This is a genomic window from Xanthomonas melonis (assembly GCF_020783655.1).
Taxonomy (GTDB): domain Bacteria; phylum Pseudomonadota; class Gammaproteobacteria; order Xanthomonadales; family Xanthomonadaceae; genus Xanthomonas; species Xanthomonas melonis.
The window spans coordinates 55,715-169,442 of record NZ_JAJGQH010000002.1; the positions used below are offsets into that span (position 1 = coordinate 55,715).

The 113,728-nt window shown below is 67.0% G+C and carries 104 protein-coding genes, 1 other RNA gene and 1 riboswitch (1 of these 106 only partly in view); of the genes, 47 read left to right on the forward strand and 58 right to left on the reverse strand.

Features of this window, described 5'->3' with window-relative positions; translation table 11 throughout:
• Together LL964_RS02065 and LL964_RS02070 are read left to right on the forward strand one after the other, a co-directional pair.
• A protein-coding gene (locus tag LL964_RS02065; protein WP_104584757.1) for an ATP-binding protein crosses the window boundary here: on the forward strand, positions 1–1,047 show its 3' portion. It extends 864 nt beyond the left edge of the window; the window shows 1,047 of its 1,911 coding nt (coding positions 865–1,911); the start codon falls outside the window, past its left edge; the stop codon is at positions 1,045–1,047.
• Entirely contained in the window at positions 1,044–1,526 is a 483-nt protein-coding gene (locus LL964_RS02070) for a response regulator (RefSeq protein WP_104584759.1), read from the forward strand. The genes LL964_RS02065 and LL964_RS02070 overlap by 4 nt, the downstream gene beginning before the upstream one ends.
• A gap of 96 nt (positions 1,527–1,622) precedes the next feature.
• On the opposite strand, the gene LL964_RS02075 is transcribed toward LL964_RS02070, so the two are convergent.
• Positions 1,623–1,853: a putative signal transducing protein gene (locus tag LL964_RS02075; protein ID WP_104584761.1), complete on the reverse strand. Its 231-nt coding sequence runs from the start codon at positions 1,851–1,853 to the stop codon at positions 1,623–1,625.
• Between the two features lies 1 nt (position 1,854).
• On the reverse strand, positions 1,855–2,496 hold the full coding sequence (locus tag LL964_RS02080; RefSeq protein WP_104584762.1) for a glutathione S-transferase family protein: 642 nt from the start codon (positions 2,494–2,496) through the stop codon (positions 1,855–1,857).
• A gap of 232 nt (positions 2,497–2,728) precedes the next feature.
• Here LL964_RS02080 and LL964_RS02085 point away from each other — a divergent pair, with 232 nt between their 5' ends.
• From LL964_RS02085 to rlmM, 6 genes are all read left to right on the forward strand, one after another.
• Entirely contained in the window at positions 2,729–4,468 is a 1,740-nt protein-coding gene (locus LL964_RS02085; RefSeq protein WP_104584764.1) for a glutamine--tRNA ligase/YqeY domain fusion protein, read from the forward strand.
• Positions 4,469–4,682: 214 nt separating this feature from the next.
• Positions 4,683–5,612, forward strand: a complete 930-nt coding sequence (locus tag LL964_RS02090; protein WP_104584766.1) for a DMT family transporter — start codon at positions 4,683–4,685, stop codon at positions 5,610–5,612.
• Between the two features lie 60 nt (positions 5,613–5,672).
• The gene (locus LL964_RS02095; protein ID WP_228329365.1) at positions 5,673–5,915 is read left to right on the forward strand and encodes a hypothetical protein; all 243 of its coding nucleotides are present in this window, start codon (positions 5,673–5,675) and stop codon (positions 5,913–5,915) included.
• Between the two features lie 106 nt (positions 5,916–6,021).
• Entirely contained in the window at positions 6,022–6,360 is a 339-nt protein-coding gene (locus LL964_RS02100) for a hypothetical protein (RefSeq protein WP_104584768.1), read from the forward strand.
• A 173-nt stretch (positions 6,361–6,533) separates the two neighbouring features.
• Positions 6,534–7,094, forward strand: a complete 561-nt coding sequence (locus LL964_RS02105; RefSeq protein WP_104584769.1) for a nucleoside deaminase — start codon at positions 6,534–6,536, stop codon at positions 7,092–7,094.
• A gap of 21 nt (positions 7,095–7,115) precedes the next feature.
• Positions 7,116–8,159 (forward strand): 23S rRNA (cytidine(2498)-2'-O)-methyltransferase RlmM, encoded by a 1,044-nt coding sequence (gene rlmM / locus LL964_RS02110; RefSeq protein WP_104584770.1) that lies wholly within the window; start codon positions 7,116–7,118, stop codon positions 8,157–8,159.
• A gap of 117 nt (positions 8,160–8,276) precedes the next feature.
• Here rlmM and LL964_RS02115 read toward each other — a convergent pair whose 3' ends face one another.
• Positions 8,277–9,386, reverse strand: coding sequence for a Gfo/Idh/MocA family protein (locus LL964_RS02115; protein WP_104584772.1), 1,110 nt, complete (start codon positions 9,384–9,386; stop codon positions 8,277–8,279).
• Positions 9,387–9,619: 233 nt separating this feature from the next.
• On the opposite strand from LL964_RS02115, the gene LL964_RS02120 reads away from it, so the two are divergent.
• From LL964_RS02120 to LL964_RS02150, 7 genes are all read left to right on the forward strand, one after another.
• The gene (locus LL964_RS02120) at positions 9,620–10,522 is read left to right on the forward strand and encodes an SMP-30/gluconolactonase/LRE family protein (protein WP_104584773.1); all 903 of its coding nucleotides are present in this window, start codon (positions 9,620–9,622) and stop codon (positions 10,520–10,522) included.
• Between the two features lie 81 nt (positions 10,523–10,603).
• Positions 10,604–11,326 carry a hypothetical protein gene (locus LL964_RS02125; RefSeq protein WP_104584774.1) on the forward strand — a complete coding sequence of 241 codons (723 nt, stop codon included), beginning with the start codon at positions 10,604–10,606 and terminating at the stop codon, positions 11,324–11,326.
• A gap of 78 nt (positions 11,327–11,404) precedes the next feature.
• On the forward strand, positions 11,405–11,812 hold the full coding sequence (locus tag LL964_RS02130; protein WP_146092297.1) for an EF-hand domain-containing protein: 408 nt from the start codon (positions 11,405–11,407) through the stop codon (positions 11,810–11,812).
• Between the two features lie 119 nt (positions 11,813–11,931).
• Positions 11,932–12,405: a MarR family winged helix-turn-helix transcriptional regulator gene (locus LL964_RS02135; protein WP_104584777.1), complete on the forward strand. Its 474-nt coding sequence runs from the start codon at positions 11,932–11,934 to the stop codon at positions 12,403–12,405.
• A 32-nt stretch (positions 12,406–12,437) separates the two neighbouring features.
• Positions 12,438–13,265, forward strand: coding sequence for a p-hydroxycinnamoyl CoA hydratase/lyase (locus LL964_RS02140; protein WP_104584779.1), 828 nt, complete (start codon positions 12,438–12,440; stop codon positions 13,263–13,265).
• A gap of 80 nt (positions 13,266–13,345) precedes the next feature.
• The gene (locus LL964_RS02145; RefSeq protein WP_104584780.1) at positions 13,346–14,815 is read left to right on the forward strand and encodes an aldehyde dehydrogenase; all 1,470 of its coding nucleotides are present in this window, start codon (positions 13,346–13,348) and stop codon (positions 14,813–14,815) included.
• A gap of 205 nt (positions 14,816–15,020) precedes the next feature.
• Entirely contained in the window at positions 15,021–16,493 is a 1,473-nt protein-coding gene (locus LL964_RS02150; RefSeq protein WP_104584782.1) for an AMP-binding protein, read from the forward strand.
• 118 nt (positions 16,494–16,611) lie between these two features.
• Here LL964_RS02150 and LL964_RS02155 read toward each other — a convergent pair whose 3' ends face one another.
• The 9 genes from LL964_RS02155 to ubiH form a co-directional block, all read right to left on the reverse strand.
• Positions 16,612–17,613 carry a LysR substrate-binding domain-containing protein gene (locus LL964_RS02155; RefSeq protein WP_104584783.1) on the reverse strand — a complete coding sequence of 334 codons (1,002 nt, stop codon included), beginning with the start codon at positions 17,611–17,613 and terminating at the stop codon, positions 16,612–16,614.
• Between the two features lie 65 nt (positions 17,614–17,678).
• Positions 17,679–18,038 carry a protocatechuate 3,4-dioxygenase gene (locus LL964_RS02160; protein ID WP_104584785.1) on the reverse strand — a complete coding sequence of 120 codons (360 nt, stop codon included), beginning with the start codon at positions 18,036–18,038 and terminating at the stop codon, positions 17,679–17,681.
• Between the two features lie 10 nt (positions 18,039–18,048).
• Positions 18,049–18,945 (reverse strand): gallate dioxygenase, encoded by an 897-nt coding sequence (locus tag LL964_RS02165; RefSeq protein ID WP_104584786.1) that lies wholly within the window; start codon positions 18,943–18,945, stop codon positions 18,049–18,051.
• 729 nt (positions 18,946–19,674) lie between these two features.
• Positions 19,675–20,718: a SphA family protein gene (locus tag LL964_RS02170; RefSeq protein WP_425478133.1), complete on the reverse strand. Its 1,044-nt coding sequence runs from the start codon at positions 20,716–20,718 to the stop codon at positions 19,675–19,677.
• 122 nt (positions 20,719–20,840) lie between these two features.
• Positions 20,841–21,272: a nuclear transport factor 2 family protein gene (locus LL964_RS02175; protein ID WP_104584790.1), complete on the reverse strand. Its 432-nt coding sequence runs from the start codon at positions 21,270–21,272 to the stop codon at positions 20,841–20,843.
• A gap of 74 nt (positions 21,273–21,346) precedes the next feature.
• Complete coding sequence (locus LL964_RS02180; RefSeq protein WP_104584791.1) at positions 21,347–22,066, reverse strand: alpha/beta fold hydrolase; 720 nt, start codon at positions 22,064–22,066, stop codon at positions 21,347–21,349.
• An 82-nt stretch (positions 22,067–22,148) separates the two neighbouring features.
• Positions 22,149–22,225: non-coding RNA, sX9 sRNA (locus LL964_RS02185), on the reverse strand.
• A gap of 108 nt (positions 22,226–22,333) precedes the next feature.
• Positions 22,334–23,515, reverse strand: a complete 1,182-nt coding sequence (locus LL964_RS02190) for a UbiH/UbiF family hydroxylase (protein ID WP_104585557.1) — start codon at positions 23,513–23,515, stop codon at positions 22,334–22,336.
• On the reverse strand, positions 23,512–24,720 hold the full coding sequence (gene ubiH / locus LL964_RS02195; protein ID WP_104584792.1) for a 2-octaprenyl-6-methoxyphenyl hydroxylase: 1,209 nt from the start codon (positions 24,718–24,720) through the stop codon (positions 23,512–23,514). Before ubiH ends, LL964_RS02190 begins: the two co-directional genes overlap by 4 nt.
• Before the next feature lie 174 nt (positions 24,721–24,894).
• On the opposite strand from ubiH, the gene LL964_RS02200 reads away from it, so the two are divergent.
• From LL964_RS02200 to LL964_RS02240, 9 genes are all read left to right on the forward strand, one after another.
• The gene (locus LL964_RS02200; RefSeq protein ID WP_104585559.1) at positions 24,895–25,473 is read left to right on the forward strand and encodes a hypothetical protein; all 579 of its coding nucleotides are present in this window, start codon (positions 24,895–24,897) and stop codon (positions 25,471–25,473) included.
• A 3-nt stretch (positions 25,474–25,476) separates the two neighbouring features.
• On the forward strand, positions 25,477–26,034 hold the full coding sequence (locus LL964_RS02205) for a cob(I)yrinic acid a,c-diamide adenosyltransferase (protein ID WP_104584794.1): 558 nt from the start codon (positions 25,477–25,479) through the stop codon (positions 26,032–26,034).
• Positions 26,035–26,164: 130 nt separating this feature from the next.
• Positions 26,165–27,073 carry a histone deacetylase family protein gene (locus LL964_RS02210; RefSeq protein WP_104584796.1) on the forward strand — a complete coding sequence of 303 codons (909 nt, stop codon included), beginning with the start codon at positions 26,165–26,167 and terminating at the stop codon, positions 27,071–27,073.
• 126 nt (positions 27,074–27,199) lie between these two features.
• Complete coding sequence (gene lptD, locus LL964_RS02215) at positions 27,200–29,620, forward strand: LPS-assembly protein LptD (RefSeq protein ID WP_104584797.1); 2,421 nt, start codon at positions 27,200–27,202, stop codon at positions 29,618–29,620.
• The gene (locus LL964_RS02220; protein ID WP_104584798.1) at positions 29,617–31,008 is read left to right on the forward strand and encodes a peptidylprolyl isomerase; all 1,392 of its coding nucleotides are present in this window, start codon (positions 29,617–29,619) and stop codon (positions 31,006–31,008) included. Before lptD ends, LL964_RS02220 begins: the two co-directional genes overlap by 4 nt.
• 3 nt (positions 31,009–31,011) lie before the next feature.
• On the forward strand, positions 31,012–31,983 hold the full coding sequence (pdxA, locus tag LL964_RS02225; RefSeq protein WP_104584800.1) for a 4-hydroxythreonine-4-phosphate dehydrogenase PdxA: 972 nt from the start codon (positions 31,012–31,014) through the stop codon (positions 31,981–31,983).
• Positions 31,984–32,087: 104 nt separating this feature from the next.
• Entirely contained in the window at positions 32,088–32,876 is a 789-nt protein-coding gene (rsmA, locus tag LL964_RS02230; protein WP_104584802.1) for a 16S rRNA (adenine(1518)-N(6)/adenine(1519)-N(6))-dimethyltransferase RsmA, read from the forward strand.
• A gap of 36 nt (positions 32,877–32,912) precedes the next feature.
• Complete coding sequence (gene apaG, locus LL964_RS02235) at positions 32,913–33,296, forward strand: Co2+/Mg2+ efflux protein ApaG (RefSeq protein ID WP_104584803.1); 384 nt, start codon at positions 32,913–32,915, stop codon at positions 33,294–33,296.
• A gap of 28 nt (positions 33,297–33,324) precedes the next feature.
• The gene (locus LL964_RS02240) at positions 33,325–34,311 is read left to right on the forward strand and encodes a symmetrical bis(5'-nucleosyl)-tetraphosphatase (RefSeq protein ID WP_104584805.1); all 987 of its coding nucleotides are present in this window, start codon (positions 33,325–33,327) and stop codon (positions 34,309–34,311) included.
• A 47-nt stretch (positions 34,312–34,358) separates the two neighbouring features.
• Here LL964_RS02240 and LL964_RS02245 read toward each other — a convergent pair whose 3' ends face one another.
• From LL964_RS02245 to LL964_RS02275, 7 genes are all read right to left on the reverse strand, one after another.
• A complete protein-coding gene (locus LL964_RS02245) occupies positions 34,359–34,967 on the reverse strand; it encodes a dihydrofolate reductase (protein WP_228329366.1) in 609 nt (202 codons plus the stop codon).
• Positions 34,964–35,758 carry a thymidylate synthase gene (locus LL964_RS02250; protein WP_104584807.1) on the reverse strand — a complete coding sequence of 265 codons (795 nt, stop codon included), beginning with the start codon at positions 35,756–35,758 and terminating at the stop codon, positions 34,964–34,966. Before LL964_RS02250 ends, LL964_RS02245 begins: the two co-directional genes overlap by 4 nt.
• Positions 35,755–36,645 (reverse strand): prolipoprotein diacylglyceryl transferase, encoded by an 891-nt coding sequence (gene lgt, locus LL964_RS02255; protein ID WP_104584808.1) that lies wholly within the window; start codon positions 36,643–36,645, stop codon positions 35,755–35,757. Before lgt ends, LL964_RS02250 begins: the two co-directional genes overlap by 4 nt.
• 53 nt (positions 36,646–36,698) lie before the next feature.
• Positions 36,699–37,190 carry a TPM domain-containing protein gene (locus LL964_RS02260; protein ID WP_167395171.1) on the reverse strand — a complete coding sequence of 164 codons (492 nt, stop codon included), beginning with the start codon at positions 37,188–37,190 and terminating at the stop codon, positions 36,699–36,701.
• A complete protein-coding gene (locus LL964_RS02265; protein WP_104584812.1) occupies positions 37,190–38,083 on the reverse strand; it encodes a TPM domain-containing protein in 894 nt (297 codons plus the stop codon). The genes LL964_RS02260 and LL964_RS02265 overlap by 1 nt, the downstream gene beginning before the upstream one ends.
• Positions 38,084–38,309: 226 nt before the next feature.
• Positions 38,310–38,948 (reverse strand): LemA family protein, encoded by a 639-nt coding sequence (locus LL964_RS02270; protein ID WP_104585563.1) that lies wholly within the window; start codon positions 38,946–38,948, stop codon positions 38,310–38,312.
• A gap of 96 nt (positions 38,949–39,044) precedes the next feature.
• Positions 39,045–39,425 carry a diacylglycerol kinase gene (locus LL964_RS02275; RefSeq protein WP_104584814.1) on the reverse strand — a complete coding sequence of 127 codons (381 nt, stop codon included), beginning with the start codon at positions 39,423–39,425 and terminating at the stop codon, positions 39,045–39,047.
• A 181-nt stretch (positions 39,426–39,606) separates the two neighbouring features.
• Here LL964_RS02275 and LL964_RS02280 point away from each other — a divergent pair, with 181 nt between their 5' ends.
• Positions 39,607–40,305 (forward strand): SGNH/GDSL hydrolase family protein, encoded by a 699-nt coding sequence (locus LL964_RS02280; protein ID WP_104584816.1) that lies wholly within the window; start codon positions 39,607–39,609, stop codon positions 40,303–40,305.
• A gap of 41 nt (positions 40,306–40,346) precedes the next feature.
• On the opposite strand, the gene LL964_RS02285 is transcribed toward LL964_RS02280, so the two are convergent.
• From LL964_RS02285 to LL964_RS02295, 3 genes are all read right to left on the reverse strand, one after another.
• A complete protein-coding gene (locus tag LL964_RS02285) occupies positions 40,347–41,618 on the reverse strand; it encodes a sensor histidine kinase (protein WP_104584818.1) in 1,272 nt (423 codons plus the stop codon).
• A 141-nt stretch (positions 41,619–41,759) separates the two neighbouring features.
• Positions 41,760–42,473, reverse strand: coding sequence for a response regulator transcription factor (locus tag LL964_RS02290; RefSeq protein ID WP_005408123.1), 714 nt, complete (start codon positions 42,471–42,473; stop codon positions 41,760–41,762).
• A gap of 93 nt (positions 42,474–42,566) precedes the next feature.
• The gene (locus LL964_RS02295; RefSeq protein ID WP_208621378.1) at positions 42,567–43,235 is read right to left on the reverse strand and encodes an arylesterase; all 669 of its coding nucleotides are present in this window, start codon (positions 43,233–43,235) and stop codon (positions 42,567–42,569) included.
• Between the two features lie 103 nt (positions 43,236–43,338).
• On the opposite strand from LL964_RS02295, the gene LL964_RS02300 reads away from it, so the two are divergent.
• The 7 genes from LL964_RS02300 (at position 43,339) to LL964_RS02330 (ending at position 50,842) form a co-directional block, all read left to right on the forward strand.
• Positions 43,339–43,947, forward strand: coding sequence for an ABC transporter ATP-binding protein (locus tag LL964_RS02300; protein ID WP_279626973.1), 609 nt, complete (start codon positions 43,339–43,341; stop codon positions 43,945–43,947).
• Complete coding sequence (locus tag LL964_RS02305) at positions 43,944–46,427, forward strand: ABC transporter permease (protein ID WP_104584822.1); 2,484 nt, start codon at positions 43,944–43,946, stop codon at positions 46,425–46,427. Before LL964_RS02300 ends, LL964_RS02305 begins: the two co-directional genes overlap by 4 nt.
• Before the next feature lie 220 nt (positions 46,428–46,647).
• Entirely contained in the window at positions 46,648–47,565 is a 918-nt protein-coding gene (locus tag LL964_RS02310) for a TauD/TfdA dioxygenase family protein (RefSeq protein WP_167395172.1), read from the forward strand.
• An 82-nt stretch (positions 47,566–47,647) separates the two neighbouring features.
• Positions 47,648–48,694, forward strand: coding sequence for an ABC transporter substrate-binding protein (locus LL964_RS02315; RefSeq protein ID WP_104584824.1), 1,047 nt, complete (start codon positions 47,648–47,650; stop codon positions 48,692–48,694).
• Positions 48,695–48,697: 3 nt separating this feature from the next.
• Positions 48,698–49,531 (forward strand): ABC transporter ATP-binding protein, encoded by an 834-nt coding sequence (locus tag LL964_RS02320; protein ID WP_104584826.1) that lies wholly within the window; start codon positions 48,698–48,700, stop codon positions 49,529–49,531.
• The gene (locus LL964_RS02325) at positions 49,528–50,403 is read left to right on the forward strand and encodes an ABC transporter permease (RefSeq protein WP_104584828.1); all 876 of its coding nucleotides are present in this window, start codon (positions 49,528–49,530) and stop codon (positions 50,401–50,403) included. Before LL964_RS02320 ends, LL964_RS02325 begins: the two co-directional genes overlap by 4 nt.
• An 85-nt stretch (positions 50,404–50,488) precedes the next feature.
• Positions 50,489–50,842, forward strand: coding sequence for a DMT family protein (locus LL964_RS02330; protein WP_104541520.1), 354 nt, complete (start codon positions 50,489–50,491; stop codon positions 50,840–50,842).
• A gap of 93 nt (positions 50,843–50,935) precedes the next feature.
• Here the strand turns inward: LL964_RS02330 and LL964_RS02335 are convergent, their stop codons facing one another.
• The 5 genes from LL964_RS02335 to LL964_RS02355 form a co-directional block, all read right to left on the reverse strand.
• A complete protein-coding gene (locus LL964_RS02335; RefSeq protein WP_104584830.1) occupies positions 50,936–51,862 on the reverse strand; it encodes a DUF6607 family protein in 927 nt (308 codons plus the stop codon).
• A gap of 29 nt (positions 51,863–51,891) precedes the next feature.
• Positions 51,892–52,524: a ChuX/HutX family heme-like substrate-binding protein gene (locus LL964_RS02340; protein ID WP_104584832.1), complete on the reverse strand. Its 633-nt coding sequence runs from the start codon at positions 52,522–52,524 to the stop codon at positions 51,892–51,894.
• Positions 52,525–52,529: 5 nt separating this feature from the next.
• Positions 52,530–54,761, reverse strand: coding sequence for a TonB-dependent hemoglobin/transferrin/lactoferrin family receptor (locus LL964_RS02345; protein ID WP_104584834.1), 2,232 nt, complete (start codon positions 54,759–54,761; stop codon positions 52,530–52,532).
• A 274-nt stretch (positions 54,762–55,035) separates the two neighbouring features.
• Entirely contained in the window at positions 55,036–55,275 is a 240-nt protein-coding gene (gene hemP / locus LL964_RS02350) for a hemin uptake protein HemP (protein WP_029219101.1), read from the reverse strand.
• A gap of 251 nt (positions 55,276–55,526) precedes the next feature.
• Positions 55,527–56,495 carry a potassium channel beta subunit family protein gene (locus tag LL964_RS02355; RefSeq protein WP_104584836.1) on the reverse strand — a complete coding sequence of 323 codons (969 nt, stop codon included), beginning with the start codon at positions 56,493–56,495 and terminating at the stop codon, positions 55,527–55,529.
• A 173-nt stretch (positions 56,496–56,668) separates the two neighbouring features.
• On the opposite strand from LL964_RS02355, the gene LL964_RS02360 reads away from it, so the two are divergent.
• From LL964_RS02360 to LL964_RS02375, 4 genes are all read left to right on the forward strand, one after another.
• Positions 56,669–57,967 (forward strand): NupC/NupG family nucleoside CNT transporter, encoded by a 1,299-nt coding sequence (locus LL964_RS02360; RefSeq protein ID WP_104584838.1) that lies wholly within the window; start codon positions 56,669–56,671, stop codon positions 57,965–57,967.
• 80 nt (positions 57,968–58,047) lie between these two features.
• Positions 58,048–59,004, forward strand: coding sequence for a ribokinase (locus LL964_RS02365; RefSeq protein WP_104584840.1), 957 nt, complete (start codon positions 58,048–58,050; stop codon positions 59,002–59,004).
• A 440-nt stretch (positions 59,005–59,444) separates the two neighbouring features.
• The gene (gene dusB / locus LL964_RS02370) at positions 59,445–60,443 is read left to right on the forward strand and encodes a tRNA dihydrouridine synthase DusB (protein WP_104584842.1); all 999 of its coding nucleotides are present in this window, start codon (positions 59,445–59,447) and stop codon (positions 60,441–60,443) included.
• A 26-nt stretch (positions 60,444–60,469) separates the two neighbouring features.
• Positions 60,470–61,297, forward strand: coding sequence for a class I SAM-dependent methyltransferase (locus LL964_RS02375; protein ID WP_104584844.1), 828 nt, complete (start codon positions 60,470–60,472; stop codon positions 61,295–61,297).
• Here LL964_RS02375 and LL964_RS02380 read toward each other — a convergent pair.
• Positions 61,291–62,403: a metal-dependent hydrolase gene (locus LL964_RS02380; RefSeq protein WP_104584846.1), complete on the reverse strand. Its 1,113-nt coding sequence runs from the start codon at positions 62,401–62,403 to the stop codon at positions 61,291–61,293. The genes LL964_RS02375 and LL964_RS02380 overlap by 7 nt on opposite strands.
• A gap of 425 nt (positions 62,404–62,828) precedes the next feature.
• On the opposite strand from LL964_RS02380, the gene metK reads away from it, so the two are divergent.
• Positions 62,829–64,040, forward strand: a complete 1,212-nt coding sequence (gene metK / locus LL964_RS02385; protein WP_104584848.1) for a methionine adenosyltransferase — start codon at positions 62,829–62,831, stop codon at positions 64,038–64,040.
• Between the two features lie 498 nt (positions 64,041–64,538).
• Here metK and LL964_RS02390 read toward each other — a convergent pair whose 3' ends face one another.
• From LL964_RS02390 to LL964_RS02415, 6 genes are all read right to left on the reverse strand, one after another.
• Positions 64,539–65,735 (reverse strand): OmpA family protein, encoded by a 1,197-nt coding sequence (locus LL964_RS02390; protein WP_104584850.1) that lies wholly within the window; start codon positions 65,733–65,735, stop codon positions 64,539–64,541.
• Positions 65,736–65,843: 108 nt separating this feature from the next.
• Complete coding sequence (locus LL964_RS02395; RefSeq protein WP_104584852.1) at positions 65,844–67,883, reverse strand: lipase family protein; 2,040 nt, start codon at positions 67,881–67,883, stop codon at positions 65,844–65,846.
• Positions 67,880–68,923: an Lnb N-terminal periplasmic domain-containing protein gene (locus LL964_RS02400; RefSeq protein ID WP_104584854.1), complete on the reverse strand. Its 1,044-nt coding sequence runs from the start codon at positions 68,921–68,923 to the stop codon at positions 67,880–67,882. The genes LL964_RS02395 and LL964_RS02400 overlap by 4 nt, the downstream gene beginning before the upstream one ends.
• Positions 68,920–69,492: a TetR/AcrR family transcriptional regulator gene (locus tag LL964_RS02405; RefSeq protein WP_167395173.1), complete on the reverse strand. Its 573-nt coding sequence runs from the start codon at positions 69,490–69,492 to the stop codon at positions 68,920–68,922. The genes LL964_RS02400 and LL964_RS02405 overlap by 4 nt, the downstream gene beginning before the upstream one ends.
• 80 nt (positions 69,493–69,572) lie before the next feature.
• Positions 69,573–72,287, reverse strand: a complete 2,715-nt coding sequence (gene ppc, locus LL964_RS02410; protein ID WP_104584858.1) for a phosphoenolpyruvate carboxylase — start codon at positions 72,285–72,287, stop codon at positions 69,573–69,575.
• 260 nt (positions 72,288–72,547) lie between these two features.
• Positions 72,548–75,019 carry a S9 family peptidase gene (locus tag LL964_RS02415; RefSeq protein WP_146092299.1) on the reverse strand — a complete coding sequence of 824 codons (2,472 nt, stop codon included), beginning with the start codon at positions 75,017–75,019 and terminating at the stop codon, positions 72,548–72,550.
• 171 nt (positions 75,020–75,190) lie between these two features.
• Positions 75,191–75,303: riboswitch (S-adenosyl-L-homocysteine riboswitch) on the forward strand.
• Positions 75,304–75,333: 30 nt separating this feature from the next.
• On the opposite strand from LL964_RS02415, the gene ahcY reads away from it, so the two are divergent.
• Genes ahcY through LL964_RS02430 form a run of 3 tightly spaced genes read left to right on the forward strand, consistent with a single transcriptional unit; the run spans position 75,334 to position 77,809 of the window.
• On the forward strand, positions 75,334–76,776 hold the full coding sequence (gene ahcY, locus LL964_RS02420; protein ID WP_104584862.1) for an adenosylhomocysteinase: 1,443 nt from the start codon (positions 75,334–75,336) through the stop codon (positions 76,774–76,776).
• A gap of 56 nt (positions 76,777–76,832) precedes the next feature.
• Positions 76,833–77,567 (forward strand): hypothetical protein, encoded by a 735-nt coding sequence (locus LL964_RS02425; RefSeq protein ID WP_167395174.1) that lies wholly within the window; start codon positions 76,833–76,835, stop codon positions 77,565–77,567.
• Between the two features lie 2 nt (positions 77,568–77,569).
• The gene (locus LL964_RS02430) at positions 77,570–77,809 is read left to right on the forward strand and encodes a hypothetical protein (RefSeq protein WP_104584866.1); all 240 of its coding nucleotides are present in this window, start codon (positions 77,570–77,572) and stop codon (positions 77,807–77,809) included.
• Positions 77,810–77,991: 182 nt separating this feature from the next.
• Here the strand turns inward: LL964_RS02430 and LL964_RS02435 are convergent, their stop codons facing one another.
• Both LL964_RS02435 and LL964_RS02440 read right to left on the reverse strand, forming a co-directional pair.
• The gene (locus LL964_RS02435; protein ID WP_104584868.1) at positions 77,992–78,546 is read right to left on the reverse strand and encodes a DUF3228 family protein; all 555 of its coding nucleotides are present in this window, start codon (positions 78,544–78,546) and stop codon (positions 77,992–77,994) included.
• A gap of 161 nt (positions 78,547–78,707) precedes the next feature.
• Positions 78,708–79,253, reverse strand: coding sequence for a DUF2058 domain-containing protein (locus LL964_RS02440; protein WP_104584870.1), 546 nt, complete (start codon positions 79,251–79,253; stop codon positions 78,708–78,710).
• A gap of 158 nt (positions 79,254–79,411) precedes the next feature.
• Between LL964_RS02440 and LL964_RS02445 the strand changes: the two genes are divergently transcribed.
• The 3 genes from LL964_RS02445 (at position 79,412) to LL964_RS02455 (ending at position 84,060) form a co-directional block, all read left to right on the forward strand.
• Complete coding sequence (locus LL964_RS02445) at positions 79,412–80,050, forward strand: hypothetical protein (protein WP_104584872.1); 639 nt, start codon at positions 79,412–79,414, stop codon at positions 80,048–80,050.
• Positions 80,051–80,631: 581 nt separating this feature from the next.
• Positions 80,632–82,002: an alpha-amylase family protein gene (locus tag LL964_RS02450; RefSeq protein ID WP_208621386.1), complete on the forward strand. Its 1,371-nt coding sequence runs from the start codon at positions 80,632–80,634 to the stop codon at positions 82,000–82,002.
• A gap of 387 nt (positions 82,003–82,389) precedes the next feature.
• On the forward strand, positions 82,390–84,060 hold the full coding sequence (locus tag LL964_RS02455) for a histidine phosphatase family protein (RefSeq protein ID WP_228329367.1): 1,671 nt from the start codon (positions 82,390–82,392) through the stop codon (positions 84,058–84,060).
• 124 nt (positions 84,061–84,184) lie between these two features.
• Here the strand turns inward: LL964_RS02455 and LL964_RS02460 are convergent, their stop codons facing one another.
• Positions 84,185–85,120, reverse strand: a complete 936-nt coding sequence (locus tag LL964_RS02460; RefSeq protein WP_104584876.1) for a Gfo/Idh/MocA family protein — start codon at positions 85,118–85,120, stop codon at positions 84,185–84,187.
• A gap of 390 nt (positions 85,121–85,510) precedes the next feature.
• On the opposite strand from LL964_RS02460, the gene LL964_RS02465 reads away from it, so the two are divergent.
• On the forward strand, positions 85,511–85,909 hold the full coding sequence (locus LL964_RS02465) for a VOC family protein (RefSeq protein ID WP_104584878.1): 399 nt from the start codon (positions 85,511–85,513) through the stop codon (positions 85,907–85,909).
• 85 nt (positions 85,910–85,994) lie between these two features.
• Here the strand turns inward: LL964_RS02465 and LL964_RS02470 are convergent, their stop codons facing one another.
• Together LL964_RS02470 and LL964_RS02475 are read right to left on the reverse strand one after the other, a co-directional pair.
• Positions 85,995–86,972 carry an NAD(P)H-quinone oxidoreductase gene (locus LL964_RS02470; protein ID WP_104584880.1) on the reverse strand — a complete coding sequence of 326 codons (978 nt, stop codon included), beginning with the start codon at positions 86,970–86,972 and terminating at the stop codon, positions 85,995–85,997.
• A 127-nt stretch (positions 86,973–87,099) separates the two neighbouring features.
• Positions 87,100–87,336 (reverse strand): hypothetical protein, encoded by a 237-nt coding sequence (locus LL964_RS02475; RefSeq protein WP_104584882.1) that lies wholly within the window; start codon positions 87,334–87,336, stop codon positions 87,100–87,102.
• A 178-nt stretch (positions 87,337–87,514) separates the two neighbouring features.
• On the opposite strand from LL964_RS02475, the gene metF reads away from it, so the two are divergent.
• Together metF and LL964_RS02485 are read left to right on the forward strand one after the other, a co-directional pair.
• A complete protein-coding gene (gene metF / locus LL964_RS02480) occupies positions 87,515–88,342 on the forward strand; it encodes a methylenetetrahydrofolate reductase [NAD(P)H] (RefSeq protein ID WP_104584884.1) in 828 nt (275 codons plus the stop codon).
• Positions 88,343–88,447: 105 nt separating this feature from the next.
• A complete protein-coding gene (locus LL964_RS02485; RefSeq protein WP_104584886.1) occupies positions 88,448–89,038 on the forward strand; it encodes a hypothetical protein in 591 nt (196 codons plus the stop codon).
• A gap of 192 nt (positions 89,039–89,230) precedes the next feature.
• On the opposite strand, the gene LL964_RS02490 is transcribed toward LL964_RS02485, so the two are convergent.
• The 4 genes from LL964_RS02490 to LL964_RS02505 all read right to left on the reverse strand — a co-directional run bounded on the left by LL964_RS02490 (position 89,231) and on the right by LL964_RS02505 (position 95,071).
• Positions 89,231–90,178: a Nudix family hydrolase gene (locus LL964_RS02490; protein WP_104584888.1), complete on the reverse strand. Its 948-nt coding sequence runs from the start codon at positions 90,176–90,178 to the stop codon at positions 89,231–89,233.
• A 135-nt stretch (positions 90,179–90,313) separates the two neighbouring features.
• Complete coding sequence (locus tag LL964_RS02495; RefSeq protein WP_104584890.1) at positions 90,314–90,682, reverse strand: VOC family protein; 369 nt, start codon at positions 90,680–90,682, stop codon at positions 90,314–90,316.
• A 547-nt stretch (positions 90,683–91,229) separates the two neighbouring features.
• The gene (gene secA, locus LL964_RS02500; RefSeq protein ID WP_104584892.1) at positions 91,230–93,968 is read right to left on the reverse strand and encodes a preprotein translocase subunit SecA; all 2,739 of its coding nucleotides are present in this window, start codon (positions 93,966–93,968) and stop codon (positions 91,230–91,232) included.
• A gap of 155 nt (positions 93,969–94,123) precedes the next feature.
• Entirely contained in the window at positions 94,124–95,071 is a 948-nt protein-coding gene (locus LL964_RS02505) for a M23 family metallopeptidase (protein ID WP_104584894.1), read from the reverse strand.
• On the opposite strand from LL964_RS02505, the gene LL964_RS02510 reads away from it, so the two are divergent.
• Positions 95,072–95,518: a DciA family protein gene (locus tag LL964_RS02510; RefSeq protein WP_104584896.1), complete on the forward strand. Its 447-nt coding sequence runs from the start codon at positions 95,072–95,074 to the stop codon at positions 95,516–95,518.
• A 304-nt stretch (positions 95,519–95,822) separates the two neighbouring features.
• Here LL964_RS02510 and lpxC read toward each other — a convergent pair whose 3' ends face one another.
• From lpxC to mraZ, 15 genes are all read right to left on the reverse strand, one after another.
• Positions 95,823–96,734: a UDP-3-O-acyl-N-acetylglucosamine deacetylase gene (gene lpxC, locus LL964_RS02515; protein WP_104584898.1), complete on the reverse strand. Its 912-nt coding sequence runs from the start codon at positions 96,732–96,734 to the stop codon at positions 95,823–95,825.
• A gap of 231 nt (positions 96,735–96,965) precedes the next feature.
• Complete coding sequence (ftsZ, locus tag LL964_RS02520) at positions 96,966–98,198, reverse strand: cell division protein FtsZ (RefSeq protein WP_104584900.1); 1,233 nt, start codon at positions 98,196–98,198, stop codon at positions 96,966–96,968.
• Positions 98,199–98,500: 302 nt separating this feature from the next.
• Positions 98,501–99,736 carry a cell division protein FtsA gene (gene ftsA, locus LL964_RS02525; RefSeq protein WP_003485272.1) on the reverse strand — a complete coding sequence of 412 codons (1,236 nt, stop codon included), beginning with the start codon at positions 99,734–99,736 and terminating at the stop codon, positions 98,501–98,503.
• On the reverse strand, positions 99,733–100,560 hold the full coding sequence (locus tag LL964_RS02530; protein ID WP_104584902.1) for a cell division protein FtsQ/DivIB: 828 nt from the start codon (positions 100,558–100,560) through the stop codon (positions 99,733–99,735). Before LL964_RS02530 ends, ftsA begins: the two co-directional genes overlap by 4 nt.
• Before the next feature lie 100 nt (positions 100,561–100,660).
• Positions 100,661–101,623: a D-alanine--D-alanine ligase gene (locus LL964_RS02535; RefSeq protein WP_104584904.1), complete on the reverse strand. Its 963-nt coding sequence runs from the start codon at positions 101,621–101,623 to the stop codon at positions 100,661–100,663.
• Positions 101,620–103,053: a UDP-N-acetylmuramate--L-alanine ligase gene (gene murC / locus LL964_RS02540; protein ID WP_104584905.1), complete on the reverse strand. Its 1,434-nt coding sequence runs from the start codon at positions 103,051–103,053 to the stop codon at positions 101,620–101,622. Before murC ends, LL964_RS02535 begins: the two co-directional genes overlap by 4 nt.
• A complete protein-coding gene (murG, locus tag LL964_RS02545) occupies positions 103,050–104,327 on the reverse strand; it encodes an undecaprenyldiphospho-muramoylpentapeptide beta-N-acetylglucosaminyltransferase (protein WP_104584907.1) in 1,278 nt (425 codons plus the stop codon). The genes murC and murG overlap by 4 nt, the downstream gene beginning before the upstream one ends.
• Entirely contained in the window at positions 104,324–105,691 is a 1,368-nt protein-coding gene (gene ftsW / locus LL964_RS02550) for a putative lipid II flippase FtsW (RefSeq protein WP_104584908.1), read from the reverse strand. The genes murG and ftsW overlap by 4 nt, the downstream gene beginning before the upstream one ends.
• A complete protein-coding gene (mraY, locus tag LL964_RS02555; protein WP_003485285.1) occupies positions 105,691–106,776 on the reverse strand; it encodes a phospho-N-acetylmuramoyl-pentapeptide-transferase in 1,086 nt (361 codons plus the stop codon). Before mraY ends, ftsW begins: the two co-directional genes overlap by 1 nt.
• The gene (locus LL964_RS02560) at positions 106,766–108,406 is read right to left on the reverse strand and encodes a UDP-N-acetylmuramoyl-tripeptide--D-alanyl-D-alanine ligase (RefSeq protein WP_104584910.1); all 1,641 of its coding nucleotides are present in this window, start codon (positions 108,404–108,406) and stop codon (positions 106,766–106,768) included. Before LL964_RS02560 ends, mraY begins: the two co-directional genes overlap by 11 nt.
• Positions 108,403–109,878 (reverse strand): UDP-N-acetylmuramoyl-L-alanyl-D-glutamate--2,6-diaminopimelate ligase, encoded by a 1,476-nt coding sequence (locus LL964_RS02565; RefSeq protein ID WP_208621387.1) that lies wholly within the window; start codon positions 109,876–109,878, stop codon positions 108,403–108,405. Before LL964_RS02565 ends, LL964_RS02560 begins: the two co-directional genes overlap by 4 nt.
• Positions 109,879–109,886: 8 nt before the next feature.
• Positions 109,887–111,755: a peptidoglycan D,D-transpeptidase FtsI family protein gene (locus LL964_RS02570; protein ID WP_104584913.1), complete on the reverse strand. Its 1,869-nt coding sequence runs from the start codon at positions 111,753–111,755 to the stop codon at positions 109,887–109,889.
• Positions 111,756–111,894: 139 nt separating this feature from the next.
• A complete protein-coding gene (ftsL, locus tag LL964_RS02575) occupies positions 111,895–112,158 on the reverse strand; it encodes a cell division protein FtsL (protein ID WP_104584915.1) in 264 nt (87 codons plus the stop codon).
• Positions 112,155–113,198: a 16S rRNA (cytosine(1402)-N(4))-methyltransferase RsmH gene (gene rsmH, locus LL964_RS02580; RefSeq protein WP_146092300.1), complete on the reverse strand. Its 1,044-nt coding sequence runs from the start codon at positions 113,196–113,198 to the stop codon at positions 112,155–112,157. The genes ftsL and rsmH overlap by 4 nt, the downstream gene beginning before the upstream one ends.
• Before the next feature lie 14 nt (positions 113,199–113,212).
• Positions 113,213–113,668, reverse strand: coding sequence for a division/cell wall cluster transcriptional repressor MraZ (mraZ, locus tag LL964_RS02585; protein ID WP_005910933.1), 456 nt, complete (start codon positions 113,666–113,668; stop codon positions 113,213–113,215).
• Between the last annotated feature and the right edge of the window lie 60 nt (positions 113,669–113,728).

Sequence of the window (113,728 nt, forward strand, 5' to 3'; positions counted from 1 at the left end):
ACCCCACTCAACGCCATCCTGGGTTACGCACAGGTACTGGAAATGGATCTGCCCGAACCGGGACCGCGACGCCATCTGCAGCACATTCTCGGTGCCGGCCGGCATCTGCTGGGGCTGATCACCGAACTGCTGGACATCGCCCGCATCGAGGCCGACCAGCTGGACCTGAGCCCGGAGCCGGTGCCGGTGGACGCGGCGGTCCACGAAGCCCTGGGCCTGATCGCTCCGGATGCCGACAAGCACGGCATCCGCCTGCAGCCGGCGGCCATCGAGGGCGCCTGGACGGTGCGTGCCGATGCGCAGCGGCTGCGTCAGATCCTGCTCAACCTGCTGTCCAATGCGGTGAAATTCAATCGCCCCGGCGGCCAGGTGCAGGTGAGCGCACAGGCGGACGGCGGGCAGGTGCGCATCACCGTGGCCGATCAGGGCCAGGGTTTGACGCCGCCCCAGATCGAGCGCCTGTTTACGCCATTCGAACGGCTGGGCGCCGAGCGTTCGGCGGTGGAAGGCACCGGCCTGGGGCTGGCACTGAGCAAGAAGCTGATCGAAGCGATGGGCGGGCAGATCGGGGTGGACAGTAGCCGCGACGGTGCGCGCTTCTGGATCTCGCTGCCGCAGGGCGAACCGCACCACACGACGCCTGCGCGCGCCCTGATGCCGCCCAGCGCCAGCGCCAGCGGCGTGTGCCGGCTGCTCAGCATCGAGGACAACCCGTCCAACCAGGCGTTGATCCGCACCCTGACCGAGCGGCGCCCGCAATGGCAGCTGTTCGAGGCGACCAGCCTGGCGCAGGCGCGCACGCTGCTGCAACAAGCCATACCGGATCTGATCCTGCTGGACCTGCATCTGAGCGACGGCAGCGGCGAGGAGCTGCTGCGCGAGCTACAGGCGCAGCCGGCCACCGCACAGGTGCCGGTGGTGGTGATCAGCGCCGATGCCACCACGGCCACCCTGGCCCGGGTGGGCAATCAGGGCGTGCGCGCCTATCTGACCAAGCCGCTGGACGTGGCGGAATTCTTCACCGTGATCGATAGGCTCCTGGCATGACGCGCGACGACATCCTCGCTTCCCGCATCCTCATCGTCGACGATGAGCCGGCCAACGTGCGGCTGCTCGAAGACCTGCTGCAGCGCGAAGGTTTCCAGCAGGTGATCGCCACCACCGATCCGCTGCGGGTGATGGGGCTGGTGTCGGCGTTCGCGCCGGATCTGATCCTGCTGGATCTGAAGATGCCCGAGCTGGACGGCTACGCGCTGCTGGAACAACTGGCCCGGCGGTCCGATCCAGACCACTTCCTGCCGGTGATCGTGCTGACTGCCGACCCCAGCCGCAGCGCGCGCCACCGCGCCCTGGGCCTGGGCGCCAAGGACTTCCTCACCAAACCGCTGGACACCTTCGAAGTGGCGCTGCGGGTCTGGAACGTGGCCGAAACCACCGTGCTGTTCAAACGCCTGCGCGCGCTTGCGGCGCCGGAAGCGGCGCCACCGGGCTGGCGGCAATCCGATCCAGGCCTGCAGGCGCCGTAGCAACGCAGCCGGGCGCGACAGGCCCTACCGGGAAAGCTTCCTCGCGCCCGGATACGCTATCTACGCTGGGCGCTGGGCTGCTTCCGCGCTACAACGCTACAGCGCGCGGGTGACCTCGCCACACAAACCGATCTCCGCCAGCACTGCCTGTGCCTGGCGCAGGTGCATATCGGCCACGCAGACCTGCAATACGCCGAAGGCCGGCAGTTCGCCAGCGCCGCCCAACAGCGATTCGCCGAACACGAAGGCGGTGATGCCCGCATCTTCCAGCGCGTGCTTGGCCAGATGCGCGTCGATGAGGTGGCTGGCGCGATAGGCGATCTGCATGTCAGCCGCGCCCGGCACGTTCGCGTTCGGCGTCCAGGCGCCACTGGCGCAACGCCGGCAACGCATCGAGTGCGGCCAGGTAATCGCCTGCCGCTTCGAACAGCGGCACGCCATAGCTGGCAAAGCGCAGGGCGACCGGCGCGTACATAGCATCCACGATGCCGAATTCGCCGCACAGGAACTCACCGGCGTGGCCATGCTGGGAGCGCAGGCTGGCCCATAGCGTCTGGATGCGGGCGATATCGCGCTCGGCCGCCGCATCCCATTGCGCGGGGCCAGCCTGACGGGCGAGATTCATCGGCAGCTGGGTGCGCAGGGCGACGAAGCCCGAATGCATTTCGGCCGCCGCCGCCCGTGCCTGCGCGCGCACGGCCAGGTCGGCAGGCCAGCCACGCCCGCCGAGCCAGCGCTCGTTGCTGTACTCGCAGATCGCCAGCGAGTCCCAGACGTGCAGCGTGTCGTCCCAGAGTACCGGCACCTGGCGGGTGGGCGAATAGCCGGCGATGCGTGCGTGGAATTCGGGCGTATCCAGCGGCAGGCGCACTTCCTCGAACGGCACCTGGAAGTGCCGCAACAGCAGCCAGGGCCGCAGCGACCAGGAAGACAGGGTCTTGTCGCCGATGATCAGGCGGGGCAATGGCATGCGGGACGCGCTCCTGTGGCAGTCGGCGCAGCGTACGCATGGCTGGCGGCAGCCGCCAGCCACCTGCATGCTCGCAGACGATGCCCGCCGCCGCCCCCCACGGCGGGGCAACGGCAGTCTCCGGATGGCCCGCTGCGGCAGATGGCGATTCCGAACACCGGCCGGCGCGCCAGCGCCTACCCCTAACCGGTGCCACCGCCTAAACTGGCGGTTTACCCAAGCTGACGCGCGCATGTCCGAGATCCCAGCCACCGACGCCACCGCCCCGACGGAGAAGAAAGACTTCATCCGCCAGATCGTCCGCGAGGATCTGAGCAGCGGCAAACACACCGCCATCCGCACGCGCTTCCCGCCCGAGCCGAACGGCTACCTGCATATCGGCCACGCCAAGGCGATCTGCCTGGACTTCGGTCTGGCGGCCGAATTCGGCGGCCTGTGCAACCTGCGCCTGGACGACACCAACCCCGCCAAGGAAGACCCCGAATTCGCCGCCGCCATCCAGGACGACGTGCGCTGGCTGGGCTTCGAGTGGGCGCAACTGCGGCATGCCTCGGACTACTTCGAGGTGTACTACCTGGCGGCCGAAAAGCTGATCCGCGACGGTCACGCCTTCGTCTGCGACCTGTCCGCCGAACAGGTACGCGAGTACCGCGGCACGCTGACCGAGCCCGGCCGTAACTCGCCGTTCCGCGAGCGCGGGGTGGAGGAGAACCTGGACCTGTTCCGGCGCATGCGCGCGGGCGAATTTCCCGATGGCGCACGCACCCTGCGCGCCAGGATCGACATGGCCAGCGGCAACATCAACCTGCGCGATCCGGCGCTGTACCGCATCAAGCATGTGGAGCACCAGAACACCGGCAATGCGTGGCCGATCTACCCGATGTACGACTTCGCGCATTCGCTGGGCGATGCGATCGAAGGCATCACCCATTCGCTGTGCACGCTGGAATTCGAGGACCACCGCCCGTTGTACGACTGGTGCGTGGACAAGGTGGATCTGGCGGCGCATCCGGAATTGTTGCAGCCGCTATTGGACAAGGGCCTGCCGCGCGAAGCCGCAAAACCGCGCCAGATCGAGTTCTCGCGGCTGAACATCAACTACACCGTGATGAGCAAGCGCAAACTCACCGCGCTGGTGGAAGAACAGCTGGTGGACGGTTGGGATGATCCGCGCATGTATACCTTGCAGGGCCTGCGCCGGCGCGGCTATACGCCTGCGGCAATGCGTCTGTTCGTGGACCGCGTGGGCATCAGCAAGCAGAACTCGGTGATCGACTTCTCGGTACTGGAAGGATGCCTGCGCGAAGACCTGGACGCCGCTGCGCCGCGCCGCATGGCCGTGATCGACCCACTCAAACTGGTGCTGACCAACCTGCCCGAAGGCCACACCGAGACGCTGCAGTTTTCCAACCACCCCAAGGACGAAGGCTTCGGCACGCGCGAGGTGCCCTTCGCGCGCGAGTTGTGGATCGAGCGCGAGGATTTCGCCGAGGTGCCGCCCAAGGGCTGGAAGCGGCTGGTGCCCGGTGGCGAAATCCGTTTGCGTGGCGCAGGTATCGCGCGCGTGGATGAGGTGATCAAGAACGCCGCCGGCGAGATCGTGGAGCTGCGCGGCTGGCTGGATCCGGAGTCGCGCCCAGGCATGGAGGGCGCCAACCGCAAGGTCAAGGGCACCATTCACTGGGTCAGCGCAGCGCATGCGGTGGAAGCGGAAATCCGCCTGTACGACCGTCTGTTCTCGGTGGAAAGGCCCGACGATGAATCCGAAGGCAAGACTTATCGCGATCATCTCAATCCCGACTCCAAGCGCAGCGTGCGTGGGTATGTGGAACCGTCTGCCGCGCAGGCTGCGCCCGAGCAGGCATTCCAGTTCGAGCGCACCGGCTACTTCGTCGCCGACCGTCGCGACCACAGCGCCGCAACGCCGGTCTTCAACCGCAGCGTGACTCTGCGCGATACCTGGGCCAAGTGATCCGGTGCTCGCCCCCGGCGCTGTCGTCTACAGTGTCGGGGCAGGCGAGTCGACCGCAACGCGAACGGCGGCGCGCCTCCGTCGTTGTGTGGGCGGTGCGAATGCAAGCTGCGGTAGGGCTGCAATGACATGAACATGCCGCGCGGACCTTGGTCCGATTACGCGCCGCAGCGCGGATCGATCGACGCCTGACGCTGCGGGAAGGAGAGCTGCGATGCGTGAGCGTCTGGCGACGGGGGTGGCCTGCGGTGTCGGCGCAGGCGCCCTGTGGGGGCTGGTGTTTCTGGCGCCGCAACTGTTGTCCGCGTTTACGCCGCTGCAATTGGCGGTGGCGCGCTACCTGTCCTACGGCGCGGTTGCCGCGCTGTTGCTGGCACCACGCGCGCGACAGACCCTCGCCCGTATCGGCCGCACCGAGTGGTGGGCGCTGGTCCGCCTGAGCCTGCTCGGCAATCTGATCTACTACGTTTTGCTCGGTAGCGCCGTGCAGTGGGCCGGCGGCGCAGCGACCGCCCTGATCATCGGGCTATTGCCGGTGGTGGTGACCGTCATCGGTACGCGGGCCGCGGGTGCAATAAGTCTGCGGCGACTCGCCGCCCCGTGCGTGCTGTGCGTCATCGGGGTGACGCTGGTTGCACTGGATACCGTGCAGGACGATACCGGACAACAGGCGAGCGATCGTCTTGCCCGCATCGCGGGCCTGCTGTGCGCCGTGGGGGCATTGGCGTCATGGGCCGCCTATTCGATCGCCAATGCACGCTGGTTGCGCCGTCGCCCGGATCTCTCCGGTGCGGATTGGTCGCTGCTGACGGGCGTGGTGACCGGCGCGCTGGCCGCGGTGCTGGCACCGGCGGCACTGATCGGCAGCGCGGCGCACGCACCGCTTCACTGGGCGGGTTTCTGGGGGGTCTCGCTTCTGCTGGGCATCCTGGCCTCGGTGATCGGCAATGCGCTGTGGAATCGCGCCAGCCGCGTCCTGCCGCTGACACTGGTCGGGCAGATGATCGTGTTCGAGACGGTCTTCGCGTTGATCTACGGGTTCGCCTGGGAAATGCGGTTGCCATCGCCATTGGAACTGGCAGCGATCACATGCCTGCTCATCGGCGTGCTGTGGTGCGCAGCGCTGCATACCGAAGCGAACTGACGGCAACCATCGGCACGTGCCCGCACTTAGATTGCCGGTGGAGCCCAGTGGAACGCTCGCATGCGCCCGATACGACCAGACCGGCAGACGCTCTACGGCATCGTGTTTTCGCTATCGATTGGCCTGATGGCCTGTTCTCCGCCGCAACACGGCGCGCAAGCAATCACCCCAGCCGAAGCCTTGTGCCGGTTTGCCCCGACCCCGCAGGACGAACAGCCGCAGACCGATCGCCGCGACGAAAGCATGCAGCAACTGACGCTGGCCAACGGCTGCGGTGCTGCGCCGGCCTGGCAACAGCGATGACACGCCGCCAGGATGCGGTGTGAACCGGCGGCCGGGCGGCGGGTTGCCGCACGCCAGAGATTCAGGGATTACCATGACCACTCACTCTCGCGATCGGAGCAGCCGCATGTCCCGTACCTTGTCCTGGTCTCTGAGCAGTCTGCTTCTGGCGTGTTCATTGGCGCTGATCGGCTGTGTCGCGGCTGCTCCGACAGCGGCGACACCTTCGCCGGCGACACCGGCCAAACCGGTGACCGTGGTCACCACCTGCAAAGTCGATGCGGATTGCACCGTCAAGAACGTGGGCAACTGCTGCGGCGCGTTTCCCGCCTGCGTCAACGTCAACAGCCCCACCGATCCGGGCGGCGTGATGGCGCAATGCCAATCCAGCGGAATGATGAGCGTGTGCGGGTTCCAGGAGATCAGCGGCTGCCAGTGCGTTTCCGGCCAATGCACGGCCAAATAGCGCCCAGGTGCAGGCCGCGGCGCCCCGCATAGCCCCAGACGACGCGCCTGGTCGGCACGCCCCCGTGCCGCTGTGCGGACGCCGTGTTCTTCTCCGGCGGTGGCGCCGTTTTGCGCACCGCTCCCGGGCCGATACACTGCGCCGCTCGCCTGCTCTCTCTCGGTCGTCCAGCGATGCTCTACGCGCAAGTCCACCTCACCCTGCCCGCCTGGATCCACGACTTCGTGGATGCCAGCCGCGCCTACCCCAGCGACGACGACAAGGTGACGCTGGCGATCGCGCTGTCGCGGATGAATGTGGAAGCGCGCAGCGGCGGCCCATTCGGCGCGGTGGTATTCGGCCCTGACCACCACATCATTGCGGCGGCCGTGAATCGCGTGGTGCCGCAGACCACCTCGCTGGCGCATGCGGAAAACATGGCCTACATGCTGGCGCAGCAGCGCCTGCAGACCCCGCGCCTGAACGATGTGCTGGCACCGATCACCCTGGCAACCTCCGCGCAGCCCTGCTGCCAATGCTACGGCGCCACGGTGTGGGCCGGCATCGACCGGCTGCTGATCGGCGCGCGCGCCGAAGACGTGATGGCGTTGACCCAATTCGACGAAGGCCCGCTGCCGACGGACTGGGTAGGAGAACTGACCCGTCGTGGCATCGAGGTGGTACGCGACGTGCAGCGCGAACAGGCCTGTGCGGTGTTGCGCAGCTATGGCGAGGGCGGCGGTGATCATTATTGACCGCTTGCTGCGAGCCTCGCGATGAAGGGTCTGCTCTGCTATTGCCGCCAGGGCTTCGAGCCCGAGCTGGCGGCCGAACTCAGCGCGCGCGCGGCCTTCGTCGGCATTGCCGGCTATGCGCGCACCCAGCGTAACGACGGCTATGTGTTGTTCGTCTGCGACGACGCCGCGCAACTGGCCGCCAGACTGCAATGGCGCGAGTTGATCTTTGCGCGACAGAAGCTGGTCGTCGTGGCCGAACTCAGGGGTATCGATCCCAAGGACCGCATCACGCCGATCCTGGCCACGCTGGGCGAGCAACCGCGCTTTGGCGACCTGTGGGTGGAGCATCCGGACTCGGACGCAGGCAAACCACTGGCAGGGCTGGCACGCAGCTTCGGTAACGCGCTGCGCCCGGCGTTGCGCAAGGCCGGACTGCTTACCGCCACACCGCAATCGCGCCTGCCGCGCCTGCATGTGTGCTTTCTCGATGGCGACCACGCGTTGCTGGCAGTGGCCGACGCCAGCGACAGCGCGCCATGGCCACTGGGGATTCCGCGGCTGAAACTGCTGCCCGAGGCGCCTTCGCGTTCTGCACTCAAGCTCGACGAAGCGCTGCTGACCCTGCTCACGCCCGAAGAACGCGAACGCCTGGTCAAGCCCGGCATGCGTGCCGCGGACCTGGGCGCGGCACCCGGCGGCTGGACCTGGGTACTGACCCGCCAGCATGTGCATGTCACCAGCGTCGACAACGGACCGTTGCGCGAGCACGTCCTGGCCACCGGGCTGGTCGAACACCTGCGTGCCGACGGCTTCCACTGGAAGCCGGCCCAGCCGCTGGACTGGATGGTCTGCGACATGGTCGAACAACCGCGCCGCGTGGCCGAACGCATGGCCACCTGGATCCGCGAAGGGTGGTGCCGCCACGCCATCTTCAATCTGAAGCTGCCGATGAAGAAGCGGTGGGACGAAACCCGCCTGTGCCTGGACCTGTTCGAAGAACAGGCCGAAAAATCGCTCACCGTCCGTGCCAAGCAGCTGTATCACGATCGGGAAGAGATCACGGTGCTGGCGATGCGGGAATGAGGCGGGCGATCGGGAGTCGGGAATCGTAAAAGCGGTTGCTCGGCTCCTTGGTTTTATGCGCTGCTGCCGCTGTGTGATGCCATGCCCGGCGGCGCTCGGCCGCCGGAACCGGCTCGCTTACAGCACGATGCGTTTGCTGCCTTCCCGCGCAGAGCGATAGATCGCATCGACGATGCGGATGTCGCGCAGGCCTTCTTCGCCAGGGACCCGCAGCGGCGTGCCGTTCATGATAGCAAGTGCGTCCTCGTCCATCTGCAGCGCCTGCTGGTGGGGCACCTTGGCATCGAACACGCGGCCATCGCTGGCCTTGCCCTTCACGCCCTGGTAGCTCTGGAACGGCGACAGCTCGTACCAGCCCCGCTCGCATTCGGCACGCAGCACATTCATGTTGGCGCCGAAGCTGGTCTTGCATTGCGCACGCACGGCGTTCGGGAACTCCAGCGTGAAGTCCATATGCTCGTCGACTTCGTCGAACAGCTCGGGACGATCGGTCCACCGCTTGGCGGTCACTGCCAATGGCTCGGCACCGACGGTGTAACGTGCCGCGTTGAGCGAATACACGCCCATGTCGTACATCGCACCGCCACCGAACTGCGAACGCAGGCGCCACGGACGGTCCGCCTTGGTGGTATCGCGGTAACCGTTGTAGCCGGCCTCCGCACGCACGCGCTGCATCGCACCGAACGGCTGTTCGCTGGCCATCGCGATCAACCGCCGCGTATTGGGTTCGTGCTGCATGCGGTAACCGATCGCCAGCGCTACCTTGTTGCGCTTGCAGGCCGCGATCATCGCCTCGCACTCGCCCGCGTGCATGGCCATCGGCTTTTCGCACCACACGTGTTTGCCGGCCGCGGCCGCGCGCAGCGTCAACGGCGCATGCAGATGGGTGGGGGTGACGACGTACACCACATCGATGTCGTCGTTATCGGCGATACGGTCGAAGTTTTCGTAAGAGTAGACATTGCGATCGGCGATGCCGTACTTGGACTGCCACTGCGCGATCTTCGACGGTGTGCCAGTGACGATACCGGCCAGTTTGCAATGCTTGGTCAGCGCCAGGCCAGGCGCCAGCTGTTCGCTGGCGTAGCTGCCAAGACCTGCAAGGGCGACGTTGAGCGGCTTGCCGGGCTTCTTCTTGGGCAACGCCCATGCAGGCGCGCCGAGCAGGATGCCCGCGCCGCCGAAAGCGGCAAGCAAGCGGCGGCGCGTAAAGGATTCCACGGACATGCAAACCTCCTTCGAGAGATGAGAACAGCGAACACCCGGCAGCGTCCGATCGCATCGCGTCGATGGCTGCACGGCATCGGTATCGACGCTCGCCGCCCAACGCCTGCATGGACGTGACGACTGGTGCCGAAACAAGACTGCCCGCGCACCTTACTTGATCGTGTGTGATCGTCGCCATGCGTGCTGCGCACGTTCTGGCACACTGCCAGCGCTTCCTGCAAGGAAATCCCACGATGCCGTGTATTGCCCGCACGCTACTGCCCCTGAGCCTGCTGTTGTCCAGTTCGCTTTGCAGTGCCACCGATACGCCGTTCGTGGCACGCGATCTGATCGGCGACGGCGTGTTCACCGGCAATGCCGAAGGCCCGGCGACCGGACCGGATGGCGCACTGTATGCGGTGAACATCGGCAAGGACGGCACCATCGCGCGCATCGTTGCGCAACCGGACGGAACCGCGGAAGCAGATGTGTTCGTGACGCTGCCAGCGGGGAGTACCGGCAACGGCATCCGCTTCCGCGATGGCGCGATGTACGTCGCCGACTACACTGGCCACAAGATCCTGCGCGTGGACATGCAGACGCGCGCCGTCAGCACGTTTGCGTCGCTGCCGGACGCGGACGGCCCCAACGATCTGGCGCTCGCACCCGACGGCACTTTTTACGCCAGCGATCCCGATTGGAAGACCAACGGTGGGCGCCTGTGGCACATCGGCCGCAGCGGCGCAGTGCGCCTGCTGGAAACCGGCATGACCACGCCCAACGGGCTGGACGTCAGCCCGGATGGCAAGCGCCTGTACGTCAACGAGAGCATGTCGCGCAAGGTGTGGGTGTACGACCGCAGCGACGATGGCGGCGTGCACAACAAACGCCTGCTGATCGCGTTTCCCGATTTCGGCATGGATGGCATGCGCTGCGACGCCGACGGCAATCTGTACATCGCCCGCTACGATGCCGGACAGATCGCGGTGGTGTCGCCGACCGGCAAACTGCTGCGCACCGTCGCGCTCAAGGGACGCAAGGCCAGCAACGTGGCATTCGGTGGCGCCGATGGCAGGCAGGTGTTCGTGACCTTGCAGGATCGCGGCGCAGTTGAAACGTTCAGCTCAGACCGCCCCGGCCGAGAAACCGGACGCTGAAACTGCTGTGCGCGTCGCATCGTTTCTCAGGCCGCGCAACGGGGTGCTGGCATCCTGCAGGTCACCCGCGGAGGACTCCCCATGCAACCGATCGAACTCAAGGACGCGGCCGCCTTCGGCAGCGAATTCCTGCGCCTGACCTTGCTGCAAGGCTTCCAGTCGCTGACCAAACGCGACCTGGAGCTGCTGATCTTCGTGCTGCTCGAACGCGACGGCGCCATTTCGCGCAACAGTTCCAATGCGGCGGTGGCGCTGCAGCTGCGTGTGACCTCTGCCAAGGTCAAGGCGTTGCGCCGCGACGGCTATGCGCGCTGGCGCGCGTTGGTCCCCGAGGAAGGCGACGCGGCGATGCAGCGCATCGTGGCCAACGTGCTGACCGAAGACAATCTACGCTCCGGGGCGAAGCACGTCAGCGAACGCAGCCGCAAGGAAGGATTTCTGGCCGTGCGCATCGAACACCCCGATGACGCGCAGCAGTTCGAGCAGGCCATTCTCGATGTAGGCGCGTTGCCGGTGTACGAACGCAACCGCGAAGTGGTCGCGGTGCGCTTCGACACCCTGCTCAGGATCGCGGAACGGTGGGGGTATCTGCAGCCCGATCCGCACGCCATCGTGCACGAATTGCGCAAGCTCACACCGACTGCCGAAGAAGTGTCCGACCTGCTGAAGAAGGACATCGCGCAACTGCGGTGGGAGGACGTGCGGCGCGCGCTCAACAGTCTGGGCGCCAAGGCCGTGGCCAGCACGGCCGAGGGCGGCCTCAAAGGCTTGCTGAAGATCGTGTTTCCGTTCATCCCGGGGTAGCGCGCGCGGCAGCGCGACGCTGCCGCGCCTGGGCGCCGCACGTTTATGCTTGCCGGCTGTTCACCACCAGGGGATCTGATGACCACCATCCGCGTTGCCACCCTTGCCGCCATACTGCTCGTTGCGTGCGGGCCCACCGCCGCACAGCAGTCACCGGCACCTACGCCCGCCAGCAGCGTCCCGCTGGTCGACGTCCCCGTCGCCATCCGGACCCAGCCGCTGTCCAGCGGCGAAATCACCCACCAGACCCAGCTGGAACGCCCGCGCGGCGAATCCAGCGTGATCGTGCGATCGATCCAGCCCGACAGCGTGGTCGGCAGTCGCTACCGGATCGACTTCCAGGCCATGGACGTCGACGCGGACGGCCGAATCAGCCGTGCCGAAGCCCAGGCCAACCCTGCCCTGGCCGACGAGTTCGACGCGATCGACCTGCAGCGCACCGGGTTGCTGACCCGCGAACAGCTGGCCGGGTGGCTGATCCGCTAAGCGGCCGCCGAACACACCGCGAGCGCAACGCCGGCGCGCCGGCTTTCGATGGCACCGCCTCTTGCGGTGCGTCCGGCGGTCGGCTAGATTGTATTTAACGGATACAATCTGGACCGCCAATGACCGCTCGCTCGCCACTTGCCGCAGATCTGGGCTATCAACTGCAACTGGCCGCCCTGGCATCCAGTCATGCCGCCCGCCAGGAACTGGCCGAACTGCGGCTCACCCCCGCACGCGTCACCGCCTTGATCCACATCCGCGACCAGCCCGGCTGCGACCAGACCGAACTCGGCAACCGCCTGCTGGTCAACCGCGCCGCCGGCATGAAAATCGCCAACGCGCTGGCCGACCAGGGCCTGATCGAACGCCTGGCCGGCCGCGACCGGCGCAGCAAGGGGCTGTACCTCACCGCCACCGGCCAACGCACGCTGGTGGTGGCGCAAGGCTGCCTGGCGCGCGCGGTCGAGCGCACCTGCACAGGCCTGCAGCCCCACGAGCAGCAGGCACTGCTGCGTCTGCTCTGCAAATTGAACGCCAGCGCCACGCTGGAACGCACCGCCGCGCCAGACCCTGTGCTGGCCGACGACATCTGATTTCACTCACCCCGATTCGAAGGAGACACCGCTTGAACGAGCATGACGTGGTATCTGTACGTATCGAGAACCGCATTGCCTGGGTCAAGTTCGCGCGCCCGGACAAGCGCAATGCGATGAGCCCTGCGCTCAACCGCCGCATGATGGACGTGCTGGACGAGCTGGAATTCGACGATGCCGTCGGCGTGCTGGTCCTGGGCGGCGAAGGGACGGCGTGGTCGGCCGGCATGGATCTGAAGGAATACTTCCGCGAGACCGAAGCGCAGGGGTTGCGTGGGGTACGCCGATCGCAACGCGAATCCTATGGCTGGTTCCGCCGCCTGCGCTGGTACCAGAAGCCGACCATCGCGATGGTCAACGGCTGGTGCTTCGGCGGCGGCTTCGGCCCGTTGTTCGCTTGCGACCTGGCGATCGCCGCCGATGAAGCGCAGTTCGGCCTGTCGGAGATCAACTGGGGCATCCTGCCCGGCGGCGGCGTGACCAAGGTGGCCGTGGAACTGCTGTCCATGCGCGATGCCATGTGGATGACGCTGACCGGCGAGATGGTGGACGGCAAGAAGGCGGCCGAGTGGCGCCTGGTCAACGAAAGCGTCCCGCTGGAGCGCCTGGAAGCACGCACCCGCGAAGTGGCCGAGCTGCTGCTGCGCAAGAACCCGGTTGCGCTCAAGTACGCCAAGGATGCGGTGCGTCGCGTCGGCACCATGACCTATGACGAAGCCGAAGACTACCTGGTCCGCATGCAGGAAGCGGCCAATTCCTTCGACAACAACGCCCGCAAGGAAGGCATCCGGCAGTTCATCGACGAGAAGAGCTACAAGCCCGGCCTGGGCGAGTACGACCTGACCAAGCACCGCGCCTGAGCGAGTCTGTGGTGCCCGAGTGCTGCGTGCACCCACGCAGCACCGGCGCCGCCAGTGGTTTTCTGCACCGAGGAGGGAGTATGGAAGCCTTATCCGCAACGCTGCGCGGCATCGCTGCGCGTGGCCCCCTGCAGCTGTACATCGACGGGCAGTGGCGTGCCAGCAGCGGCGATCGGCAGATGGATGTGATCGCACCGCATACCGAAGAACGCCTGCTGCGCTACGTCGAACCATCGCACGCCGATGCCGAGGCCGCGGTGGCGGCCGCCCGCGCCGCCTTCGACAGCGGCCCATGGCCGCAGCTGTCGCCGCCCGAGCGTAGCGCCGTGCTCAAGCGCGTGGCGCAACAGCTGCAGGCGCGCATGCCCGAACTGGCCGAAGCGTGGACCGGCCAAGTCGGCGCCACCATCGGCTTCAGCCAACGCGCCTCGCTGCAGGCGCCCGGCCTGTTCGACTATTACGCCGACCTGATCGCCGGCTATGCGTTCGTGGAGCCGCGCGCGCGCTCCAACGGGGGCCACGTGCATGTGGTCCAGGAACCGGTGGGCGTGGTTGCGGCGATCACGCCATGGAACGCGCCGCTGGTGCTGCTCTGCTACAAGGTTGCCGCGGCGCTGGCCGCCGGCTGCACGGTGGTGGCCAAGCCATCGCCGGAGACGCCGATCGATGCCTACATCCTGGCCGAATGCATCAGCGCCGCTGGGGTACCCGACGGCGTCTTCAACCTGCTGCCGGCAGGCCGCGAGATCGGCGAACAGTTGATCCGTCACCCACAGGTGGACAAGGTCAGCTTCACCGGCTCGACCCAGGCCGGACGGCAGATCGGGATCGCCTGCGCCGAGCGCATGGCGCGGGTAGGGCTGGAACTAGGCGGAAAGTCCGCGGCGATCGTGCTCGATGACGCGGACATTGCCAAGGTTTTGCCCAGCCTGGTGCCCTACTCCATGCCGATTGCAGGCCAGGTCTGCTTCTCGCTCACCCGTGTACTGGTACCGGCAAGGCGACGCGACGACGTTTTGCAGGCTTATTGCGCCGCACTGGGCGCGGTCAAACTCGGCGACCCCTTCGCTGCCGACACCGGCATGGGTCCCTTGGCGCTGGAGCGACAGCTCGAGCGCGTGCAGTCCTATATCGCCCGCGGCAGCGCCGAGGGCGCGCGGCTGGTCATGGGGGGCGGCCGACCGGCCGCACTGCCGCGTGGTTTCTTCGTCGAACCCACCGTGTTCGCCGAGGTCACTGCGGACATGACCATCGCACGCGAAGAAATCTTCGGCCCGGTGGTGAGTTTCATCGACTACCACGACGAGGCCGATCTGATCGCCAAAGCCAACGCCACCGACTACGGCCTGCATGGCACCGTCTACGGCGAAGATGCCGAGCGTGCGTATCGCGTCGCGCGCAGGGTGCGCAGCGGCAGCCACGCGATCAATGGCATGTGCGTCGATTACCAGATGCCCTTCGGCGGATTCAAACAGTCCGGTATCGGTCGCGAAGGCGGCATCGAAGGGCTGCAGGCTTTTCTGGAGACCCGAACCCTCTATCTCAGTTGACGCGCAGCGCCCGTAAGAGCGTGCTGCCGCATTCCAGGGCCGCACGCGACGTGCGGCCAACGCAGACGCCTGTTTCGCATCCTGGCCGCTTGCAGCCCAGTCAGCGCGGATGCGCGTCCCTGCACTGCGTGCGCGTGCCGCCTCTCGCCATTGCGCCCATTGCAGCCTCCCCTCCCTCTCAGTCCCGCATTCGGAAGACAGCGCCATGTACCCGCCGATCGACTCGATTGCCCTGCACGCCCGCCTCGCCCCGCACCGGCTCGCCGCCCGCGACCTGGTATTGAATCAGCAATGGACCTACGCCGAGCTCGACGAGCTGGTCGGCCGGCTCGCCGCCCTGCTGCAGGTGCGCGGCTGTGTCGACGGCGAGCGCCTGGCGGTGCTGGCGCGCAACTCGGTCTGGCAGGTGGCGCTGCATTTCGCCTGCGGCCGGGTCGGCGCCATCTATGTGCCGCTCAACTGGCGGCTCAGCGCCACCGAACTGGACACCCTGCTGCAACGTGCCGAGCCGCGCCTGGTCCTTGGCGACGAGGTCGCGGCCGGGCGTGCGCACGTCGATGCGCTGGCGCACTTCGTCCAGGACGCCAGCGCGCTTGCCGCAGCCGACCTTCCCGCCATTCCACCCGAACGCATCAGCCTGATCCTGTTCACCTCCGGCACCTCCGGTCAGCCCAAGGGGGTGATGCTGAACGAAGGCAACCTGCAGCAGACAGCGCAGAACTTCGGCGTCCTCACCCAGGTGGACGCGCGCAGCAGCTTCCTGTGCGAAGCACCGATGTTTCACATCATCGGCCTGGTCACCAATGTGCGTCCGGTACTGGCCGTGGGCGGCTCGATCCAGGTGTCCAACGGGTTCGAACCGGCACGCACGCTGAACTGGCTATGCGATCGGGCGCAGGCGATCACCCATTACGTGGGCGTCCCGCAGATGATGCAGGCCTTCCGCCAGCAGCCCGGCTTCGATCCTGCGGGCTTGCGTCACCTCACCGCCCTGGTCAGCGGGGGTGCGCCGCATGCCGGCGAGGACCTGCTCGGCTGGCTGCAGGACGGCATTCCCATGGTCTGTGGCTACGGCATGAGCGAAGCGGGTACGGTGTTCGGCATGTCGGTGGACTGCGCCGTGATTCGCGCCAAGCTGGGCGCGGCAGGCGTCTCCACGCCAGCGGTGCAGACCCGCGTGGTGGACGCCCAGGGTCGGGACTGTCCGCCGGAGGTGCCTGGCGAATTGCTGCTGCGTGGCCCCAATCTCAGCCCAGGGTATTGGCGCGACCCGCAGGCCAGTGCCGAGGCCCTGGACCCACAAGGATGGTTCCGTACCGGCGACATCGTCAGGCGCGACGCCGACGGCTTCTTCTGGGTGGTCGACCGCAAGAAGGACATGTTCATTTCCGGCGGCGAGAACGTCTACCCCGCCGAGATCGAAGCGGTGCTGGCCGATCATCCGCAGATTCGGGAATGCGCGGTGGTCGGCATCGCCGACCCGCAATGGGGTGAGGTGGGATACCTGGCCATCGTGCCGGCCGAGCCGGCGCTGGATCTGGACCAGCTCCGCGATTACCTGATCGCGCGGCTCGCCAAGTACAAGGTGCCCAAGCATCTGCGCGTGGTCGAGGCATTGCCGCGCACCGCCACCGGCAAGTTGCAGAAAGCACGGCTGAAGCAGGCGTTGACCGAGTAGATCGCATCCTTGCGTGTCCGGCCACACTGCCAAACGCACGTGCAGCCGTGCGTGGGCCCATCGCATGCCCGGGCAACGGCACAGCGGCCGCGCACGCCGCCTGGGCAGTAAGGGTCGCCTACGCCGACGCGTCCAGCAGCAGGTCGTCTTCGCCCACCTGCCGATCCACCCATACCGCGCCCTGCTCGGCCATCAGTGCCAGCTGGTGTTCGAGTTCGCGCATCAATAGCCGCACGCCGGGCTTGTGGATGGCGCTGCCATCGCGGTAGATGACGCCACCGGCACGCGCCTGCGCCGGCTGCTGCAGCTGGAAGGCGCGCAGCTCGCCACGAGCGATGTCGCCAGACACCATCATGCTCGGCATCACCGCGATGCTGTCGGTACCGAGCAGGATCTCGCGGGTAAAACTGGCCGAACTGGAACGCAGATGATCGCGCGTGGCCAGCCCGTGTTCGCGCATCACCTGCGCCACATCGCGCTCCACGTGCTGGCTCAAGGTCGGCAACACCTGTCGGTAGGCCGCAGCGTCGGCGATGCTCACCGGGCCGTTCGAGAACAGCGGATGGTCGCTGCGTGCCACCAAGGCAATTGGATCCTGGTACAGCACCTTGCGAATCAGCGCATCGTAACGGGCCAATGGATACAACCTGCCAACCACCAGATCGATCTCGTTGCCGGCCAGCTTGGGCAGCAGTTCGTCGGTGCGACCGTGCAACAGGCGCACGCGCAGCGTCGGCTCGGCACGGTACAAGGCGGCCAATACCGCCGGCAGCAAGCCGCTGGCCGCGACCGGCAATGCGCCGACAGTGATGGTCAGCGCATCGTCCTGCTGCAGGCCTTCGAAGGTGTCCTGCGCACGCCGTAGCTGTCCCAACACCACGTGCGCGGTCTGCACCAGGACTTCGCCCATGGCATTGGGACGCACGCCGCGCGAATGGCGCTCGAACAACGGTGCGCCGACGATTTCTTCGATTTCCTGCAGCGCGCGCGTGAGCGCGGGCTGGGTCACGTTCAGCACGCGCGAGGCGCGCAGCAGGCTTTTCTGTCGGTCCAGCGCCTCGATGACTCGTAGATGCCGGACCTTGATGCGGTGTTCGAAGAACACGGAGGACATGGTCATGGAAGGTGGGCCTTGCGTTGGAAAGTCGGGGATGCAGTGATGCGGCCAAGGCCGCGGGGTGAGGCTCAGCGCGCCTCGGGAACCCGCCGCGTCTGCATGAAATCTTCGAAGGATTCACCGCGCATGATCGCGTAGACCTGCAGATTGGTCATCCTCACGACGCGGGCGAATTTTTCGATGACGAAGAAATTGGCGCCGTATTGCACCAGACCGAGCCAGTCGCGTGCACGGATCAGCGCCTTTTCGTGCTCGCTCAGCTCCGCTTCCTGCATCAGCACCTCCGCGTCCTGCAGGAAGCGATCGCGCCACGGCGCGCGGATCATATGCCAGAAGAAGCGGTTGAGGCGCAGTGCTCGGTTGCTGGTGCGCAGATCGAACAGGTAGGTTCCTGCGATCTTGTCCATGCCCTGTACTTGCGGATTCATCGGCAGGCCCTCATGCCGCGTGTGCGCTGCGCGCGAGCAATTCCGCCGAGCGCGGCGCGTCGGCGGCTTCCTCGCCGGGTTCGTACAGCACCACCGTCATCGCGGTGGTGGTCATCAGATAGTAGTTCTGATGCAGCTTGCGAATGGGGCCATCCAATGCGCCGCGCATGGCCAGCCACATGATCTGCTCCACGCTCTCGGCGCCGCCCAGTCGCACGTAATCGGTATGGGTGAGATCGGTCAGCGACTGCGGCGCGTGCTGGAAGCGATCGAGGAATTCCATGTCCCAGTCGGTATTGTTGAAGCCGGTGCGCTCGCCGTGGATCTGGTGCGATAGGCCGCCGGTGCCGACCACCACCACCTTGAGATCCTCCGGATACGACTCGATCGCGCGGCGCACCGCCTGGCCCAGGCGATAACACCGCCGTGCAGTGGGCAATGGATATTGCAGCACGTTGATCGCGATCGGCACCACCGTTCCCGGCCAGTCCGGGACATGCGGCCACAGCAGCGGCAAGGGCGCTGCGCAGCCGTGATCGATCGGCTTGTCCTGAAAAACGGTCAGGTCGAATTCGTCGTTGACCAGGCATTCGGCGATATGCGCCTGCAATTGCACATCACCGCGGATCGGCGGCAGGTTGCGCAACCCCGCCCCTTCGTCGGCGACCGGAAAGCGCTCGCCCACGCCGAGCGCGAAGGTCGGATAGAGATCGAAGAAGAAGGTCGTGCAGTGATCGTTGTAGAAGAACACCAGCACGTCGGCCTGCTGCTGGGCCAACCAGGCCGCGACCGGCGTATAGCCGTCGAACAAGGGCTTCCACACAGGGTCCTGTTGTTTGCCCTTGTCGTAAGCCACCCCGATGGTGGGAACGTGCGAGGTTCCGATGCCGCCGATGATGCTTGCCATGCTGCACTCCTGAGACGCGGCCTGACGCAATCGGAGCAGGCGCGTTGATGGGGTCGGGACCAGCGACACATGCGATCCCGACAGGGACGGTCGACGACCCCGGATCAATCGAAAAGGTATCCTCAGGATCCAAATTGCCACCAAGCGCGCTCATCCGCAAGATCTTTATACAAGTCATTGCCAGTCTTCCTCTTCCCGGGACCGCGCGCGCTGCCGGGGTGCGAGAGATTGGAGCCAATGACGAACAGCCGCCAACTGCGTGCCGCAGAAAGGGGACACGAGCGATTCCGAGTGGCGTATTCGTCCCCGAGTCTCGCCCTGATCCGGGCGGCGCAGGCCGAGGGCCTGGCGATGACGCGCCCCATCCGGCAAGGCTTGCCGCTGCAGCGTAGTGCCGTCCGTCAGCCGGATCGATGAGGCTCTTGGCCGACGCCAGGTGTCTGGCCTGCGACGGCTTTTTCTACCGATACCCGCGACACGGCGCGACACGGCGCGATCACGGCGCGATCACGGCGCGATCACGGCGGCGATCAGGCATCGCGCCGGCGCTGGCGTGGAACTGTTGTTGCGAAAACACGTCGGTATGCAGCCGCAGGGCATGCATCGGTGAGACCACGATGTGCAGCCGGTCGCCATCAGGCCCATGTCGGCGGTATCAGGCACGGCGAGCCGCCACCCTTGCCTGCAGGGCACGTCCGTGGCAGCGAGGCTGCAACGGACGCGGGAGCACTACAGAGAATGCACGAACATCAGGTTGACGTTGTTGCCGGCCACGGAATTTTCCACATCCACCGGCAGATAGACGTTGAAATTGAGGATGTTGTTCTTGTCCAGACGCCACGACAGCCCTGGCCCGAGATAGAACTGCATGCGCTTGCTGTCGGGCACACGCTGACCGTTGGTGCGATTGTCCTGTAGCTGCTGCAGGTAGTAGCCGCTGACGCCCAGACGCAATTGCTCGCTCACCTTGATCGAACTGGCGAAGTTGGCCCAGAACACGTCGCCGGCCTGCCCGTTGCGGAACTGGAAGCCGGGAATCGGCGGAACGCCGCCCGCGCGGCTGGTGCGAAAGTTATAGAGGTAATGCAGGCGCATGCTGATTTCCCAGTCGTCGCTGGGCTGGACGGTAAACGCCCAGTGCGGCGCCACCGCCCAGTAACCGTTGCTCTGGTTGATCGCGATATCGCGGTCGAACTTGCCGACCGGGGCGAAGGCATCGATGGCAAAGCGCTGGAAGAACAGGATGCGCCCATCGCGCATGACCGGCGGCATCTGCAGGGCCGGGCCGAAGGAAACATCGCCCACGCCAAAGCCGTTGCTGCGCAACCGCACCGGGCTGTTGGCCGCAAACGAGGTGTCGTAGTTGACCAGCGGCAGGATGGCGTTGAAGCTCAGGGAGCCACCCATCCAGGTGTAGGGCGTCACGTAGATCAGCTGCGACAGCAGGGCCGAGGCACCGACGTGGGGATCGCGGAAGGCCGGCGAGTCGTTGCCGCGGGCATCCTTGATCGCATTGAAGTTGAAATGCCGCGCGTAGCCGATGAAGGTCCACCCGGGCGTGGTGGAACCGAAGCCGTCGAGAAAGCTGGTGCCGCCCACGTTGATGCCTTGCGGAGGCGCGACGGTTTCCGGCACGGCTTGCGCCAGCGCCGCGATCGGCGCCGCAGTTGCGAGGACAGCAGCGACGAGCAGGGGCAATCGCCGAGGTGACGACAGATACGGCGACACAGGGCGAGGACAGGAAAAGAAGCGTACGCATTCCACTGGGCGGATCTCCGATGCGGATGGATGGACGAAGGCGAACGCGACGCAGGGGGGGAGGAGACGGGTGCAGGATCTGCAGCGCAATCAGTGCGCCGGCACAGCCCTGCGGGTGGCGATTGCGCGCAGACCGCTCAGCGCGCGCCGAGGCGCAGCTGCAGCGCACCGAGGCGTTGCTTGAACAGCCATTGCTGCTGCTCCAGCACCAGGACATCATCGAAACTGCCGAGCAGGGCCGGCGACTGCGCGGTCCAGGGCGGCGGCTCGGTGGTGACATCGGCGGTGTAGAGCAGGACGATGCTGTGGGCGTGGACCAGGGTGGCCGACTGGATGCTGACCACGGTGTTGAGCATCAGATGACAGGTGGTGCGCGGTGGTCGATCGCGGAAGGCCTGCAGGATGGCCGCTCGCCCGTGCACCGGCGCATCCGGCGCGCTGGGGCGCGCAAACACGCCGTCGGCGGTGAACAGTGCGGCCAGACGGTCATGGTCGTGGCGATCGTTGTACAGCGCGAAGCGTCGGATCACCTGCTCGCAGGCCACAACGATCGCTGCATCGTCCTGCATTCCAGTTCCTCGGTAGCCATGCCAAAAGTGATCGGCGACGGCAGGCGCCCGGCCGTCGCCTGGGATGCGCGCACTCATGCCGCGCGCAACCAGTCGCGCAAGGCGGCGGTGACCGCCTCCGGCGCTTCCAGCGGCGCCATGTGTCCGCTGTCTTCGAACACCACCAGGCGCGCCTGCGGGATCTGCCGTGCCATGTCCTGGTGTTGCGCCAGCGGGCTCCAGGCGTCCTGTCGGCCTACGCCCAGGACGGTCGGGCAGCGGATCTGCGCCAGCACCGGCGTGGCGTCGGGACGTTCCAGCAAGGCCGCGATCTGGCCGGCGAAACTCGCTGCGCTCTGCCGCTGCACCATCGCCGTCAGCTGCGCCATCAGCGTGGTGTCGTGCGCACGCGCCGGGTGCAGCATCGGCGGAAGCCAGCGCTGTGCGAGCGCCGCCATGCCCTGGGTCTGCGCCAGCTGCAGCAGCGCCTGACGCTCTGCCTGCTCGCCATCGCGGCGCGGTGCGATGCCGGTGTCGAACAAGCCGAGCCGCAGCACCCGCTCCGGCGCCTGGCGCACGATCTCCAGCGCCACCCGCCCACCCATCGAATGGCCGGCAACGGCGAACTGCGCCGGCGCGCTGGCCAGCACGTGCGCCGCCATGCGCGGAATGCTGTCGAAACCGGCGAAATCCATCACCCGCACGTCGCCCAGATCGCCCAGGGCGGCACGTTGCGGTTCCCAGACCGCGGCATCGCAGAGCAGGCCGCAGAGCAGCAGCACGGTGGGCATGGAGGACGGGGCAAGCGGACTCATGGGTCGACTGTAGCCACGCCGGTCACATCCGTCGTATGGAAGATGCGGCTCCAGGTATTACCTTTAAGTCATACATAGGAGCGGACAACAGAACGTAGCGAGCAGTCGTCAGATGGGGGTGGACGGCGCGCGCGGAACCGAAAGGTACGCATGGCACATGCCGCACCGAGCAACCGCTGCGGCCACCTGGCGGTGAGCGCAGTCGTTCTGTTGGCTGCTCCAGAGCCGGTCAGACTGACGGGGGGCTCGCAACGATCCGCGAGCCCGTCAAGCTGTGCCGGAGGCCCGCCTCCACAGCGCATCCACCAGCGGCGGCAGCCTGCCGGCCAGGCCGAGCGCGGCGCCACGCACCAGGGTCAGGTGCATTTCGTCGTTGGAAAACAGGCGATTGATCGTGTCGAAGCCATAGGCGGCAACCGTGTTCTCGCTGCGCCGGGCCCGTGCCCAACGCTGCAGCCGGTGCGGGGCGGCCCAGTCGGCGCGCCTGGCCAGCGCCTGGCGCACGCTGTCGCGCAGTGCGGCGACATCGCGCAGGCCCAGATTGACCCCCTGACCGGCCAGCGGATGCACCACGTGCGCCGCATCGCCCAACGTCAGCACCCGGCCACTGACATAGCGCTGCACCAGTTGTCGCTGCAACGGAAATGCAGCGCGCGCGGACACCACGCGCGCGTGGCCCAGCCGCGCCGCGAAGGCCTGGGTCAGCTCGCGCGAGAACACTGCATCGTCCAATGCCAGCACACGCTCGGCATCGGCCTCGGGCAGGGTCCACACGATCGAACTGCGGCCATCGGCAAACGGCAGCAGCGCCAGCGGTCCGGTGGTCAGAAAGCGCTGCCAGGCAGTGGCCTGGTGCGGCTGTTCGGTTTCCACGAAGGCCACCACGCCGCGTTGCGCATAGGCATGCCGCACTACCGGCATGCCGCTCAATTCGCGCAAGGTGGACGCCGCGCCATCGGCGGCGATGGCAATGGCCGCCTCCAGGCGGCTGCCGTCAGCCAGGCGCAGGCGCACGCTGGCGGTTTCCTGTTCCAGCTCGACCACGCGCGCCGGGCAATGCAGATCGATCCCGGCCGCGTGCACGGCCGCCCAGAGGCGATCGACCAACAGATCGTGCTCGATGATCCAGCCCAGCTGCTCGCGCCCCAGCGTGTCGGCATCGAAACGCAGCTCGCCACCACCCCCGGCATCCCACACCCGCATGCGCCGGTACGGCTGCACGCGCGCGGCACGCACCGCCGCCCATACGCCCAGGCTGTCCAGCAACGCGGCGTTGTCGGCGGCAAAGGCGTAGACGCGCAGGTCGGCCCGGTCGGCATGCCAGCGCGTGGGCTCGCGCCCTTCCACCAGCGCCACGTTCAAGCCGGCATCGGCCAGCGCCAGCGCGCACGCCGCGCCCACGACGCCGCCGCCGACGATCACTGCATCGCGCATGGGGCGACGATTCATGCGTGCCCCCGGCATAGCTGCGGCACCTCGCCACGGAAGCCCATCGCACCGCCGACCAGCATCGATTGCAGCGGCGCCGCCTGCGAGGTCGCCAGCAGCCCGAGGCTGCGCAGCGGCCGCAGCAATGGCGCCGGATTGCCGGTGAGGCGCGCCAGGCCGCTGGAGAACGCGATGGTGTGATCGCGATCCACACGGCGCCGCGCCAGGTAGTCGGCCAGCAGCGCGCCGGCACCGGCATCGCTGCGATCGTGTTCGATCAGTTCGGCCAAGGTCAGCGCATCGCGCAGGCCCAGGTTGAACCCTTGCGCGCCGATCGGGTGCAGCGTCTGCGCCGCATTGCCCAGCAGCACCACGCGTTCGGCGATCAGGGCGTTCGCCAGCACCTGCACCAGGGGATAGGCGCTACGTTCGCCGCTGGCGACGAAACGCCCGGCCCGCCAGCCGGCCGCGCGCTGCAGCCGTGCCAGCCAGCCGGCCTCGTCGAGCGCAGCCACCGACTCGGCATCGGCACGTGCCACGCAGTGGATGGCGCCGTAATGGCGGTCGCCGCGTGGCAGCAAGGCGGTGGGGCCGTGTTCGCCGAAGCGTTCCCAGGCAGTGCCGTCCGGCGGCCTTGCGGCGCGTACGCGCGCCACGAACAGCGTCTGCAGGAAATCGTGCTGCTCGGATCCGATATGCAGCAATTCGCGCACCGCGCTGTGACTGCCATCGGCGCCCACGACCAGCCGGGCGGAAACGATCCGTTCGCCCTCGTCGCCGGTAAGCCGCAGGCCGCGCAAACCATCGCGCACCGGCTCCACACCGATGCAGCGCGCCGGGCGGTAGCGGCGCAGGTGGTGCAATTCGTCCAGACGGGCCTGCAAGGCTTCGCCGAAGTCGCGCGCCACCACCACCTGGCCGAAACTCTCGCGTCCGTAATCGGCCGCATCCAGTTGCACGCGCCCGAAGTCGCCGGCACGGCTGACGTGGATGCGCCGGATCGGCCCGGGCGGGCTGCGTAGCTTGGCCATCACCCCCAGCACGCCGAGCGCGTTGACGGTGGCCGCGGCGAAGCTCAAGTTGCGTTGATCGAACACCGCCGGCGGGCTGCCGGCCGGGGTGGCTTCCACCAGCCCGACATCCAGGCCGAGGCGATCCAGGGCGATCGCCAGGCTGGAGCCGACCAGGCCGCCGCCAACGATCAGAACGTCATGTGGTTGTGTCATCGCCACATGATAAGCCCTCGCTCCAGGCGCGTTGCCGCCGCTGCGTGCGGCATGTTGCCGCGTCCGCTGCGCCGCTCCGGACCCGCGCCGCCCGTCGCCGACCACGCCGCGATGGCGCGGCTGCGCCAGGTTCCACGCTACACTTCACGGCCTGTGTTCCCGCCATCCCTGCGCATGACCTCTCGCTCGCACGACACCCTGATCCTGAGCCTGCTGGCCGTGCTGATGGCGGCCACGCGTATCAATCACTTCGCGCCGGTGCCGGATGCCTCCTGGGCGGTCTTTTTCATCGGCGGCTTCCATCTGGCCGCGCGCAGCAAGCTGGCGTTCCCGCTATTGATGGCGCTTGCGGTGGCCGTGGACTGGCTGGTGATCGCCCGGCAGGGCCTGAGCTTCTGGCAGCACTACTGCGTATCGCCTGCCTATTGGTGCCTGATTCCGGCGTACTTCGCGCTGTGGGCTGGCGGCGTCTGGCTGCGCCGGCGCTATCGCGGCGCGCAGTGGAGTGCGCTGGTCGCCCTGGTTCCGGCCCTGCTGATCGCAGTGGCGGTATGCCAACTGATCGCCCAGGGCAGCTTCTACTGGATCAGCGCCAGTGTGAGCGAACCCACCGCGGCCGGTTGGTTCAAGAACTACTCGGATTGGCTGTGGCCCTACCTGCGCAGCGCCGCGCTGTATGTCGCGGCGGCAGCGGCGATCCAGGTGGCCGCCGAACGCCTGGCCGCGCCGCGCAGCCAGGCCCGGGCCGGCTGAGCCATGGGCAACCGGCTCTCACGTATCTATACGCGTACCGGCGACGACGGCACGACCGGCCTGGGCGACGGCAGCCGTACCGGCAAGGATGCCCTGCGGGTGACTGCCTACGGCACGGTGGACGAAGCCAATTCCGCCATCGGCGTGCTGCTGGCGGCACCCGGCATCCCGGCCGCGGTTGCCGAGCTGCTGACCACCGTGCAGCACCAGCTGTTCGATCTGGGCGGCGAGCTGTGCATTCCCGGCCATGCGGCCATCGCCACGGCCGACATCCAGGCCCTGGAACGGCAGCTGGACCATTTCAACGACGGTTTGCCGCCACTGCAGGAATTCATCCTGCCGGCGGGAGGCGAAGCGGCCGCGCGCTGCCATCTGGCCCGCACCATCGTGCGCCGTGCAGAGCGCGAAACCGTCGCGCTGTCGCGCCAGGAGCAGGTGCGCAGCGAAGCGATCGGCTACCTGAACCGCCTGTCCGATCTGCTGTTCGTGCTGGCGCGCGTACTGGCGCGCGCCGACGGCCAGCAGGAAGTGCTGTGGCGACACGACCGCCGACGCGGGTGAACGCCCTCCGGCACGGGGCAGGCTTGGCGCGTCGTGCGCGTCACCCCGGCAGACAGGCCGGGCCGGCCTCGAGGCGCCGCGGGCCGCTTCGCACTCACCACAACGTATCTGACACGCTCTAGAGTCGACCATGCTGGTCTTTACCCATCCTGCCTGTCTCGGCCACGACGCAGGCCCCGAGCATCCCGAGAGCCCCGCCCGGCTGGAGGCGGTGGTCGATGCGTTGCGTACCGCCTTTCCGGATCTGGACTGGCGCGAGGCACCGCTGGCCAAGCTCGGCGACCTGTGCCGGGTGCACGACCGCGAACAGATCGATGCAGTGCTGGAAACCGCTTTCGACGGCTACCGCCAACTGGACGTGGATACGCGCATGGTGCCGGCCTCGCGAGCGGCCGCGCTGCGCGCCGCAGGCGCCGGTATCGCGGCAGTGGATGCGGTGATGCAGAACCTCACCCGCACTGCCTTCTGCGCAGTCCGCCCCCCCGGCCACCACGCCACCGCACAGGTGTCGATGGGGTTTTGTCTGTTCAACAACGTCGCGGTGGCGGCCGCCCACGCGCGCGACCGGCACGGACTGGAGCGCATCACCATCGTGGATTTCGATGTGCACCACGGTAACGGCACCCAGGCGATCTTCGAGCGCGACCCGGCCGTGCAGTATCTGAGTACCCACCAGTCCGGGCTCTATCCGCATTCGGGCGGCGTCCACGAGCGCGGCCTCGGCAACATCCATAACCTGCTGCTGCCACCAGGCAGCGACGGGTTGCGTTTCCGCAACGTGTGGGAAGACGAGATGCTGCCGCTGATCGATGCGTTTCGCCCGCAACTGATCCTGATTTCCGCCGGGTTCGACGCCCATTTGCGCGACCCGCTGGCCGATCTGATGCTGGACGACGCCGATTTCGGCTGGCTGACCGCCGCGCTGCGCACCCTGGCCGAGCGGCATGCAGGCGGCCGGGTGGTCTCCCTGCTGGAAGGCGGCTACGACCTGCAGGCACTACGCGAAAGCAGCGTTGCCCACGTTGCCGCCTTGCGGTGACCGCTGCGCGCGCATGCGCGGTGCAGGGAACGGCGATGAACCCCGTCCTGTCGCGACCGGGACTCTTCATTGCCCCTATGCGGGCTATACGGCAAGCTAGTCGCCATTTTATTGGTTGAACCACGCGTGCGCCGAGCTCTCCGCCTGCTCCCCCTGCCCTTGAGCATCGCCATCTGCCTCCCGGCCATGGCCGCCGACAAGCCGTTGAACTGGGGACTGTGCCCGGCCGTGGACCCGCTACCAGGCTTCGACGGCGCGCCTGCCGCCGATCCCAAGGCAGCGGAGATCCGCCAGCAGCTGCCCACCGACATCGAAGGCGACCAGCTGTCCGGCACCAGCACCACCCCGCAGTATCAGGGCAACGTGGCGCTCAAGCGCGGCGACCAGTTCCTGGGTGCGGACAGCCTGCGCATGGACACCGAAACCGGCAACTACATCGCCGAAGGCAACGTCCGTTACCAGGACACGTCCTTCCGCATGGTCGCCGACCGTGCCGAAGGCAATCAGGACACCGACAGCCACAAGGTCACCAACATCCAGTACCAGTTGGTGGACCGGCGCGGCAACGGCGGCGCCGAATCGGTGGACCTGCAGGGCCAGGTCGGCCAGATGCACCGTTCGACCTATACCACCTGCGATCCGTCGCAACCGATCTGGCGGGTGCGCGCGCCGGAGATCGACGTGGACAACGAAGAAGGCTTCGGCACCGCGCGCAACGCGGTGCTGCAGGTCGGCAAGGTGCCGGTGCTGTACTTCCCCTGGTTCAAGTTCCCGATCGACGACCGCCGCCAGACCGGCCTGCTGTTCCCGCAATTCGGCCTGTCCGGGCGTAACGGCTTCGATTACCTGCAGCCGATCTACCTCAATCTGGCACCGAACTACGACGCCACCTTGCTGCCGCGCTACATGAGCAGGCGAGGTTTCATGTTCGGCACCGAATTCCGCTACCTGTACGAGGGCGGCCGCGGCGAGATCACCGGCAACTACCTGCCCAACGACAACCTGCGCAAGAAGGACCGCGGCAGCGTCTTCTACAGCGGCTTCCACAACGTGGACACGCACTGGCAGGCCCGCAGCAGCATCGCCTGGGTCAGCGATACCCGCTACGTGGAAGATTTCACCAGCCGCGTCAACGGCATGGGGTCGGCCTCCAGCCTGCAGAGCACCGTGGGCATCTACGGCACCGGCGAGACCTGGACCGCCGGCCTGATGGCCGACCGCTGGCAGCTCACCGACTACACCCTGGACGAACAGGCCCTGCCCTACAACCGCCAGCCGCGTGCGTATTTCACCTGGGAGAAGCCCCTCGGCATCTTCGAGGCCGGCGTGTATGCCGAGGCGGTGCGGTTCACGCACGACGATTCGTACCGGGTGGACTTCATTCCGAACAATGGCAACGAAACGAACAGGGGCGACCAGTACGTACGCACCAACGTCCGCAACCGGGATTACGGAAGCGGTTCGCGCCTGGATCTCAAACCGTATGTCTCGATGCCGTTGTCCGGTGCGTCCTGGTTCCTGACGCCGACCTTGGCCTGGCGATACACGGCGTATCAGCTGGATTCCACGACCGCCAATACCGCCCCACTCACCGGCAACCGCACGCCCGCGCGCAGCCTGCCGATCGCCTCGCTGGATGCCGGGGTGTACTTTGATCGCGAAACCTCGGTGTTCGGAACCAACTACCTGAACACCCTGGAACCGCGCCTGTACTACCTGTACGTGCCGTACCGCGACCAGGACGACCTGCCGGTGTTCGACACCCGGCCGTTCACCTTCAGCTACGGGCAATTGTTCCGCGACAGCCGCTACACCGGCGCAGACCGCCAGAACGATGCCAACCAGCTGACCCTGGCGGTGACCTCGCGCTGGCTGCGTCAGGACGACGGGCGCGAAAAGCTGTCGCTGAGCGCAGGCCAGATCCTGTACTTCAACGACTCGCTGGTCACGATCAACAATTCCGCCGCCAACAGCGAGCAGCCCATCGAGCAGGGCAAGTCGGCGTGGGTGGCCGATGCCAACTACATGATCAACGACCGCTGGTCGATGGGTGCCACCTACCAGTGGAACCCGAACTCGCGCAAGGAAGATCTGGCCAGCCTGCGGACCCGCTACCTGCTGGGCAACGACGGCATCGTCAACCTGGCCTACCGCTACCGGCGCAATCTGATCGACGAGAGCGACCAGCTCAAGCAGGCCGACTTCTCGTTCCTGTACCCGATCAATCCGACCTGGAGCGCAGTGGGCCGCTACTACTATTCGTTGCTGGACCGTAAACCGCTGGAAATCATCGGCGGCGTGCAGTGGGACAGCTGCTGCCTGGCGGTACGCGCGCTGGTACGCCGGTTCGTGCGCAACCGCGACGGCGAAATGGACAATTCCATCCAGTTCGAATTCGTGCTGAAGGGTCTGAGCTCGTTCGGCCAGAACACGGACCGCACTTTGCGCCGTGCTATTCTCGGCTATTACCGCGACGACCTGTACCTGGTCCCGCCCAGCAATACCACGACCAATCCGGACGATTACGATCCGAACCTGATTCCATGACCAAGCCTTTCTCCGTTGTTCTTGCCTCGTTGCTGGCAGTTGCCAGCACGGTCTCGCCGCTGGCCTCGGCACAGCAGTCCCAGCCGCTGGATCGGATCGCCGCCATCGTTGACGAGGACGTGGTGCTGCAGAGCGAGCTCGATCGCGCCGTGCGCAATGTCAGGTCGCAGTATGCCGGCCGCGAAAACCAGTTGCCGCCCGACGATGTGCTGCAGCGTCAGGTGCTCGAGCGCCTGGTGCTGGTCAAGCTGCAGGTGGGCCGTGCCGAAGGCAACGGCATCCGGGTCAGCGATGAGGAACTCAACCGCGCCATCGCCAGCATCGCCCAGCAGAACGGCACCAGTGTCGACGGGCTGCGCCAGAAGCTGGCCGCCGATGGCATGGGCTACGGCGATTTCCGCGCGTCGGTGCGCGACGAGATCATCGTGCAGCGGCTGCGTCAGAGCTTCGCGCAGAGCCGCATCAGCGTCAGCGAGGGCGAGGTGGATAGCGCGCTGGCCCAGCAGGCCACCACCGGCAGCCAGTATCACCTGGCGCATATCCTGGTCGGGCTGCCGGAAGGCGCCACCGCCGAGCAGATCGCCACTGGCCAGAAGAAGGTCGATGGCGTCAAGGCCCTGATCGACAAGGGCGAGCTGGATTTCTCCGCTGCGGCCGTACGTTATTCGGACAGCCCCAACGCGCTGGAAGGCGGCGACCTGGGCTGGCGTAGCCTGGACGAGATTCCGAATGCCTTCGCGCAGCTGATCCGCGACATGCAGCCCGGCCAGGTGGCCGGCCCGCTGCGTGGCCCCAGCGGCTTCCAGTTGCTCAAGCTGGTGGAAATGCGCGACGCCAATGCCGGCGGCGAGAAGAAGATGGTGACCGAGTACAACGCCCGGCACATCCTGATCCGCATCGGCGACAACCAGACCGAGGACCAGGCCAAGGCCAAGATCGACACCCTGCGTGCGCGCATCGTCGGCGGCGCCGATTTCCAGGCCACCGCCAAGGAAGCGTCCGAAGACGCCAATAGCCGCGGCCAGGGCGGTGATCTGGGCTGGTTCCCGGCCGACGCGTTCGGCCCGGACTTCGGCAAGCAGGTCGAGAGCCTGGCCGATGGTGCGGTCTCCGAGCCGTTCCGCACCCAGGCCGGCTGGCATATCGTGCAGCGCGTGGGCAGCCGCCAGACCGACGTCAGCGCCGACAACCAGCGTGCGCAGGTCCGCGAAACGATCGGCCGCCGCAAGCTGGAAGAGGAATACAACCGGTATCTGCAGGAGCTGCGCGGCGAAGCCTACGTGAGCTATCGCACCGGCGATCGCGCCGATGGCAATGCCACCGCCGAGCCGGCCAAGTCGGCAGAACCGGCTGCCCCGACCCCGCCGCCGGCACAGCCGGCGCGCTAAGCGATGCAGGTCCCGTCGCTCGCGCTGGTGCCAGGCGAGCCGGCCGGGATCGGGCCGGAACTCTGCGTCCGGCTCGCACAGCAGCCGCGCCCGGATGCACGTCTGGTCGCCTACGCCGATCCAGATACCCTGCACAGCGCCGCCCAGGCGCTGTCTTTGCCTGTGCGGCTGCTCGATCCCGACCAGTCTGCGCGGGCGCCGGGCGACCTGCCGGTGGTCCCGATCCGCCAGGCCAGCCCGACCCGCTTCGGCTCGCCCGATCCGGCCAATGCCGCAGCGGTGATCACCGGCCTGCGCACCGCTGCCGGCGACTGCCTGTCCGGTCGTCTGCAGGGCATGGTGACCGGCCCGGTGCACAAGGCCGCGATCAACGCCGGCGGCATTGCATATACCGGCACCACCGAATTGCTTGCCGAGCAGGCCGGCTGCCCGGTGGTGATGATGCTGGCCAACAGCATCGTGCGCGTTGCGCTGGTCACCACCCACCTACCGTTGCGCGCGGTGGCCGACGCGATCACCGCCGATGCGCTGGCACAGTGCCTGCGCATCACACACTCCGCGCTGCGACGCGACTTCGGGCTGCCCGCGCCGCGTATCGCCGTGCTCGGGCTCAACCCACATGCCGGCGAGGACGGGCACCTGGGCCGCGAGGAACTGGACGTCGTCATTCCGCTGCTGGAGCGCCTGCGTGGCGAAGGCCTGCATCTGATCGGGCCGCTGCCGGCGGACACTGCCTTCCTGCCGCAGAAACTGAGCGGCTTCGACGCGGTGGTGGCCATGTACCACGACCAGGGCCTGCCGGTGCTCAAGTACAGCGGTTTCGAGCAGGCGGTCAACATCACCCTGGGCCTGCCCTACCCGCGCGTGGCGGTCGATCATGGCACCGCACTGGAACTGGCCGGGCGCGGCATTGCCGACCCCTCCAGCCTGATGGCGGCGACCACCCTGTGCGCGCGTCTGGCGGCGCGCCGCTGAGCGAACGCCAGGCAAGCGGCTGCGTGTACGCGACACACGCCCCACCCGGCGCGAGCGGCAGCGCCGATACCACGTGCAGCCGCCTGCTCCGTTAAACTGGGGGGATGAATTCTTCCTTCAGCGCACCGGCCAAGAAGTCGCTCGGCCAGCACTTTCTTGCCGATCGCGATTACATCGACCGGATCGTGCAGGCGGTGGACCCGCGCGCCGGCCAGCAGTTGGTCGAAATCGGTCCCGGACAGGGCGCCATCACCTTCCCGCTGCTGCGCAGGCACGGCGCGTTGACCGTGATCGAATTCGATCGCGACCTGATCGCCCCGTTGACCGAGGCCGCCGCGCCGATCGGCGCGCTGAGCATCATCCATCGCGACGTGCTCAGCGTGGATTTCACCGCGCTGGCCAACGACAACCCGATTCGCCTGGTCGGCAACCTGCCCTACAACATTTCCTCGCCGATCCTGTTCCATGCGCTGGACCACGCCGCGGCGATCGCCGACATGCACTTCATGCTGCAAAAGGAAGTGGTGGACCGCATGGCCGCCGCCCCGGGCAGCAAGGTCTACGGCCGGCTGAGCGTGATGCTGCAGGCGTATTGCGAGGTCACCGCGCTGTTCGTGGTGCCGCCAGGCGCGTTCCGGCCGCCGCCGAAGGTGGATTCGGCCGTGGTGCGGCTGGTGCCTCGCGATCCGGCCACGGTGGCCATTGCCGACCGCCGCCGCTTCGCCGACGTGGTGCGTGCCGGTTTCGGCCAGCGCCGCAAGACCCTGCGCAACGCCTTGTCCGGCGTCTGCGAGCCGGCGCATTTCGAGGCCGCCGGTGTGCGCCCGGATGCCCGTGCAGAACAACTCGAGGTCGCCGATTTCATCCGGCTGGCCAATGTCGAGCTGGCGTGAGCGCCGCTCCCACACCGTTTTATTTAGACTTTTCGCATGCACGATGATCCGCGCTATCGGGTCGAGGTCGAGGTGGCACCACGCTTCCTCGCCCATCAATCGACCCCGGAAGAAGGCCGCTATGCCTTCGCCTACAGCATCCGCATCCACAACGCGGGCGCCGTGCCTGCGCGCCTGATCGCCCGCCACTGGAAGATCACCGACGCCAACGGCCGCACCGAGCAGGTCGATGGCGAAGGCGTGGTCGGCGAGCAGCCCTGGCTACGCCCGGGCGAAGCGTTTCATTACACCTCCGGCGTGCTGCTGGAAACCGAGCAGGGCCAGATGCAAGGCCACTACGACATGGTGGCCGACGATGGCACCGAATTCACCGCCCCGATCGCCGCCTTCGTGCTGAGCGTACCCAGGACGCTGCACTGATGACCGCTGGACCGATGGAGTGCACGCGATGAGCGTCTGGGCGATTGGCGACCTGCAGGGATGCTACGACATCACCCAGCGCCTGCTGGAAAAGATCCGCTTCGACCCGGCGCAGGACACGCTGTGGTTCTGCGGCGACCTGGTCAACCGCGGCGGGCAATCGCTGGAAACCCTGCGCCTGGTGCATTCGCTGCGCGCGCACAGCGTGGTGGTGCTGGGCAATCACGACCTGTCGCTGCTGGCGATCGGTGCGCGCTCGGAGGAGGAACAGCGCAAGGTCAATCCGGATCTGCAGCGCATCGTGCTGGCCGAGGACCGCGACGTGCTGCTGGACTGGCTGCGCATGCAGAAGCTGGCGCACGTGGACCGCGAACTGGGCTGGATGATGATTCATGCCGGGCTGGCGCCGAAGTGGACCACGCAGATGGCCGAGAAGCATGCGCGCGAGGTCGAGCAGCAGTTGCAGGGCGGCGGTTATCGCAAACTGTTGCGCAACATGTACGGCGACCAGCCCGGCTGGTCCCCGGGTCTGAGCGGCTACGAGCGCAGCCGCGCGATCATCAACCTGTTCACGCGCATGCGCTATTGCACACCGCGCGGGCGCATCGCCACCGACGACAAGGGCACGCCCGGTACGCAGGCGCAGGGGTTGTATCCCTGGTTCGAGGTGCCGGGCCGGGTCGAGCGCGATCTGAAGATCGTGTGCGGCCACTGGTCCGCGCTGGGGCTCACCATCACCCAGGGCGTGCACGCCATCGATACCGGCGCGGTGTGGGGCGGCAAGCTCACCGCCCTGCAGCTCGATAGCGAGGAGCTGCGCGTGGTGCAGGTGCCGGGCCGCGAAGTCACAGCACCCGCCGCACCCACCACGAACGCGCCGCGGCGTCCACGCGAAGGCCAGGGCCGCCCACGCGGGCGTGGCCGGGGGCGCGGCAATGGCGGCAACACTGCGGGAAATGCGGGGAGCGGCGCCGCCGCGCTGGCCAAGCCGCAAGCTGGCGGCGCTCCCGAGTAAGTCGCCTTGACCCTGGTGCGCCGGTCACGCGCCGCGTCCTTGCCGGCTCAGCGCCGCAGGTAATCCACGAAAGAAAAGGCGAACGCATGGCGGTCATCGGCCGCATGCGCCTGGCGATGCGCTGGAACCCACACCGCCGGGTCGATCGGCGGGAAGTGCGTATCGGCGCCATCCACCGCCGTGTCGACCTCGGTCACCGCCAGCACATCGGCGCGGTCCATGGCCAGGCGATACACCTCGCCGCCGCCGATCACGCACAACTCCTGCGCGCCGTCCTGCGCGGCGCGCTCGATCGCCTGATCGACCGATGCAACCGCCTGCATGCCCTCGAACGGCACCTGCCCGGAGCGCGTCAGCACCAGATTCAGGCGTCCAGGCAAGGCACGCCCCAGCGATTGCGCGGTCTTGCGCCCCATCAGGATCGGCTTGCCCAGCGTCAGCGCCTTGAAGCGCTTGAGATCGTCCGGCAACTTCCACGGCAGATCGTTGTCACGGCCGATGGCGTGGTTGCGGTCGAAGGCGACGATCAGGGAGATGGAGAGCCGGGACCCGGGACCCGGGACCGGGCACCCGGGAACAGCAACTGCAACGTTGGAGCTTTGCGTGGATCTGCTTCCCGGGCCCCGGGTCCCGGGTCCCGGTTCCCGGCCCTTCATACCGCCACCGGCGCCTTGATCGCCGGATGCGGATCGTAACCCTCGATCGCGATGTCCTCGAAGCGGAACGCGAACAGATCGGTGACCTGCGGATTCAGGCGCAGGGTGGGCAGCGCGCGTGGCGCGCGCGTCAGCTGCTCGCGCGCCTGTTCGAAGTGGTTCGCATACAGGTGGGCGTCGCCGAGCGTGTGCACGAAATCCCCCACGCCCAGGCCGGTGGCCTGCGCCACCATATGCGTCAGCAAGGCATAACTGGCGATGTTGAACGGCACGCCCAGGAAGATATCGCCGCTGCGCTGATAGAGCTGGCAACTGAGCTTGCCGTCGACCACGTAGAACTGGAACAGGCTATGGCAGGGCATCAGGGCCATCTGCGGCAGCTCGCCCACGTTCCAGGCGCTGATCACCAGCCGCCGTGAATCCGGGTTGCGCTTGATCTCGTCCACCAGCCATTGCATCTGGTCGATCTCCACGCCGTCCGGGCCGGTCCAGCGCCGCCATTGCTTGCCGTACACCGGACCGAGATCGCCATTGTCGTCGGCCCATTCGTCCCAGATCCGGACCTGGTTGTCCTTCAGATATCCGATGTTGGTGTCGCCCTGCAGGAACCACAGCAGCTCGTGGATGATCGAGCGCAGGTGCAGCTTCTTGGTGGTGACCAGCGGAAAGCCGGCGTTGAGATCAAAGCGCATCTGCCAGCCGAACACGCTGCGCGTACCGGTACCGGTGCGGTCGGACTTTTCGGCGCCGTGCTCCAGCACGTGCTGCAGCAGTTCCAGGTACGGCTTCACTTGGCCGCCTCCACGCCGGCGGGCGCCGGCAGCACCGGCTGCAGCACCGGGGCGCGGCGCGACATCGCCAGCAGGACCAGGCCCACCGCGATCAATGGGAGGCTGAGAATCTGCCCCATCGTCAGCCAGTTGAAGGCCAGATAGCCGATCGGCGCATCGGGCACGCGCACGAATTCCACGATGAAGCGGAACACGCCGTACAGCAGCGCAAACAGCCCTGAGACCGCATAACGGGCACGCGGCTTCATCGAGAAGGCCCACAACACCACGAACATCACTACGCCTTCCAGCGCCGCTTCATAGAGCTGCGAGGGATGCCGTGCGAACCGATCCAGTGCTCCGGCGGCGTATTGCGCCTGGATCTGCGCCGGCGCCAGGTTGGCCAGCTCCGGCGCGTGCGGGAAGATCACGCCCCAGCCGGCCTGGGTGAACTTGCCCCACAGCTCGCCGCCGACGAAATTGCCGAGCCTGCCGAAACCCAGGCCCAGCGGCACCAGCGGCGCAACGAAATCCATCACGTCGAAGAAATGCAGGCGGTGGCGGCGCGCCCATAGCCAGCACGCGAGCAGCACGCCGAGCAGGCCGCCATGGAAGCTCATGCCGCCTTCCCACACCTTGAACAGGATCAACGGATTGGCCAGGAAGGTCTCGAACGCATAGAACAGCATGTAGCCGATGCGGCCACCCAGCACCACGCCGAGCATGCCGTAGAACAGCAGATCGGAGAATCCGTCCATGTCCACCCCCGGCAGGCGGCCGCGCAGGATGCGCGAGCGCCCGAGCGCCCAGGCGGACGCGAAAGCCGCCAGATACATCAGGCCATACCAGTGCACCTGCACCGGGCCAAGCGAGAAGGCGATGGGGTCGATGGCGTGCAGATAGATCATGCGGACCGCGGATCACGTAGAGCGAGGCCGCTATTCTGACACTTCGAACGCCTTCAGCCTAAAAGCTGCGGGCGATTGGGCAGCTCGTCTTCATACGGGGTATCCGCGCCGCGTGGGAAATGCGCGACCAGCAGTTCGGTCACCGCTTCGATCCCCGCCAGCACGGCGGCTTCGTACTGGCCCTCGCGCAGGAACTGTTGCATGCGCCGGCACACTTCCGCCCACTGCGCGTCAGGCACCCGGCTGCGCAGCCCACGGTCGGCGACCACTTCAATGGCATGGTCGGCCAGCAGCAGGTAGATCAGCACGCCGTTATTGGCCTCGGTGTCCCAGGTGCGCAGCTGCGCGAAGGCCTGTTCGGCACGTTGCCGTGCGCTTTGCCCACGCCACAGCGCGGTCATCGGCAGGTCTGCCTCGACCGCCACCATCACCTGGCCGGTGTGGCAACGCTCGCTGTCGGCCACGGCCGCCGCGATGACCTGCATGCAGGCAGCCGGAAACCTGCGCTGCGCCGAAGGTGCGAAGACATGTCTGAGCCACCGCATCACCAGCTCCCCGAGGCGCCACCGCCTCCCGATGAACCGCCACCACCACCCCAGCCGCCGCCGAAGCCACCGCCACCGCCGCCAAATCCCCCGAACCCGCCAACGCCGCCGCCCCAGCCACCGCCGCCGACGAAACGGCCTGGCGAGCCGGACACCAATCCGGCCAGCAAGCCGATCACCGCAGCACCGGCACTGGCCAGCAGCAGGGAGGTGAACAGCAGTGCCGCACCGCCGGCCGCAATGCCGGTCAGCAGGGCACGTACCGGGCGCGGCAAGGCGCCCAGGATGCCGCGCGCCACCATTGCGACCACGAAGCCAATGAACAGCGCCATGATCCAGCCACCGCCCCCCGCGCTGTTGCCCACGCCTGTTGCGTGCCCGCTGACCGGCGCCGGCAGCGCCTCGCCTTCGATCAGACCGGCCAGCGTCGCGGTCGCGTCGGCAATGCCACCACCGTAGTCGCCCGCGCGAAAGCGCGGCGCCAGATATTCCTGGATGACGCGATTGGCCACGATGTCGGGGATGGCGCCCTCCAGGCCGTAGCCGGGCTGGATGCGAACGCGGCGGTCCTCCTTGGCCACCAGCAGCAGCACGCCATCGTCCACGCCTTTGCGCCCGATCTTCCATTGGTCGAAGACACGCTGGGTGTATTGCTCGATCGTCTCTGGCTGCGTGCTGGGGACGATCAGCACCTGCAGTTGCGCGCCCTTGCGTTGCTGCAGCGCCAGAGCCTGTCGTTCCAGCTGCCGGGTCTGCGCCGCATCCAGGGTCCCGGTGACATCGACCACCGGCGAGCGCAGCGGTGGGATGGGCGCCACTTCCTGCGCCAGCAGCAATGCTGGAAGCAGCAGCAACGTCATTAGCCACACCATTCTCGAAGACGTTCGCCGCATTGCCCACTCCTATCCGATGCACACTGATGGTTGATCAGCACGGGCGCTTCGCTGTTGCTTCCCCGCGGCAGGCTACCCCCTTCATGGGAAGAAAAAGCCTCCGAGGGCCAATAAGGGCACGCGCCACGCGTTGTCGGGCGGACTGCGGCGCTTCGCTCCGTACCCTCACCCCAACCCCTCTCCCGAGGGGAGAAGGGCTCGTGGTCCGCTAACGCAACGCGCCTGATTACTGCGCAGGTTGCGGTTGCGGCTGTTGTGCAGGCTGTTGCTGCGGGGCCTGCTGGTTGCCGAAATCCACCTGCGGTGCACGCGAAATCTGCGCTTCGTTTTCCACGCTGAAGTTCGGCTTGGGTTGGTAACCGAAGATCTTGGCGGTGATCAGCTGCGGGAACGAGCGGATGTAGGTGTTGTAGTCCTGCACGGTCTGGATATAGCGTCCGCGCGCGACGGTGATGCGATTCTCGGTGCCTTCCAGCTGCACCTGCAGGTCGCGGAACGACTGGTCGGATTTGAGCTGCGGGTAGTTCTCGCTCACCACCAGCAAGCGCGACAGTGCGCTACCCAGTTCGCCCTGCGCCTGCTGGAATTGCTTGAGCGAGGCTTCGTCGTCGGCATTGACCTGGATCTGACCGACGCGTGCGCGCGCATTGGTCACTTCGGTCAAGACCTGGCGCTCCTGCTGTGCATAGCCCTGCACGGTGCGCACCAGGTTGGGAATCAGGTCCGCCCGGCGCTGGTATTGGTTGAGGACCTCCGACCACCCCGCCTTCACACCTTCCTCTTTCTGCTGGATCGTGTTGTAGCCGCAACCGGACAGGCCGACGACCAGGATCAGCAACATCAGGGCGCGCATCAGGGCAGACATGCAGGCGGTTCCGTCGAATGAGGGCGCCAGCATGCCATGCGCCAGGTCAAGCCGGCATCTACGCGCGACACCTGCCCGTGCCCGCCGGCGAATCGCTCACACCATGCGCGGCAGCAGCACCAGCCCCCAGCACAGCACTACGTTGAGCAGCAGCAGGAACACCGCGGCCGAGCCCATGTCCTTGGCACGGCCGGCCAGCACGTGATGCTCCGGGCCATAACGCTCGATCACCGCTTCGATCGCGGAATTGAGCAACTCTGCCGCCAGCACGATCAGCAACGGAGCGATCAACGCGATCCGCTCCAGCGGCGACTGCCCCAACCACGCGCCCAACGGCGCCATCACCAGCGCCAGGCAGACCTCGAGCCGGAACGAGGATTCGTGCAACCACGCCGCGCGCAGCCCCTGCCACGACCAGATCGCCGCCTTCAGCATGCGCCGCGGGCCGCGCGGCAGGTGTCCCAGTTGATCGGCCATGCGTCAGTGCGTCCGGGCGCAGACGCGGGGCGGGAAACAGGCAGAACGCATGGCATGGTCGCTGGTGAGGAAAGTGCGAATCTTGCACGGTGACACGACGCATCGCCAGTCGGCCTGCGGTTTGCCGTCAGCGCGCAGACTGCTGCACCATGCGGGTCCGCCCGATCGAACAGGCTCCCGCATGACCAGACATCTTCTGCGCACGGTGGTGTGCGCGCTCCTGCTGTCGTCCAGCCAGGCCCACGCCGACGCCCTGCGCGCCGCGCCCGCCATTCCGGCGCAGGTATCCAACGCCGCCTGGGAACAGGACATGCAGCGCTTCGCCGCCAGCGATGCGCGTCAGCCCCCACCCAGGCATGGCATCGTGTTCGTCGGCAGTTCCTCGATCCGCTTCTGGGAGACACTGGCCCAGGATTTCCCGGGCAAGCCAGTGATCAACCGCGGCTTCGGCGGCTCTGAAGTGCGCGACAGCACCTGGTACGCCGATCGCATCGTGATTCCTTACGCTCCGCGCCAGGTGGTGCTGTATGCCGGCGACAACGATCTCAACAGCGGGCGCACACCCGAGCAGGTCCGCGACGACGTCGTGGCCTTCGTGACGCGGATTCGCCAGGAGCTGCCCGACACGCGCATCAGCTATCTGTCGATCAAGCCCAGCCCGGCACGCGCGCAGCTGCTGCCATCGGTGATCGCCGCCAACGGCCTGATCAAGGACGCACTGGCGACGCTGCCACGGACGGACTACGTGGATGTCTACACCCCCATGCTCGATGCAGGCGGCAAACCGCGCCCGCAGTTGTTCCGCGAGGACATGCTGCACATGACCGCCGATGGCTATGCGCTCTGGCGCAAGGCCGTGGCGCCGGTCCTGGAACAATAACTGGGCGGCAATGCGATCCGGCACAGCGCTGCCGGATCGCCTCAGGCCACCACCACTGCCACCGACGTCCCCACACCCGCCTCGCTCTCCAGTTCGATGCGCCAGCCGAAGCGGTCGCACAGCCGGCGCACGATCGACAGCCCCAGACCGGTGCCCTGCGGACGGGTGGGATCGGCACGAAAGAACGGCTCGAATGCGCGCGCGCGCGCCTCGTCGCTCATGCCGATGCCGGTATCGCGCACCACGATCCGGTCCTGGGCCACTTCCACTTCGATGCTGCCGGCATCGGTATAGGCACAGGCGTTGCGCAGCAGGTTGCTGAGTACCACCCGCAGCACCCGGGGCGGTGCGAACATCTGCAGTCGGCGATCGCCGACCATGTGCAGGGAGACGGGTTTGTCGCCCAGCAGTTCGCGTGCGCTTTCGAGCTCTTCGCTGGCCAGTTCGGCAGCATCGAAGTTTTCGCTCTGCGGGTCGATCTCCGCTTCGCGCGCCAGGATCAGGAAGGCATCGATCACCGCCTCCATGTCGCGGCCTGCGCGCTGGATCCGGCGCAGGCTACGCTGCGTGCGTTGCGACAGATCGTCGTCGGCCAGCGCCATGTCGCTGGCCACACGGATCACCGTCAGCGGTGTGCGCAGCTCGTGACTGGCGTCGCGCGTGAAATTGCGTTCGCGCGCCACATGCTCGCTGACCCGCTGCCCCAGCGCATGCAGGGCCAGCGCCAGTTGCCGGGTTTCGCCCTGCAGATCCGCAGGCAGCCGTTCCGGCGCCAGTTCGTCCACGTCCGGGTTGCGCGGATCCCAGCGCGAGACCCGCCGCGCCAGCCAGCTGATCGGCGACACCAGGCGCTTGGAGAACCGGTAGGTGAACCAGGACACACCGTAGATTCCCAGCAGCACCACGATGGCCGGCACGACGCCGAACCACAGCGTCAGATGCGCCGCGCGCGAGCGCGGAAACACCAGGTACAGGCGTCCCTGCGGGCGCTGATCCACATAGACCAGCGCGTCGGCGGCAGCCACTTCGCTGAAGCCCGGCGACAGACGACGCAGGGCAGCAGGCGCCGGATCGGCACCGGTGCCGGCAGGGGAGAAATAGCCCTGGAGATTGCGGGTGTCCGGCGGCCGGGTATCGGGCGCGCTCCTGTGCATCTGCCAGAAGTGCACGGCCTCGTCGGCCAGGACCGCACGCACCAGGCTGTACTTGATGACGAACGAGATCAGGTACCCGCCGAGAACGATGGCCAGGCTCGCCAGCGCCACCTGCAGCAGGAAGGCAAGACGTATTTTTCGCGGGAGCCCGTGTGGCATTGCTGCATCCAGGGGAGAGCGCCGGAGTATAGGCAACGCTTCCGTGAGCCCGTCGTGCAACCAATCGGCAGCGCGGGGGCGCGAGCGGCGCGGGGGCGCCTGCGGGGGCGGCCGGCCACCGGGCGGTGGCCGGCCGGTACATCAGGTCATCGGCTGGGCGATGTCGGCGATACGGTAGCCGGCGCTCTGCACGGTGTGCAGCAGTGGACGGTCGAATGGCTTGTCGATGATCTTGCGCAGGTTGTACAGATGACTGCGCAGGGTGTCCGAGTCCGGGAGTCCGTTGCCCCAGATCTCGCGCTCGATTTCCTGACGGGTCACCACCCGCGGCGATTCGCGCATCAGGATGGTCAGCAGGCGCAGGCCGATCGGCGAGAGCTGCAGCTCGGTGCCGGCGCGGGTGGCGCGCATGCTGACCGGATCCAGCACCAGGTCGGCGACCTTGAGGACTTCCGAGCCCACCTGGCGACGCTCGCGGCGGATCAGGGCACGCAGACGCGCTTCCAGTTCCTGGATCGCGAACGGCTTGGTCAGGTAGTCGTCGGCGCCGAAACCCAGCCCGGTGAGCTTGTCGTCCAGCGTGTCGCGGGCGGTCAGCATCAGCACCGGCGTGGACTTGCGTGCGTCGTTACGCAGGCGGCGACACACTTCGATGCCGTCCAACCGTGGCAGCATGAGGTCCAGCACGACCACGTCGTAGCTGTTCTCGGCGGCGAGACGATACCCGTCCAGTCCGTCCTGCGCGTAGTCGACCTCAAAGCCACGGCCTTCCAGGTATTCGCCGATCATTTCGGAGATATTGCGGTTGTCTTCCACGACCAGCACGAGGCCGGACGTTTCCTTGGTCTGACGCATGGACTTTCCTCGGTCTTCAGCTTTGTGAAACATGCCGGATGCGCGGTGCAAACAGCGTGAAGACCAAACTAACGTTCTGTCGCGCCCGCTTGGTCAGCGTGCCAGCAACGGCCGCAGCGCAGGCCATACGGTGTCCAGCACCCTGGGCTGGGCGGCAGCGGTGGGATGCAGGCCATCGGCCTGCATCAGGCCCGGCTGCAGTGCCACCTTTTCCAGGAAGAACGGCACCAGGGCGGTGTCGTACTGCCTGGCGAGGTCGGCATAGGTGGCTTTCAGGCGTTGCCGATACGCCGGGCCGTAATTGGGCGGTACATCGATGCCCAGCAACAGCACCTTGGCACCGGCAGCCTGGCTGAGCTTGATCATCTTTTCCAGGTTGCCCTTGAGCTGGGCCGGAGTCAGCCCGCGCAGCGCATCGTTGCCGCCCAGTTCGATCACCACCACGCCCGGGGCGTGTTTCTGCAGCAAGCCCGGCAGCCGGGTCAGCGCGCCGGAGGTGGTCTCGCCGCTGATACTGGCATTGACGACCGGCGGTGGCGTCGCCATGTCACGCTTCAGGCGCTGGTCCAGCAGGGTCACCCAGCCGGACTGCACCGGGATGTTGTGCGCAGCACTCAGGCTGTCGCCAACCACCAGGATCGGCGTGGCGGCGGCCGGACTTCTGGCAGAGGCAATCCCCGGCGCAAGCAGGGAGAGTGTCAGAAGCCACAGGACCAGCGCGCCATAACGCAGTGTTCTTTCACGCATTCGGAGATTCCTCATCGACAGTCTGGCCCCCCGCTCCAGCACCCGCACCGCCATCGACGTTCGCGAGGTCGGCAAATCCGTCAGCGGCCCGGAGGGAACGCTCCACATCCTCGACAACATCAGCTTGACGGTCAGTGAAGGCGACAGTATCGCGATTGTCGGTGCCTCCGGTTCCGGCAAGACCACCCTGCTCGGCCTGTTGGCCGGGCTGGACCTGCCCAGCCGCGGCAGCATCGCGCTGGCGGGCCAGGACCTGGGCCAGCTCGACGAGGAAGCCCGCGCCGCGCTGCGCGCGCGCGAGGTCGGCTTCGTGTTCCAGAGCTTCCACCTGCTGCCGGCGCTGACCGCCGAAGAGAACATCGCGCTGCCGCTGGAACTGGCCGGGCGCGAGGATCCGGCGCGGGTGCGCGAGGTGCTGGAGGCGGTCGGCCTGGGCGCACGCGCGCGCCACTATCCGCGCCAGCTCTCCGGCGGCGAGCAGCAGCGCGTGGCACTGGCGCGCGCGTTCGTGGCCCGCCCGCGCATCCTGTTCGCGGACGAACCCACCGGCAGCCTGGACCAGGCCACCGGTGCGCAGATCAGCGATCTGCTGTTCGCGCTCAATGCCACCAGCGAGACCACGCTGGTGCTGGTCACCCACGACATGACCCTGGCCCGCCGCTGCCATCACCTCTACCGCATCGACGGCGGGCGCCTGCACGCGCAAGCGTCCGGCGCGGCGGCATGAACGTCGTCAGACAGGCGGCGCGTGCAGTCCGCCGCGAGTTCCTGGCCGGCGACCTGCTGACCGTGTTTGCCGCCCTGGTGTTGGGCGTGGCAGTGATGACGGCGGTGGGCACGCTGGTGGATCGGGTGACGCTGGCGCTGACCTCCAGCGCAGCCGAGGTGCTCGGCGGCGACCTGGGCGTGACCGGGCGCCAGGAGATTCCGGCCGAGTTCGCCGCCGAAGCGCAACGGCGCGGCCTGCAGAGCACGCGCATGGTCAGCTTCCCCAGCGTGCTGTTCCATGGCGACGCCAGCCAGATGGCCAACATCCGTGGCGTGGGCGCCGGCTATCCGTTGCGCGGGCAGTTGCTGGTGTCCAGGGACGGCAGCGGTGCCGAAGACACGCCTGCCACCGCGCCGCCGCCCGGCCAGGCCTATGCCGACCCACGCCTGCTGGAGGCGCTGGGCCTGCGCGTCGGCGAGCAACTGGAATTCGGCGCCGGCCATCTGACCATCGCCGGCGTGTTGCGTGCCGAACCGGATGCCTCCGGCGAGCTGATGCAGCTGTCGCCGCCGCTGCTGGTCAATCGCGCAGATATCGACGGCGCCGGACTGCTCGGACCCGGCAGCCGCGCGTCCTACCGGCTGATGTTCGCCGGCGCGCCGGATGTCATCGCCGACCTGCGCGCCTGGCTGAAGCCGCGTGCCAGCGAGTACCGGCTGGTGGGTATCGAAGACACCCAGCGCGGCATGCGCTCAGCATTCGATCGCGCGGGACGCTTCCTGGCCTTGTCGGCCTTGCTGGCGGTGCTGCTGTCGGGCGTGGCGACCGCGCTGGCGGCCAATCGCTTCGCAATGCGTCGCATCGATACCGTCGCGGTGCTGCGCTGCCTGGGCGCGCGTCAGCGCGACATCCTGGCGATGCTGTCGCTGCAATTGCTGTTCACCGCCATCCCGGCCTGCCTGGTCGGCATCGGGCTTGGCATGCTGGCGCAGGAAGGCCTGGTGCAGGCATTGGGCAGCCTGATTCCGAACCGGCTGCCGCTGCCGCAGGCCACCCCTGCCCTGGCGGGTGCGGGCATCGGTCTGGTGCTGCTGCTGGGCTTCGGCCTGCCGCCGCTGCTGCGGCTGCGCAACGTGCCGCCGATGCGCGTGCTCAACCGCAGCTTCGCCGCCGTGCCTCCCAGTTCGTTGCTGGTCTATGGCGCCGCCCTGGCCGCGACGCTGGCGCTCACCGTGTATGCCACCGGCAATCTGGTCTTGGCCGGCTGGGTCCTGGGCGGCCTGGCCGCGCTGGCGTTGGTGGCGATGCTGTTGGGGCTGGGATTGCTGGCCCTGCTGCGGCCGATCCAGCACCGCCTGCGCGGCGCCTGGAAACTGGGCCTGGCCTCGCTGACACGCCGGCGCGGCCTGAGCGTGGTGCAACTGGTCGGCCTGTCGCTGTCGCTGTGCGCGCTGTTGCTGCTGGCGGTGGTCGGCCCCGGCCTGCTGGGCCAGTGGCGCGACCGCCTGCCGGCGGATACGCCCAACTACTTCCTGATGAACATCCAGCCCGAGCAGACCGCGCCAGTCTTGCAGACGCTGCGCGGACTGGGCGTGGACACCGCGGCGGTGGAGCCCTTCTCCACCGGCCGCCTGGTCGCCATCAACGACAAGCCGCCGGTACGCGGCGACCGCGATCCGGCCGACGATGGCGACGGCGACAACCGCCCGGTCAATTTTTCCTGGCGGCATGCATTCCCGCCGGCCAATACGCTACTGCAGGGCAGGTTCTGGAGCGCCGACAGCACCGCCGCCGAAGCCTCGGTGGAAGAAGGCTGGGCACAGCGCTACCAGCTCAAGCTCGGCGACCGCATCACCCTGCTGCTGGGCGAGCAACAACGCAGCTTCACCGTCACCAGCATCCGCAAGGCCGATTGGGATTCGTTCCGGGTCAACTTCTTCCTGTTGCTCAACGAAGGCGCGGTGGGCGATGCGCCGTACAACCTGATTTCCGCCTTCCACCTGCCGCCCGGCAGTGCGCCCAAGCTGGCATCGCTGAGCCGCGACTACCCCAATATTTCGGTGCTGGATATCGATGCCATCCTCGGCCGGGTGCGCGAGGTGATCGACCAGGTGGCGCAGGCGGTGCAACTGGTGATGGGCTTCAGCCTGCTGGCCGGTGTGCTGGTGCTGCTGGCGGCGCTGCAGGCCACTGCCGGCGAGCGCCGTTACGACAGCGCCGTGCTGCGCACGCTGGGCGCACGCCGCGGGCAGTTGCGCGGTGCGGTGCTGGTGGAATTCGGTGCGCTGGGACTGCTGGCGGCCGGCCTTGCGGTGACTGCGGCGGCAGTGATCGGTGCGGTGGTCGGGCAGCAAGCCTTCGAGATCGCACTGGCACCGGACTGGCCGCGCCTGCTGCTGGGCGGTGCGTTCGGGCTGGCACTGAGCCTGCTGGCCGGCTGGTCCGGCACCCGCCGCATCCTGTCCACGCCGCCGGCGTTGGCGCTGCGTGCCGAGTAGGGCCGCTGTGATCGCGCCAGGACCATCTGGCCGGTCATTCGATGCCGGCCGAAACGTCCAGCTTCGACCACTTGCTCGCCTGGGCTGCTGGAGTCCCGGCATATACCTGCTGCGCATAAGCACCGTGCCAATCGTACGTTCGCAGCGACGGCTTGACTGCCTAGAGTGACCAGTCCGGTCGCCGTGTGGGCGGCCTTTGCCGTTGTCGAGGTGCAAGCTCGTGGCCAATGTCAGTTCTGCAGCGCGCGTGCAGCTGCCACGCGTGGATGCCGTCGCCACAAAGCGTGCCGACGTGCGGATCGTGCCGTTCGATGCGCCGCTGGGCGCCGAAGTGATCGGCCTGGATCTGTCGCAGCCGCTGGATGCGGACACCTTCGCGCGCATCCACCGGGCGCACCTGGAGCACCATGTGCTGGTGTTCCGCGATCAGCGCATCACCCCGGCGCAGCAGGTCGCCTTCAGCCGTCGCTTCGGCCCATTGCAGATCCACGTGCTGCGCAATTTCCAGCTGCCCGGCCACCCGGAGGTGCTGGTGGTATCCAACATCAAGGAGAACGGCCAGCCGATCGGCCTGGGCGATGCCGGCCACTACTGGCACTCGGACCTGTCGTACAAGGACACTCCCAGCCTGGGATCGCTACTGCATGCGCAGGAACTGCCAAGCGAAGGCGGCGACACCTTGTTCGCCAACCAGCATCTGGCCTGGCAGACCCTGCCCGACGCGCTCAAGCACGCAGTGCAGGGCCTGCGTGCCGAGCACAGCTATCTGGCCAAGTACGAAGCACTGCGTGCACGCAATCCGTGGCGCCCGGCGCTGACGCCTCAGCAGATCGCCGAGGTGAACCCCGTGCAGCACCCGATCGTGCGCACCCATCCGGAAACCGGCCAGAAAGCGCTGTTTGTCAGCGAGCATTTCACCACCCGCATCGTCGGCTTGCCCGACGACGAAAGTGCTGCGCTGCTGCAGGCCCTGTTTGAACACAGCACCGCCGATGCCCTGGTGTATCGGCATCGCTGGCAGCCCCACGACATGGTGTTCTGGGACAACCGCTCGGTGATGCATCTGGCCGCCGGCACGCCCGATCACCTGCGTCGTCGGCTCAACCGCACCACCATCGAAGGCGATGCGCCGTTCTAGCCCAGGTGCTGCCTCGCGCGCGTTTCGCAGCACGTCATTCGCTGGAAACGCGTCTTCTTCCTCCACTCGACTGGAGCGCCACATGCGTTCGACCGTAACCTCTCACGCACGTCCGCAGCGCCGACGTTTCTCCCGACGTGTCGCGCTGCTGCTCCTGGCCGCATTGCCGTTGCTGCACAGCGCCCATGCGCAGGCCGAAGGAAAGCTGCGCATCGCCAAACAGTTCGGCATCGTCTACCTGCTGCTGGACGTGGCGCAGGAGCAGCAGCTGATCCAACAACAGGGCAAGAAAGCCGGCGTGGATATCGATGTGCAGTTCCTGCAGCTGTCCGGCGGCGCGGCAGTCAACGATGCGTTGCTGACCGGCTCGATCGATATCGCCGGCGCCGGCGTCGGGCCGCTGTTCACCATCTGGGACCGTACCCGTGGCCGGCAGAACGTGCGCGGCGTGGCCTCGCTGGGCAATTTTCCGTATTACCTGATCAGCAACAACCCACGCATCCGGAGCATCGGCGACTTCACCCCGAAGGACCGCATCGCCGTGCCTGCCACCGGCGTGTCGGTGCAATCGCGGTTTCTGCAGCATGCCTCACAGCAGCGCTGGGGCGACAAGGGCACGCACCAGTTGGACGCGCTGCAGGTGGCGCTGCCGCATCCGGACGCCGCTGCCGCCATCATCCGTGGCCGCACCGAGATCACCGCGCATTTCGCCAGCCCGCCCTTCCAGGAGCAGGAACTAACACGCAATCCAGGCGCGCACATCGTGACCAGCTCCTATGACATCGAAGGCGGCCCGTCGTCGGCCACGGTGCTCTACGCCACCGAGAAGTTCCGCCGCGCCAACCCCAAGACCTATCGTGCCTTCGTCGCCGCACTGGACCAGGCGGCAAAGTTCGTCACCGCCCATCCGGAGCAGGCGGCCGACATCTTCCTGCGCCGCAATGGCTCGGGCATCGACCGTGCACTGGTGTTGCAGATCCTCAAGGATCCCAAGGTGCAGTTCACCGTGGCGCCGCAGAACACCCTGAAACTGGGCCAGTTCATGCAGCACAGCGGTGCGATCAAGCAGGCGCCGGGCAGGCTGAGCGACTATTTCTTCGACGACCCGCTGGTCGCGGGCGGGAGCTGAGCGATGTCGACCCCCTTGCTGCAGGTCGATCACGTCAGCCTGGAATATGCCTCCGCACAACGCGTGGTGCGGGCCACCCACCGCGTCCGCTTCGATGTGCATGCAGCCGATCGCTTCGTGTTGCTGGGCCCCTCCGGCTGCGGCAAGTCCACCCTGCTCAAGGCGGTGGCCGGCTTCGTCGCTCCGCGCGAAGGGCAGATCCGTCTGGATGGACAGGTGGTGACCGGGCCGGGGCCCGACCGGGTCGTGGTGTTCCAGGAGTTCGATCAACTCGCGCCGTGGAAGACCGTGCGCGAAAACGTGGTGTTCGGGCTGCGCGCGGCGCGCAGGCTCGGCCGCGCAGAAGCACGCGAGCGTGCCGATGAAAGTCTGGCGCAGGTCGGACTGAGCGGGTTTGCCGAGGCTTACCCGCATACCTTGTCCGGCGGCATGAAGCAGCGCGTGGCGATCGCACGTGCATTGGCGATGCGCCCACGCGTGCTGTTGATGGACGAGCCATTCGCCGCACTGGATGCGTTGACCCGCACGCGCATGCAGGAGCAGGTGCTGGAACTGTGGGAGCAGGCGCGCTTCACCCTGTTGTTCGTGACCCATTCCATCGAGGAAGCGCTGGTGGTCGGCAACCGGGTGCTGCTGCTGTCGCCGCATCCGGGCCAGGTGCGTGCCGAACTCAATGCGCATGCCTTCGGACCGCATAGCGCCGGCAGCGTGGCCTTCCAGCAGACGGTGCAGCGCATCCACCGCCTGTTGTTCGACCTGCCGGACGACACGCTGGCCGACACCAAGGTGGCGCCACTGCGTCGCCCTGCCCAGCTGCAACGCGAGGCGCTGCCATGACCCGCTCGCACACGACCGCACTACCGCCGGTGCGCCCCGAATACGAACTGGCGCTGCAACCGGTCGACCCGGCCCTGCTGACAGTGGCAGCCCCCGGCCGCCGGCAGGCGCCGACGTGGCTGCGCAAGACCGTGGTGCTGGCGGTGCTGGTGGTGGTCTGGGAGATCGCCGCACGCATGGTCGGCGACGATCTGATGCTGCCCAGCGCCGCGCAGACCGCGCGCGCGTTCTACGCGGGGCTGGTGTCGGGCGAACTGCTGCGCCGGGTGGCTGCCTCGCTGCGGGTGCTGGGACAGGGCTATCTGCTGGGCGTGGTCGGCGCATTCGTACTGACCGCGGTGGCCGCCTCCACCCGCTGGGGCCGCGATGTGCTCGGCACGCTGACGGCCATGTTCAACCCGCTGCCGGCCATCGCGCTGCTGCCGCTGGCCCTGCTGTGGTTCGGGCTGGGCACCGGCAGCCTGGTGTTCGTACTGGTGCACTCGGTATTGTGGCCGCTGGCATTGACCACCTACGCCGGTTTCCAGGCGGTGCCGGAAACGCTGCGCATGGCCGGGCGCAACTACGGCCTGCGCGGGCCGCGCTACGTGATGCAGTTGCTGATTCCAGCCGCGCTGCCGGCGATCCTGTCCGGCCTGAAGATCGGCTGGGCATTCGCCTGGCGCACCCTGATCGCTGCCGAGCTGGTGTTCGGCGCCACCTCCGGCCAGGGCGGGCTGGGTTGGTACATCTTCCAGAATCGCAATGAGCTCTACACCGACAAGGTGTTCGCCGGGCTGGCCATGGTGATCGTGCTCGGCCTGCTGGTGGAAGGCGTGGTCTTCCAGGCGATCGAGCGGCTGAGCGTGCGCCGCTGGGGCATGCAGCGCTGACGGGCGTTGCGGCCCAGGCCGCCACGGTTGCGTGCGCTTCACGGGACTGGCTTATGCTGCCGGCCCGCTCCCTGCCGCCGCCATCATGCCCACTGCCTCCTTCACCGCCTACCTGTACCCGGTCCTTTTGCTGATCGCCAGCAACGTGTTCATGACCTTCGCCTGGTACGGGCACCTGAAGTACAAGAGCACGCCATTGATGATCGCGATCCTGGTCAGCTGGGGCATTGCGTTCTTCGAGTACTGCCTGCAGGTGCCGGGCAACCGCCTGGGCAGCGCGGTGTATTCCGCTCCGCAGCTCAAAGGCATGCAGGAAGTGATCACGCTGCTGGTGTTCGCCGGCTTCTCGACCTTCTACCTGGGCCAGTCGCTGAAGTGGAACCACTGGGCCGCGTTCGGCCTGATCCTGGTCGCGGCGTTCTTGATGTTCAAGGAGTGACGGCCGCCCATTCCGAAGGAACGCCCCAGGGCGCGACCGGGCGTTACCGATAACGCCCGTCGCGCCCGGGTGCGCTTCTGCGACACGCGGCGATCAGTTCGCCGCTTCCACCCACTGCGCGAACACCGCATCGATCTGCGCATCCTTGACCCGCTTGCCCTTCTGCGCGGCTTCGGCCTGCTCGAACATCGGCATGATCATCGCCATGCCGTCGGGCTTGGTCTTCAGGTGCAGGCCCGGCGGCGTGTCCAGGAACCTGGCCCAGCGTGTGCGTACCTTCGCCCAGTAGGCTTGCGTGCCCTTCCAGTACGCATAGGCCGGGGCGAAGTCCACGTCGGTGGTCTTGCGGTAATCGTTGAAACCGAACTCGCGCGCGATCGGCTCCTGGCTGCCGTCGGACTTGCGCAACACCTTGGTGTTGAACTGCTCGTGGGTCCAGCCGTCGGGCGTGAGCGTGTGCCGGTTGATCACCGACAGCGCGTTGTAGTCGCTGCGCTTGGTGTATTCGCGCCGCGGCAACGGACGCCAGCTCAGATCGCTGGTCCAGGTCGGATGCCCATCGGCATAGTCCCAACGCCCGGTGCCGCAGTAGCGCGGCGCATCGCTGACCTCGAACACGCATTGCGTCCAGGCGCCCTGGGTGGCCGCTGCCGGCAGCGCACGCACCTGCCAGGTCTGCTCGGCGGTGAATTCGAAACGCTGCGGCGCCTCGTACACCCAGTCCTGTCGCCAATGCTTGGTCACATGCTTGCTCTTTTCGTCGACCAGCAAGTGCTGCAACACCAGCTTGCGTGGCGAATCCTCCACCACGATGACCACTTCGCTGGCGCCGCTGCGCATCGCCGAGGCACGCTCGTAACCGGGCTTGAGCAGCACGGTTTCGTCGAAGGCGAAGTCCACTGCGTATTCGCCCTGCATCGCCAGGATGCTCTGACGATCGCGCTCGGGATCGGCAGCAGTGGCGAGAAGGGGCAGCAGGCTCAGGGGGAGTGCGATACAGCGTGGCAACAATCGGCTCATTGGAACTCTCGGTCGTGGTCGTTGGAACATCAGCGGCGTAGCCGCAACACTGCGGCGGTCATGCTGGCGGGATCGCTGCGCCCGGCTGCGATCGGGCGGGGCGGCGGAGCCGCAGCGCGCGCGCAGCAGCAATCGTCTATCGCCACGCGCCCGTCGATGCCCTCATGGTGCGCCAGGCGCGCGGCAACCTCGGCCCCCAGCGCAGAGACATTGGCCAGGCTGGCAGCAAGCGATTGATCGCCAGCGGTGGTGGTGTGCAGGCGCAGCGCGCTCAGCCGCCAGCTTTCGCCGCGCATGCGCCCGGCCAGCCGGCGCCACAGGCGCTCGCCGATCCCCAGGCCCGGGGCCTGGGTGGAGAGGGACGGCAGACGCGACACCAGCCGATCCCAGTTCAGGAAATCGCTGTCCGGCAGCAGGTAAAGGCGCCAGCAGCATTGGCCGTCGGCATCGAAGAAGCAGATGCCTTCGCGCACCCCATCGCTGTCCAGCTGCCGCGAGGCGGCCGCCTCGATCGCCAACTGCCAGCCATCGAGCTCATTGCCCAGCGCCGGGCGGTACAGGCACAGCACCGTGCCCAGCGCCGCCAACTGCGCCGGGCGCGGCAGCGTGCTGCGGGTGGCACGTGCGCGCGACGACAACGGCAATGGGCGGGCGATGGGCATGGCCGCTACCAGTTCACGGCCAGGCTGACCGAGGCGGTGCGTCCGGCAGCGGTGAAGCGGTCCACCACCGTGCTGCTGGCGAGCGTGCCGTTGGGCAGCGCATTCCAGTCCACATAGCGACGGTCGGCCAGATTGAACACGCCGGCAGTGAGCTTGGCGCCAGGCGCGAATTCCCAATGCCCCATCAGGTCCAGCGTGGCGTAGCCGGCTGGCGTGTAGTACGTGTCCAGTTGCGGGCGACGCTTGCGGGCGACGAAGGTGCCGATCAGTTCCGCGCCCCAGCCTTGCCCGTCGAATGCCATGCCCAGGGTGCCGCGCAGCGGGTCCACCGAATTGAGCGGCATGTTGTCGGTCAGGTTGTCGCCTTCGGAATACGCCACAGCGCTATTCAACGACCAACCCTGCCAGCCGACCAGCACGCCCAGGTCGATTCCGGCGCGCGCCTCGGCGCCCTTGATCACCACATCGTCCACGTTGCGCGACTGAAACACCATGAAACCGTCGGCGTTGACGCCGGCTGGCGCATTGGATTCGATGAAGTCGCGGTAGTCGGTGTAGTACAGCGCCAGGCCGAGATAGCCGACCGCATCGTTGAAGCGCACGCCCAGTTCGCCGCCGCGGCTGGTCTCGGCCTTCAGATCCGGGTTGGCGATGGCGGTGTAGCGCCCCTGCAGGTTGGTGAACCCGATGTTGACGTCGTTGTACGGCGGAGCGCGGAAGCCGTGCGCGTAATTGGCGTACGCCGACCACGCGTCCGAGAAACGCCACACCGCACCGAACTTGGGCGAGACCTGGGTTTGATCGATGGTCGCCACACCCACCCCGGGATTGTCCTCGCGGAAGATGCCGTCGATCTGCGGCGAAAGGCGGAAATGGTCCACACGCACGCCAGGCGTCAGCGACAGACGTCCATCCAGCAGCCCGATCTCGTCCTGCGCATACAGACCGACTTTGGTGGTCTCGCTCTTGGGGAAATCGCGCACCGGAAACACGTCCTGGCCGACGCGGTTGCTGATCGCGCCATTGGCCAGATTCAGCAAATAGCCGTCGCGCTTGGCGCGCGTGTCGGTCCAGGTGCCATCCAGGCCGTAGGTGATGTCGTGGCGCATCGTCTCGGTAGCGACGACCTTGTGCGCATTGACCAGCAGCCCGTACACCCGCTGGTCGAAGCTGTGTTCGTTATGGCGGCGGGTGTTGTTGCCACGCAGCTCGTTGGTACGTTGCAGGCTTTCGCTATCCTGGCGATACGCCAGCCATTGCAGGTCATCGGCCAGTGCGCTGTCCAGCGCATCCAGCTCGTGCCGCAACGACACCCGCGCGCGGGTCTGGTGGTCGCGCCCCTGCTGGGACAGCACGCGCAGCGAGGCTGTCGGCGAGCGCGTGTCGATACTGCTCAGGGCCTCGATGCTGCCGTAGTCCTCGTTGCCTTCCACGGTGAGTTTGAAGCGTTGCTGCGCACTGGGTGCGTAGACCAGTTTGGTCAGTACGCTGCGCCCGTCCACGTTTTGCGGATTGGCCGCGGTGCGGTTGAAATTGCGGCTGCGGTTGTCGCCCTGGTTCTGGGTTTCCTGGCCCTGGCGATGCGCCACCGCCACCAGGCCGCTCCAGCGCTCCCCGCCGAAGGCGCCGGTGGCGCCGGCGAACAAGCCGTTCCAGTCGCCTTCGTAGCCGAACTTCAGGCCCACGTAGCTGTGCTTGTCCTGGCTCAGATAATCGGCCGGGTCCTTGGTGACGAAGGCCACCACGCCGCCCAGGGCATCGGAGCCATACAGCGAACTGGCCGGCCCGCGCACCACTTCCACACGCTTGAGCGTTTCCAGATCGACGAAGTTGCGATTGGCATTGAGATAGCTGCCGAATGCGAAGGTGTCCGACACCGGCACGTTGTCCACCAGGATCGCCACGCGGTTGCCGTCCAGGCCGCGGATGCGGATGCCGTTGGCGCCGGTGAAGCGGCCATTGGTGCTGGTCACCGATACGCCGGGGGTGTAACGGAACAGGTCCTTGAGTTCGCGCACCAGTTGGTTGTCCAACTGCTCGCGGTCGATCACATCCACCGTGCCCGGCACATCCACCAGCGCACGCTGGGTGCGCGTGGCGGTGACCTGCAGGCGATCGAAATCGTGCACCTCACGCGCGGAGGCGCCACCGGCCTCTGGTTCTGCGGCATGGGCACAAAACGAGACGGCAGGCAGCGCGAGCGACAGCGCGACCACCAGCGGATGCAGGCGAATCATCAAGAAACCTTTGTGGAAGAGCCCCCGGCAGCGCGCACAGCGAAGCGGCTGCGCGCGGCAACCGAGGGTGGAGAGATGGGAGGTGGGCGGCGGCGGCAACGCCCGGGCGAGCACGCGGCGCCCATGCACGGACGGGCGCCAGTGGTAATGCGGTGGCTGCAGAACCTGCCGGCACCTCGCTCGCGACGTGCGGTGCGGGCATGCCGCGACGACCGACTGCGGGGCGTGGCGGCGTCTGCTCCCGTTGCCGGGTGCAGCGGTTCCCTGGGCTGGATTACTTGGTCAGGATGAGCTTGTCGTTGCTGGTGTGGCGCAGGCGATAGACACGGTCGCCATGCTGGATCAGTACTTCGCGGCGGCCCTTGAGCAGCGCCTCGCTGCTGATGAGGTCTTCAGCGGGAACGACGCGCGGCACGGCGCGGTCGCGCAGGTTGACCGGTTCGGAGCGAAGCAGCACGGGATGAGCGGTCATGATCTGGATCTCCAGTCGGTTGGCCAGACAAATAATAACCATTCTCATTTAATGATCAAGAGCCATTCTCATTTGCTTCGCAGGAAGTTTGCATGACCTCTTGAATTTCGATTGATTAAATCAATCGAAAGCACCTTTCGACGACGTCAGCGCCGACGTGTCTGGTGACGCCTCATGCACCCGGCACGCTCCTTGTGTCGCCTACCCACACGCCCCCGCCGGTCGCGCATGCGCCGCCTTCACCACCCGTCGCACACGCCGTGAATCCGCCCGTGCAGGCGCGGTGGGAGCGCTCAGCGTGTCGCCGCCTCCACCTGTGCCCAGCCGGCGGCATCCACCTGTTCCAGCACCTCCAGTGCGGACAGGTTCTCCTCCAGTTGCGTCACCCGGCTGGCGCCCAGGATCACCGTGGACACGTGCGGGTTGCGCAGGCACCAGGCGATCGCCAGCGGCGCCGGCGCCTGGCCCAGTTCGGCGGCCACCGCGCAGAACGCGCGAGCGCGTTCGACACGACGGCTGTCGGCCGACCCCAGCACTTCTTCCTGCAGCCAGGCGTTGCCGGGTTGGCCCAGCCGGCTGTCGGCGGCCACCCCGGCGTTGTATTTGCCGGTCAGCAGCCCCGACGCCAGCGGCGACCAGATGGTGGTGCCCAGCCCGGCCTCGCACAGCGGCGCGTACTCGTGTTCCAGCCGCTGCCGATGCAGCAGGTTGTACTGCGGCTGCTCCATCGATGGCCCATGCAGGCGCTCCTGCTCGGCAATGGCGATGGCCGCGCGCAGCTGCTCGGCGCTCCACTCCGACGTGCCCCAGTACAGCACCTTGCCCTGCCGGATCAGCGCATCCATGGCGCGCACGGTTTCCTGGATGGGCGTGTCCGGGTCGGGCCGATGGCAGAAATACAGATCCAGATAGTCCACCCGCAGGCGCTTGAGCGCGGCGTGGCAGGCATCGGTGACATGCTTGCGCGAGAGCCCGCGCTGGGTCGGACGCGGGCTGTCCACCGCACCGAAGAACACCTTGCTGGACACGCAGTAGCCATCGCGCGGCAGGCGCAGGTCGGCGATCACATCGCCCATCACCTGTTCGGCACGACCACGGGCATAGACCTCGGCGTTGTCGAAGAAGTTGATGCCGCTGTCCCAGGCCGCAGCGATCAGGTTACGCGCCTCGCTGCGCCCGATCTGCTTGCCGAAGGTGACCCAGGCACCGAACGACACGGCCGACAACTGCAGCCCGGTGGAACCCAGACGACGGTAATGCATGGCGAAACACTCCTGCGCCCCCCCGGGGCCCCTGCCCCGGACCGGATTGCGCAGTTTAGCGGGCGGGACGCCGACGCGAGCCAGTGGCGCCCGTCTGAATACCGCTCGCCTTGCCGGCCGACACCCCCTGCTCTAGGCTTCTCGTTTTGCCGTCAGCAACCCCGGGGATTGGAATGGTCGAAGGTTTGGGAAGGATCGGTTTCGGCCTGTTCGGTCTGGCGGTGCTCATCGGCATCACCTGGCTGTTCTCCAGCAACCGCCGCGCCGTGGATTGGAAGCTGGTCGGCACCGGCTTGCTGCTGCAGATCTCGTTCGCCTCGCTGGTGCTGCTGGTGCCGGGCGGGCGCGACGTGTTCGATTCGCTGGGCAAGGGCTTCGTGAAGGTGCTGAGCTTCGTCAATGAAGGCTCCACCTTCATTTTCGGCAGCCTGATGAACATCGAGAGCTATGGCTTCATCTTTGCGTTCCAGGTGCTGCCCACCATCATCTTCTTCTCGGCACTGATGGGCGTGCTCTACCACCTGGGCGTGATGCAGCTGGTGGTGCGCGCGATGGCCTGGGCCATCACCAAGGTGATGCGCGTGTCGGGGGCGGAAACCACCAGCGTCTGCGCCAGCGTCTTCATCGGCCAGACCGAGGCGCCGCTGACGGTGCGCCCGTACATCCCCAAGATGACCCAGTCCGAATTGCTGACGATGATGATCGGCGGCATGGCGCATATCGCCGGCGGCGTGCTGGCCGCCTACGTGGGCATGCTCGGCGGCAGCGATCCGGTGCAGCAGGCGTTCTACGCCAAGCACCTGCTCGCCGCCAGCATCATGGCCGCGCCGGCCACCCTGGTGGTGGCCAAGCTGTTGGTGCCGGAAACCGGTACGCCGCTGACCCGCGGCACGGTCAAGATGGAAGTGGAAAAGACCACCAGCAACATCATCGATGCGGCTGCGGCCGGTGCCGGCGACGGCCTGCGCCTGGCGCTGAACATCGGCGCGATGCTGCTGGCCTTCATCGCGCTGATCGCGCTGATCAATGCACCGCTGACCTGGCTGGGCGAAGTGACGGGCGCGGCCGCCGCACTGGGTCGGCCGACCAACCTGTCGACGATCTTCGGCTACCTGCTGGCGCCGGTGGCCTGGGTGATCGGCACGCCCTGGGCGGACGCGACCACCGTGGGCTCGCTGATCGGGCAGAAGGTGGTGATCAACGAATTCGTGGCCTATACCGAGCTGTCGCAGATCGTGCAGGGCCAGGTCGCCGGCGTGAGCCTGAGCGAGGAAGGCCGGCTGATCGCCACGTATGCGCTGTGCGGCTTCGCCAATTTCAGCTCGATCGCGATCCAGATCGGCGGCATCGGCGGGCTGGCACCGGAACGTCGTCACGATCTGGCCAAATTCGGGTTGCGCGCGGTGCTCGGCGGTTCGATCGCCACCTTCATGACCGCTACCATTGCCGGCGTGCTCTCGCACTTCGGCTGAGGCGGCGCGGGTTCATCGGCGCCACGGTCTAATCGCGTTACGCCAGGTTTCATTCAAGTCATTCAAGCAAGCAGGTATCTATGAGTTCGGTCGTCGTTGTCGGGTCTTTCAATGTCGATCACGTGTGGCGTTGCGACGTGCTGCCCGCGCCGGGCGCCACCATTGCCGGTCGCTACAGCACCGGCCCCGGCGGCAAGGGCTTCAATCAGGCGGTGGCCTCGGCGCGTGCCGGTGCCAAGACGCAGTTTCTGTGCGCGCTGGGCGACGATGCCGGCGGTGCGCTGGCGCGCTCGCTGGCCGCCCACGACGGCTTTACGCTGATCGCCGAGCCCAGCAACGAACCGACCGGCACCGGTGGCATTTATGTGGACGGCCACGGCCGCAACACCATCGTGATCGGCGCCGGCGCCAACTCGGTGCTGAGTTCGGGTTTCGTCGAGAACCAGCGTGCGCTGGTGGCGTCGGCGCGCGTGCTGCTGGCGCAGCTGGAATCGCCGGCAGAGACCGTCGAAACCGCGCTGGCCCTGGCGCATGAATGCGGCGCGCTGACCGTGCTCAACGCCGCGCCCGCCAATGCGCCGACCTCGATCGGCCTGCTCAAGCTGGCCGACGTGCTGACTCCGAACGAGACCGAATTCGCCGCCCTGCTCGGCCGCCACGTCGGCGAACGCATCAACGCCGACGATGTGGCGGCGCTGGACGGCAATACGCTGCACTCGCTGTGCCGCAAGCTGCTGCCGGGCGGTACTGTGGTGGTGACGCTGGGCGCGGTGGGCGCCTTCATCTCGCATGCCGACGAGCAGCTGCGTGGCGACAGTGCCGCACATTACCGGGTAGGTGCGGAAAGCGCGCAGACGGTGGACACCACCGGCGCCGGCGATGCCTTCAACGGTGCGCTGGTGGCCTCGCTGGCGCAGTCGCCCACCGCCAGCTTCATCACCCACGTGCGCTTTGCCACCCGTTACGCCGCGCGCTCCACCGAAGTGGAAGGCGCCGCCGCATCGATGCCGCGCATGGTGCCCGAACCGGCCGTGTGATCCTCACGCTTCAAGCAAGCAACGAAGGCGACCGCAGCGATGCGGTCGCCTTTTGCGTTCAGGGCGTCGGCATCCCCATGAGACTGCTTCGATCCGCGAACGGCATGTCGAGGCCTGTCCATCGACGGACGCTGCCAGGCCCGCTGCGCCGGAACTTCGATCTTCATCGGATAGCAATCTGGGCGGAGGAACCTGGCGTGATGCCGCGTCGGGCACCCGTACCCTCATCCGACGCTGACGCGCCACCTTCTCCCGACGGGAGAAGGAATAGAAGCCCCTCTCCCGTCGGGAGAGGGGTTGGGGTGAGGGTACGGTCAACCAGCAATCTCGCCGCTGCCCTCGCTCTACTGGTCACGCGACCCACACGGCAACCGCACAAGACCGAAGGCCGAAAAACGCCCTCCCGAATCCCGAATCCCCACCCCAGCTACAATGCCCGCATGCAGATCGGCCCCTACAACATCGCTCCCAAGGTGATTCTCGCGCCCATGGCGGGCGTGACCGACAAGCCGTTCCGGCTGTTGTGCAAGCGGCTGGGCGCCGGGCTGGCAGTCTCGGAGATGACCATCTCCGATCCACGCTTCTGGGGCACGCGCAAGTCGCTGCACCGCATGGATCATGCCGGCGAACCGGACCCGATCAGCGTGCAGATCGCCGGCACCGAGCCGCAGCAGCTGGCCGAGGCGGCGCGCTACAACGTCGATCACGGTGCACAGCTGATCGACATCAACATGGGCTGCCCGGCAAAGAAGGTATGCAACGCCTGGGCCGGCTCGGCGCTGATGCGCGACGAGGATCTGGTGGCGCGCATCCTGCGTGCGGTGGTGCAGGCAGTGGACGTGCCGGTGACGCTGAAGATCCGTACCGGATGGGATTGCGACCACCGCAACGGGCCGGTCATCGCGCGCATCGCACAGGACTGCGGCATCGCCGCGCTGGCGGTGCACGGGCGTACCCGCGACCAGCACTACACCGGTAGCGCCGAGTACGCCACGATCGCGCAGATCAAGGCGGCGCTGCAGATTCCGGTGATCGCCAACGGCGATATCGATTCGCCGCACAAGGCCGCGCAGGTGCTGCACGAGACCGGCGTGGACGCAGTGATGATCGGCCGCGCCGCGCAGGGGCGGCCGTGGATCTTCGGCGAGGTGGCGCATTACCTGGCCACCGGCGTGGCGTTGCCGCCGCCATCGCTGGCGTTCGTGCGTGACACCTTGCTCGGCCATCTGGACGCGCTGCACGCGTTCTACGGCCAACCGCAGGGTGTGCGCATCGCGCGCAAGCACCTGGGCTGGTACGCCAAGGACCACCCGCAGAGCGCGGACTTCCGCGCGGTGGTCAACCGCGCCGAAACGCCGGAGGCGCAACTGGCGCTGACCCGCGATTACTTCGACGCGCTGATCGCCGGCCTGCCGCCGTCGCTGCCGAACGCCGCCTGAGTTTCCCGAGCTGTTGGAGCTGCATCATGAGCGCAACGCACGACACCCATGCTTACCTGCACGGCTTCTCGGCCACCGAACAGGCGCGCCTGCTCAAGCAGGCACGGTTGCTGGAGGCCACACTCTTCAACGCAGTCGACTACAGCGGCGCGCGGCGCCTGCTGGAAGTCGGCTGCGGTGTGGGCGCGCAGACCGAGGTCCTGCTGCGGCGGTTTCCCGAACTGCACGTCACCGGGGTGGACCTGAGCGAGGCGCAGCTGGGTGCGGCGCGCGCCAACCTGGAACGGCTGGCCTGGTGCCGCGAGCGCTACACGCTGCAGCAGGCCGACGCGGGCGACCTGCCCTTCGAGGCGCGCCAGTTCGATGCGGCCTTCCTGTGCTGGGTACTGGAGCATGTGCCCTCGCCGGCACGCGTGCTCAACGAGGTGCGGCGGGTGCTGCTGCCCGGCTCGCCGGTGTATGTGACCGAGGTGATGAACGCCTCGTTCCTGCTGCACCCGTATTCGCCGAATCTGTGGCGTTACTGGATGGCGTTCAACGATTTCCAGCACGATCAGGGCGGCGACCCGTTCGTGGGCGCCAAGCTGGGCAACCTGCTGTTGGCCGGTGGCTTCCGCGACGTGCACACGCAGATCAAGACCCTGCATCTGGACAACCGCGAGCCGGGCCGACGCAAGACCATGATCGGCTTCTGGGAAGAGGTGCTGCTATCGGCCGCCGAGCAGTTGCTGCATGCCGGCGCGGTCGATGCCGAGACCGTGGACGGCATGCGCCGCGAACTGGCCCAGGTGCAAAGCGACCCGGATGCGGTTTTTTTCTATTCGTTCGTGCAGGCGCGCGCCACGGTCTACTGAGGCGCCGATGCCGATGCCGAGACCGGCGCGGTCGCCTGGGCGCCCTCGTGTTCCAGATCGCCGGTCAGTGCCTTGCCGACCGGCGCGTTCCAGATGCGGTGCCACATCTGCGCCAGCACGGCGCCGATCTGGTCGCGTGCGACCGGCGCGCGGTAGGCGGCCTGGACCTGGCGCGGCACGATCGGCTGCCAGGCGCCATCGTCGCGACGGGCGATCACGAAATTGAAGGTGTAATCCGGTTCCAGGCCCATGCGCAGGTCGCTGAGCATCAGCTCGTCGTCCACCAGCCGCGCGCGCATGAAGCCGCGATTGAACCAGTTCAGCCGGCGCACCGAATCGAACGCAGCGACCTCGCCCAGGGCCTGGGTATTGCTGGAAAACCCGCGGAATTGCATCGGTCCGCTGTCGGCCACCAGCGAGCGCTCGCCGATGACGTAGCCACCGGGCGTCATCGCCACCACGCGCCACAACAGCGTGTTGAACGGCATCGGCACCGAGAAGCGCGGCGCATCGGCCAGCCCCATCGCGGCCAGGGCGCGATCGGCCTGCTGATCGACCAGATGCTTGGCGACCAGCGACCAGCCCAGGTACGCCGAGCTGGCGACCAGGCCGATCACCAACGCGCGCTGCGCCAGCGGGCGCGCACGTGCGAACCAGGCCACGGCGCAGGCACCCAGCAGCCACAGCGTATAGGCCGGGTCGATGATGAAAACGCTGGACCACATGGTCGGATGCGGTTGCAGCGGCCACCAGAGCTGAGTGCCGTAGACGGTGAAGGCGTCCAGCAGCGGGTGGGTGAGCAAGGCCAGCTGGATCGCCCAGAACCAGCGTGTGGGTGCGCCGGCCACGCGCCCGTTGCCGTAGCGGCGGAACAGCCACCAGAGCAACCAGCCCAGCAGCGGCAGCACGAACAACGAGTGGCTGACGCTGCGGTGCACCGTCATCAGGGTGACCGGATCGTCGGTCAGCGGCAGCAGCGCCAGCGAGTCGAGGTCGGGCAAGGTGCCCAGGGCCGCGCCGGCCAGCAAGGCGGCACGCCGCTGTCCGGGCGGCGCGATGGCAGCGGCAATCGCGCCGCCAAGAACGATCTGGGTCAGTGAATCCATTGCCCGATGCTAGCAGGCTGGAGAGACATCCACCCGACCGTGGGGCCTGCCGACAGGCGGCACACGGCTGCACGCGCTGCATGCACCATGGAGCCACCAACCGCGCGTGACTGTCGCGGACCCGCGCAGACCACATCGCCGCACGCCAGCGGGAGCCATCTCCACTGCGCGATGGCAGCGGCGGTCGCCTCCGGGCAACCACCGGCCCCGGCGCGCCCGGGCAGGCTCGGCCGTCGTGCCCGCCTGGCTGGAGCATCCCGGTGGTCTGGTGCCGACACGCCGCATCCGGCCCAGCTGCATCCGCCGGATTGCGCCCCTCTCCGCTGATCCCCACGGCACCGCGTTCAGGCGCACAATGCAAGGGTCACCGTGGGCGTGTATCATCCGCACCCATCTTTTCATCCGAATCAAGGGATATAAGCCTGATGTCCAGCTACCTGTTCACCTCCGAATCGGTCTCCGAAGGCCATCCGGACAAGATCGCCGACCAGATTTCCGACGCCGTGCTGGACGCCATCCTGGCCCAGGACAAGCGCGCCCGCGTGGCCTGCGAAACCATGGTCAAGACCGGTGTGGCGATCGTGGCCGGCGAAGTGACCACCAGCGCCTGGATCGACCTGGAAGCGCTGACCCGCAAGGTGATCCTGGACATCGGCTACAACAGCTCCGACGTCGGCTTCGACGGCGAGACCTGCGGCGTGCTCAACCTGATCGGCAAGCAGTCGCCGGACATCAACCAGGGCGTGGACCGCAAGAAGCCCGAAGAACAGGGCGCTGGCGACCAGGGCCTGATGTTCGGCTATGCCACCAACGAGACCGACAGCTTCATGCCCGCGGCCATCCACCTCTCGCACCGTCTGGTCGAGCAGCAGGCCAAGATCCGCAAGAAGAAGAACTCGGCGCTGGCCTGGCTGCGTCCGGATGCCAAGTCGCAGGTCACCCTGCGCTACGAAGACGGCGTGGCGACCGCGATCGACGCGGTAGTGCTGTCGACCCAGCACGATCCGGGCGTGAAGCAGAAGGATCTGATCGAGGCGGTGCGCGAGGAAATCCTCAAGCCGGTACTGCCGGCCAAGTGGCTGCACAAGGGCACCAAGTTCCACATCAACCCGACCGGCAAGTTCGTGATCGGCGGCCCGGTGGGCGACTGCGGCCTGACCGGCCGCAAGATCATCGTCGACACCTACGGCGGCTGGGCCCGTCACGGTGGTGGCGCGTTCTCGGGCAAGGATCCGTCCAAGGTCGACCGTTCGGCCGCCTATGCCGCGCGTTACGTCGCCAAGAACGTGGTGGCCGCCGGCCTGGCCGACCGTTGCGAAGTGCAGGTCTCCTACGCCATCGGCGTGGCCGAGCCGACCTCGATTTCGGTCACCACCTTCGGCACCGGCAAGATCGCCGACGAACAGATCGAGAAGCTGATCCGCAAGCACTTCGACCTGCGTCCGTTCGGCATCATCCAGATGCTCGACCTGATCCACCCGATGTACCAGCAGACCGCGTCCTACGGCCACTTCGGCCGCAAGCCCAAGGAATTCAGCTACACCGACGGTACCGGCACCAAGCACACCGCCACCTCGTTCTCCTGGGAAAAGACCGACCGCGCCGACGCGCTGCGCGCCGATGCGAAGCTGAAGTAAACCGCGCGCCCTTCGGAGCGCAGGTGTGTATCGCAATGGGCCGCCGACGCGGCCCATTGTGTTTTGAAGCCCTGGCGCCTTCATTGGCATACCGCGGCCGGACGGGATTCGAGGTCTCTCTCCCCGTGGGGAAGGAGTCGGGGTGAGAGTTGGGGGCAAAGCCGCACGGCACGGCACGTCTATCTGTTACGTGCTCCCCCTCATCCGCCCCTGCGGGCACCTTCTCCCACGGGGAGAAGGGAACAAAGCCCCTCTCCCTGCGGGAGAGGGGTTGGGGTGAGGGTTCGACGCAAACCCGCACTGCACGACATCGGTTGCGTAAGACAGCAAGCCATTCACGCCACAACGTGTCACGCCGCCGCGTGGCCGTCAGGGCAATCGCAAGGCGACACCTCGCGCGCGACCGTGTCCGTCACCTGCGTCACCGTCATCGAGGGCCAGCGTCTACGCAACACGCATACGCCCCCGATGGCGCGCACTCGATCCTGCAGGCCTCAGTCATGTGCGCAAGAAGATCTCGACGCGCCGGTTGAGTTGCCGCCCGCCGGGATTGTCCTGTCCGTTGACGGTATTGGGCGCCACCGGCTGCGTTTCTCCGTAGCCCTTGGCGGCGGCCGTCTGCGCGGCACCGCGCGTGCGCAGCGCCGCCAGCACCGCATTGGCGCGGCGCTCGGACAGCGACTGGTTGTAGGCATCCTCCCCCTTGGCATCGGTGTGCCCACGCACCTCCATGTCGCGGGCTGTCACCTTGCCGAGCGCTACGGCCAGCGTATCGAGCACGCGTGCCGCATCCGGACGGATGTCGGACTTGTCGAAGTCGAACAGGATGCGGTCGTTCAGGGTGATCAGATAACCGCAGGGCGCACCGGGTGGGGCGAATTTCTGCAGGGGCGGGAAGCGACCTGCCGGCGGCACCTTGGGCAGCGGCGGCATGCGTACCTCGCGCGGCGGCGTGCCGACGGTGCCGGTGCCATCGCCCCGGTTCTGCACCAGCCCAGCGGGGCCGTTCCAGGTGCCCGAGCCGTCGGCATTGATGGTGACCAGGCCCCGCGGTCCATTCCAGGTACCGCTGCCATCGCCGCGATTGTCGATCAACCCGCTCTTGTCGCTGTTCCAGGTGCCGGCGCCCCTGCCGTCCAGGCTGATCAGGCCAGCCGGGCCGTTGTAGGTTCCGCCACCGTTGGACTGCACGTCGATCAGCGCAGCGTCGCCATCCTGGCCGGCACCATTGATGGTGCCGCTGCCATCGGCATTGACGACGACCAGGCCACCGTCGAAGTTGGCGGTGCCGCTGCCATCGGCCTTGAGATCGAAGAGCCCGGTACTGCCGTTGCGCAGCAGATTGCCGTTGACATCGACGCTGGTGATGCCGGCATCGGTGATCAGCGTGCCGCCATCGCCGCAGCGTGCCGGGGCCACGCTGATGCCTGCGACCGGGTCCAGTATGTCTTGCAGCGAAGCTTCCAGCGCACGCTGCGCCGGAGTCACGCCGACGATGTCCGGCACCACGATGGTGGGAATGGCCGGAAACTCCGGCACGTCGTCCGCAACCGCTGCAGGCGTCTGCGGCGCGCGCGCCACAGACTGGGGCGCGGCGGAGGCGGTGCTGGCGCTACCTGCCCCCTCGGGGGCTTCGCCGCGCCCGCAGGCGACCAACAACAATGGCACCCACAGCACTGCCGACAGCTTGCGCATCGCCCCTTCCCTGTTCGAACCCGTTGGAGAGATGGCCTGATACCACGAGCGCAGTCAACGAGGCGCTAACAGCGCCGGCCTTGCCCGCAGCCAACGTGGCAGGTCAACTCACAGGCTGGCGGATGCAGGCGCGGGCGCAGGCTCCGGCGATCGCGTCGGTGCAGGCGCTTCGCTGTCTTCGGCCTGCAGCTGCGCATGCAGGATGCGCCGAATCTCCAGAATGGCCTGCGGGGTTTCCTGCACGCTGTGCCAGGAGGTCACCACCAGTTCGGACGCGGCGCCGTCCAGATGTGCGCTGCGGTACGGCACCAGGCCATCGTCGGACTCGGCCAGCGGTACCTGGGGTTTTTCGCGGCCCACGATGGTGTGATAGCGCACCTGCGGCGAGATCGGCAGATCCATCGTGGCGCGCACGAACGGATCGGTGTCGCGGAGGTTGTCGATGCTGGTCGGCGGCAGCAGCCGGCTCTTGCGACGCGGCAGCCCGCCCTGCCCGTCTTGCTCGCTGTCGGCGAGATCCTGCAGGACATCGCCGAAGCGGTCCAGCAAGGCGAGCGGCAGGCGCACCATGCGGCCGACCAAGCGTCCCAGGCCGCCCTCGGCCAGCGGCGTACCGCGATGCGGCGCAGCGATGAAGATGGCGCGGTCGATCTGCGGCATCGGCGCGAAATTCAACAGGGGCGCCAGCTTGGCGCGCACGCGCGCACCGCGTTCTCCATCCAGCCGGTAGTCCCGCAACAGGGCGTTCCAGAGCCGATCGCCCGACGAGCACACCAGCAGGCGCCCGATCACACCGCCCATGCTGTGGCCGATCAACACCATGCCGTGCGAGGCGGGTGCGGTACCAGCCGGATCGAAATGCTGCAGGCTACGCTGCACCAAAGCCTGGATCTGCGCACGATTGACCGCGATCGGCGCGTTGGTCGGGTAATACACCTGCCAGATCTGGTAGCGCTGGCGCAGGGTCTCATCGCCCATCACTTCGTTGGCCACATTGACCCAGGCCTCCGGGCTGCTGGCCAGCCCGTGCAGCATCAGCAGCACGCGCCGATCGGGATCGTAGGGCTGCATCAGATACAGATGCGGGCGATCGATGCCGCGTGCGCGGCCCAGCATGGAGCGCAGCGACTGCACGGCAAAGCCCGACTTCGCCAGCCAGAGCCCATAGGCCGCGGTGAAGTTCGCCGCCAACGGCACGCGCTGACCGTGCAGCACCACCTCGTTCTGGCGGTACGGATCGTAGGGCGCCACGGTCGCCAGCTCGGTGCGCAACACTGCATCCAGTGAGTCGCCGGCAAAACGCACCAGCAGCGTTGCCGGCGCGTACGGCATCTCGCTGAAGGTCGGCAGCGGGCGCTCCTGCGCGGTGCCGGCACGCGCCGCCGGCTGCGCCGCCAGACCAGCCGGGTCGCCGACCAGTTGCGGGTCGACTTCGGCCACCAGCTCGGCACCGAAGCCGTCGCGTCGGTAGGTGCTGCGCAATCCATCGAAGCGCAGTGCCGAGGCCGCGAACAGCCCGCGCGGCGTATTGCCGCCGCCCGGCAGCCGATACGCGGACATGTCTACCGCAACCTGCCAGCGCCCTATCGCCATCGGCGTGACGGCGGGCGCGGTCTGGACGCTCTGCTGCGCACGCGCGAACAGCTGCTCGACCAGCTGCTGCACGGCATAGTTGTAGTAATCGCGCACCTGCGTCTGGCGGTTCTCGAACGCGCGCGCGGCGGGCGCACGCGCGCTGAAGAACAGATAGGCATAGGCATGCCGGGCCGCTTCCAGCCAGGCTTCCATGGCCGCATCGCTCATCTGCGCGGAGGTGCGACCGGTCAGGGCGATCGCCTGCGCGGTCCACAACTCGGCCAGGGTGGCCAGGCGACGCTCGTCGCCGATGCCGGCCACCGTGGCCAGGCGCTGGATGCAGGGCAGCGCTTGCCTGTGGCAGTCCTTGGGCTGCAGACCGGCCACCTGCAGGGTTTCGTTACCCGGCTGACTCAGCGCACCGGTGCTGAGCACGTCGCCGCGCGTCTGCGCGATATAGCCGGCGCTGTCGCGCGATTGCACCGTGACCATGGCGCAGCCGCTCGACCACACGCTGATCAGCGCCGCCAGCAATATGGCGACGCTGCCGCGCCTTCGCTGCAGGAGCGTCATTGCGCCGCGCGTGGTGACGCGCCCGGTGCGGGTGCCTGCGGCATGCCGATGCGAATGCGCCGTGAGAAGTCGCTGGCGGTATCGGCTGCGATCGCACGCGCGGTGACATGCCCGCGCTGCTTCAGGGTGGCGAAGTCGTAGCCCGGCATCAGGCCATGATGGTCGTAGGCATAGGCGTCGGCATAGCCGGACAACAACAGGCGGTGATCCAGCGGCAAGGTGGTCTGCAATTGCCGCACCAGAGCGAACACGATCGTGGTGCAGTTGCTGGTGAGCGTGTTGTAGAACGCGGGTTCGCGATCGAGATCCTTGGCCAGCGCGACATAACCCAGGAACATGCGGCGCAAGCCTGCCTTCGGAATCGCCAGGCGGTACAGGTACATGTCCTCGCCGCGCACATTGGTGCGCACGCGCAGGATGTCGCGCTCGTCGGCAGCGACCAGGGTTGCTTCGAAGCTGCGGAAGAATCCGCCCAGTGCGGAGAAGGATTCGCCGCGCTCCTTGCGGATCTCCAGCGAGAACACCACGTGCGAGCCGTCGTCGAAGCCGAACGACACCAGGGTGTGCGCGATCGCCGGGCCCATCCAGTACGACAACGCCAGATCGGCGCTGACCAGGCGATCAAGATCGTACTGGCGGGTCTCCCAGCGTGGGACATGATCGGTTTCGCTGCGCCAGTCGAAATTGCGCACGTTGCGCAGGGTGACGCTGTTGCCGTGCACCTCCGGCTGCAGGCGCTGGGCGACATCGTCGGCCCAGTCGCGATCCTGGCTGGGCTGCATCATGGCCCACGCCACCGCCAGCGCCACGCAGGCCGCACCGAAGATGCTCACCAGGGCCCAGTTTTCGCGGCCCCGGCGCAGCCCCCAGAGCGCGGCCAGTGCCATCGCGCACCACGAACTCACCCAACCGATGCGCACCAGTGCATTGCCGGTCAGCGCGAAATGGATCGCCAGCGCCCCCCACGCGGCAGCCAGCAGCAGCGCCACGCGCAGCGCCCAACGGCCGATGCCCGCGCGGGTCGGCGCGCGCGTCGTCATCGCGTGCCGCCAGCCGGTACCTGCATGCCCAAGGCATGCATCAGCAGATCCGCCGAGCGGTGCGCGAGGCGCTTGCGTTCGGACTCGTCGTTGCCGCGCAGACAACTGCCCAGCATGTCGATCACCAGCAGCAGCTGTTCGTCGTCGACATCCGCGCGGCACAGACCGGCATCGCGGGCACGCCGCACGAACGGCAGGAAGATCGCCACCACGCGGCGATCGGCGGCTTCCACCGCCGGATGCGCGCGTTCGATCGAACGCCAGAAGTCCACCAGCGGCGCCGACTGGGCGATGTGCTCGGCCACATCGTGCAGCAGCACCGCCAGTCCGTCCGGGCGGTCGGCCAGGTCGGCGGCCAGGCGCTCCAGGCCATCCAGTCCACGCGTCATCAGCGCGGTCATCAGCGCGAGGCGGTCCGGGAAGTTGCGGTACAAGGTGGCGCGGCCGAGGCCGGCGCGCTCCACCACCAGTTCCAGCGGCGCATTGACGCCGTGTTCGCTGAACACTTCGTCGGCGGCATCGAGTATCTGCCGGCGGCGCAGCGCGGCATCGGGGCGGGAGGTCATCATGCGGGCATTATCGGACAGATTTGTCCGGTTGCGCCAGAGGCCGCTTCGCCACTGCGTCACTGCGCCGACGGACGGTACGCTCAGCCGGTGTTCTGCACGCCCTGCGCCACGCCGTTGACGCAAGCCACCAACGCCCGCAGCAGTTCCTCGTCCTGGCCATCGGTGGCCCGCCAACGCTGCAGCAGGTCCACCTGCAACACGCTGATCGGGTCGATGTACGGGTTGCGCAGGCGGATCGACAGGGCCAGCCGCGGGTCGTGCTGCAACAACGATTGCTGCTGCAGCAGCGCCTTGACCCAGCCCTTGGTCAGCGCCAGTTCGTCGCGGATCTGCGGGAAGAAGCGGGCGTGCAGATCACCCGACAGCCGCGAAAACAGTTCGGCGATGGCGAGGTCGCCCTTGGACAGCACCATGGCGATGTCGTCCAGGAAGGTGCGGAAGAACGGCCAGTCCTGCGCCATCTCGCGCAAGGTGTCTTCGTGCCCGGCATCCACCGCCGCCTGCAGGCCACTGCCCACGCCATACCAGCCCGGAATCACCGCACGCGCCTGGCTCCACGCGAACACCCACGGAATCGCACGCAGGTTCGACAACGCGGCATCCTGGCCCAGCCGGCGCGAGGGGCGCGAGCCCAGCGTCATGCGTTCGATCACGTCGATCGGCGTGGCCAGACGGAAATACTGCATGAAGTCCGGCGCGCCGACGAAGGCGCGGTAGGCCACGCTGCTGCGTTCGGCCACCAGATCCATCACCGGCCGCCAATGCGCCTCGCGCGGCTCGGGCGCGCGCGGACGCAGGCTCGAGAGCAATACCGCACCGGTCATCTGCTCCAGCGAACGCAGCGCCAGTGCCCGGATGCCGTACTTGCGGTGGATCACCTCGCCCTGCTCGGTGACGCGCAGGCGGCCATCCACGCTGCCACGCGGCGCGGCATCCAGCGCGCGCGTGGTCTTGCCGCCACCGCGCACGATCGAGCCGCCGCGACCATGGAAGAAGGTCAGCCGCACGCCGAGTTCGGCGGCGGCTTCCAGCAATTCGACCTGGGCGCGCTGCAGACCCCAGCGCGAGGCGGCAATGCCGCCGTCCTTGCCGCTGTCCGAATAGCCCAGCATCACCATCTGGGTGTCGCCACGCGCCGCCAGATGCTGGCGGTACACCGGGTCGGCCAACAGGTCCTGCACGGTGCCGGTGCCGCCGCGCAGATCGTCTACGGTCTCGAACAGCGGCACGATATCCAGCGGTACTGCGCCGGCGTCATCGACCAGACCACCGCGGCGGGCCAGCGCCAGCACGGTGAGCACATCGGCGCGGTTGTGTGCCATCGAGATGATGTAGCTGCCCAGCGCATCGGCGCCGTGACGCGTGCGCGCATCGGCGAGCGCGGCGAACACCGCATCCAGCCGTGCATTGCCTTCGTCGTCCACGCGCGGCAGCGCCTGCTCGCCGGCGGCGTACGGGCCGAGCACGGCCGCGCGCTGGGTCGCATCCTGCCCCTCCCAGTCGCCCTGGCCCAGCGCATCGGCCACTGCGCGCGCATGCACGCTCGATTCCTGGCGTACATCCAGCCGCGCCAGGTGGAAGCCGAAGCTGCGCACGCGCCACAGCAGCCGGCGCACCGCAAACCAGCCGGCGTGCAGGCCCTTGTTGGCCTGCAGGCTGTCCAGGATCAGTTGCAGGTCGTGTTCGAGCTCGGTCGGGCCGGCGTAGGCGCCGTCCGCATCGTCCAGCGTGGCCTGCAGACGCGCACGCATCAGGTCATTGAGCAGGCGGTACGGCATGTCGCCGTGGCGCGGGCGCGAACGTGCGGCGGCCTCGGGCAGCAGCGCGCGATAGCGTTCCAGCTGCGCGGTGAGCTCCGGGCTCACCGCCACCAGCGTGGTCGATTGACTGAGCAGGCTGGCCAGCTGCCACAGCTCCTTCTGGTAGCGCTCCAGCACCGCGCGGCGCTGCGCATCCAGGGTGGCGGCGATGGTGGCGGCATCCACATTGGGATTGCCGTCCATGTCCCCGCCCACCCAGGTGCCGAAGCGCAGCAGGCGCGGCAAGGCCGGCACGCTGCCGTAGGTCTCTTCGATGGCGTGTTCCAGGGTTTCGTACATCACCGGGATGACGCGGTAGAGCACCTGGGTGAGATAGAAGCCGACGTGCTCGCGTTCGTCGTCCACGGTGGGGCGCACCGGCGAGGAATCGGCGGTCTGCCAGGACGCGGTCAAGGCCATGCGGAAGCGCGCCGCATCGCTGGCGCGCTCGTTGGGTGTGCGCATGCCATCCAGGTTGTCGACCAGGCTGGCGACCATCAACTGCTCTTTTTCCAGCAGCGCACGGCGGACCGCCTCGGTGGGGTGCGCGGTGAACACCGGCTCCACATCGATGCGCGGCAACCAGTCGCTGAGTTCGTCCAGGGTCACGCCCTGCGCCTTGAGCCGGCGCACTGCATCGTGCAGGCCGTCCGGCTGCGGCGTATCGGTGCCGCTGCGCTGGTAGTCGCGGCGGCGGCGGATACGGTGCACGCGCTCGGCGATGTTGACCACCTGGAAATACGTGCTGAAAGCACGCACCAGCGATTCGGCATCGCGCGGTGCGCGGCTGCTGAGCTGTTCGCTCAACGTGGAAGGCGGTGCATCGCTTTCACGGCGCGAGATCGCCGCGGTGCGGACGCGTTCGATCTCGTCGAAGAATTCCGCAGACACCTGCTCGGCGAGCAGGTCGCCGACCAGCGCACCGAGCCGACGCACATCGTCGCGCAAGGGCAGATCGGGGGTAGCGAACACAAGACTGCTGCGGTACTCGTTCATCGGAAACGCACACCCTCTTCAAGCGCAAAGTCGTCGAAGACTAACCCAAAAGGATTAGAGGGTTGCGTCGTGCAAGACGGTTTCAGGGCGAACCATCGCGCGCCAGTTACAGTTGCGTTCGTGCGCGTCATTGAAATGCGTCGCCGGACGCCGGCAATCGATACGCAGGAGCGAACCCCGGCGCGACGAGGCTTTACCGATAGAGCCTCGTCGCGCCCGGGCGCGCTTCTGGGTGTAGCTTGCAGGCGCCGATCAGCGCCTCACCGCTTGGATGATTTGGACGGCGCCGCAGCCGGCACGGAGGGATCGCCGATGGTGGTCTTCAGCCATTGCTCGCTTTCGGCCAGCATCTGCATGATCGATTGCCGTGCGCGATAGGCGTGCGACTCGTTGGGCAGCATCACCAACCGCGCGGTGCCGCCAAGGCCCTTGATCGCGGCGAACATGCGCTCGCTCTGGATCGGGAAGGTGCCGGTGTTGTTGTCGTCCTGGCCATGGATCAGCAGCAGCGGATCCTTGATCTTGTCGGCATAGTTGAAGGGCGACATCGCCTGGTACACCGACTGCGCCTGCCAGTAGTTGCGCTCTTCGGCCTGGAAACCGAACGGGGTGAGCGTGCGGTTGTAGGCGCCGCTGCGGGCGATGCCGGCCTTGAACAGGCGCGTGTGCGCGAGCAGGTTGGCGGTCATGAAGGCGCCGTAGGAATGCCCACCGATGGCGATGCGCTCGCGGTCGGCGACTCCGCGTCGCACCACCTCGTCCACCGCGGCCTGTGCATCGGCGATCAGTTGCGGCACGTAGGTATCGTTGGGCTCGGCATCGCCTTCGCCGACGATCGGCATGGTGGGATTGTTGAGCACCACATAGCCGGTCGCCAGGAACGCCTGTGGCCCCCAGTAGCTGATCGCATTGAAACGGTACGGCGAGTCGGTGACCTGGCTGGCAGTGTCGGCGCTTTTGAACTCGCCAGGGTACGCCCACATCAGCAGCGGCCGCGGGCCATCGCGCTTGGGGTCGTAGCCTGGCGGCAACAGCAGCGTGGCGGTGAGGTCCACGCCATCGGCACGCTTGTAACGGATCTGCTCCTTCCGCACGCCACGCAACTGCGGCAGCGGATGCGCGAAACGGGTCAATGCGCGCGCAGCACCCGCGCCGTCGCCCAGCGGTTGCACGAAGTAGTTGGCCGGCTCTTCCGGCGATTCGCGACTGAGCAGCAGTTGCGTGGCCGGCGCATCCAGCAACGCGATGGGCGCGGCATAGCTGGGCGCGCGCGAATGGAACAGCCGGGTGGCCTGCTTGCTGCGCAGATCGAAGCGATCCACGAACGGCCGGTCGCCTTCCGGCGAAGCGCCCTTGCCCAGCAGGAACAGGCTGTTGCCATCGGCACCGGTCTGCAGCACCGGCTGGCCCCTGTGGTCGACGAGGGTGGCCGGCGTGCCGGGGTCGTTGTAGCGATCCTGCGAGGAGCGGTCCCACAGCAGTTCGGGCGCGCGCTGCGGCTGATCCGGTGCGATACGCCATTGCTTGGTGCGGCGCGTCTTCCACCAGCTCTCGCTCAGGATCGCCAGATCGCCCCGCCCCCATTGCACGCCATCGAAACGGCTACCTAGCCGTGCCAGCGTCACCGGTGCCCGGTCGAACGGGGCGGCCTGCATCAGCACCGCGTCGCGGATGGCGCTATCGCGCGCCGGGTCGCCGCCGTCCTGCGCTTCGGCCCACACCAAGGTGGCCGGAGCATCGTTGCGCCAGGCGATCTCGCGCACCCCGGTCGGTACCGCATCGTTGCCGGTCGGCAGGCCTTCCACCAACGGCAGGCTGGCGATCTGTCGCACCCGCCTACCCTGCTGATCCAGCACCTCGATGCGGCGGGCAAAACTGCTCACCGGCACCAGGTAGGAGAACGGACGCTCGCTGCGTTCGCTGAGGATGTAGCGTCCATCCGGCGATACCGCAAGATCGAGATAGATGCCGGGCGTGGCGATCGGGCGTACCTGCCCGTCCACGCCGACGATGATCGGCTGGCCGGTGGCGTAGTACTCGAACACGCGCGCATCGGCTTCGTTACGCAACAGGTCCTGGTAGGTCGGCAGCGAGCGCACGCCGGCAGCGGCCGTGGTCTGCTGGACGGCCGGGCCGGCCGGGGTCGCATCGCGCGACGGCGGCGCGCCCTGCCCTGGCACTCGCTGCTGCTGCAGCAGGCCACTGCTGTCGGGCAACCAGCGCAATGCATCGTCCAGACTGGTGTTCAGGCCGGTCAGCAGCCGCCGTGCGCGGCCAGCGGCCACATCCACCAGCCACAACTCGTTGGCGCCGCTGGCGGCATCTTCGCGACGGAACGCCAGATAGCGCTGATCCGGCGACCAGCTCAAGGCCGCCAGCGACAGTGGCGTGGGTAGTCCGGCGATCTGCCGCTCGCTGCCATCGGCCGTCGACAACAGCCACAGCTTGCTGGCGAACGAAAAGCGACTGGCGGCAAAGGTCTTCGGATGGATGCGCACGCCGGCCAGCTTCAGTTCGGGCTGGGCCACTTCGGCGATGTCCGGCAGCGCCGGCAACTGCAGCATGGCCGCAAGGTCGCGCTGCGGCGACAGCTGCAGCAACGGCGCGCGCGGGGCATCCACCACCGCCTGCAACGCCTTGGAGGGCAGCTGATAGCCGCCATCTGCTGCGGGGACCGGCTGCGCAGCCGTGGCGGCCAGCAACGGCATGCTCAAGACCAGGGCTCCCGCCATCGCCCAGGTGTACCGCCGCCCGCCCTTCGCGTTCCGCCTCGCCTGCATCGTCCTTCCCCGGTCATGATCGACCCCGGACCATAGCAGCCGCGCGGCGGCGGCTCCCCTGCCGTTGGTGGGGGGCAGGACCAATTCATCCCGTTCGGGGGTGCTGCCGATATAATCGGCGCTCTCGTCGAGGGGCGCTGCGACCGGTAGGGCGGACTGATCCGCCGCCTGCACCATTGGTGCAGGCACACGGCCAGGCTCGACCAGCAGTCACCGTTCAACGGCGCCCGGAATTGCAGACATTCGTTTGCCTACCGGAGCCATGCATGAACGCTGTCACAAAGATCACCCCGCACGCCGATTACAAGATCGCCGACATCTCCCTGGCCGACTGGGGCCGCAAGGAGCTGGATATCGCCGAGCACGAGATGCCGGGCCTGATGTCGATCCGCCGCAAGCATGCGCAGACCAAGCCGCTGAAGGACGTGCGCATCACCGGCTCGCTGCACATGACCATCCAGACCGCCGTGCTGATCGAGACACTCAAGGACATCGGCGCCAACGTGCGCTGGGCCTCGTGCAACATCTTCTCCACCCAGGACCACGCGGCCGCGGCGATCGCTGCGACCGGCACCCCCGTGTTCGCCTGGAAGGGCGAAACGCTGGAGGAATACTGGGACTGCACGCTGGACGCGCTGACCTTCACCCTGCCCGACGGCACCCTCACCGGCCCGGAACTGGTGGTGGACGACGGCGGCGACGTCACCTTGCTGATCCACAAGGGCTATGAGCTCGAAAATGGCAGCACCTGGGTCGACGAGCCGGCCTCTTCGCACGAGGAAGGCGTGATCAAGGCGCTGCTCAAGCGCGTGGCGGTGGAGCGCCCGGGCTACTGGGCCCGTGTGGTCAAGGACTGGAAGGGCGTGTCCGAAGAGACCACCACCGGCGTGCACCGCCTTTACCAGATCGCCGAAGCCGGCAAGCTGCTGATCCCGGCCATCAACGTCAACGACTCGGTCACCAAGAGCAAGTTCGACAACCTCTACGGCTGCCGCGAGTCGCTGGCCGATGGCCTCAAGCGCGCGATGGACGTGATGCTGGCCGGCAAGGTCGCGGTGGTCTGCGGCTACGGCGACGTCGGCAAGGGCAGCGCCGCTTCGCTGCGCGCCTATGGCGCCCGCGTGATCGTGACCGAGATCGACCCGATCTGCGCGCTGCAGGCCTCGATGGAAGGCTTCGAGGTCAACACCATCGAATCCACCCTGGGCCGTGCCGACATCTATGTCACCACCACCGGCAACAAGGACATCATCACCGTCGCCCACCTGCAGGCGATGAAGGACCAGGCCATCGTCTGCAACATCGGCCACTTCGACAACGAGATCCAGGTCGATGCGCTCAAGGCGCTGAAGGACGTGCAGACGATCAACATCAAGCCGCAGGTCGACAAGTACGTGTTCCCCAACGGCAATGCGATCTTCCTGCTGGCCGACGGCCGCCTGGTCAACCTGGGTTGTGCCACCGGCCACCCGAGCTTCGTGATGTCCAACTCCTTCGCCAACCAGACCCTGGCCCAGATCGACCTGTGGGAAAAGCGCGACAGCTACGAGAAGAAGGTCTACATCCTGCCCAAGCACCTGGATGAAGAAGTTGCGCGTCTGCATCTGGAAAAGATCGGCGTGAAGCTGACCACCCTGACCAAGGACCAGGCCGATTACCTCGGCGTGCCGGTGGAAGGCCCGTTCAAGCCGGATCATTACCGCTACTGAGTTTCAGCCGTGGGACGGAAGAAACCCTCCCTCCCACGGCACCTTGGAGAATCGCATTGCTGAGCAACAGTCAAGTCACCCGCCTCGGAGAACGACTCAGGGACGGCGTTGACGACGCAGCGGCACTGAGCGAGCTTGAGGTTTATCGATCTGGATTTATTCCCGCATACAACCATGTACTCCGGATTTTGAAGGAAAAGCTTTTCCTCTCAGCGACAGGGCGGTTCAAATCGACTATTTCTATCGTTGAAAAACTTCGCCGCGGAAGCTCCCGGCTTTCTCAAATTCAAGATATTGCAGGCTGCAGGGTCATCACCCGGTCGCTTGCGGAGCAACTTCAAGTCGTGGACGGACTGAGGCAATGGTTCGATGATACACGCGTCGTAGAACGTACGATTGAGACAAGCAACGGTTATCGCGCGACACATGTACTGATCAGAACAGAAGGCAAGACAGTCGAAGTTCAAGTGCGAACGCTGATACAAAACTACTGGGCGAGTATTTCTGAAAGAATGGCTGACCTCCATGGACAGGAAGTCAAGTATGGTGGTGGGCCAAACCACCTGCAGCGACATCTGCTCGAACTCGCCGCATCACTCGAATCGACTGAATTAGCAAACGAACGCTACGCCAGGGCAAAATTGGAACTATCCCGTGCGAAAAGAAAGAGGGTTTCAAATGAAGAATGGGCATCAATCAGAAAAGAGGAGCAACAGGCAAAGCGGATCTTCGAAGCCGCAATGTCCCGCGCTAGAGTTCTTATTGGTAGCGAAATCTTGAGGGGGATATGAGGATGTTTTACCTTGTCCACTACAACCGCAAATCGAGAAGCGTTGTACGACTGACGGAGTATCGCGACGGCATATCCGCCTCAAAGGATAAACTCGCAGTCGAAATCGGATTGGCAGGACAGCACAATGGGGATGAGATCGTCGTTCTTGAAGCTAATGACATGTCCGACTTGAAGCAAAGCCACGGCCGATACTTCGACGACCTCTCCAAGCACCGCCGCTTCGACAGAAGTGCAGGCTAAGACGCCTCGGTCAACACTGGCCCAACGCGCAACACCTTTCCGCCATGTACGTCGACGGCGGCGGGCATTGACTGGCCATCACCTTGCGTCAGCCGACTTGGCGCTCCTTACAGGCCCGCGTCATCGATCTCTCCCGGCCCACTGAGTGCCTGCGCGGCGCCCCTGACAGGCAAGGCCACGCTTTATCGCCAGTTCGCATTGGCCTCCCAGAACGCCACGCTGCGCCGGTAGGCCTCGCGGTCCAGCGGCACGCCGGAGCCGCCCTCTTCCACGCCCAGCGCATTGCGCAACATCGTGATCGGCGCCATCGGGATGTCATCGGGCTCAGCGGTGTACAGGCAACCCACCACGCCCCAGTCCGCATCGATCGGCGCGCCTTCCTTGGCCAACTGATCGCGGCTGTACAGGATCGGCACCATGTACTGCGCAACCGGCGACTCGACGCCTTCGAACCAGCGCACCAGGACGGGAAGCTCCTGCGTATTGCGCGCCTCATAGCCCGAACGCAGCAGGTGCCGGTTGTCGGCGGTGATCGGCACCGTCAGGCAGCGCGTGCTGGTCCAGTTGCGATGTACGTGCAGCTGGCAGAACGGGGCGTAGCCTTCGATCACGCGCAACGGTGAGGTGTCGTTGAGATACTGGATGAACTGCTCGGGCGTGCAGTCCTGGATGGCATTGCGGCGGCCATCGCGCGGAAAAAGACGGGGGCGGGCAAACGCGGTAAGAACGATGGACATGGCAGTGCGGGCAGCGGCTAGGCCGTCAAGGGTAACTCCTGCGTGTGTCGCTTACCGCAGGCCTGTGCCGGCGAACAGGCGGCGATGCACGACATGCATCGCCGCTGTCGGCGCACCGCTACGGGCATCGAGCGATAGGCCACGCCAGGGCCATTGCGGCCTCACCAGATCAGATCGTCGGGCACCTTGAACTGGCTGTAATAGTCGTCATCGCTGTCACTGGAAGCCGGTGCAGTGCTGCGGCCGTGATCGAGCACCACGGTCGCCGCATCGCGGCTGTACACCTTCTCGGCCGCCACGCGCGGAATCAGTTCGAAACCTTCGCCGTGCCGCACGATCACCAACGCGCCGCTGGCCAGCTGGCTGCGCAAGGCGGGATTGACCAACACGCTGCGAATGACGCTGCCGTCATTGAACCGGTAGTCGATCTCGCCCTCGCGCTTGACCTTGCTGGTCTCCACGATCTGCCGCACCTGGGCCAGCACTTCCTGTTTACGCAGCTGCGCATTGCGCTCTTCGGCAAGGGCCCGGTCGCGCTCGGCCCGCTCGGCCTGCAGACGCGCAGCATCCACCTTGTCGGCCGCCGCCGGTACGGCCGCCCCGCCCTTGGCGTGACGCTGCTTGACCTGCTCTCGCGCCACCTTGTCCACCTGGGCCTTCTTGACCAGGCCGGCCTTGAGCAGCTGTTCTTGCAATGGATTACGCATGGGAGGGATCGGCAATGAACTGACCGGCAGTTTAGCGCGCCAGGCCTGCGCCGCCGGCCAACCGACCGCAAGCGTACGTCGCGGTTCCGGCCAGGATCCCGCCTAAAAGCCTGAACACGCACTATCATGCGGCACTCACAACCATTCAAGGACGAAGAATGATCATTTGGGGATCAGGCGGCGACGCGATCGCGCTCGGCGCAGCAGAAGGTGCGCACTGCGACCAGTGCGCGCAGCAGCGCAGCTTCCGGCATGTCCTGCATTACCGCTATGCGCACCTGTGGTACGTCTTCAGCTGGGTGACCAAGAAGCAGTACCTGCGCGTCTGCGACGGCTGCAACCAGGCCACCCCGCTGGAGACCCGGACGTTCGAACAGACGCGGGGCAAGCCTCCCATTCCCGCCTACCGCCGTTTCGGTGGACTGGTTCTGCTGGGCCTGATCGCGGTCGTCGTGGTGTTCGGTGCCTTCAGCGCCGCGCAGACATCCAAGCGCGACGATGCATTGCTGGCCCGGCCAGCGCAAGGCGACCTGTACACCGTCGATCTGCAGACCGTAGCCCCCGGCGCTTATGAAGGGCATGCCTATGGCGTGGTGCGGGTCGATCGCGTCAACGGACAGACCATTACCCTGGCGCTGCCGAACAAGGGCTACGACAAGTGGAAAGGTGCCGAACGCGACGCGGGCAGCAGCAGCGCCAGGCAGCCGGCGTACTACACCGACGAGCAGGTCGAGGTCCCGCTGTCCACACTGCAGTCCTTGCACGCAGGCAATGAGCTCCGCCACGCCTATCGCTGAGTACCTGCCTGCCTCCCATGTAGCAAACGCTGCGCTGGCGACGGATGAGGCGACGCCTGCTGCGGGCAACACATCGAAGGTGCGTTTCACCACATGAGCGGACCGGCACGCACCGGTCGCCCTGGCCGGATCGCGGGCTTGTCCTCGTTTGGATGACACCTGACGTTGCAGCGCACCCGCGTCTGCCGTACCACCGGTGCGTATCAGGCGCCGGCCCAGTTCCCGCGTCGCATCTCAGACACGCTCGTCGCTGAGAGAGACAGCAACCAGACGCCCGCATCGAGACCCGCAAGCCACGTCGCATTGTGCGACCGGCCACGCGATTACTGCCGAACATCGCACGCACTTCAGCGGCGCGTTGCATTGAATACGTATGCACACCACCGATGCTGCGCCGCGATGCGCGCTTAGCATCACCGCGCGCTGCACGCCGTGCGCGCGCTTTCCGGAACAGGGGCCGGAGGCCTTGCTGTGGGCAGCGCGATGCATTCGCCTGCCCGCGCCCACCCATTGGAGAACCACCGATGCGCACCGCTCTTGCTCACTCGCCCTCCTTACTCCTGCGACGCAGCGCCCGCGCGCTGCTGACCATGCTGACGCTGCTGCTGGTCACCGCCAACGTGCAGGCCGATGTCATCCTGCACGCCTTCAACTGGCCTTATGCCACCGTCGAAGCACGCGCCAAGCAGATTGCCGACGCAGGCTACCGCAAAGTGCTGGTGGCACCCGCCTATCGTTCGCAGGGCAGCGCCTGGTGGGCGCGCTACCAACCGCAGGACATCCGCCTGATCGACAATCCGCTCGGCGACACCGTCGCGTTCCGACGCATGGTGCAGGCGCTGGCCAACAACGGCGTGGCAACCTATGCCGATATCGTGTTCAACCATATGGCCAACGAGGCGGCCACGCGCCCGGACCTCAACTATCCCGGCAGTGCCGTGCTGTCGCAGTACGCCGCCAATCCTGGCCGCTACGACTCGCTGCGCCTGTTCGGCACCTTGCAGTCGAACTTTCTCAGCGGCAGCGATTTCGGTCCGGCGCAGTGCATCACCAATTACAACGACGCCTTCCAGGTGCGCAACTACCGTATCTGCGGCGGCGGCAGCGATCCCGGTCTACCCGACCTGCTCGTCAACACCTGGGTGATCGACCAGCAACGCGCCTATCTGCAGGCGCTCAAGGGTCTGGGCGTGACCGGCTTTCGCGTGGATGCGGCCAAGCACATGAGCTTCGACCACCTCAACCGGGTCTTCGATGCCGGCATCAGATCCGGCGTGCATGTGTTCGGCGAGGTGATCACCGGTGGCGGCAGCGGCAACAGCGACTACGACCAGTTCCTCGCACCGTATCTGCAGTCCACTCCGCATGCTGCATACGATTTCCCATTGTTCAATGCAGTGCGCAACGCCTTCGCCATCGGCGCCAGCATGCAGCAACTGGTGGATCCGGCCGCGGCTGGGCAGGCGCTGCCGGGCAATCGCGCGGTGACCTTCGCCATCACCCACGACATCCCCAACAATGCCGGTTTCCGCTACGCCATCCTCGATCCGGTGGATGAAACCCTGGCCTATGCCTACCTGATCGGACGCAACGGAGGCACGCCGATGATCTATACCGACAACAACGAAAGCGGCGACAACCGCTGGGTCAACGCCTACCAGCGCGACGATCTGCGTCGCATGATCGGCTTCCATAATGGCGTGCAGGGGACCGACATGCAGGTGCTGTCGTCGAGCTCGTGCCACATCCTGTTTCGTCGTGGCAGCCTGGGCATCGTCGGCATCAACAAGTGCGGCAATCCGGTCACCACCACGGTGGGCATGAACAACAGCGTGCTGTATTGGAATGCCGATTACGTGGATGCGCTGGGCTCGGGCGACGTGGTACGCATCTCCAGCAGTTCCTATACCTTCACGCTGCCGGCGCGCGGTGCGCGCATGTGGCGCCGCTGAAGACTTTCGAGCGCCGGTGACCGGCGCCTGGTTCAGGCGTCACCAGCCCAACCAGGTCACCTGCCACGCACCTGCCCGGCATGTGATCACCTGGCGATCCATATGCAGCCTCCCGCGAAACGCGCGGAGGCTGCATGCACCCGCGTGTCGTCGCCAGGATACGCAGCTGCCATGGTCCAGGCCTCGCCACACGATGAACTGATCGAGAATAAATAGTCACCCAATGCAACAAACGGCGCTGCACAGCGGACCTACCACGCAACCGGCCGCATGCTCTGCCCTCTCGGCGACAGGCATGCGGAACGGTTGACCGCGATGGCGATCGTTGCCGCGTGACGGCACGGCGCGTTCATCGCATCGAACAGTGGAGCCAACCGGAACAGCCCGATGCCTCTGTACTTCGTCCGTCATGGCGAATCGCTCGCCAACGAACAGAACTATTTTGCCGGTGCGCAGAACTCGCCACTCACTCCGCTCGGAAGACGGCAGGCCAGGCAGGCCGCCGACTACATCCGGCAACGCGCACTGCGCTTCGACGAAGTGCATGTCTCCACGCTCGAACGCGCCCAGGCCACGGCGGCGATCATCCTGGAAGGCAGCGCCGAGATGCCGCACATGGTGTCCAGCGCCGCATTGGTGGAGCGCGACTTCGGCATCTTCGCAGGCAGGAACAAGACTCTGATCAAGAAGTCGATCGGGCACCGCCTGTTCGACGCCTGTTTCCACGACGCCAATGGCGCGCCGCCCGACGGCGAGCACTGGATGGACATGTATGCCCGCTGCAAGCACTACTACGACACCGTTCTGGCGCCCCTGGACCGCCAGGGCAAGCGGATCCTGGTCGTAGCGCACAAGTACATCGTCGAGGTGTTCGCATTGATCGCCTCCGGCCTTACGCCCGACCGCTACATCGATTTCCGGCTGCCCAATTCGCGCCCCTTGTCGTGGGACGAACTCAAACGCCTGACCGCACACAGCTCCTCGCGCCTGAACGCACTTGGCGAGCTGACCGAGATCCACCTGCTGCAGTGGATGCTGATCGCCGCGCTGGCCGGCTTCGCCCTTGCCTGCGCCGGAGTGACGCTGCCGCATGCCATCAATTCCACGGCCGTCGTCGCTCTGTTGGCGGTCAATGCGTTCTTTCTTTCGGTACGCATCGCACCGGGCGCGCTGCGACTGACGCGGGGGCCGGAGAACATCGCACTGAGCATGCTCAGCCTGGCGCGGGCAGGGCTGGCGATGATCCTGCTGACCCGGTTCCAGAACGCATGGGTCCATGTGCTGGGGTTGCTGCTGATCGTACCGCCGGCGCTGTCGGTGCCGTCCTTCTCGCTGGCGCGCGGCGGCGATTACTTCTTCGCCGCACGCTACACCCTGGTGCTGTCGATCCTGTTGCCGGTGGCGTTGCTGGTGCTGTTCCTGGATCACCACGAGGTGCTGGGCAACGCGCATGCGCTGGAGCGCTTCTTTGTGGTGTTGCTGCTCGCACTCGGATTTCCTTCGCTGCTGGCCCAGGGCTGGCGCCACGCACGTCCGATCGCGGCCGGCAAGCTGGCCACCAATTGGGCCTGGGTGGGTTCGCTGACGATGGTGCCCATGGCGCTGCTGGTCGCGCTGCGTGCGGGCGGCAGCGCATTGACCGATGCCCTGTCGCACGGCGGATGGCAGGCGTGGGCGGCGTTACTGTTGCCGTTCGCCCTGCTGCTGGCATGTCGGCTGGGCAGCGCGGTCTATCTGCGCACCTATCAACGCGTGAGCGGCAGGGCCATCCATCCCGCCATCGTTTCGGATATCCATCTTCTGCAGACCTTGCCCAATATCTTCCTGTGGCTGAGCCTGTTGCTGCCCGGCACCTTCGCACACGCACCCACGCTGGTGGCGGGTACCCTGCTCGGCTTCTTCGCATTCGCGCTGCTGGACGAGGCCTGGGTGGTGCGGCGCTTCCGCGCGCAGATCGCACCGGCGATGCGGCGCCTTGCGGTACACCCGGCAATGCCCGCGCGTGCACCCACGGCAGCCGCAGCGGCGCAAGCCGATATTGCACTGGATGGAAGATGACACCATCGGTGTCGGGCGCGGCAACCGGCCCGCCCGACACCGATGACTCGCGCGTCAGTACAGCGCGGCAACGCGCAACCAATGCCCTGCACGGTCGCCTGGGGCCACCGTGCAGGGATGCGGTTCACCAGGCGAACGGCGCGGCGACCTTGCGTGCGCCCAGCAGGAAGGCATCGGCCACGTGCACGAAGGGGGTGGTGTCCACCTCCGAGGCACCGGCGCGCACCAGCTCCACGAAACGCTGGTACAGCCCGTCGTACTCGCTGGAAGCCGGCAAGGCCTGCACCTGGCCGTCGATTCGCAGGCTTGCGCCGCCTTCGCCGAGTACCAGCTGGCCCTGAGTGGTCTCCACCTCGATATCCCAGCGCTGGTGTCCGGTCTGCAGGAAATCGAATTCGGCCGTCACCGGCACGCCGGCGGTATCGACGAACGCCAACCGCGCATACAGCGGCGCCTGGCGATTGGCGGGCGTGTGCAACTCGGCTTCGCGCAGGGCGAATGCGCGCGGCAGCACATGGGTGGCGATGGACAGTGCATTGATGCCGGGATCGAACACCCCCATGCCGCCGGGTTCCAGAATCCAGTCCTGCCCCGGATGCCAATGCCGGATGTCTTCCTTCCAGGTGATGTGCGCACGCAGGATCTGCTTGTCGGCCAACCACGCGCGCGCAGGCGCCACGCCCGCAGCGCAGCGCGAATGCCAACTGGTGAACAGACTGCGTTGCGCCTGTTGCGCCACGGTGCGCAGGTCGTCGATCTCCGCGAGGGTGGCGGCTGGCGGCTTCTCCAGGAACACGTGGCGACCGGCAGCCAACGCGGCCGCCGCCAGCGCATGCCGCCCTACCGGCGGCGTACACAAGGCCACCGCCTCGATCTGCGGTTGCGCAGCGAAGGCTTCTTCCAGGGTGTGATAGGCCGGCACGCCCTCCACCGTGCCGTGCCGGCTCACCGTGGCGACCAACTGCACGTCCGGGCGCGCGGCGATGGTCGGCACGTGCTGGTCACGGGCGATCTTGCCGATGCCGACAAGGGCAATGCGCAATGCGTCTGGGTGCTTCATCGAAACCTTCGTGCTGATGAGGATGGAGGGTGTCCGCGCGCCTGCCCGCGCTGCCCTGCGCAACGCACCACAACGGCGCAGTGGTGGTGCGGCAGGCGTCGGTCGCATGCGAAGGCGCAGTGTACGGTCGCCCCCAGGCCGCTGCGAGACATCGCTCCTGCTTGTTTTGCTATACCTGCATGCGACGAACCACGCATCGCTGCATCCGTGTCGCCGCTCCACTGGTGGCCGATGATGGACAAGGATCCGCATCTGGCTACGCACCCCGCTCACTGGGACAAGCCGCACGCGGCCGGACCAACGCCGGCTGCGCATCGATTGACGCACGGTGCCCAGAGGGCACACTGGCACACCCGGCACCGCGCGTGCCCGCCATGCAGGATTGCATCGATGTTGCATCACGTTTCGCTGGGCGTTCGCGCGATCGAGGCATCGGCCGCGTTCTACGACGCCGTCCTCGGTGCGCTCGGCTACGTGCGCGTGTGGTCGGATCTGGCGCCGGGCACGCTCGATCAGGCGGTCGGTTATGGCAAACCGGGCGGCGAGGACTGCCTGGCCTTGAAGCAACGGCCTGCCGGGCGATGCGCACCGGGGTCGGGATTTCATCTGGCATTTTCGGCCACCGATGCGGCGGCCGTGGATGCCTTCCATGCCGCCGCGCTACGGCACGGCGGCCGCAGCAACGGCGCGCCTGGTCCGCGCCCCGACTATGGCGATCGTTACTACGCCGCGTTCGTCATCGATCCGGATGGACACCCCATCGAAGCGGTGGTCCAACACGGCATGTGAGCGTGTCAGCGACAGCGAGCGAGCGCCATCGCCAGCACACCGGCATGCGGTGCTTGATCGCTCTGGAGACAGCCCACCGCGGCAATCACATTTCCAGCACCACCTTGCCCAGGTGACTGCCCTGTTCCAGGTACCGATGCGCCGCGGCCGCGTCGGCCAGCGCGAAGCGCTTGTCCAGCAGCACGCGGAGCTTGCCCTGTTCGATCCAGGGCCAGACCACGCGCTCCACCTGCGCAGCCAGCCGCGCCTTCTCGTCGGCACTGCGCGGACGCAGGGTGGAGCCGGTGAGCACGGCCTGCTTGCGCATCAGCTGCGGGATCGGCACCTGGATGTTCGCGCCGGCCTGCGAGGCGATGTACACGATGCGCCCACCCGGATTGAGCGCTTCCAGGGTATCGGCGAAGACGGCGGCACCGACCATGTCCAGCGCCACGTCCACGCCGCCATGCGCCCTGGCTGTCTCGACGAACGATGCGGTGGTGGAATCGATCGCCACGTCGGCGCCCAGCTCGCGCGCCTGCGCGGCCTTGCCGGCCGAGCGCGCGGTCGCCAGCACTCGGGCACCGGCGGCCTTGGCCATCTGGATCGCAGTCACCCCGATACCGGAGGTGGCACCATGCAGCAACAACCACTCGCCCGCTGCCAGCCGGCCGTGTTCGAACAGGTTCGCGTAGGCGGTGAAGACGGTTTCCGGCAAGGCGGCGGCATGCACGAAGTCCATCCCCGCCGGAATCGGCAGCACATGGCGCGCATCGGCTACCACGTACTGCGCGTAGCCACCGCCGCCGAGCAGGGCGCAGACGCGGTCGCCCACCTTCCAGCGACCAGCCGGCTCCACGATCTCGCCGGCCACTTCCAGGCCCAGCGTCTCCGGCGCACCCGGCGGCGGCGGGTAGTGGCCAGCGCGCTGCAGCAGGTCGGGGCGATTGACCCCGGCGGCGTGCACGCGGATCAGCACCTGCCCCGGCGCAGGGCGCGGGCATGCTTGCTCGGTCGGGTGCAACGCATCGGCGTCGCCCTTGCCATCGCGGACGGCGATGGCGGTCATGGTGGTGTCGCGCATGCGGACGCTCCGTGAGAAAGCGTCCAGTGTAGGCAAGCGGACGTGAGCCCCCGGCACACAGGCAGATGCGACGCGAAGGCCGCTGCTGCACGCGCGTCGGCCGGTGGCGGACGCGCGTGGCAGGCGCTTACTCCGCGTTCGAAGTGGAGTCCCGATCGATGTATTGGCGAATCGCTTCGAACACCTTGGACGTGCCGTCGTCCTGGCCCGATGGCAGCCGCGCCGCGAAATCGCTCAACAGCTTGTCGCCGTCCACACCGGGCTGCTCGGCCAGGGCAAGCGCCAGATCGCCGACGCTACGCGCCAGCGCGACCCAGATGCGGCCCAGCGATTCGGCGATTACGTCCATTTCTTCTTCTTGCATGTCGCGCTCCGATCAAGTGGCGTGGGGTGATCGAGCTTACCGCGTGCGCCCTGCGCCCATGCAAGCGTTGCGAGCAGACCCGACTGCCGGGATGCCACGATCGGGACACCCGCAACCAAATATGCATTCATCGCGATGAAGCGATATTATGTCGACACGCTCCGCCGGACCCGCCGCGATGACGCATCTGAGTTTCGAGTTCTACCCACCCAAGACCGACGAACAACGTGCGCAGCTGGACCGCACGGCGGCAAGGTTGCGGGGCTACACGCCGGAATACGTCTCGTGCACCTTCGGCGCCGGCGGCTCCACGCTCAGCTACACCTCCGAGACCGTGCGCCATCTCAAGCAGAAGCATGGCTTCGAGGCGGCACCGCATCTGTCCTGCGTCGGCGGCAACCGCCAGGAGATCCGCGAGCTGCTCAAGCTGTATCGCGCCATCGGCTGTACCCGCATCGTCGCGTTGCGTGGCGACCTGCCCTCGGGCATGGGCCACCCTGGCGACCTGCGTTATGCCTCGGACCTGATCGCCTTCATCCGCGCCGAACACGGCACCGCCTTCCGCATCGAAGTGGGCGCCTATCCGGAGACCCATCCGCAGGCAGTCGACGCACTCAGCGACCTGCGCTATTTCAAGGCCAAGGTCGATGCCGGCGCAGATGCGGCGATCACCCAGTATTTCTACAACGCCGATGCGTACTTCCATTTCCGCGACGCGGCCGAGCGCATGGGCGTGGCGATCCCGATCGTTCCGGGCATCATGCCGATCTCCAATTTTTCGCAATTGCGGCGTTTTTCCGAGCAATGCGGCGCCGAGATTCCGCGCTGGATCGGCAAGAAGATGCAGTCCTACGGCGACGACGCCGAGGCGGTGCGCGCCTTCGGCGCCGAGGTCGTGGCCGCCCTGTGCGAGCGTCTGATCGCCGGCGGCGCGCCGGCACTGCATTTCTACACCCTCAACCTGGCCAAGCCGACCACCCAGGTGCTGCAGCTGCTCGGGCGCTGAGTCCGACCGCCCTGCCCGACCGGCGCGGGCGGCGCGGCAACGCCTCGATACCCGGCGCATCACCTATTCCTCCCCAGCTCACGCGCGCCCGGCTACGCTGCGCCAATGCCTCGTTCCCTGCTGCCCCTGCTAGCGCTGCTGTTCTTTCTGTACCCCACTTTGCGCGCACACGCCCAGGAGATCCGGCGCTGCGTGACACCGGACGGGCAGACCATGTTCACCGATCGCCGCTGCGAGGACGTCGGCGCTGCCACGCGTGCGCCGCCGGCGGTGCGCACCCAGGGCAATACCGGTCTGTATCGCTACGGCTGCCCACGTCGGCTCAGCGAGCTGGTAGCGTTGCTGCAATCGGCAGTGGACAGCCGCGACGTCAATCGGCTGTCCAGTCTGTATCTGTGGAACGGCCAAACCGACAGCGCCGCCAACCGGGTGCTGAGCCGGCTGGAGGCCATCGCCCAACGCCCGTTGCTGGACATCGTGCCGATGTATCCGCAAACCGATCCCCCCGCCTGGGACAACGATGGCGCAGCGACCACGCCATCGCTGGACGGCAGCGCGATCGACGCACCGCTGCCCGCCCCCACGCGTCCGCGCCCCTGGGGCCTGCGCCTGGAGCAGAACCTGCCCAGCGGCACGCCCGCACGCAGCGTGCTGCGGCTGCGCCGTCAGTACAACTGCTTCTGGGTGACGTTCTAGAGCGGGCAAGCGCCGCCTGGCACACGCGGGGGCAACTCGGGCGATCGGTGTGGCAGCTGCGTACCGACGCAGGCAATCTCCAAGGCCGATGCCTTGCTACATGCAGTCGTGGGGTGGAAACGCATGGAGCGCTGAATGCAGAGTGCCCGGTCATGGCAGAGCGCTTTCGACGGCCAGACAGCCTGTGCGCGCTCAGTCGGGCCACAGGCCGCGAATCGCGGCGATGCCTTGCGCCCCATGCGCGCGTGCCTGGCGCAGATCGTCGATGCACAGACCGCCCAGCGCATAGATCGGCAACGCGACCTGTTCGCGCAAGGCTTCGAATCCATCCCATCCCATCGGGGCCGCATGCGGGTGCGATGCCGTCGCCCGTACCGGGCCCAGCACCGCGAAATCGCAGCCGAGCCGTTGCGCATGGCGCAGATCCTCCAGCCCGTGACAGGACGCCGCCACCAGTTGCCCGGGCGGCAGCGGGCGCTGCTGCAGCTCCGCCAACTGCTCGGCGCCCAGATGGACGCCGACGCCGAGCTCGGCGGCCAGTGCGGCATCGCGGTTGAGCAGCAATTGCGCGCGGGAGCGGCCGCGCAGGCGCATCACCTGCTGCAACAACCCGTGCCAGCGCGCGGTCGCGGTCTGCCGCGCACGCAGCTGGATGCGGGTCGCACCGTCCTGCAGCGCGCGCTCCAGCGCCTGCAGCCAACGCGCATCGTCGTCCGGTTCGGGCGTGATCACATAGCGCTCGGGCTGGCGCAGCACGCCCACCACCGGCACATCGGCAGGGGGCATCGAATAGCGCGACAGTTTGTCGGCTGCCACCCAGGTCATCGCCTGGCCCTCGCGGCCGCGCGGGCTGCCCTTCCAGGCGGTGATGTGGCGTACTTCCAGACGCAGGCGCTTGTCCGGATACAGCTGCGGCACCTCCATCACCCAGTCACCGACCTGCGCCTCGATCCCCAGTTCTTCATTGAGTTCGCGCGCCAGCGCCTGCTCCGAGCTTTCGCCGGGCTCGCGCTTGCCGCCCGGAAACTCCCACAGCCCGGGCATGTCGCGGGTTTCGGTACGGCGGGTCAACAGGATGCGGCCGCGCGGGTCGGTGATCACGCCGGCAACGACGTGAATGGATCTCAGGGAATCGGGCATGGCACAAGAGTGCCGCGAGTGAGCCGTTCAGTGCAATCGCTTGGGGGCGGGGATTCGGGATTGGGGATTCGGGATTTGTCGAAGCGCGGCGTGCTTGCTTCTGCCAATCCCCAATCCCCAATGCCCAATCCCGGCCTACAGCGGATGCCCGATGCGCCACAGTACTCCGCTGGGATCGTGCAAGGTGAAATCGCGCGCCCCCCAGGGCCGGTCTTCCGGTGCGCTGAAGCTCACGCCGAACTGCTCGTCCAGCCCCGTGTCGTGCATGTGCTGCCACCAGGCATCGGCATCGTCCACCCATAGATGCAGCATGAGATTCTCGGCCAGCTCGCGCACGTAGAAGTCCTGCAGCAGGAACGCGCAATGCGCGCCATGCCGGAAGCAGCTCACAGTGCCGACCTCGTCCTCCTGCACGAAGCCCAGCGCACGGTAGAACCGCTGCGACAGCGCATAGTCGCGCGCAGGCACGAACACCTTCAATTGCTGGCTCGACAGCTGCGACATGACGCACTCCACGCTGGACGTGGATCGAGCATACGCCCTGCAGTGGCGCGGGCGCAGACGCCTGCGTACAGCCGGGCACGGTTAGTGCCCTTGCGCGATGACAAGTGTGTCGAACCTGCTCGGCCGGTGAACCTCTCCGCATCGCCACAGGATGCAAAGCCCCCCCTTGGTAAGGGGGCGCGCCGAAGGCGCGGGGGATCGGAAGCTAAGGACCGTGCGCCCAACGTCCGCGAAGCGGACGTTGGGTGGGCCGCCCGAAATGCGGGCGGCCCCACGGTCAGCTCAGCATCGACTCGAGCACCCGGCAAAAAGCACGACCTGCGATGGCGCCGCGCACATTTAAGGCGGCACCTGTGTACCTGCTGCACGTCCCAACTGAATCGGCCGGTGAACCTCTCCGCATCGGCACAGGATGCAAAGCCCCCTTTGGCAAGGGGGGCGCGCCGAAGGCGCAGGGGATCGGAAGCAAGGACCGTGCACCAGGCGTCCGCTACGCGGATGCCTGGTGCGCAGCCCGCTTCGCGGGCTGCGCCACGGTCAACTCAGCTCAGCTGAGTTGACCGTGGCAGTGCTTGTACTTCTTGCCGCTACCGCACGGGCAGGGATCGTTACGGCCGACCTTGGGCTCGTCGCGGGTGACCTGCGAGACCGGTACCGGCGCGTTGCCGCCCTGCATCTGCTGCACCTCCTCGTCGGCGCCATAACCGCCGGCATCCTGGTGCTGGAACTGCGAGGCCATCAGGCGGGCTTCGGCCTGGCGACGCTCCTGCTCTTCCAGTTCGGCCACTTCTTCCTCGCTGCGGATACGCACGCGCGCCAGCAGGTTGATCACCTCGCGCTTGACGTTCTCCAGCATCTCGGAGAACAGTTCGAAGGCTTCCTTCTTGTATTCCTGCTTGGGCTGCTTCTGCGCGTAACCGCGCAGGTAGATGCCCTGCCGCAAGTAATCCATCTTGGCCAGATGCTCCTTCCAGCCCTGGTCGAGCACGGTCAGCATCACGTGCTTCTCCAGCGCGCGCATAGTGTCGTTGCCCACCGCCGCTTCCTTCTCGGCAAAGTGCGCATCCACCGCCGCCTGGACCTTGGCGGCAATCTGCTCGGCATCCAGTTCTTCCTGCGTGCGCGCCATTTCGCGCAGCGCCAGCGGCATGCCCAGTTCCGACTCCAGCGTGGCCTCCAGACCCTGCAGGTCCCACTGCTCGTCCACCGAATTGGGCGGCACGAAGCGTGCGACCAGGTCGTAGATCACATCGCCACGGATGCCGTCCACGTTGTCCTTGACCGATTCGGCATCCAGCAATTCGTCGCGCTGGGCGTAGATCACCTTGCGCTGATCGTTGTTGACGTCGTCGAAGTCCAGCAGGTTCTTGCGGATGTCGAAGTTATGCGCTTCCACCTTGCGCTGCGCCTTCTCGATCTGCCGGCTGACCAGGCGATCCTCGATGACGTCGTCTTCCTTCATGCCCATCATGCGCATCGCCTTCTGGACCCAGTCCGAGGCGAAGATGCGCATCAGGTTGTCTTCGAGCGACAGATAGAAGCGCGAGGACCCCGGGTCGCCCTGACGGCCGGCACGGCCGCGCAGCTGGTTGTCGATACGCCGCGACTCGTGGCGCTCGGTACCGATGATGTGCAGGCCGCCGGCCGCCTTGACCGCGTCATGGCGACGCTGCCACTCGGTCTTGATCTTGAAGCGCGCGTCTTCGCTGGCGTCTTCACCCAGAGCGTGATACTCGGATTCGAGCGAACCGCCCAGCACGATGTCGGTACCGCGACCGGCCATGTTGGTGGCGATGGTCACCGCGCCCGGCTGGCCGGCGTTGGCCACGATGGTGGCTTCGCGCTCGTGCTGCTTGGCGTTGAGCACTTCGTGCTTCACACCGGCCTTGCGCAGATGCTCGGACAGCATCTCCGAGGTCTCGATCGAGGTGGTTCCCACCAGCACCGGCTGGCCGCGCTTGGCGCAGTCTTCGATGTCGGCCAGCACCGCGTTGAACTTGCCCTTGCGGTTGAGGAACACCTGGTCCGGATGGTCCTTACGCACGGTCGGGCGGTTGGTCGGAATCACCACCACTTCCAGGCCGTAGATGCTCTGGAATTCGTAGGCTTCGGTATCGGCCGTGCCGGTCATGCCGGACAGCTTCTTGTACATGCGGAACAGGTTCTGGAAGGTGATGCTGGCCAGGGTCTGGTTCTCGCGCTGCACCGGCACGCCTTCCTTCGCTTCGACTGCCTGGTGCAGGCCGTCGGACCAGCGGCGCCCGGTCAGGGTGCGGCCGGTGAATTCGTCCACGATCACCACTTCGCCATCGCGCACGATGTAGTCCACATCGCGCTGATAGATCGCGTGCGCACGCAGCGCGGCGTTGAGGTGATGTACCACGCTCAGGTTCTGCGCGGCATACAGACCGTCGTCGGCGTTCTCCAGGATGCCGGCCTGCACCAGCAGTTCCTCGGCATGCCCCATGCCCGCTTCGGACAGGTGCACCTGCTTGCCCTTCTCGTCGACCCAGAAGTCGCCTTCGCCCTCTTCGCTCTCCTGCTTGGTCAGCTGCGGCACGATGCGATTGACGCGGATGTACAGTTCCGGCGATTCGTCGGCCGGGCCGGAGATGATCAGCGGGGTGCGCGCTTCGTCGATCAGGATCGAGTCCACTTCGTCGACGATGGCGTAATGCAGCTTGCGCTGGTAACGGTCGGCCCGCGACAGCGCCATGTTGTCGCGCAGGTAGTCGAAGCCGAACTCGTTGTTGGTGCCGTAGGTGATGTCGGCAGCGTAGGCGGCGTGCTTGTCGCTGTGCGGCATGCCCGGATACACCACGCCCACGCTCAGGCCCAGCCAGTTGTACAGCTTGCCCATCTGCGCCGAGTCGCGCCGCGCCAGGTAGTCATTGACCGTCACCACGTGCACGCCCTGGCCTTCCAGTGCGTTGAGATACACCGGCAGTGTGGCCACCAGGGTCTTGCCTTCGCCGGTACGCATTTCGGCGATCTTGCCCAGGTGCAGCACCATGCCGCCGATCAGCTGCACGTCGTAGTGGCGCATGCCCAGCACGCGGCGGCTGGCCTCCCGGCAGACCGCGAACGCCTCGGGCAGGATCTTGTCCAGGGACTGCCCCTCGGCAAGCCGTTGCTTGAACTCCGGGGTCTTGGCTTGCAGCTCGGCGTCGGAAAGCTTCTCGATCGTCGGCTCCAGCGCATTGATCTGGGTGACGAGGCGGTTGAGCTGGCGCAGCTGGCGTTCGTTACGACTGCCGAAGACACGGGTAAGCAGACTGTTGATCATTGAAGAAACCGGTTGAAAAGGAACGGTTTGACCGACGCCGGTCCCCTGGAGCCGACCGCCGTAAACGAAACAGGGCGCACTGCGCCCTGTCGATGGCAACACCCTATTGTAGCTTGGGGCGGGGCTTCACGAATCAAGCACCGCCGGCCACGCCATCAGCCGCGCCCACGCCGGCCCACCGGAGTGGTGGCGGTATCGCCCAGGAACTTGCGTGGATTGACCACGCGCCCGTTGGCCCACACCTCGAAGTGCACGTGCGCCCCGGTGGAGCGTCCGCTGGAACCGGCCCTGGCCACCTGCTGCCCGGCACGGACCAGATCGCCGACCTTCACCACCAGCCGCGAGTTGTGCGCGTAGCGGGTGACATAGCCGTTGCCGTGATCCACTTCGACCACGTTGCCGTAGCCGCCCCGCACGCCGGCATAGCTGACCACGCCATCGGCCACCGACAGCACCGGATCGCCCACGTTGGCGTGGAAATCCACACCCTTGTGGAAGGCCGAGCCGCCATCGAACGGATCGGCGCGGCCGCCGAAGCCGGAGGTGATGTAGGTATTGCGGATCGGCATCCGCGACGGCACGGCGTTCTGCTCAAGCTGGTGATCGAACATCAGCGAGGCCAGCACGTTGAGCTGCTGGCCGGAGGCGGAGAACTGCTGTTCGACCTGTCCCAGGCTCTGCTTGAGCGACTCGACCGGCATGTCGCTGACCGCCTCGTCGCCGCCACCGACGCCGACCGGCGCGTCGAAGTCGAATTCGCCGTCCTTCAGCTTGCCCATGTCGGTCAGCCGTTCGCCCAGGGCATTGAGGCGGGTGGCCTGCGCCTGCAGTTCGCCCAGGCGGGCCGCCAGGGCATTGACCTGCGCCTGCGAGGCACGCTGCGCCTGTGCGAGTTCGGTCTGCTGCTGCGCGACCTTGGCCTGCAGCGCGGAATTGGTCACCATGCCGGTGGCGGTGCTTGCACCGACGCCGATCAGCATGCCCAGGCCCAGGACCGCGCCAAGCACCATCATCGGCCGATCCGCAGCAAAACTCTGGAACTGTCGGGCCACACGCTGGGCCCGGGTCTGTCGGGATTTGATTACGACTTTCTTCAACGCCATATGAGTGTCATGTCCAAGCCCAAGTCCAACGCACGCAACCCTTCCGTTCCCCAGCCAGCCATCGAGGCCGCACTGGGCGAAAAGGCTGGCGACCCCTTGCGTCGCGCCTTGTGGCTCGATGCGCTGGACCGGCAGTTGCGTCCCCTGTTACCACCTCATCTGGCTAGCCGTTGCCGGTTGGCCAATGTCCGAGGCGAACAGCTCGTTTTTCTGGTGGATTCGCCGGTCTGGCATGCCAAGGTGCGGCTTGCCGAGACCCAAATCCTGGATGCCGCCCGATCCATCGGGCTGAAAACCACCGCAGTGGCTGTCAAGACTGCAAGCGCCATGCCGCACTCCCCAGCGCAGCAGAGCCGCGACCGGCCGCGGCCGGTGTCCGACGCCACGTACAGGGGTCTGCGCGACGCACTTGCCTCCCTGCAGGACGTCCCGCCGACCAAGCGCTGAGGCACTGGGCGCGTTACGTGACGGCAGTCACCGCGTGAAACGCTTGCAAAGACCGCGATGGCCGCAGGCATGCTAGCGGGCCGGCGTCGTGCGGGAGTTAGATAAGCCTTAAATAAAAGTTAAGAATCGGCCACAAAGCTGACGCAAGTCACACTTTGCATGCCAATTGCGGCATTCCCTGACACACGTCAGGGATGGCGCCACCAGCAGACGCTCTGGCTGCAGTCAGGCACCAGGGGATCCGAACAGGGAGACCGGCGTACGGTAGCGCCCGCCGACCAGGCGCTGCCGGCCGACGGGTCGCTCAGGCGTAGACCGGGCTGGCGTAGGTGACCGGCGGGCGCTCGGCGCCTTCGGCAAAGCTGACCCATTCCCAGGCACTCTGGTCGGCCAACAGCGCACGCACCAGCTTGTTGTTGAGGGCGTGGCCGGACTTGAACCCTTCATAGGCGCCCAGGATCGCGCCGCCAGCCAGGTACAGGTCGCCGATGGCGTCCAGGATCTTGTGGCGGACGAATTCGTTGGTATAGCGCAGCCCGTCCTCGTTGAGCACGCGGAACTCGTCCAGCACGATGGCGTTGTCCATCGAGCCGCCCAGGCCCAGGTTGCGCTCGCGCATGTACTCGAGATCGCGCATGAAGCCGAAGGTGCGCGCGCGCGAGATCTCCTTGACGTAGGCCGAGGTGGAGAACTCGATTTCCTGGCGCGATTGCTTGGCCGGGATCATCGGGTGGTTGAATTCGATGGTGAAACCGAGCTTGTAGCCCTCGTACGGCTCGAACCGCGCGATCTTGTCGCCTTCGCGCACTTCCACCGGCCGCTTGATGCGGATGAAACGCTTGGGCTTGTCCTGCTCGACGATGCCTGCCGACTGCAACAGGAACACGAACGGACCGGAGGAGCCGTCCATGATCGGCAGTTCGGCCGAGGACAGTTCGACGATGACGTTGTCCACGCCCAGGCCGGCCAGTGCCGACATCAGGTGTTCGACGGTCTGGATCTTGGCGCCGTTGCAGGTCAGCCCGGTGCACAGGGTGGTCTCGGTGACCAGCTCGGCATCGGCGGGGACGTCGACCGCCGGCTCCAGGTCCACTCTGCGGAACATCACGCCATGATCGACCGGGGCCGGCCGCAAGGTCATATACACCTTGTCGCCGCTGTGCAGGCCGACACCGGTGGCGCGGATGGTGTTCTTGAGAGTGCGTTGCTGGGTCATAGGACGAAGTCTGGAGGAACGATGCAGACAGACGCTGAACAGGCCGTCGAATTCGGTGAGGTTATCCGAATTTTAACAAGTTACACGTGATGAGCGGTGTCATGCCCCGGTCACGCCACTGCAAAAGCTGCCGGATCGGGACCGATCCGGCAGAAAGGACATGGCAGTGCGGCCAGACGCGCGCGTCTGGCTGGACGGGCTGCGCCCCCGTGGCGACGCAGCCGGCGCCCGTCAGTCGGCCTGGCGGCGCAGGAACGCCGGGATATCCAGGTAATCGTTGGGCAGCTCGGCAGCCGGCGGCGCCGAGTGACCGGCCGAGCCGTTGCCGACCGAATCGCTGCTCGGACGACGCAGGCCCAGGCCCATGCTGCCGCCGACGGCCTTGGAGACCGCATCGCCGCTGCCGGTGTCGAAATCGCCGAATTCCGGCTGGCCGGTGGTGGCGTTGCGCACCAGCTTGATCGGCGCGCGCTGGTCCGGACGCTGGGTCTGACGTGCAACCGCACGGTTCAGGCCGGTGGCCACCACGGTCACGCGCACTTCGTCCTGCATGTCCGGGTCCAGCACGGTGCCGACGACCACGGTGGCATCTTCGGAAGCGAACGCTTCGATGGTGCGGCCGATCTCGTCGAACTCGGACATGGTGAAGTCCGGGCCGGCGGTGATGTTGACCAGGATGCCGTTGGCGCCGGCCAGGTTCACATCGTCCAGCAGCGGGTTCTGGATGGCGGCTTCGGCTGCGGCCTGCGCGCGATCGTCGCCGCGTGCCGAACCGGTGCCCATCATCGCCAGGCCCATTTCCGACATCACGGTGCGCACGTCGGCGAAGTCGACGTTGATCAGACCCGGACGCACGATCAGATCGGCAATGCCCTGCACCGCGCCCTGCAGCACATCGTTGGCGGCGCGGAAGGCCTGGATCATGGTGGCGTTGCGGCCGAGCACGGTGATCAGCTTTTCATTGGGAATGGTGATCAGCGAGTCGCAATGCTGGCTCAGTTCCTCGATGCCCTTCAGTGCCACCTGCATACGGCGGCGGCCTTCGAACGGGAACGGCTTGGTGACCACGGCCACGGTCAGGATGCCCATTTCCTTTGCCAGCTGCGCCACCACCGGCGCGGCGCCGGTGCCAGTGCCGCCGCCCATGCCGGCGGTGATGAAGACCATGTCCGCACCCTGCAGCGCGTCCATGATGCGCTCGCGATCTTCCAGCGCCGCCTGACGGCCGACTTCCGGATTGGCGCCCGCGCCCAGGCCCTTGGTGACGTTCGTGCCGAGCTGCAGCTGCAGCTTGGCGCCGCAGTTCTTGATCGCCTGCGAGTCGGTGTTGGCGGTGATGAACTCCACGCCATCGACATTGGTGTTGACCATGTGCGCCACCGCGTTGCCGCCACCGCCGCCGACGCCGACGACCTTGATGACCGCGTTGGGAGCCATTTTTTCAATCAGTTCGAAATGTGCCATGTCAGTGTCCTCTTGGGCCGGGATTGGGGAGTGGGGATTGGGGATTCGCAAAAGCGAGGGTCCCTGCCCACTCCGCACCACGGCGAGTGTTGTTGTTTGAAAGTCGGGACTCGTGTGCCGGGACCATGGATGCGCTGTTGCGCTCCACGGCTCACTGCACCTGCTCCTCGACGTAAATCCTGCCAAAAAGTTTACCGCCTACCTGCTCGCCGCTCTCTACTTGATCTTCGCAACCGCCGCCGCTTTGCCTTTCGCTTCTTGCTCTTGCCAATCCCGAATCCCAACTCCCGAATCCCAGCCGCTCAGAATTCGCCGCGATACCAATTCTTCAATTTCTTGAACAAGCTCCCGGCGCGTCCGGTCGGGATCGACGGGCGACGTGGGTGTTCGATCTGGCTGCCCATCAGCAGCAAGCCCACGCCGGAGGCGTGTACCGGGTTGCCGACGACTTCCCCGAGGCCGGTGACGTGCTGGGGGATGCCCACGCGCACCGGCATCTGCAGCATTTCTTCGGCCAGTTCCACCACGCCTTCCATCTTCGATGCGCCACCGGTGAGCACCATGCCGGCGCGCACCATCTCCTCGAAGCCGGAGCGACGCAGTTCGGCCTGCACCATCTCGAAGATTTCCTCGTAACGGCCCTGTACCGCCTGCGCGAGCGCATGCCGCGGCATGCGGCGCGGCGGGCGGTCGCCCACCGACGGCACCTGGATGCTTTCTTCGGCGGTGGCCAGCTGCGCCAGCGCGCAGGCATAGCGGACCTTGATCTGCTCGGCTTCCGGGGTGGGCGTGCGCAGCATGTGCGCGATGTCGTTGGTGACGTGGTCGCCGGCGATCGGCAGCGAGGCGGTGTGACAGATCGCGCCCTGCACATACACCGCCAGATCGGTGGTGCCGGCGCCGATATCCACCAGCACCACGCCCAGCTCGCGTTCGTCGGCGGTCAGTACCGCCACCGAGGACGCCAGCGAGGACAGCACCAGATCGTCCACCTGCAGGCCGCACTTCTGCACGCACTTGGTGATGTTGGCCGCGGCCGACTGCGCGCACACCACCAGGTGCGCATGCACCTCCAGACGCACGCCGGTCATGCCGACCGGATTGCGGATGCCTTCCTGCGAATCGTCCAGCACGTACTCGCGCGGGATCGCATGCAGGATGCGCTGGTCGGCCGGAATGGCCACGGCCTTGGCAGCATCGAGCACGCGTTCCAGATCGCTCCAGGTCACTTCGCCATCGCGGATCGGCACGATGCCGGGCGAGTTCTTGCACTGCACGTGGTTGCCGGAGATCGACGCGTACACCGAGCGGATCTCGCAGCCGGCCATCAGCTCGGCCTCTTCGACCGCCCGCTGGATCGACTGCACGGTGGATTCGATGTCCACCACCACGCCGCGCTTGAGCCCGCGCGATTCATGCGAACCGATGCCGATCACTTCGATCGGATTGCCTGGCGAGTATTCGCCGACCAGCGCAACGACCTTGGAGGTGCCGATGTCCAGTCCAACGATGAGGGATTTGTCGCCTTTGCGGTTCATGTCTTAAAGCCGGGATTCGGGATTCGGGATACGGGATTGGGAAAACGCGGAAGAGCCAGGGCGACGGGAGGTCCAGAAGATGCTGCGCGATGCCGGGGCTGCACTCTTTCCAATCCCGAATCCCGACTCTCCAATCCCTGCCGTTCAACCGTAAAGCCATTGGTGTAACGCAGGTCGGCGCGTGCGATCGGACGCTGCGGGTCGGCCAGCTGCGGCAACACGCGGGCGAAGCGCTGCAGGCGCGCGCGCGCATCGTCGCGGCCCACCATGATCTGCAGGCCATTGCTCAAGCCCAGCGACCAGCTGCCGCGCGCGTCCAGCTCCAGGCGATCCACATCCAGCCCGGTCGGCGCGAACAGCGCACGCGATTCGTTGTACAGCGCCACCACGTCCTGCGTCTTGCTGTCCGGACCGACGAGCTGGGGCAGCTTGAAATCCTTCAGCAACGGCGGCGTGCGGAACAACCGGCCCTGTTCGGACAGCATGCGATCGGCGCCCCAGCGCGCGAACGGCTGGTGTTCGGTCACCCGCACTTCCAGCACATCCGGCCAGCGCTTGCGCACCTGCGCGCTCTCCACCCACGGCAGGCGCGCGATGGCGTCCTGCGCCTGCTGCAGCTTCACCGCAAAAAAGCCTGCGCGCGCATACGGCAGCACCACCGCGCGCAATTGCTCGGCAGGTACCCGCTTGAAATCGCCCGACACCCGCAACTTGGCCAGCGGCCAGCGCTCGGCGCCCACCCAACCATTGAGCACGGCCACCACCGGCAATGCGACCAGCGCCACCGCAAGCAGCCAGGCGAGGATGCGCAGGGTGGCGTTCATGGGCACGCTCCGCGTGCTGCGGGACCCGGGAACATCAAAAGCAGGCGCGCTTTTGCCTTTGTTTTCACGGGTCCCGGGTCCCGGGTCCCCAGTCCCGGCGTCACAGCGTCTGCTCCAGCACGCGCCACACCAGTTCCTCGAAATCGATTCCCAGCTGGCGCGCCGCCTTGGGCACCAGCGAGTGGCTGGTCATGCCGGGCGCGGTGTTGACCTCGATCAGCTGCAGGCCGCGCACGCGGTCCCGCATCACGTCCACGCGCCCCCAGCCGCTGCAGCCGGCCGCCTGGAATGCCGCCAGCGCCAGGGCGCCGATCGCGGCCTCCTCCTCGCCCTGCATGCCGGGGCAGAGGTATTGCGTATCGTCGGCCACGTACTTGGCGTGATAGTCGTACCACTCGCCGGCTGGAACGATGCGGATGGACGGCAGCGCGATCTCGCCGAGAATGCCGACGGTGTATTCCTCGCCCTGCACCATCTGCTCGACCAGCAATTCGCCCGCATAGGTCCGCGCGAAAGCGATCGCCGGTGCGAGGTCGGCCTCGGCCAGCACCCGGAACACACCGACGCTGGAGCCTTCCCTGGAGGGTTTGATGAACACCGGCAGGCCCAGTGCCTGCGCGGCCGCATGCAGATCGCCGCCCGCGGGCACGCGCACGAATTCCGGGGTGGGCAATCCGGCGGCGCTCCAGACCTGCTTGGTACGCACCTTGTCCAGGGTCAACGCGGAGCCGAGCACGCCCGCACCGGTGAACGGCACCTGCAGCGCGCACAGCAGTCCCTGCAGCACGCCATTTTCGCCGTCGCCGCCGTGGAGGATGTTGAACACGCGATCGACCGTGCCCGCATCGATCGCCGCCAGCAACGCGGGAATGCCATCGACCGGCTGCGCATCGACACCGCGCGCGCGCAGCGCTTCCAGCACGTTGCTACCGGAATTCAACGAGACCTCGCGCTCTGACGAAGTACCGCCAAGCAGCACGGCGACGCGACCGAACACCGCCGGATCGCTGGTGCGTTGAGTAGCGGGACCCGGGACCCGGGTCCCGTTAGAAGGCGCGCTCACGCCTCACCCCCGACGAATCCATTGGCGATGATGTGCTGAGCCACATGGCCGATATCGCCGGCGCCCATCATCAGCAGCAGGTCACCGTCCTGCAGCACGTCCGGCAACACTTCGGCCAGGCCGGCGATCTGCCCCACGACCACCGGTTCGCTGCGGCCGCGTGCACGGATGGCGCGCGCCAGGGCGCGCGAATCGGCGCCCGGGATCGGCGCTTCGCCGGCGGGATAGACTTCGCTCAACACCAGCGCGTCCACCGTACTGAGGACGGCGGCAAAGGCGTCGAACTGATCGCGGGTGCGGCTGTAGCGGTGCGGCTGGAAGGCCACCACCAGACGCCGGTCCGGCCAGCCGCCGCGCGCGGCCGCGAACACCGCCTCGAGCTCGCGCGGATGGTGGCCGTAATCGTCGACCACCCGCACGCGTGCACCGGCGCTGGTGGTGACCTCGCCCAGGTCGTTGAAACGGCGGCCGATGCCGGCGAAGTTTTCCAGTGCCCGTGCGATGGTCTCCGGCGCGACGCCGAGCTGCCAGCCGATGGCGGCCGCCGCCAATGCATTGAGCACGTTGTGACGGCCCGGCAGGGCCAGCGTCACCGGCGTGGTGGTGCCCTCGGGCAGGCGCAGGGTGAAGCGCATGCGCGGGCCGTCCTGCACCACGTCCTCGGCGCGCACGTCGGCGGTTTCGCTGATGCCGTAGGTCATCACATGCCGCGGCGTCTTGCCGGCCAGGGCTGCGACTTCCGGATCGTCGATGCACAGCACCGCCAGCCCGTAGAACGGCAGCCGCTGCAGGAATTCGGCAAATGCCGCCTGCACGCGGGCGAAATCGTTACCGTAGTTCTCCAGATGGTCGGCATCGATATTGGTGATCACCGCCATCAGGGGATTCAGGCGCAGGAAGCTGCCATCGCTCTCGTCGGCTTCGGCCACCAGCCACTGGCCGCCACCCAACTTGGCGTTGGCACCGGCCGCCAGCAACTGCCCGCCGATGACGAAGGTCGGATCCAGCCCACCCTCGCTCAGCACCGCAGCGGCCAGGCTGGTGGTGGTGGTCTTGCCATGCGTGCCGGCCACGGCGATGCCGCGACGGAAACGCATCAGTTCGGCCAGCATCGCCGCGCGCGGCATGATCGGAATGCGCTGGCTGCGCGCCTCCATCAGTTCGGGGTTGTCTTCACGGATCGCGCTGGACACCACCACGCAGTCGGTGCCGAGCACGTTGGCGGCCGAGTGCCCGCGCATCACGCGCGCGCCGAGCTTGGCCAGCCGGCGGGTGGCCGCGTTATCGGCATTGTCCGAGCCGGAGACTTCATAGCCCAGCGTCAGCATCACCTCGGCGATGCCGCTCATGCCGGTGCCGCCGATGCCGACGAAATGCACACGCGGAAACGCCCGCACCAGATCGCCGCTGTCCTGCAGACGGCGGATCACTGGGCACCTCCGGCGGAGGTGCCGGAACCCGGGACCCGGGACCCGGTACCCGGGAGAAGCGAAGCGGCACTGCGCACCTGCCCGCCAAAATCGTCTGCATGCATTTTTTTCTGCTCTTGCTGTTGCTTGTTTGCTTTCCGGGTCCCGGGTCCCGGGTCCCGAGTCCCGGCTTCTTCCAGAATGATGTCGGCAATGCGCTCGGCGGCGTCGGGCTTGGCCAGACGGCGTGCGGCCTGCGCCATCGACAGGCGACGCGCGGGGTCGGCGAGCAGGGTCTGCAGAGTCTGTTGCAGGCGCAGCGCGAGCGAGTCGTCCTGCTTGAGCAGCACGGCCGCGTCAGCGCCGACCAGGTATTCGGCATTGCGGGTCTGATGGTCGTCGACGGCGGCGGCGAACGGCACCAGCACGCTGCCGACGCCGGCGGCGCATAGTTCGGCCAGCGTGGATGCACCTGCGCGGCACACCACCAGATCGGCCCAGGCATAGGCAGCGGCCATGTCGGCAATGAAAGGTTCGACGCTGGCGTCGACACCGGCCTGCGCGTACGCCGCATCGGCTTCGGCACGCAGCTTCTCGCCGCACTGGTGGCGCACCTGCACCTGCGGGTGTCCGAGCGCGGCCAGCGCTGCCGGCACCGCCTGATTCAGAACGCGCGCGCCCTGGCTGCCGCCCAGCACCAGGACGCGCATCGGGCCGCCACGACCGACCAGGCGCATTGCCGGATCCGGCAATGCCGCGATTTCCGCGCGCACCGGGTTGCCCACGGCCTCTTCGCCCGCAAAGCTGCCGGGAAAGCCGGTCAGCACGCGGCGCGCAAACCGCGACAACACCTTGTTGGTCATGCCGGGCGCGCGGTTCTGTTCGTGCACCAGCAATGGCACGCCCAGCAGCCGTGCGGCCAGTCCACCCGGGCCGGCCGCGAAGCCCCCGAAGCTGACCACCGCACGCGGCTGGCGCTTGCGCAGCACGAATCCGGCGGCGCGCACCGCACGCATCACCCGCACCGGCGCACCGAGCAGCTTCACCACGCCTTTGCCGCGCAACCCGCTGATGGCCAGCGTGTCGATGGCGATCTCGTGCTGCGGCACCAGCCGCGTTTCCATCGCACCGTCGGCACCCAACCAGGTCACCGGCACACCGCGTGCGCGCAGCACCTTGGCCACCGCCAGGCCCGGGAAGATATGCCCGCCGGTGCCGCCGGCCAGAATCATCACCGGTCGACTCTGCGCACCTGCATGTGCGGGCTGTTGCGGGACATTCGCATGAACGCTCATGCCATCCTCCCGAATGTCGGCTCGACGCGCGGCTGCATGCGGCTGGTACCGCGCAGGATCGCCGACGCCGGCGCAACCGGCACCGCTGTCGCGGGGGCGGCAGAAGCGACGGTCTCGCGTTGCGGTGCACGCGGTGGCGGTGTGTAGGCCGGTGGCACCGACGCGGCCACCGGCTCGGCAGGCTCCGCCGACGGTGCGGCCGCGCCCTGCGGCGACAGCTTGCTGCGCAGGCGCTCGGCGCGATCGGCCTCATAGGACACCCGCAGCAGCACGCCCATCGCCAGGCAGGTCATCAGCACCGAAGAGCCGCCCGATGAAATCAGCGGCAGGGTCAGGCCCTTGGTCGGCAGAATCCCCAGGTTCACGCCGATCGACACGAAGCTCTGCATCGCCACCCACAAGCCGATGCCGAAGGCGATGTAACCGGAGAAGTGGCGCTTCATTTCCACACAGCGCATGCCCAGCCAGAACGCGCGCCCCACCAGCAGCGCGTAGAGCGCGATCACGCCGCAGACGCCCACGAAGCCCAGCTCCTCGGCAATCACCGAAAAGATGAAGTCGGTATGCGACTCGGGCAGATAGTTGAGCTTCTGCACCGATGCGCCCAGGCCCACGCCGGTCCACTGGCCGCGGCCGATGGCCATCAAAGCGTTGGACAACTGATAGCCCGAGCCCAGCTGATCCACCCACGGGTCCATGAAGGAGGTCACGCGCCGCATGCGGTACGGCTCGAAGATCACCAGGGCCACCAGGCCGGGCAGCAGCAACAGGATCGGCAGGATGATGCGTCCGATCGGCGCCCCGCCCAGCACCAGCATGCAGGCGGTCACGCTCAGCAGCAGCATCGAGGAGCCGAAGTCCGGCTGCAACAGCAACAGGCCCACCAGGAAACCGACCACGAACACCGGCTTGAGCATCGCCTGCCAGGTCGCGTTGACCTCGTCGCGGAAACGCACCAGGTAGCTGGCCAGCCAGATGATGTAGAACACCTTGACCGCTTCGACCACCTGGAACCGCGACACGCCCAGGTTGATCCAACGCTTGGCGCCGTTGACGGTGCTGCCCAGGCCGGGCACGAACACCACCACGAGCATCAGGAAACAGGCCAGCAGCAGCATCTGGTTGTGCTGTTCGATGGTCTTGAGCTCGGCACGCATGGCCCAGAACGCGAGACCGATGCCACCGCCCAGGAACAGCAGGTGGCGGGTCAGGTAATAGAACGGGCTGGCTTCCAGTTCGATCGAGCTGGAAGCCACCATCACCACGCCCAGCGAGGCGAGCGTGACGGCGGCCCCGAGCAGCCACGGGTCGTAGCGGCCGCCGATGGCGTCCAGTCGCGTTGCCTGGCGGGACATGTCGTTCATCAGCGCACCTTCAACGTGGCCAGGCCGATCAGCACCAGCACCACCGAAATGATCCAGAAGCGCACGATCACGCGCGGCTCCGGCCAACCCTTGAGTTCGAAGTGGTGGTGGATCGGCGCCATGCGGAACACGCGCTTGCCGGTCAGCTTGAAGCTGGCCACCTGGATCATCACCGACAGCGTTTCGATCACGAACACGCCGCCCATGATCACCAGCACCATTTCCTGGCGCACGATCACCGCGATGGTGCCCAGCACCGCGCCCAACGACAGCGCGCCGATGTCGCCCATGAACACCATCGCCGGGTAGGTGTTGAACCACAGAAAGCCCAGCCCTGCCCCGGCGATCGCCGAGCAGATGATGATCAGCTCGCCGGCCCCGGGAATCAGCGGGATCTTCAGGTATTCGGCAAACACCACGTTGCCCGACGCGTAGGCGAACACGCCCAGCGCGCAGGCCACCAGCACGGTGGGCATGATCGCCAGGCCATCCAGGCCATCGGTGAGATTGACTGCATTGGAGAAGCCCACGATCCAGAAGTAGGCGATCACCACGAAGCTCACGCCCGCCAGCGGCAGTGCGATCGATTTGAACATCGGGATGTAGAAGGTGATCGCGGCCGGTACGTCGGCGGTGTAGTACAGGAACAGACCGGCGGCCAGGCCGAAGATCGACTGCAACAGATACTTCCAGCGCGACTTCAGCCCGTTGGGATCGCGTTTGACGATCTTGATCCAGTCGTCGTACCAGCCGATCGCGCCGAAGCAGATCATCACCGCCAGCACCAGCCACACATAGCGGTTGCGCAGGTCGCCCCACAGCAGGACCGACAGGGTGACGGTCAGCAGGATCAGCGAGCCGCCCATGGTCGGCGTGCCGGCCTTGGAGAAATGCGTCTGCGGGCCGTCCTGCCGGATCGGCTGACCGCCCTTGAACTGCGCCAGCTTGCGGATCACCGCAGGGCCCATCCACAACGACAGGAACAGCGCGGTCAGCGCGGCCAGGATGCCGCGGAAGGTCAGATAGTTGAACAGCCCGAACAGGCTCTCCAGTTGCTGCAGCCAGCGCGCCAACTCAAGCAGCATGGGAGGCATCCTCCGCAGCTGCGAGCAACGCGGCCACGATGCGATCCATGGCGCTGCCGCGGGAGCCCTTGATCAGCAGGGTGATGGGGCCGGAAGCCGTGAAGCCGGGACCCGGGACCCGGGACCCGGGACCCGTAAGAGCAGCTGCGGATTGCGATGGGTGTTGTTGAATCAAAGCGTGTTCCTGCATGTTGCCCGATGCCTGCTGTTGCTTCTCCCCGGGTCCCGGGTCCCGGCTCCCGGCTGCTGATTGCTGTTGCTTCTCCCCGGTCCCGGGTCCCGGGTCCCGGGTCCCGGCTTCATCAGTCCCGGCTTCATCAGTCCCGGCTTCCAAAAGATCCGCCTGCAAGGCAGCCGCCAGCTCCGCATGGGTGGCGAAGACGCGCCCACCTTCGCCGAATGCCTGCGCCGCTGCGGCGCTGAGTTCGCCCAGCGCGTAGAGCCGCTGCAGCTTGGCCGCGCGTGCGCGTCGTCCGGCGGCGGCGTGCAAGGCAGCGCCTTCCGGGCCGAGTTCGCGCATGTCGCCCAGCACCAACCAGCCTTCGCCAGGGGCGGCAGCCAATGCATCGATGGCGGCATCCAGCGACCCGGGATTGGCGTTGTAACTGTCGTCGATCAACATTGCCCCGCCGGGCAGGCGGTGGGCGATCTGGCGGCCGGCCACCGGGCGCGCCTGTGCCAGGCCGGCGGCGATCACCGGCAAGGCGATGCCCGCGCCCAGCGCCAGCCCGGTGGCGGCCAGCGCATTGAGCACGTTGTGGCGACCCGGCAGCGGCAGCGCGATCTGCGCCTGGCCTTGCGGCGTCACCAGGGTGAAGTGCGCGCCGTCGGCGTGCAGCCGCAGCCCACGCGCGGTGATCTCGGCGCTGGCCTGCAGGCCGAACCGCAGCACGCGGCGGCCCTGCACCGGCTGCGCCAGCAACTGCTGCTCGAACCAGGCTCCGAAGGCGTCGTCGGCATTGATCACCGCCACGCCATCGGCCGGCAACGCGGCATAGATGGCGCCCTTGGTCTGCGCAACACCGAGCAGGCTGCCCAGGCGCTCCAGATGCGCCGGCGCGATGTTGTTGACCAGCGCCACGTGCGGCCGCGCGATATCGGTGAGATAGGCGATATCGCCGGGCTTGCCGGCACCCATCTCGTACACCGCAAAGTCCGCATCGTCCGGCGCGGCGATCACCGCCAGCGGCAGACCGATCTCGTTGTTGCGGTTGCCCGGCGTGGCATAGACGGTGGTGCCGTCCACACGCCCGGCCTCGGTCAGGATGGCCAGCAGCAGCGCCTTGACGCTGGTCTTGCCGTTGGAGCCGGTCAGCGCGAGCACGCGGGTGGCGCGGTCGCGCTGCAGGCCGGCGGCAATGCGCGCCAGGGCCAGTTCGGTGTCGTCCACCACGACCTGCGGCACGCCGAGCGTGGGCAGCAGGCGCTCGACCAGCACGCCGCTGGCACCGCGCGCCACCGCGTCGGCGGCGAAGTCGTGCCCGTCGAACCGTTCGCCGCGCAGGGCCACATACAGGCTGCCACTGCCGAGCGTGCGGGTGTCGTTGCCGACCGCATCGATCATGGTGTCGTCGCCATGCAGTTCGCCACCGGCGAAATGCGCGATCAGCGACAGCGGGGTGCGCTTCATGCGCGCACTCCCAGCCCGGTGCGCGGCAGCAAGGCCTGCGCTGCCACCGCCGCATCGTCGAAGGGATGCTGCACGCCGGCCACTTCCTGGTACGGCTCGTGGCCCTTGCCGGCGATCAGCACGATGTCCGAGGCGCTGGCCATGCCGATGGCCTGGTAGATGGCCGCGGCGCGGTCGCGCTGCACGAGGGCCGCATCCGGGCGCGCGAAGCCGCGCAGGATGTCGGCGACGATCGCATCGCCGTCCTCGCCCCGCGGGTTGTCGTCGGTGACGATCGCCACGTCGGCATTGACCTCGGCAATGGCCGCCATCTGCGGGCGCTTGCCGGTGTCGCGTTCGCCGCCGCAACCGAACACGCAGATCAGCCGATCCTGCGCATGCGAACGCAGGCTGCTCAGCGCCTGCTCCAGCGCATCGGGCGTGTGCGCGTAGTCGACCACCACCAGCGGCGCACCGTGCGCGCCGCCAAGGCGATTCATGCGGCCATGGATCGGCTGCAGCTGGCCCAGCACGGTGGCGATCTGCGCAGGCGCGATGTCCATCGCATGCAAGGCGCCGGCCACTGCCAGCAGATTGTCCACGTTGAAGCGGCCCAGCAACGGCGAATGCACCGGATGCACTTCGCCCTGGATATTCAGTGCGAAATTGATGCCATGATGGTCCAGCTGCAGGGCCTGCGCGCTGACGCTGGCGCCGGCCTGCGCGCGCGAGCTCACGCCGATCGCGCGCAGCGCGGGGTCGAGCGCGGCGAACAGCGTGCGGCCGAATGCATCGTCAAGATTCACCACGGCCGCTTCCAAGCCGGCACGGGAGAACAGCTTGGCCTTGGCGGCGCCGTACTGCGCCATGTCGCCGTGGTAATCAAGATGGTCGCGGGTGAGATTGGTGAACACCGCCACGTCGAAATGCACCGCATCCACGCGGCCCTGATCGAGCGCATGCGAGCTGACTTCCATCGCCACTGCCTGCGCGCCGTCATCGCGCAGCTGCGCCAGCAGCGCATGCGTAGGCAATACCAGCGGCGTGGTGAATCCGGTCGGCACGGCCGCGCCGTACAGGCCCACGCCCAGCGTGCCGAGCGTACCGGTGGGCGTGCCCAGCAAGCTCAGCGCCTGTGCCAGCAGTTGCACGGTGGAGGTCTTGCCGTTGGTCCCGGTGACGCCGACCATGCGCAGCGCGCGCGACGGGTGACCATGGAACAGGTCTGCCATCTGGCCAAGCCGTGCGCGCAGGCCGGGCACCGCGATCGCATCGGTGGGCGCCGGCAGCTCGGCGGGTGCAGGCGGCTCGAACAACACTGCCGCAGCGCCATTGGCACGTGCCTGTTCGACAAAGCCCAGACCATGCGCACCGAAACCGGCGATCGCCACGAAGGCATCGCCCGGGCGCACCGCACGGCTGTCCATCACCAGGCCGGACACCTGCACGTCGTGCGTCAACGCCACGTCCGGCAGCAACTGCGAGAGCGCCATGACGCGGCTCACTGGCGGCTCTCCTGCAACGGCGCCGGCTGCGCTGGCACGGCGGCCGGCGCAGGTGCCAGTGCGGTCGGGATGCCGGCCGACACTTCGTCCACCGGGTCCGGCACCAGCGCCGGATCGGGATCGGCCGGTTGCGGCTTGGCGACCGGCTGACCGGTCTTGCCGGCCGCCTGCGCGGCGAGCCACGACTGGATGTCGTCCGGCGGCACGTCCATCAGCCGCAGCGCACCTTCCATGACCTTGTGGAACACCGGCGCCGACACCAGGCCGCCGTAGTACACCTTGCCCTGCGGATCGTTGATCACGATGACGGTGGCAAAGCGCGGGCGGCTGGCCGGCACCAGGCCGGCGAACAGCGCGTTGTAGTGGCCGCGCTCGTAGCCGCCGGCGCCGTTCTTGCGCGCGGTACCGGTCTTGCCGGCCACGTGATAGCCCAGGATCGCCGCGCCCTTGGCGCCGCCCTGGGTGACCACGGTCTCCATCATGTCGATGACTTGGCGCGCCACTTCCGGCGTGACCACCTGGCGGGTGTCGTTGTGCTGGCCGCGCACGAAGGTCGGCTGGGTCAGCTTGCCGCCATTGCCCAGCGCGGCGTAGGCCTGCGCGATCTGCAGCGGCGTCACCGACAGGCCGTAGCCGTAGGACATCGTGGTCTTGGAGGGACCGCTCCACTTCTGCGGCTGCAGCACCACGCCGGACGATTCACCCGGAAACCCGCTATGCGGCGCACTGCCGTAACCGAAGTCGCGGATCGACTGATAGAAGGTCTGATCCGGCACCTTGGCCGCGATCTTGGCCGCGCCGATGTTGGAGCTGCGGGTGATCACGCCGGTGACGTTGAGCACGCCGTTGTTGCGCGGCACATCTCGGATGGTGAAGCGCCCCACCGACATGTAGCCGGGATTGGTGTCGATGACGGTGTCCTTGGTCACCACGCCGGCGGTCAGCGCGGTGGCCACGGTCAGCGGCTTCATCGTCGAACCCGGCTCCACCAGATCGGTCACCGCACGGTTCCGCCGCGCCGACGGGTTGATGCCGGTGACCGAGTTCGGGTTGTACGTGGGCAGGTTGACCATTGCCAGCACTTCGCCGGTGGCCACGTCCATCACCACCATCGAACCGCCGGCCGCGTTGTTGTCGACCAGCGCGTTGCGCAGTTCCTTGTAGGCCAGGAACTGGATGCGACGATCGATGCTCAGCGTCAGGTCCTTGCCCGGCTGCGCCGGACGCACCAGGTCCACGCTTTCCACGATGGCGCCGCGTGCATCGCGCACCACCTTCTTGGAGCCGGGCTTGCCGCGCAACCATTCGTCGAAGGCCAGTTCCAGCCCTTCCTGGCCGCGGTCGTCGATATTGGTGAAGCCCAGCACGTGGGCCATCGCCTCGCCCTGCGGATAGAAGCGACGGAACTCGCGCTGCGAGAACACGCCTGGAATCTTCAGGGCCACGATCGCATGCGCCTTGTCCGGATTGATCCGGCGCTGCAGGTACATGAATTCCTTGCCGGCCTTCTGCGCCAGCCGGGCGTTCAACTCGTCCAGCGGCTGGCCGAGCGCGGTGGCCAGCTCGGGAATGCGGTCCGGGTTGCGCAGCAGTTCCTGCGGATTGACCCAGATCGATTCCACCGGTGTGGACACCGCCAGCGGCTCGCCGTTGCGGTCGGTGATCATGCCGCGCGAGGTGGCGATGGGCAGTTCGCGCAGGTAGCGCGCTTCGCCCTGGCGCTGGTAGAAATCGCGATTGACCAGCTGCACGTAGGCAGCCCGGCCGATCAGGGTGACCGAGCACAGGCCCAGCGCCACGCCGACCAAGGTGAGTCGGCCGCGCAGGTTGAAATTGCTACGGGGGCGGTTGCGACCAGCCTTCATGGCGCACCTCCCTGTGCGCCACCCTGCGGGCGGCCAAGCCGTGCAAAACGGCTGTCCTGCCGTTTTGTCATCGGCGCACCTCCCTGTGCGCCACCCTGCGGGCGGCCGAGCCGTGCAAAACGGCTGTCCTGCCGCATGCTCATGGGCGCACCACCACGATGTCGTTGGTCTCCGGGAACTTCATCCCGATGCGCGTACGCGCGACCTGATCGACCCGGTTGCTTTCCGCCCAGGTGGCCTGCTCCAGCTGCAGCCGGCCGAATTCGATATTGAGCTCGTCGCGCGTGTGTTCGAGCCTGGACAACTGCACGAACAGCTTGCGATGCATGTGGCGCATGTACACCACACCGATCGCCGAGGCGATGCTGCAGGCAAGCAGCACGATCAGCAGCAGGCGGCTCATGGGACGTCTCCTTGAGACGCCGGGATTGGGGATTCGGGATTCGGGATTCGATCAGAGCGCTTTTCCAATCCCGAATCCCGACTCCCGAATCCCAGCTTCTCGGCCACCCGCAACACCGCGCTGCGGGCGCGCGGGTTGACGCTCAGTTCGGCGTCATCGGCCTTGATGGCGCCGCTGATCAGCTGCAGCGTGGGCACGAACGGCTGCGCTTCGGGCAGGCGGCGGTTGCTCGGCGGGGCCTTGGCGTAGCGGGCCATGAACTGCTTGACGATGCGGTCTTCCAGCGAATGGAAGCTGATCACCGCCAGCCGGCCGCCCGGCTTGAGCGCGTCCAGCGCAGCGTCCAGCCCGGCTTCCAGATCGTCCAGTTCGCGGTTGATGTAGATGCGGATGGCCTGGAAGCTGCGTGTGGCCGGGTGGGTCTTGCTGTCGCCGCGCGGCATCACCGAAGCGATCAGGTCGGCCAGTTGCGCGGTGCGCAGCAGCGGCTGTTCCGCGCGCCGCGCCACGATGGCGCGCGCGATACGGCGGCTCTGGCGTTCTTCGCCATAGGTCCACAGCACATCGGCGATCTCGCGCTCGCCAGCCTGCGCCAGCCACTGCGCCGCGCTCTGGCCACTGTCCGGATCCATGCGCATGTCCAGCGGGCCGTCCTTGCCGAAGCTGAAACCGCGCCCGGCCACGTCCAGCTGCGGCGAAGATACCCCCAGATCCAGCAGGATGCCGTCCACCGTCGCGGCCGCGACCACCTGGCCGAGCGTGGCGAAACTGCCGCGATGGATGGACACGCGCGCATCGCCACCGAACCGTTGTTCGGCCACTGCGATCGCTTCGGGGTCCTTGTCCATCACCAGCAGTCGACCTCCCGGTCCAAGGTGTTCCAGCACGCCGCGTGCGTGTCCGCCACGCCCGAACGTGCCATCGAGGTAGGTTCCGTTGTCGATCACCTGCAGGCCGTCCAGAACCTGCGTGTACAGCACCGGCACATGCGCCGCCGGCGGCTGCGACACCGGGTGACCGGGCTGCGCTTCACCGCGCATCCGGGCACCCCCGCTCACAACCTGAGATCGAGCAATTCATCGCCCAGATCCCCGTCAGACAATGTCTGCTGGATCAGTGCGCGATGCGCCTGCTCGCTCCACAGTTCGAACTTGTCGCCCATGCCCAGCAGCACGGCTTTTTTCTCGATGCCCACCGCGTTGCGGTGGCTGGCAGGAATGCTCAGGCGGCCATTGGCGTCCAGCTCCAGCACGGCCGACGAGCCCACCAGCTTCTGCTGCAGCGTGCGGACCACGCGCTGGGTATTGGGCTTGGACATCACATCGTCGCGCACCCGCTCCCACTCCTTTTCCGCGTACAGCCACAAGCATCCGGCTTCGAACGGGTTGTAGGTGAGCACCAGGCGATTGCCGCTCACGCGCGCAACCAGGTCGCGATAAGCGGTGGGTACCGCCATGCGCCCTTTGTCGTCCACCGTGATGGCAGTCTCGCCCTGAAACACCGAATGCAACCTCGAATCACCGCTGGGGATCATTGAACCACGAAAAACCACAAAACACCTGGTTTTCCC

Excerpts from the sequence above, each read along its gene's own strand:
- LL964_RS02365 (WP_104584840.1), top strand. The coding sequence starts at position 58,048 with ATGAGTTCGGTCGTCGTTGTCGGGTCTTTCAATGTCGATCACGTGTGG.
- ubiH (WP_104584792.1), bottom strand. The coding sequence starts at position 24,720 with ATGACACAACCACATGACGTTCTGATCGTTGGCGGCGGCCTGGTCGGC.
- LL964_RS02190 (WP_104585557.1), bottom strand. The coding sequence starts at position 23,515 with ATGAATCGTCGCCCCATGCGCGATGCAGTGATCGTCGGCGGCGGCGTC.
- LL964_RS02330 (WP_104541520.1), top strand. The coding sequence starts at position 50,489 with ATGCCCACTGCCTCCTTCACCGCCTACCTGTACCCGGTCCTTTTGCTG.
- LL964_RS02390 (WP_104584850.1), bottom strand. The coding sequence starts at position 65,735 with ATGCGCAAGCTGTCGGCAGTGCTGTGGGTGCCATTGTTGTTGGTCGCC.
- LL964_RS02280 (WP_104584816.1), top strand. The coding sequence starts at position 39,607 with ATGACCAGACATCTTCTGCGCACGGTGGTGTGCGCGCTCCTGCTGTCG.
- LL964_RS02160 (WP_104584785.1), bottom strand. The coding sequence starts at position 18,038 with ATGAATCCGCAAGTACAGGGCATGGACAAGATCGCAGGAACCTACCTG.
- LL964_RS02430 (WP_104584866.1), top strand. The coding sequence starts at position 77,570 with ATGTTTTACCTTGTCCACTACAACCGCAAATCGAGAAGCGTTGTACGA.
- ftsW (WP_104584908.1), bottom strand. The coding sequence starts at position 105,691 with ATGAACGACATGTCCCGCCAGGCAACGCGACTGGACGCCATCGGCGGC.
- LL964_RS02460 (WP_104584876.1), bottom strand. The coding sequence starts at position 85,120 with ATGAAGCACCCAGACGCATTGCGCATTGCCCTTGTCGGCATCGGCAAG.
- LL964_RS02070 (WP_104584759.1), top strand. The coding sequence starts at position 1,044 with ATGACGCGCGACGACATCCTCGCTTCCCGCATCCTCATCGTCGACGAT.
- LL964_RS02470 (WP_104584880.1), bottom strand. The coding sequence starts at position 86,972 with ATGCGCGACACCACCATGACCGCCATCGCCGTCCGCGATGGCAAGGGC.
- murG (WP_104584907.1), bottom strand. The coding sequence starts at position 104,327 with ATGAGCGTTCATGCGAATGTCCCGCAACAGCCCGCACATGCAGGTGCG.
- rsmA (WP_104584802.1), top strand. The coding sequence starts at position 32,088 with ATGAATTCTTCCTTCAGCGCACCGGCCAAGAAGTCGCTCGGCCAGCAC.
- dusB (WP_104584842.1), top strand. The coding sequence starts at position 59,445 with ATGCAGATCGGCCCCTACAACATCGCTCCCAAGGTGATTCTCGCGCCC.
- LL964_RS02275 (WP_104584814.1), bottom strand. The coding sequence starts at position 39,425 with ATGGCCGATCAACTGGGACACCTGCCGCGCGGCCCGCGGCGCATGCTG.
- LL964_RS02240 (WP_104584805.1), top strand. The coding sequence starts at position 33,325 with ATGAGCGTCTGGGCGATTGGCGACCTGCAGGGATGCTACGACATCACC.
- LL964_RS02075 (WP_104584761.1), bottom strand. The coding sequence starts at position 1,853 with ATGCAGATCGCCTATCGCGCCAGCCACCTCATCGACGCGCATCTGGCC.
- LL964_RS02105 (WP_104584769.1), top strand. The coding sequence starts at position 6,534 with ATGCTCTACGCGCAAGTCCACCTCACCCTGCCCGCCTGGATCCACGAC.
- LL964_RS02085 (WP_104584764.1), top strand. The coding sequence starts at position 2,729 with ATGTCCGAGATCCCAGCCACCGACGCCACCGCCCCGACGGAGAAGAAA.
- LL964_RS02570 (WP_104584913.1), bottom strand. The coding sequence starts at position 111,755 with ATGAAGGCTGGTCGCAACCGCCCCCGTAGCAATTTCAACCTGCGCGGC.
- LL964_RS02505 (WP_104584894.1), bottom strand. The coding sequence starts at position 95,071 with ATGGCGTTGAAGAAAGTCGTAATCAAATCCCGACAGACCCGGGCCCAG.
- LL964_RS02090 (WP_104584766.1), top strand. The coding sequence starts at position 4,683 with ATGCGTGAGCGTCTGGCGACGGGGGTGGCCTGCGGTGTCGGCGCAGGC.
- LL964_RS02560 (WP_104584910.1), bottom strand. The coding sequence starts at position 108,406 with ATGAAGCGCACCCCGCTGTCGCTGATCGCGCATTTCGCCGGTGGCGAA.
- LL964_RS02340 (WP_104584832.1), bottom strand. The coding sequence starts at position 52,524 with ATGCCCATCGCCCGCCCATTGCCGTTGTCGTCGCGCGCACGTGCCACC.
- LL964_RS02260 (WP_167395171.1), bottom strand. The coding sequence starts at position 37,190 with ATGCGGTGGCTCAGACATGTCTTCGCACCTTCGGCGCAGCGCAGGTTT.
- LL964_RS02285 (WP_104584818.1), bottom strand. The coding sequence starts at position 41,618 with ATGCCACACGGGCTCCCGCGAAAAATACGTCTTGCCTTCCTGCTGCAG.
- LL964_RS02315 (WP_104584824.1), top strand. The coding sequence starts at position 47,648 with ATGCGTTCGACCGTAACCTCTCACGCACGTCCGCAGCGCCGACGTTTC.
- LL964_RS02115 (WP_104584772.1), bottom strand. The coding sequence starts at position 9,386 with ATGTCCGTGGAATCCTTTACGCGCCGCCGCTTGCTTGCCGCTTTCGGC.
- LL964_RS02465 (WP_104584878.1), top strand. The coding sequence starts at position 85,511 with ATGTTGCATCACGTTTCGCTGGGCGTTCGCGCGATCGAGGCATCGGCC.
- LL964_RS02270 (WP_104585563.1), bottom strand. The coding sequence starts at position 38,948 with ATGTCTGCCCTGATGCGCGCCCTGATGTTGCTGATCCTGGTCGTCGGC.
- LL964_RS02485 (WP_104584886.1), top strand. The coding sequence starts at position 88,448 with ATGCCTCGTTCCCTGCTGCCCCTGCTAGCGCTGCTGTTCTTTCTGTAC.
- secA (WP_104584892.1), bottom strand. The coding sequence starts at position 93,968 with ATGATCAACAGTCTGCTTACCCGTGTCTTCGGCAGTCGTAACGAACGC.
- LL964_RS02295 (WP_208621378.1), bottom strand. The coding sequence starts at position 43,235 with ATGAGGAATCTCCGAATGCGTGAAAGAACACTGCGTTATGGCGCGCTG.
- LL964_RS02455 (WP_228329367.1), top strand. The coding sequence starts at position 82,390 with ATGCCTCTGTACTTCGTCCGTCATGGCGAATCGCTCGCCAACGAACAG.
- LL964_RS02415 (WP_146092299.1), bottom strand. The coding sequence starts at position 75,019 with ATGGCGGGAGCCCTGGTCTTGAGCATGCCGTTGCTGGCCGCCACGGCT.
- LL964_RS02490 (WP_104584888.1), bottom strand. The coding sequence starts at position 90,178 with ATGCCCGATTCCCTGAGATCCATTCACGTCGTTGCCGGCGTGATCACC.
- LL964_RS02125 (WP_104584774.1), top strand. The coding sequence starts at position 10,604 with ATGCAACCGATCGAACTCAAGGACGCGGCCGCCTTCGGCAGCGAATTC.
- rlmM (WP_104584770.1), top strand. The coding sequence starts at position 7,116 with ATGAAGGGTCTGCTCTGCTATTGCCGCCAGGGCTTCGAGCCCGAGCTG.
- ppc (WP_104584858.1), bottom strand. The coding sequence starts at position 72,287 with ATGAACGAGTACCGCAGCAGTCTTGTGTTCGCTACCCCCGATCTGCCC.
- LL964_RS02510 (WP_104584896.1), top strand. The coding sequence starts at position 95,072 with ATGAGTGTCATGTCCAAGCCCAAGTCCAACGCACGCAACCCTTCCGTT.
- hemP (WP_029219101.1), bottom strand. The coding sequence starts at position 55,275 with ATGGTTATTATTTGTCTGGCCAACCGACTGGAGATCCAGATCATGACC.
- LL964_RS02495 (WP_104584890.1), bottom strand. The coding sequence starts at position 90,682 with ATGTCGCAGCTGTCGAGCCAGCAATTGAAGGTGTTCGTGCCTGCGCGC.
- LL964_RS02155 (WP_104584783.1), bottom strand. The coding sequence starts at position 17,613 with ATGACCATGTCCTCCGTGTTCTTCGAACACCGCATCAAGGTCCGGCAT.
- LL964_RS02400 (WP_104584854.1), bottom strand. The coding sequence starts at position 68,923 with ATGACGACGCGCGCGCCGACCCGCGCGGGCATCGGCCGTTGGGCGCTG.
- LL964_RS02320 (WP_104584826.1), top strand. The coding sequence starts at position 48,698 with ATGTCGACCCCCTTGCTGCAGGTCGATCACGTCAGCCTGGAATATGCC.
- ftsZ (WP_104584900.1), bottom strand. The coding sequence starts at position 98,198 with ATGGCACATTTCGAACTGATTGAAAAAATGGCTCCCAACGCGGTCATC.
- LL964_RS02360 (WP_104584838.1), top strand. The coding sequence starts at position 56,669 with ATGGTCGAAGGTTTGGGAAGGATCGGTTTCGGCCTGTTCGGTCTGGCG.
- LL964_RS02135 (WP_104584777.1), top strand. The coding sequence starts at position 11,932 with ATGACCGCTCGCTCGCCACTTGCCGCAGATCTGGGCTATCAACTGCAA.
- lgt (WP_104584808.1), bottom strand. The coding sequence starts at position 36,645 with ATGATCTATCTGCACGCCATCGACCCCATCGCCTTCTCGCTTGGCCCG.
- ftsL (WP_104584915.1), bottom strand. The coding sequence starts at position 112,158 with ATGAGCCGCCTGCTGCTGATCGTGCTGCTTGCCTGCAGCATCGCCTCG.
- LL964_RS02180 (WP_104584791.1), bottom strand. The coding sequence starts at position 22,066 with ATGAGTCCGCTTGCCCCGTCCTCCATGCCCACCGTGCTGCTGCTCTGC.
- LL964_RS02095 (WP_228329365.1), top strand. The coding sequence starts at position 5,673 with ATGCGCCCGATACGACCAGACCGGCAGACGCTCTACGGCATCGTGTTT.
- LL964_RS02380 (WP_104584846.1), bottom strand. The coding sequence starts at position 62,403 with ATGGATTCACTGACCCAGATCGTTCTTGGCGGCGCGATTGCCGCTGCC.
- LL964_RS02475 (WP_104584882.1), bottom strand. The coding sequence starts at position 87,336 with ATGCAAGAAGAAGAAATGGACGTAATCGCCGAATCGCTGGGCCGCATC.
- apaG (WP_104584803.1), top strand. The coding sequence starts at position 32,913 with ATGCACGATGATCCGCGCTATCGGGTCGAGGTCGAGGTGGCACCACGC.
- LL964_RS02565 (WP_208621387.1), bottom strand. The coding sequence starts at position 109,878 with ATGGCGCTCTCGCAGTTGCTGCCGGACGTGGCGTTGACGCACGACGTG.
- LL964_RS02325 (WP_104584828.1), top strand. The coding sequence starts at position 49,528 with ATGACCCGCTCGCACACGACCGCACTACCGCCGGTGCGCCCCGAATAC.
- LL964_RS02405 (WP_167395173.1), bottom strand. The coding sequence starts at position 69,492 with ATGATGACCTCCCGCCCCGATGCCGCGCTGCGCCGCCGGCAGATACTC.
- LL964_RS02440 (WP_104584870.1), bottom strand. The coding sequence starts at position 79,253 with ATGCGTAATCCATTGCAAGAACAGCTGCTCAAGGCCGGCCTGGTCAAG.
- ahcY (WP_104584862.1), top strand. The coding sequence starts at position 75,334 with ATGAACGCTGTCACAAAGATCACCCCGCACGCCGATTACAAGATCGCC.
- LL964_RS02375 (WP_104584844.1), top strand. The coding sequence starts at position 60,470 with ATGAGCGCAACGCACGACACCCATGCTTACCTGCACGGCTTCTCGGCC.
- LL964_RS02335 (WP_104584830.1), bottom strand. The coding sequence starts at position 51,862 with ATGAGCCGATTGTTGCCACGCTGTATCGCACTCCCCCTGAGCCTGCTG.
- lpxC (WP_104584898.1), bottom strand. The coding sequence starts at position 96,734 with ATGACCCAGCAACGCACTCTCAAGAACACCATCCGCGCCACCGGTGTC.
- LL964_RS02265 (WP_104584812.1), bottom strand. The coding sequence starts at position 38,083 with ATGCGGCGAACGTCTTCGAGAATGGTGTGGCTAATGACGTTGCTGCTG.
- LL964_RS02245 (WP_228329366.1), bottom strand. The coding sequence starts at position 34,967 with ATGAAGGGCCGGGAACCGGGACCCGGGACCCGGGGCCCGGGAAGCAGA.
- LL964_RS02290 (WP_005408123.1), bottom strand. The coding sequence starts at position 42,473 with ATGCGTCAGACCAAGGAAACGTCCGGCCTCGTGCTGGTCGTGGAAGAC.
- LL964_RS02080 (WP_104584762.1), bottom strand. The coding sequence starts at position 2,496 with ATGCCATTGCCCCGCCTGATCATCGGCGACAAGACCCTGTCTTCCTGG.
- LL964_RS02130 (WP_146092297.1), top strand. The coding sequence starts at position 11,405 with ATGACCACCATCCGCGTTGCCACCCTTGCCGCCATACTGCTCGTTGCG.
- LL964_RS02445 (WP_104584872.1), top strand. The coding sequence starts at position 79,412 with ATGATCATTTGGGGATCAGGCGGCGACGCGATCGCGCTCGGCGCAGCA.
- LL964_RS02530 (WP_104584902.1), bottom strand. The coding sequence starts at position 100,560 with ATGAACGCCACCCTGCGCATCCTCGCCTGGCTGCTTGCGGTGGCGCTG.
- LL964_RS02210 (WP_104584796.1), top strand. The coding sequence starts at position 26,165 with ATGCTGGTCTTTACCCATCCTGCCTGTCTCGGCCACGACGCAGGCCCC.
- LL964_RS02345 (WP_104584834.1), bottom strand. The coding sequence starts at position 54,761 with ATGATTCGCCTGCATCCGCTGGTGGTCGCGCTGTCGCTCGCGCTGCCT.
- LL964_RS02355 (WP_104584836.1), bottom strand. The coding sequence starts at position 56,495 with ATGCATTACCGTCGTCTGGGTTCCACCGGGCTGCAGTTGTCGGCCGTG.
- LL964_RS02220 (WP_104584798.1), top strand. The coding sequence starts at position 29,617 with ATGACCAAGCCTTTCTCCGTTGTTCTTGCCTCGTTGCTGGCAGTTGCC.
- LL964_RS02395 (WP_104584852.1), bottom strand. The coding sequence starts at position 67,883 with ATGACGCTCCTGCAGCGAAGGCGCGGCAGCGTCGCCATATTGCTGGCG.
- LL964_RS02120 (WP_104584773.1), top strand. The coding sequence starts at position 9,620 with ATGCCGTGTATTGCCCGCACGCTACTGCCCCTGAGCCTGCTGTTGTCC.
- LL964_RS02145 (WP_104584780.1), top strand. The coding sequence starts at position 13,346 with ATGGAAGCCTTATCCGCAACGCTGCGCGGCATCGCTGCGCGTGGCCCC.
- pdxA (WP_104584800.1), top strand. The coding sequence starts at position 31,012 with ATGCAGGTCCCGTCGCTCGCGCTGGTGCCAGGCGAGCCGGCCGGGATC.
- LL964_RS02100 (WP_104584768.1), top strand. The coding sequence starts at position 6,022 with ATGTCCCGTACCTTGTCCTGGTCTCTGAGCAGTCTGCTTCTGGCGTGT.
- mraY (WP_003485285.1), bottom strand. The coding sequence starts at position 106,776 with ATGCTGCTTGAGTTGGCGCGCTGGCTGCAGCAACTGGAGAGCCTGTTC.
- LL964_RS02305 (WP_104584822.1), top strand. The coding sequence starts at position 43,944 with ATGAACGTCGTCAGACAGGCGGCGCGTGCAGTCCGCCGCGAGTTCCTG.
- LL964_RS02435 (WP_104584868.1), bottom strand. The coding sequence starts at position 78,546 with ATGTCCATCGTTCTTACCGCGTTTGCCCGCCCCCGTCTTTTTCCGCGC.
- LL964_RS02175 (WP_104584790.1), bottom strand. The coding sequence starts at position 21,272 with ATGCAGGACGATGCAGCGATCGTTGTGGCCTGCGAGCAGGTGATCCGA.
- LL964_RS02150 (WP_104584782.1), top strand. The coding sequence starts at position 15,021 with ATGTACCCGCCGATCGACTCGATTGCCCTGCACGCCCGCCTCGCCCCG.
- LL964_RS02200 (WP_104585559.1), top strand. The coding sequence starts at position 24,895 with ATGACCTCTCGCTCGCACGACACCCTGATCCTGAGCCTGCTGGCCGTG.
- ftsA (WP_003485272.1), bottom strand. The coding sequence starts at position 99,736 with ATGAACCGCAAAGGCGACAAATCCCTCATCGTTGGACTGGACATCGGC.
- metK (WP_104584848.1), top strand. The coding sequence starts at position 62,829 with ATGTCCAGCTACCTGTTCACCTCCGAATCGGTCTCCGAAGGCCATCCG.
- LL964_RS02205 (WP_104584794.1), top strand. The coding sequence starts at position 25,477 with ATGGGCAACCGGCTCTCACGTATCTATACGCGTACCGGCGACGACGGC.
- metF (WP_104584884.1), top strand. The coding sequence starts at position 87,515 with ATGACGCATCTGAGTTTCGAGTTCTACCCACCCAAGACCGACGAACAA.
- LL964_RS02165 (WP_104584786.1), bottom strand. The coding sequence starts at position 18,945 with ATGGCAAGCATCATCGGCGGCATCGGAACCTCGCACGTTCCCACCATC.
- rsmH (WP_146092300.1), bottom strand. The coding sequence starts at position 113,198 with ATGCGCGGTGAAGCGCAGCCCGGTCACCCGGTGTCGCAGCCGCCGGCG.